Annotated in this window: 104 protein-coding genes, 9 tRNA genes and 2 pseudogenes (1 of these 115 running past the window's edge); 38 read left to right on the top strand and 77 right to left on the bottom strand. The window is 43.7% G+C overall.

Annotated features, from left to right (window positions below; all coding sequences use genetic code 11):
- Both OCU50_RS15055 and OCU50_RS15050 read right to left on the bottom strand, forming a co-directional pair.
- A protein-coding gene (locus OCU50_RS15055; RefSeq protein ID WP_060466745.1) for an HlyU family transcriptional regulator crosses the window boundary here: on the bottom strand, window positions 1-249 show its 5' portion. The gene continues 33 nt to the left of window position 1, outside the view; only the first 249 of its 282 coding nucleotides appear in the window; its start codon is at window positions 247-249; its stop codon lies off the left edge, out of view.
- Between the two features lie 40 nt (window positions 250-289).
- Entirely contained in the window at window positions 290-658 is a 369-nt protein-coding gene (locus tag OCU50_RS15050) for a late competence development ComFB family protein (protein ID WP_060466744.1), read from the bottom strand.
- A gap of 393 nt (window positions 659-1,051) precedes the next feature.
- Here OCU50_RS15050 and OCU50_RS15045 point away from each other — a divergent pair, with 393 nt between their 5' ends.
- Window positions 1,052-2,293, top strand: coding sequence for a GGDEF domain-containing protein (locus OCU50_RS15045; protein WP_060466743.1), 1,242 nt, complete (start codon window positions 1,052-1,054; stop codon window positions 2,291-2,293).
- 97 nt (window positions 2,294-2,390) lie between these two features.
- On the opposite strand, the gene OCU50_RS15040 is transcribed toward OCU50_RS15045, so the two are convergent.
- Together OCU50_RS15040 and OCU50_RS15035 are read right to left on the bottom strand one after the other, a co-directional pair.
- Window positions 2,391-3,404 carry a Solitary outer membrane autotransporter beta-barrel domain gene (locus OCU50_RS15040; RefSeq protein ID WP_060466742.1) on the bottom strand — a complete coding sequence of 338 codons (1,014 nt, stop codon included), beginning with the start codon at window positions 3,402-3,404 and terminating at the stop codon, window positions 2,391-2,393.
- Window positions 3,405-3,478: 74 nt separating this feature from the next.
- A complete protein-coding gene (locus OCU50_RS15035; protein ID WP_201023932.1) occupies window positions 3,479-4,450 on the bottom strand; it encodes a GGDEF domain-containing response regulator in 972 nt (323 codons plus the stop codon).
- Window positions 4,451-4,582: 132 nt separating this feature from the next.
- Here OCU50_RS15035 and OCU50_RS15030 point away from each other — a divergent pair, with 132 nt between their 5' ends.
- The gene (locus OCU50_RS15030) at window positions 4,583-5,020 is read left to right on the top strand and encodes a DUF3069 domain-containing protein (protein WP_060466741.1); all 438 of its coding nucleotides are present in this window, start codon (window positions 4,583-4,585) and stop codon (window positions 5,018-5,020) included.
- Between the two features lie 159 nt (window positions 5,021-5,179).
- On the opposite strand, the gene modC is transcribed toward OCU50_RS15030, so the two are convergent.
- Genes modC through OCU50_RS15010 form a run of 4 tightly spaced genes read right to left on the bottom strand, consistent with a single transcriptional unit; the run spans window position 5,180 to window position 9,262 of the window.
- Window positions 5,180-6,286: a molybdenum ABC transporter ATP-binding protein ModC gene (modC, locus tag OCU50_RS15025; RefSeq protein WP_060466740.1), complete on the bottom strand. Its 1,107-nt coding sequence runs from the start codon at window positions 6,284-6,286 to the stop codon at window positions 5,180-5,182.
- Window positions 6,283-6,981 (bottom strand): molybdate ABC transporter permease subunit, encoded by a 699-nt coding sequence (gene modB / locus OCU50_RS15020; protein ID WP_046223570.1) that lies wholly within the window; start codon window positions 6,979-6,981, stop codon window positions 6,283-6,285. The genes modC and modB overlap by 4 nt, the downstream gene beginning before the upstream one ends.
- Window positions 6,982-7,740 (bottom strand): molybdate ABC transporter substrate-binding protein, encoded by a 759-nt coding sequence (modA, locus tag OCU50_RS15015; protein WP_060466739.1) that lies wholly within the window; start codon window positions 7,738-7,740, stop codon window positions 6,982-6,984.
- A gap of 49 nt (window positions 7,741-7,789) precedes the next feature.
- Window positions 7,790-9,262: a cobyric acid synthase gene (locus tag OCU50_RS15010; protein WP_060466738.1), complete on the bottom strand. Its 1,473-nt coding sequence runs from the start codon at window positions 9,260-9,262 to the stop codon at window positions 7,790-7,792.
- A 231-nt stretch (window positions 9,263-9,493) separates the two neighbouring features.
- On the opposite strand from OCU50_RS15010, the gene OCU50_RS15005 reads away from it, so the two are divergent.
- Entirely contained in the window at window positions 9,494-9,871 is a 378-nt protein-coding gene (locus OCU50_RS15005; protein ID WP_060466737.1) for a YgiW/YdeI family stress tolerance OB fold protein, read from the top strand.
- 111 nt (window positions 9,872-9,982) lie between these two features.
- Window positions 9,983-10,507, top strand: a complete 525-nt coding sequence (locus OCU50_RS15000; RefSeq protein ID WP_060466736.1) for a hypothetical protein — start codon at window positions 9,983-9,985, stop codon at window positions 10,505-10,507.
- A 215-nt stretch (window positions 10,508-10,722) separates the two neighbouring features.
- On the opposite strand, the gene OCU50_RS14995 is transcribed toward OCU50_RS15000, so the two are convergent.
- The 4 genes from OCU50_RS14995 to OCU50_RS14980 form a co-directional block, all read right to left on the bottom strand.
- Window positions 10,723-12,330: an ABC-F family ATPase gene (locus OCU50_RS14995; protein ID WP_082710304.1), complete on the bottom strand. Its 1,608-nt coding sequence runs from the start codon at window positions 12,328-12,330 to the stop codon at window positions 10,723-10,725.
- Between the two features lie 292 nt (window positions 12,331-12,622).
- The gene (locus OCU50_RS14990; RefSeq protein ID WP_060466734.1) at window positions 12,623-13,306 is read right to left on the bottom strand and encodes a putative ATP-dependent zinc protease; all 684 of its coding nucleotides are present in this window, start codon (window positions 13,304-13,306) and stop codon (window positions 12,623-12,625) included.
- A gap of 11 nt (window positions 13,307-13,317) precedes the next feature.
- A complete protein-coding gene (locus OCU50_RS14985) occupies window positions 13,318-14,502 on the bottom strand; it encodes an amino acid aminotransferase (protein WP_060466733.1) in 1,185 nt (394 codons plus the stop codon).
- Window positions 14,503-14,727: 225 nt separating this feature from the next.
- Entirely contained in the window at window positions 14,728-15,570 is an 843-nt protein-coding gene (locus tag OCU50_RS14980) for an AraC family transcriptional regulator (RefSeq protein ID WP_060466732.1), read from the bottom strand.
- A gap of 132 nt (window positions 15,571-15,702) precedes the next feature.
- Here OCU50_RS14980 and OCU50_RS14975 point away from each other — a divergent pair, with 132 nt between their 5' ends.
- Complete coding sequence (locus OCU50_RS14975) at window positions 15,703-17,088, top strand: MATE family efflux transporter (RefSeq protein WP_060466731.1); 1,386 nt, start codon at window positions 15,703-15,705, stop codon at window positions 17,086-17,088.
- A 114-nt stretch (window positions 17,089-17,202) separates the two neighbouring features.
- Here the strand turns inward: OCU50_RS14975 and nrdG are convergent, their stop codons facing one another.
- Window positions 17,203-17,673 (bottom strand): anaerobic ribonucleoside-triphosphate reductase-activating protein, encoded by a 471-nt coding sequence (nrdG, locus tag OCU50_RS14970; protein ID WP_060466730.1) that lies wholly within the window; start codon window positions 17,671-17,673, stop codon window positions 17,203-17,205.
- Window positions 17,674-17,831: 158 nt separating this feature from the next.
- Window positions 17,832-19,952 (bottom strand): anaerobic ribonucleoside-triphosphate reductase, encoded by a 2,121-nt coding sequence (gene nrdD / locus OCU50_RS14965; RefSeq protein WP_060466729.1) that lies wholly within the window; start codon window positions 19,950-19,952, stop codon window positions 17,832-17,834.
- Window positions 19,953-20,255: 303 nt separating this feature from the next.
- Between nrdD and OCU50_RS14960 the strand changes: the two genes are divergently transcribed.
- Complete coding sequence (locus OCU50_RS14960) at window positions 20,256-21,131, top strand: endonuclease/exonuclease/phosphatase family protein (RefSeq protein WP_060466728.1); 876 nt, start codon at window positions 20,256-20,258, stop codon at window positions 21,129-21,131.
- Window positions 21,132-21,230: 99 nt separating this feature from the next.
- Here the strand turns inward: OCU50_RS14960 and OCU50_RS14955 are convergent, their stop codons facing one another.
- From OCU50_RS14955 to OCU50_RS14935, 5 genes are all read right to left on the bottom strand, one after another.
- Window positions 21,231-21,662, bottom strand: coding sequence for a YeeE/YedE family protein (locus OCU50_RS14955; protein ID WP_060466727.1), 432 nt, complete (start codon window positions 21,660-21,662; stop codon window positions 21,231-21,233).
- Window positions 21,662-22,123, bottom strand: coding sequence for a YeeE/YedE family protein (locus OCU50_RS14950; RefSeq protein ID WP_082710303.1), 462 nt, complete (start codon window positions 22,121-22,123; stop codon window positions 21,662-21,664). Before OCU50_RS14950 ends, OCU50_RS14955 begins: the two co-directional genes overlap by 1 nt.
- Window positions 22,124-22,308: 185 nt before the next feature.
- The gene (locus tag OCU50_RS14945) at window positions 22,309-23,541 is read right to left on the bottom strand and encodes a glycosyltransferase (RefSeq protein WP_060466726.1); all 1,233 of its coding nucleotides are present in this window, start codon (window positions 23,539-23,541) and stop codon (window positions 22,309-22,311) included.
- A 99-nt stretch (window positions 23,542-23,640) separates the two neighbouring features.
- Window positions 23,641-24,105: a GNAT family N-acetyltransferase gene (locus tag OCU50_RS14940; RefSeq protein ID WP_060466856.1), complete on the bottom strand. Its 465-nt coding sequence runs from the start codon at window positions 24,103-24,105 to the stop codon at window positions 23,641-23,643.
- A gap of 22 nt (window positions 24,106-24,127) precedes the next feature.
- Entirely contained in the window at window positions 24,128-25,225 is a 1,098-nt protein-coding gene (locus OCU50_RS14935) for a ketoacyl-ACP synthase III (RefSeq protein WP_060466725.1), read from the bottom strand.
- Window positions 25,226-25,347: 122 nt separating this feature from the next.
- Here OCU50_RS14935 and trxC point away from each other — a divergent pair, with 122 nt between their 5' ends.
- On the top strand, window positions 25,348-25,782 hold the full coding sequence (gene trxC, locus OCU50_RS14930) for a thioredoxin TrxC (RefSeq protein ID WP_060466724.1): 435 nt from the start codon (window positions 25,348-25,350) through the stop codon (window positions 25,780-25,782).
- A 485-nt stretch (window positions 25,783-26,267) separates the two neighbouring features.
- Window positions 26,268-27,419 (top strand): MFS transporter, encoded by a 1,152-nt coding sequence (locus OCU50_RS14925; RefSeq protein ID WP_060466723.1) that lies wholly within the window; start codon window positions 26,268-26,270, stop codon window positions 27,417-27,419.
- A 232-nt stretch (window positions 27,420-27,651) separates the two neighbouring features.
- Here OCU50_RS14925 and OCU50_RS14920 read toward each other — a convergent pair whose 3' ends face one another.
- Window positions 27,652-28,545, bottom strand: a complete 894-nt coding sequence (locus OCU50_RS14920; RefSeq protein WP_060466722.1) for a helix-turn-helix domain-containing protein — start codon at window positions 28,543-28,545, stop codon at window positions 27,652-27,654.
- 50 nt (window positions 28,546-28,595) lie between these two features.
- Here OCU50_RS14920 and OCU50_RS14915 point away from each other — a divergent pair, with 50 nt between their 5' ends.
- Window positions 28,596-29,993: an MATE family efflux transporter gene (locus OCU50_RS14915; protein ID WP_060466721.1), complete on the top strand. Its 1,398-nt coding sequence runs from the start codon at window positions 28,596-28,598 to the stop codon at window positions 29,991-29,993.
- A 105-nt stretch (window positions 29,994-30,098) separates the two neighbouring features.
- Here the strand turns inward: OCU50_RS14915 and OCU50_RS14910 are convergent, their stop codons facing one another.
- On the bottom strand, window positions 30,099-30,494 hold the full coding sequence (locus tag OCU50_RS14910) for a nitrous oxide-stimulated promoter family protein (protein WP_060466720.1): 396 nt from the start codon (window positions 30,492-30,494) through the stop codon (window positions 30,099-30,101).
- Between the two features lie 3 nt (window positions 30,495-30,497).
- The gene (locus OCU50_RS14905) at window positions 30,498-31,013 is read right to left on the bottom strand and encodes a GNAT family N-acetyltransferase (RefSeq protein ID WP_060466719.1); all 516 of its coding nucleotides are present in this window, start codon (window positions 31,011-31,013) and stop codon (window positions 30,498-30,500) included.
- A gap of 97 nt (window positions 31,014-31,110) precedes the next feature.
- Between OCU50_RS14905 and OCU50_RS14900 the strand changes: the two genes are divergently transcribed.
- Entirely contained in the window at window positions 31,111-31,335 is a 225-nt protein-coding gene (locus tag OCU50_RS14900; protein ID WP_060466718.1) for a DUF2986 domain-containing protein, read from the top strand.
- A gap of 120 nt (window positions 31,336-31,455) precedes the next feature.
- Here the strand turns inward: OCU50_RS14900 and OCU50_RS14895 are convergent, their stop codons facing one another.
- The 9 genes from OCU50_RS14895 to OCU50_RS14855 form a co-directional block, all read right to left on the bottom strand.
- A complete protein-coding gene (locus tag OCU50_RS14895) occupies window positions 31,456-32,379 on the bottom strand; it encodes an ABC transporter substrate-binding protein (RefSeq protein WP_060466717.1) in 924 nt (307 codons plus the stop codon).
- Window positions 32,380-32,381: 2 nt separating this feature from the next.
- Window positions 32,382-33,257: a metal ABC transporter permease gene (locus OCU50_RS14890; RefSeq protein ID WP_017058243.1), complete on the bottom strand. Its 876-nt coding sequence runs from the start codon at window positions 33,255-33,257 to the stop codon at window positions 32,382-32,384.
- A complete protein-coding gene (locus tag OCU50_RS14885) occupies window positions 33,257-33,991 on the bottom strand; it encodes a metal ABC transporter ATP-binding protein (RefSeq protein ID WP_046223550.1) in 735 nt (244 codons plus the stop codon). Before OCU50_RS14885 ends, OCU50_RS14890 begins: the two co-directional genes overlap by 1 nt.
- Window positions 33,991-34,926, bottom strand: coding sequence for a metal ABC transporter solute-binding protein, Zn/Mn family (locus OCU50_RS14880; protein WP_060466716.1), 936 nt, complete (start codon window positions 34,924-34,926; stop codon window positions 33,991-33,993). Before OCU50_RS14880 ends, OCU50_RS14885 begins: the two co-directional genes overlap by 1 nt.
- Window positions 34,927-34,939: 13 nt before the next feature.
- Window positions 34,940-35,521 carry a DUF6162 family protein gene (locus OCU50_RS14875; protein ID WP_060466715.1) on the bottom strand — a complete coding sequence of 194 codons (582 nt, stop codon included), beginning with the start codon at window positions 35,519-35,521 and terminating at the stop codon, window positions 34,940-34,942.
- Window positions 35,518-35,853 carry a hypothetical protein gene (locus tag OCU50_RS14870; protein WP_017058239.1) on the bottom strand — a complete coding sequence of 112 codons (336 nt, stop codon included), beginning with the start codon at window positions 35,851-35,853 and terminating at the stop codon, window positions 35,518-35,520. The genes OCU50_RS14875 and OCU50_RS14870 overlap by 4 nt, the downstream gene beginning before the upstream one ends.
- Window positions 35,854-35,969: 116 nt before the next feature.
- On the bottom strand, window positions 35,970-36,806 hold the full coding sequence (locus OCU50_RS14865; protein ID WP_060466714.1) for a DUF4198 domain-containing protein: 837 nt from the start codon (window positions 36,804-36,806) through the stop codon (window positions 35,970-35,972).
- 83 nt (window positions 36,807-36,889) lie between these two features.
- A complete protein-coding gene (locus OCU50_RS14860; protein WP_060466713.1) occupies window positions 36,890-37,408 on the bottom strand; it encodes a DUF2271 domain-containing protein in 519 nt (172 codons plus the stop codon).
- Window positions 37,409-37,478: 70 nt separating this feature from the next.
- On the bottom strand, window positions 37,479-38,108 hold the full coding sequence (locus OCU50_RS14855; RefSeq protein WP_060466712.1) for a PepSY-associated TM helix domain-containing protein: 630 nt from the start codon (window positions 38,106-38,108) through the stop codon (window positions 37,479-37,481).
- Window positions 38,109-38,528: 420 nt separating this feature from the next.
- On the opposite strand from OCU50_RS14855, the gene OCU50_RS14850 reads away from it, so the two are divergent.
- Window positions 38,529-38,849: a hypothetical protein gene (locus OCU50_RS14850; RefSeq protein ID WP_060466711.1), complete on the top strand. Its 321-nt coding sequence runs from the start codon at window positions 38,529-38,531 to the stop codon at window positions 38,847-38,849.
- A gap of 126 nt (window positions 38,850-38,975) precedes the next feature.
- Here the strand turns inward: OCU50_RS14850 and OCU50_RS14845 are convergent, their stop codons facing one another.
- The 7 genes from OCU50_RS14845 to OCU50_RS14815 form a co-directional block, all read right to left on the bottom strand.
- Window positions 38,976-40,154 carry a tetratricopeptide repeat protein gene (locus OCU50_RS14845; RefSeq protein ID WP_060466710.1) on the bottom strand — a complete coding sequence of 393 codons (1,179 nt, stop codon included), beginning with the start codon at window positions 40,152-40,154 and terminating at the stop codon, window positions 38,976-38,978.
- Window positions 40,151-40,771, bottom strand: coding sequence for an energy transducer TonB (locus OCU50_RS14840; protein ID WP_060466709.1), 621 nt, complete (start codon window positions 40,769-40,771; stop codon window positions 40,151-40,153). Before OCU50_RS14840 ends, OCU50_RS14845 begins: the two co-directional genes overlap by 4 nt.
- 19 nt (window positions 40,772-40,790) lie before the next feature.
- Window positions 40,791-41,195 (bottom strand): ExbD/TolR family protein, encoded by a 405-nt coding sequence (locus tag OCU50_RS14835; protein WP_004739212.1) that lies wholly within the window; start codon window positions 41,193-41,195, stop codon window positions 40,791-40,793.
- A complete protein-coding gene (locus OCU50_RS14830; RefSeq protein WP_060466708.1) occupies window positions 41,192-41,752 on the bottom strand; it encodes a MotA/TolQ/ExbB proton channel family protein in 561 nt (186 codons plus the stop codon). Before OCU50_RS14830 ends, OCU50_RS14835 begins: the two co-directional genes overlap by 4 nt.
- Window positions 41,752-43,128 carry a MotA/TolQ/ExbB proton channel family protein gene (locus OCU50_RS14825; RefSeq protein WP_060466707.1) on the bottom strand — a complete coding sequence of 459 codons (1,377 nt, stop codon included), beginning with the start codon at window positions 43,126-43,128 and terminating at the stop codon, window positions 41,752-41,754. Before OCU50_RS14825 ends, OCU50_RS14830 begins: the two co-directional genes overlap by 1 nt.
- The gene (locus OCU50_RS14820; protein ID WP_060466706.1) at window positions 43,128-43,895 is read right to left on the bottom strand and encodes a DUF3450 domain-containing protein; all 768 of its coding nucleotides are present in this window, start codon (window positions 43,893-43,895) and stop codon (window positions 43,128-43,130) included. Before OCU50_RS14820 ends, OCU50_RS14825 begins: the two co-directional genes overlap by 1 nt.
- Before the next feature lie 177 nt (window positions 43,896-44,072).
- Entirely contained in the window at window positions 44,073-46,169 is a 2,097-nt protein-coding gene (locus tag OCU50_RS14815; protein WP_060466705.1) for a TonB-dependent siderophore receptor, read from the bottom strand.
- A gap of 558 nt (window positions 46,170-46,727) precedes the next feature.
- Here OCU50_RS14815 and OCU50_RS14810 point away from each other — a divergent pair.
- Entirely contained in the window at window positions 46,728-48,032 is a 1,305-nt protein-coding gene (locus tag OCU50_RS14810; protein ID WP_060466704.1) for a dicarboxylate/amino acid:cation symporter, read from the top strand.
- Between the two features lie 303 nt (window positions 48,033-48,335).
- Here the strand turns inward: OCU50_RS14810 and OCU50_RS14805 are convergent, their stop codons facing one another.
- The 3 genes from OCU50_RS14805 to OCU50_RS14795 form a co-directional block, all read right to left on the bottom strand.
- Window positions 48,336-49,721: a sensor histidine kinase gene (locus tag OCU50_RS14805; protein WP_060466703.1), complete on the bottom strand. Its 1,386-nt coding sequence runs from the start codon at window positions 49,719-49,721 to the stop codon at window positions 48,336-48,338.
- Window positions 49,718-50,383: a response regulator transcription factor gene (locus OCU50_RS14800; RefSeq protein ID WP_017058226.1), complete on the bottom strand. Its 666-nt coding sequence runs from the start codon at window positions 50,381-50,383 to the stop codon at window positions 49,718-49,720. The genes OCU50_RS14805 and OCU50_RS14800 overlap by 4 nt, the downstream gene beginning before the upstream one ends.
- A gap of 79 nt (window positions 50,384-50,462) precedes the next feature.
- Entirely contained in the window at window positions 50,463-50,936 is a 474-nt protein-coding gene (locus OCU50_RS14795; protein WP_046223538.1) for a LabA-like NYN domain-containing protein, read from the bottom strand.
- 248 nt (window positions 50,937-51,184) lie between these two features.
- Here OCU50_RS14795 and OCU50_RS14790 point away from each other — a divergent pair.
- Window positions 51,185-51,727 (top strand): annotated as a pseudogene (locus OCU50_RS14790) (DUF4174 domain-containing protein).
- A gap of 50 nt (window positions 51,728-51,777) precedes the next feature.
- On the opposite strand, the gene cobA reads toward OCU50_RS14790, so the two are convergent.
- From cobA to OCU50_RS14760, 6 genes are all read right to left on the bottom strand, one after another.
- Window positions 51,778-52,554, bottom strand: coding sequence for a uroporphyrinogen-III C-methyltransferase (gene cobA / locus OCU50_RS14785; RefSeq protein WP_060466702.1), 777 nt, complete (start codon window positions 52,552-52,554; stop codon window positions 51,778-51,780).
- Between the two features lie 295 nt (window positions 52,555-52,849).
- Complete coding sequence (locus OCU50_RS14780) at window positions 52,850-53,665, bottom strand: formate/nitrite transporter family protein (RefSeq protein ID WP_060466701.1); 816 nt, start codon at window positions 53,663-53,665, stop codon at window positions 52,850-52,852.
- A 128-nt stretch (window positions 53,666-53,793) separates the two neighbouring features.
- Window positions 53,794-54,117: a nitrite reductase small subunit NirD gene (gene nirD / locus OCU50_RS14775; protein WP_060466700.1), complete on the bottom strand. Its 324-nt coding sequence runs from the start codon at window positions 54,115-54,117 to the stop codon at window positions 53,794-53,796.
- 14 nt (window positions 54,118-54,131) lie between these two features.
- Window positions 54,132-56,705 (bottom strand): nitrite reductase large subunit NirB, encoded by a 2,574-nt coding sequence (gene nirB / locus OCU50_RS14770; protein WP_060466699.1) that lies wholly within the window; start codon window positions 56,703-56,705, stop codon window positions 54,132-54,134.
- A 456-nt stretch (window positions 56,706-57,161) separates the two neighbouring features.
- Window positions 57,162-57,235: transfer RNA gene (locus OCU50_RS14765), tRNA-Cys, on the bottom strand.
- 65 nt (window positions 57,236-57,300) lie between these two features.
- A tRNA-Leu gene (locus OCU50_RS14760) sits at window positions 57,301-57,387 on the bottom strand.
- Window positions 57,388-57,960: 573 nt separating this feature from the next.
- Between OCU50_RS14760 and OCU50_RS14755 the strand changes: the two genes are divergently transcribed.
- The 4 genes from OCU50_RS14755 to OCU50_RS14740 all read left to right on the top strand — a co-directional run bounded on the left by OCU50_RS14755 (window position 57,961) and on the right by OCU50_RS14740 (window position 62,246).
- Window positions 57,961-59,592 (top strand): methyl-accepting chemotaxis protein, encoded by a 1,632-nt coding sequence (locus tag OCU50_RS14755; protein ID WP_060466698.1) that lies wholly within the window; start codon window positions 57,961-57,963, stop codon window positions 59,590-59,592.
- A gap of 144 nt (window positions 59,593-59,736) precedes the next feature.
- A complete protein-coding gene (gene alr / locus OCU50_RS14750) occupies window positions 59,737-60,966 on the top strand; it encodes an alanine racemase (protein WP_060466697.1) in 1,230 nt (409 codons plus the stop codon).
- 243 nt (window positions 60,967-61,209) lie between these two features.
- A complete protein-coding gene (locus OCU50_RS14745; RefSeq protein ID WP_060466696.1) occupies window positions 61,210-61,941 on the top strand; it encodes an AzlC family ABC transporter permease in 732 nt (243 codons plus the stop codon).
- Window positions 61,938-62,246 carry an AzlD family protein gene (locus OCU50_RS14740; RefSeq protein WP_017058216.1) on the top strand — a complete coding sequence of 103 codons (309 nt, stop codon included), beginning with the start codon at window positions 61,938-61,940 and terminating at the stop codon, window positions 62,244-62,246. The genes OCU50_RS14745 and OCU50_RS14740 overlap by 4 nt, the downstream gene beginning before the upstream one ends.
- Before the next feature lie 244 nt (window positions 62,247-62,490).
- Here OCU50_RS14740 and OCU50_RS14735 read toward each other — a convergent pair.
- The 3 genes from OCU50_RS14735 to OCU50_RS14725 form a co-directional block, all read right to left on the bottom strand.
- A tRNA-Gly gene (locus OCU50_RS14735) sits at window positions 62,491-62,566 on the bottom strand.
- A gap of 51 nt (window positions 62,567-62,617) precedes the next feature.
- Window positions 62,618-62,691 (bottom strand) — tRNA-Cys (locus tag OCU50_RS14730).
- 84 nt (window positions 62,692-62,775) lie between these two features.
- Window positions 62,776-62,862 (bottom strand) — tRNA-Leu (locus OCU50_RS14725).
- A 348-nt stretch (window positions 62,863-63,210) separates the two neighbouring features.
- On the opposite strand from OCU50_RS14725, the gene OCU50_RS14720 reads away from it, so the two are divergent.
- On the top strand, window positions 63,211-63,999 hold the full coding sequence (locus tag OCU50_RS14720; RefSeq protein WP_060466695.1) for a lipase family protein: 789 nt from the start codon (window positions 63,211-63,213) through the stop codon (window positions 63,997-63,999).
- 95 nt (window positions 64,000-64,094) lie between these two features.
- Here the strand turns inward: OCU50_RS14720 and OCU50_RS14715 are convergent, their stop codons facing one another.
- The 7 genes from OCU50_RS14715 to OCU50_RS14685 all read right to left on the bottom strand — a co-directional run bounded on the left by OCU50_RS14715 (window position 64,095) and on the right by OCU50_RS14685 (window position 70,110).
- Window positions 64,095-65,984: a methyl-accepting chemotaxis protein gene (locus OCU50_RS14715; protein ID WP_438947074.1), complete on the bottom strand. Its 1,890-nt coding sequence runs from the start codon at window positions 65,982-65,984 to the stop codon at window positions 64,095-64,097.
- Between the two features lie 303 nt (window positions 65,985-66,287).
- Window positions 66,288-66,361: transfer RNA gene (locus tag OCU50_RS14710), tRNA-Cys, on the bottom strand.
- A gap of 64 nt (window positions 66,362-66,425) precedes the next feature.
- A tRNA-Leu gene (locus OCU50_RS14705) sits at window positions 66,426-66,512 on the bottom strand.
- A gap of 80 nt (window positions 66,513-66,592) precedes the next feature.
- A tRNA-Gly gene (locus OCU50_RS14700) sits at window positions 66,593-66,668 on the bottom strand.
- Between the two features lie 57 nt (window positions 66,669-66,725).
- Window positions 66,726-66,799: transfer RNA gene (locus OCU50_RS14695), tRNA-Cys, on the bottom strand.
- Window positions 66,800-66,996: 197 nt separating this feature from the next.
- The gene (gene viaA / locus OCU50_RS14690; protein WP_060469653.1) at window positions 66,997-68,442 is read right to left on the bottom strand and encodes an ATPase RavA stimulator ViaA; all 1,446 of its coding nucleotides are present in this window, start codon (window positions 68,440-68,442) and stop codon (window positions 66,997-66,999) included.
- A gap of 12 nt (window positions 68,443-68,454) precedes the next feature.
- Complete coding sequence (locus OCU50_RS14685; RefSeq protein ID WP_060469652.1) at window positions 68,455-70,110, bottom strand: ATPase RavA domain-containing protein; 1,656 nt, start codon at window positions 70,108-70,110, stop codon at window positions 68,455-68,457.
- 287 nt (window positions 70,111-70,397) lie between these two features.
- Between OCU50_RS14685 and OCU50_RS14680 the strand changes: the two genes are divergently transcribed.
- Together OCU50_RS14680 and ltaE are read left to right on the top strand one after the other, a co-directional pair.
- Window positions 70,398-70,913 (top strand): NUDIX hydrolase, encoded by a 516-nt coding sequence (locus OCU50_RS14680; RefSeq protein WP_060469651.1) that lies wholly within the window; start codon window positions 70,398-70,400, stop codon window positions 70,911-70,913.
- 39 nt (window positions 70,914-70,952) lie between these two features.
- On the top strand, window positions 70,953-71,957 hold the full coding sequence (ltaE, locus tag OCU50_RS14675; RefSeq protein WP_060469650.1) for a low-specificity L-threonine aldolase: 1,005 nt from the start codon (window positions 70,953-70,955) through the stop codon (window positions 71,955-71,957).
- Window positions 71,958-72,201: 244 nt separating this feature from the next.
- On the opposite strand, the gene OCU50_RS14670 is transcribed toward ltaE, so the two are convergent.
- The 5 genes from OCU50_RS14670 to OCU50_RS14645 all read right to left on the bottom strand — a co-directional run bounded on the left by OCU50_RS14670 (window position 72,202) and on the right by OCU50_RS14645 (window position 78,078).
- Window positions 72,202-72,552: an ethanolamine utilization protein EutQ gene (locus OCU50_RS14670; RefSeq protein WP_060469649.1), complete on the bottom strand. Its 351-nt coding sequence runs from the start codon at window positions 72,550-72,552 to the stop codon at window positions 72,202-72,204.
- Window positions 72,549-73,865 carry an NAD(P)/FAD-dependent oxidoreductase gene (locus tag OCU50_RS14665; protein WP_060469648.1) on the bottom strand — a complete coding sequence of 439 codons (1,317 nt, stop codon included), beginning with the start codon at window positions 73,863-73,865 and terminating at the stop codon, window positions 72,549-72,551. Before OCU50_RS14665 ends, OCU50_RS14670 begins: the two co-directional genes overlap by 4 nt.
- 12 nt (window positions 73,866-73,877) lie before the next feature.
- Entirely contained in the window at window positions 73,878-75,311 is a 1,434-nt protein-coding gene (locus tag OCU50_RS14660; RefSeq protein WP_060469647.1) for an FAD-dependent oxidoreductase, read from the bottom strand.
- A gap of 141 nt (window positions 75,312-75,452) precedes the next feature.
- Window positions 75,453-76,889, bottom strand: coding sequence for an aldehyde dehydrogenase family protein (locus OCU50_RS14650; protein WP_060469646.1), 1,437 nt, complete (start codon window positions 76,887-76,889; stop codon window positions 75,453-75,455).
- A gap of 1 nt (window position 76,890) precedes the next feature.
- Entirely contained in the window at window positions 76,891-78,078 is a 1,188-nt protein-coding gene (locus OCU50_RS14645; RefSeq protein ID WP_060469645.1) for an aromatic ring-hydroxylating oxygenase subunit alpha, read from the bottom strand.
- 319 nt (window positions 78,079-78,397) lie between these two features.
- Here OCU50_RS14645 and OCU50_RS14640 point away from each other — a divergent pair, with 319 nt between their 5' ends.
- Window positions 78,398-80,128: a BCCT family transporter gene (locus OCU50_RS14640; RefSeq protein WP_060469644.1), complete on the top strand. Its 1,731-nt coding sequence runs from the start codon at window positions 78,398-78,400 to the stop codon at window positions 80,126-80,128.
- A gap of 91 nt (window positions 80,129-80,219) precedes the next feature.
- Here the strand turns inward: OCU50_RS14640 and OCU50_RS14635 are convergent, their stop codons facing one another.
- The gene (locus OCU50_RS14635) at window positions 80,220-81,146 is read right to left on the bottom strand and encodes a LysR substrate-binding domain-containing protein (protein WP_060469643.1); all 927 of its coding nucleotides are present in this window, start codon (window positions 81,144-81,146) and stop codon (window positions 80,220-80,222) included.
- A gap of 469 nt (window positions 81,147-81,615) precedes the next feature.
- Here OCU50_RS14635 and ylqF point away from each other — a divergent pair, with 469 nt between their 5' ends.
- Window positions 81,616-82,560, top strand: a complete 945-nt coding sequence (gene ylqF / locus OCU50_RS14630; RefSeq protein ID WP_060469642.1) for a ribosome biogenesis GTPase YlqF — start codon at window positions 81,616-81,618, stop codon at window positions 82,558-82,560.
- A gap of 229 nt (window positions 82,561-82,789) precedes the next feature.
- Here the strand turns inward: ylqF and OCU50_RS14625 are convergent, their stop codons facing one another.
- Window positions 82,790-83,335: a GNAT family N-acetyltransferase gene (locus tag OCU50_RS14625; protein ID WP_060469641.1), complete on the bottom strand. Its 546-nt coding sequence runs from the start codon at window positions 83,333-83,335 to the stop codon at window positions 82,790-82,792.
- A 166-nt stretch (window positions 83,336-83,501) separates the two neighbouring features.
- Between OCU50_RS14625 and OCU50_RS14620 the strand changes: the two genes are divergently transcribed.
- From OCU50_RS14620 to dcuC, 3 genes are all read left to right on the top strand, one after another.
- On the top strand, window positions 83,502-84,644 hold the full coding sequence (locus OCU50_RS14620; protein WP_060469640.1) for an acyl-CoA desaturase: 1,143 nt from the start codon (window positions 83,502-83,504) through the stop codon (window positions 84,642-84,644).
- A 479-nt stretch (window positions 84,645-85,123) separates the two neighbouring features.
- Window positions 85,124-86,188, top strand: coding sequence for a GGDEF domain-containing protein (locus OCU50_RS14615; protein ID WP_060469639.1), 1,065 nt, complete (start codon window positions 85,124-85,126; stop codon window positions 86,186-86,188).
- Window positions 86,189-86,496: 308 nt separating this feature from the next.
- On the top strand, window positions 86,497-87,864 hold the full coding sequence (gene dcuC / locus OCU50_RS14610) for an anaerobic C4-dicarboxylate transporter DcuC (protein WP_017058198.1): 1,368 nt from the start codon (window positions 86,497-86,499) through the stop codon (window positions 87,862-87,864).
- A 222-nt stretch (window positions 87,865-88,086) separates the two neighbouring features.
- Here the strand turns inward: dcuC and OCU50_RS14605 are convergent, their stop codons facing one another.
- Window positions 88,087-88,719 (bottom strand): response regulator, encoded by a 633-nt coding sequence (locus OCU50_RS14605; protein WP_046223521.1) that lies wholly within the window; start codon window positions 88,717-88,719, stop codon window positions 88,087-88,089.
- Window positions 88,706-90,437, bottom strand: a pseudogene (gene narQ, locus OCU50_RS14600) (nitrate/nitrite two-component system sensor histidine kinase NarQ). The gene OCU50_RS14605 and the pseudogene narQ overlap by 14 nt, the downstream one beginning before the upstream one ends.
- A 253-nt stretch (window positions 90,438-90,690) precedes the next feature.
- Between narQ and napF the strand changes: the two are divergent.
- The 6 genes from napF to OCU50_RS14570 all read left to right on the top strand — a co-directional run bounded on the left by napF (window position 90,691) and on the right by OCU50_RS14570 (window position 95,331).
- Entirely contained in the window at window positions 90,691-91,170 is a 480-nt protein-coding gene (gene napF, locus OCU50_RS14595) for a ferredoxin-type protein NapF (protein ID WP_060469638.1), read from the top strand.
- Window positions 91,171-91,192: 22 nt separating this feature from the next.
- Window positions 91,193-91,498, top strand: a complete 306-nt coding sequence (locus OCU50_RS14590; RefSeq protein WP_017058194.1) for a chaperone NapD — start codon at window positions 91,193-91,195, stop codon at window positions 91,496-91,498.
- Window positions 91,495-93,984: a periplasmic nitrate reductase subunit alpha gene (napA, locus tag OCU50_RS14585; protein ID WP_060469637.1), complete on the top strand. Its 2,490-nt coding sequence runs from the start codon at window positions 91,495-91,497 to the stop codon at window positions 93,982-93,984. Before OCU50_RS14590 ends, napA begins: the two co-directional genes overlap by 4 nt.
- A 125-nt stretch (window positions 93,985-94,109) precedes the next feature.
- Window positions 94,110-94,571 (top strand): nitrate reductase cytochrome c-type subunit, encoded by a 462-nt coding sequence (locus OCU50_RS14580; RefSeq protein ID WP_017062614.1) that lies wholly within the window; start codon window positions 94,110-94,112, stop codon window positions 94,569-94,571.
- A gap of 29 nt (window positions 94,572-94,600) precedes the next feature.
- Window positions 94,601-95,182: a NapC/NirT family cytochrome c gene (locus OCU50_RS14575; protein WP_009845456.1), complete on the top strand. Its 582-nt coding sequence runs from the start codon at window positions 94,601-94,603 to the stop codon at window positions 95,180-95,182.
- 11 nt (window positions 95,183-95,193) lie between these two features.
- On the top strand, window positions 95,194-95,331 hold the full coding sequence (locus tag OCU50_RS14570) for a TIGR02808 family protein (RefSeq protein WP_010430103.1): 138 nt from the start codon (window positions 95,194-95,196) through the stop codon (window positions 95,329-95,331).
- 128 nt (window positions 95,332-95,459) lie between these two features.
- Here OCU50_RS14570 and phaC read toward each other — a convergent pair whose 3' ends face one another.
- The 5 genes from phaC to OCU50_RS14545 all read right to left on the bottom strand — a co-directional run bounded on the left by phaC (window position 95,460) and on the right by OCU50_RS14545 (window position 100,940).
- Window positions 95,460-97,271, bottom strand: a complete 1,812-nt coding sequence (gene phaC / locus OCU50_RS14565) for a class I poly(R)-hydroxyalkanoic acid synthase (RefSeq protein WP_060469636.1) — start codon at window positions 97,269-97,271, stop codon at window positions 95,460-95,462.
- 75 nt (window positions 97,272-97,346) lie between these two features.
- Window positions 97,347-97,694 (bottom strand): phasin family protein, encoded by a 348-nt coding sequence (locus OCU50_RS14560; protein WP_060469635.1) that lies wholly within the window; start codon window positions 97,692-97,694, stop codon window positions 97,347-97,349.
- Between the two features lie 121 nt (window positions 97,695-97,815).
- Window positions 97,816-99,027 (bottom strand): acetyl-CoA C-acetyltransferase, encoded by a 1,212-nt coding sequence (locus OCU50_RS14555; RefSeq protein WP_060469634.1) that lies wholly within the window; start codon window positions 99,025-99,027, stop codon window positions 97,816-97,818.
- Between the two features lie 26 nt (window positions 99,028-99,053).
- Window positions 99,054-99,794 carry an SDR family oxidoreductase gene (locus tag OCU50_RS14550; RefSeq protein WP_060469633.1) on the bottom strand — a complete coding sequence of 247 codons (741 nt, stop codon included), beginning with the start codon at window positions 99,792-99,794 and terminating at the stop codon, window positions 99,054-99,056.
- Between the two features lie 465 nt (window positions 99,795-100,259).
- Entirely contained in the window at window positions 100,260-100,940 is a 681-nt protein-coding gene (locus tag OCU50_RS14545) for a hypothetical protein (protein ID WP_060469632.1), read from the bottom strand.
- Window positions 100,941-101,036: 96 nt separating this feature from the next.
- Between OCU50_RS14545 and OCU50_RS14540 the strand changes: the two genes are divergently transcribed.
- Window positions 101,037-101,612 carry a hypothetical protein gene (locus tag OCU50_RS14540; protein ID WP_060469631.1) on the top strand — a complete coding sequence of 192 codons (576 nt, stop codon included), beginning with the start codon at window positions 101,037-101,039 and terminating at the stop codon, window positions 101,610-101,612.
- Window positions 101,613-101,849: 237 nt separating this feature from the next.
- Window positions 101,850-102,092, top strand: a complete 243-nt coding sequence (locus OCU50_RS14535) for a hypothetical protein (protein WP_017058186.1) — start codon at window positions 101,850-101,852, stop codon at window positions 102,090-102,092.
- A gap of 164 nt (window positions 102,093-102,256) precedes the next feature.
- Here the strand turns inward: OCU50_RS14535 and OCU50_RS14530 are convergent, their stop codons facing one another.
- A complete protein-coding gene (locus OCU50_RS14530; RefSeq protein ID WP_017058185.1) occupies window positions 102,257-102,715 on the bottom strand; it encodes an Lrp/AsnC family transcriptional regulator in 459 nt (152 codons plus the stop codon).
- Between the two features lie 149 nt (window positions 102,716-102,864).
- Here OCU50_RS14530 and OCU50_RS14525 point away from each other — a divergent pair, with 149 nt between their 5' ends.
- Together OCU50_RS14525 and OCU50_RS14520 are read left to right on the top strand one after the other, a co-directional pair.
- Window positions 102,865-103,794, top strand: a complete 930-nt coding sequence (locus tag OCU50_RS14525) for a DMT family transporter (RefSeq protein WP_060469630.1) — start codon at window positions 102,865-102,867, stop codon at window positions 103,792-103,794.
- Window positions 103,795-103,936: 142 nt separating this feature from the next.
- Entirely contained in the window at window positions 103,937-104,401 is a 465-nt protein-coding gene (locus OCU50_RS14520) for a hypothetical protein (RefSeq protein WP_060469629.1), read from the top strand.
- Window positions 104,402-104,572: 171 nt separating this feature from the next.
- On the opposite strand, the gene OCU50_RS14515 is transcribed toward OCU50_RS14520, so the two are convergent.
- Window positions 104,573-104,914: a YggL 50S ribosome-binding family protein gene (locus tag OCU50_RS14515; protein WP_008219317.1), complete on the bottom strand. Its 342-nt coding sequence runs from the start codon at window positions 104,912-104,914 to the stop codon at window positions 104,573-104,575.
- Between the two features lie 251 nt (window positions 104,915-105,165).
- Here OCU50_RS14515 and OCU50_RS14510 point away from each other — a divergent pair, with 251 nt between their 5' ends.
- Window positions 105,166-107,202 (top strand): PhoX family protein, encoded by a 2,037-nt coding sequence (locus tag OCU50_RS14510; RefSeq protein ID WP_060469628.1) that lies wholly within the window; start codon window positions 105,166-105,168, stop codon window positions 107,200-107,202.
- Window positions 107,203-107,403: 201 nt separating this feature from the next.
- Here OCU50_RS14510 and OCU50_RS14505 read toward each other — a convergent pair whose 3' ends face one another.
- The 3 genes from OCU50_RS14505 to OCU50_RS14495 all read right to left on the bottom strand — a co-directional run bounded on the left by OCU50_RS14505 (window position 107,404) and on the right by OCU50_RS14495 (window position 110,640).
- Window positions 107,404-108,024 (bottom strand): LysE family translocator, encoded by a 621-nt coding sequence (locus OCU50_RS14505; protein WP_017058180.1) that lies wholly within the window; start codon window positions 108,022-108,024, stop codon window positions 107,404-107,406.
- Between the two features lie 164 nt (window positions 108,025-108,188).
- Window positions 108,189-109,475 carry a DEAD/DEAH box helicase gene (locus OCU50_RS14500; protein ID WP_060469627.1) on the bottom strand — a complete coding sequence of 429 codons (1,287 nt, stop codon included), beginning with the start codon at window positions 109,473-109,475 and terminating at the stop codon, window positions 108,189-108,191.
- A 181-nt stretch (window positions 109,476-109,656) separates the two neighbouring features.
- Window positions 109,657-110,640 (bottom strand): CobW family GTP-binding protein, encoded by a 984-nt coding sequence (locus OCU50_RS14495; RefSeq protein WP_060469626.1) that lies wholly within the window; start codon window positions 110,638-110,640, stop codon window positions 109,657-109,659.
- Between the two features lie 725 nt (window positions 110,641-111,365).
- On the opposite strand from OCU50_RS14495, the gene clcA reads away from it, so the two are divergent.
- Both clcA and OCU50_RS14485 read left to right on the top strand, forming a co-directional pair.
- Window positions 111,366-112,778, top strand: coding sequence for a H(+)/Cl(-) exchange transporter ClcA (gene clcA, locus OCU50_RS14490; protein ID WP_060469625.1), 1,413 nt, complete (start codon window positions 111,366-111,368; stop codon window positions 112,776-112,778).
- A 209-nt stretch (window positions 112,779-112,987) separates the two neighbouring features.
- Entirely contained in the window at window positions 112,988-113,968 is a 981-nt protein-coding gene (locus tag OCU50_RS14485) for a TDT family transporter (RefSeq protein ID WP_201023960.1), read from the top strand.
- A gap of 135 nt (window positions 113,969-114,103) precedes the next feature.
- Here the strand turns inward: OCU50_RS14485 and hmpA are convergent, their stop codons facing one another.
- Window positions 114,104-115,300 carry an NO-inducible flavohemoprotein gene (gene hmpA, locus OCU50_RS14480; RefSeq protein WP_060469624.1) on the bottom strand — a complete coding sequence of 399 codons (1,197 nt, stop codon included), beginning with the start codon at window positions 115,298-115,300 and terminating at the stop codon, window positions 114,104-114,106.
- Window positions 115,301-115,343 lie beyond the last annotated feature (43 nt).

Raw genomic sequence — 115,343 nt, 5'->3', positions numbered from 1 at the left:
GAACATCTGTGATTTCTTGAGCATTAATTCGTTGGCGTCTTGTTTGTTTGAAACAACGTCAGAGCGAATAAACCGATGAGTTTTAATTTCACCTTCGATCTCTTTCTCGATTCGCCCAGCAACACGGTATTGACCAGATTCAGCAATGGCATCTTGATAGATATTGAAACCCTTATATTCGACTGGCTCAATCTCTACTTTTTGTTCGGTTTTTTCTTTGCCACTAAATAATCTAGAGAAGAAACCCATGTATTTTTACTCCTTAAATGACCGCACTCACACTAAACTATCATGACTGTTTACGATTCAACAATGGCTTTTCATACCATTGCAACTCTACGTCATCATCAAAGTTATGTTGGCTAAATATAACGGGCACATTGTCGTTACGCTCACGTCTTCTATCGTCAATAACCATACTTTCTGCATTTTTTACCGCGACCTCACTGTTTCGTTTATAGAGCACTAATTTATCTTCTGGCAGTGCTGAAAGAAAATCGATATCGAAGCGAATGTAGATCGGCTTAAGTTGCCCTAAAGCCAGACACGCAAGATCGGCCAACTGTTCGTTAGTATAGCTAGACACATATTCCTCGGTAGACAAAACGTGCCCCACCAAAGTTTCCATATAGTTATGTACATCAACACTAATTTGCATACTACACCTCCATTTGTAGCGGTTGTTTATGACCTAGTTTCAAATAGTGAACAACCTAATCGCAAAACTTACTTTAACTCTGTTATAGAGCTTGCTCGAATTTGATTACAGTCTATGTTTCTGTCAGTTATCGGAGCTAATATGACAATTAAGGCAAAAGCACCTGAATTTTGTTAAGTACTTATAACGACTAATTAATTTATCATATATACTGTTTAGTTCGTTCTATGGTTAATAGCAACTCAAATACATATAAAATGGTGGCGCCATTAGCGCCCTATGGCAATATTTTGCTTTAATTTAGGCAAAAAGCTTGGCAATCGCTTGTTTAACCGTATCCTACGTATAACATTAAATTATAAGATCATCATTATAGTTAGGCTCACCACATAAATGACATCTTCTTTCGTAACGTCGAGCATGTTTCGATTTTGCTTCCCCTTACTTCTCTTAGCAATATTACTTGCAGGTATGAACAACGTCATTCTCGTGACGGATTCAAACATAGGGTTTGCTAGCAACCTCCCATATATTTTACTGAGCGTTGCGGTCATGCTGTGCCACACATTTAAGCAAGGTCGAATGGCCATGGTTTCTGTAACCATGCTTGTCGCTTATTTAATCATCCAAGTTCGCTTGCAATCGCCACTCAATACCGGAACCACTTTGTTAGAGCTATCTCTGCTGGCCGCTCTACTGCCTGTGACTTGCTTACTCGTTTATGCCTTCCCCGATAATGGCGTTAACTCAAAATCCATGCTGTTATATGCCTTGGTACTCGTGTTGTTTATGGTGTGGACACAATTGATTGTTTCTCACTTCCATGCCGGAGGTTTTGAATCATGGAGCGAAGGCATTTTGTTTGTCGTAAGGGATTTTTCCAAACTGCCTTTAGTTTTGGTGCTATATAGCCTTTGTCTACTCGGCCTGACATCTATTTTGGTTCTGGTATACAACCGAGCGATTGATGTTGTGGTCTACAGTGCAATTTTGCTCGCGTCATGTACCTTTATCTTTTTTGACGTTCAATACATCTCAAGCACTATGTTTTCACTATCGGGTACCTTGATCATTATCTATGTGATGTCAGCAAGCCACGATATGGCCTTTAATGACCAACTGACTAACATTCCTGGTCGACACGCCTTAGAAGTGGATATGAAGCACTTAGGGCGTAAGTACTCGATGGCGATGGTGGATATCGATCACTTCAAGAAATTTAATGATACCTACGGGCATGATATTGGCGACGATGTGCTGAAACTAGTGGCTCGTGTATTGAAAGAAACAACCGGAGGTGCGAAAGCTTATCGCTATGGTGGTGAAGAGTTCACGATCATTTTTAAAGGCAAGTACACCGAACAAGTGAAAGAGCACCTTCAAGCTCTAATTTCTGAGGTCCAGAATTACGACATCACTATTCGTAACGCTCACGAGCGCCCTGATGACCATGAAGTTGGTATGAAAAAGCGTGGCAAGAATAGTAAACCTGCAGATGTTGTGAATGTAACGGTAAGTATTGGGTTGGCTGATAGTACGACCACAAGACAGCCCGAAGAAGTTTTGAAGCTTGCGGATAATGCACTGTACAAAGCTAAAGAAACTGGCCGAAACAAACTGTGTGTTAAAAGCTAATTCTGGGAGGCAAGTAAGCGCATCTACAGTTAGCTAGAGCCTTCAGCAATAAACATCAATAAATTGAGAGCCGAACAGGAGAAGATAAGTTTGGAGACTAATCTTGATTGAAGAAGATAATCAAGCTCCCTCCTTTCAAGCTGCTTCCGTAATTGATCGTAAAGCCAATTCCTACATTATCGACCCATTCATTAAATAAGTTGGGGTTAAGCAGCCAGCCCACACTGCCTTCGTAATACGACGTCGTTCCCATAGGAGCAACAGTATCACCTCCAATATCAATTCTCCTGATACTGGAGTACATAGATGTAATGTTTTTATCCCAACGAACTAGGTCGTAAAAGATCTTCGCTTCATTGGCTATATACCAACCTTCTGGGTGGCCAATATTACCGTTATTTGCTTCGCCCCAACCGACACCATTAAAGTAACGCCAACTGGTGCTGAGTTTGTATTTTCCCCAATCGTTCTTGTCTTCAAAGATCAACTTGATTTTAGGCTCAATGATATAGGCCCAAGCATCAGTATTGAGATAAGTCCCGTCAAGTTGGCCAGCAAGCGGCTTAAGCAGATTAGCACGATAATCGAAGTCGTTACGATAGTAAGAAACATGATTACCAATCCCTGAATGGAAACTCCAATAATCATTTAATTGAGAAACGTTAGCGAACTCAACATACCCCGATACTATGGTCTCTTTTTGAAAATCAGTTACTGTCGTTGACTCATATCGAACGTCTCTCTCAACACGCAATGCAGACAAACTAAGAGTCACCTCTTGATGGTTATCTTCAATGTAAGCTGGTAATTCAAATGTGTATGGTAGGCTGAGGGACGTAATACTTTTTCGGCGACTTACGGAATCATTCGAACCAATAGCATCATTGTCTAAACTAAATACTTTATTTGGATCAAAGCTATTGATACCAAAAGTGAAAACATCGGTATCGTTAAGCAGTACACTCGTCGCAAAGCTCTGCTCGATATCTTTACGAAAAAGGTCAGATAACGACGTGGCAGCATTAACAACGGTAGGAACAACAAAACAAAGTACAGGTACGACCGGTGTCCAACATCTATTAATCATAGAAAATGACTTTGAGTGTGGCATTTTTATCCCTTAAATCCCTTTCTAGCTTCAACACTAGTAGAAGTGTCATTTCAAATATCTAACGAGCAGGTAAACTAAACTGCAAGATCCAAAATGTTTCGTTGTATGTAGGTATTTCTACCACTTTGTTTGGCTTGATAAAGCACTTGATCAACTTTTTCGTAAACAAAGTCAATAGATTCATCACCACAGGGAATAAATGACAGCACCCCTTGTGACACTGTAACTCTATCGGAAACGGTTGAGTAATTGTGTGTATAGTTCATTTCATGAAGTGCTTCTTCTACCCGATCCGCATGTAATTTAGCTGCTTTGATATCCGTATCACTCAAAATCAACACAAACTCTTCACCGCCATAACGACCTACAAATTCTCCAGCTCGAACAAAGAGGCGCTTTAATGTACTAGCAAGTTCTTGCAAACATTTATCTCCTTGAATATGGCCGTAATTGTCGTTATAAGACTTAAAGAAATCTACATCTAGGAGTATCACGGTCATGGGCATATTACGTCTTCCGTGCCACGCAATGCTCTCTTCAAGCTTAGTATCCATATATCGACGGTTGTACAATTTGGTTAAACCGTCTTCGTTGGCTTGCTGTTGAAGAAGGATGTTCAGTTCTTCTAGTTTGGCTGTGCTCTGCTTTAACTCACGCCTCATGTGCGCAATACGCTGCATCGCTATCAACTTAGAATTCAAAACAACTTTGTTCACTGGCTTGATCAGATAATCATCGCCACCAGCATCAATCGCTTTTGCAATCATTTCAGGCTCTTCGTGACCACTCAAAAAGATGATGGGAACCCACTCGGGGAATTGATGACGCACCTCGTTTGCAACCTCAAAACCGTCCATATCAGGCATAGTGATATCAAGCAACACGAGTTCAGGATCAAAATTAGAGTAAATATTTAGGGCTTCCTTACCACTTCCAACAGCTTCAACAATATGGCCCAGTTGCTTGAGTCGAATAGCAAGCTGCATTCTGTCTAGTTGAACGTCATCAACCAGTAATATGCGCATCGAAGCTCCCTTTTCTATCATCACATCACCTTTATATTGTGCTGAATATTCAAAGTAGCTCAATTTTGGGCTTAAATCATGCACTAATCTCTATATTATATTGACTTTTTTACAGATCTTTTTAGCATTGTTTTCTTTTTAAAGAGAAATATTATGTCAGACGCTAAAAGCAACGAACAACCAGAAATCGATTTAACCACTATCTCACCAGAGCTTCGTCAAGTTATCGAATTTGATGAAGTGCCAAAAGAGATGCACTTCATGGTTACTTCTATTCACGAAGTGTCTGAAGAAGCGGTACGTGAAGCTTGGGATAGCCTTCCAGCGAGCGCACAAGATGTTTTAGACAACTTTGAGCAGTTTCACGCTCTAATTTCTGTAAGCCAAGCGTTCGCTGGCGTCAACGTGATGGAAGAGTTCCCGACTCTTAAACTTCCAGAAGACATGACTGACGAAGAAAAAGAAGAGTACCGTGCTCAACTGCTAGACCAAGTCCTACACAACTGTGTAAAAGACATGGTTAAGCAAATCAAGAAAGCTCGTCGTGATGCTATCTTGAAGCGTGATTTTAAAGAAGTTTTTACTAAGTAAATCGCTAACAGTACTATTTATGATTAAGCCGCTTACTGCTTAAAAGGAGCGGCTTTTTTTGTGCCCGCGACTTTTTCTTGTCGTTGTTACGACATAACAACCTGTGCTTAACTGACGCCTCTAAAGTCTAATTCACGATCTAAACTTTCAATTGACGATTTAGTGTGTAACAGCAATATCTCTCTGCGTGACACTAACACCCTTGATCTGAGCATAAACACGCTGGCCAATTTCTAGATTGAGTTCATCTAAAGCCCATAACGTGATTGTTGCCCAAAGGTAACACCCTAACTCTAACTCCAACTTAACCCCTACACTCTGCCTATTATTGCCCTGTTGCTGCGTCTCTACGCTTTTAATGGTTACAGGGAGAATATTACGTATCGAAGTACCTTTCGGCTTATGTAGTGCGATAGAAACATCATTTGCTCTAACTTGTAATCTTACCGCCGCACCAATCTCACTCGACACCTTCTGAACCCATAACGACGTCGATTTACCAAGCGTCAGACGAGACAAAGTATAATCGTTATTGTGTTCCGTTAATGTTGCTTCAAATAGCGAACTTTGCTCTGAGAAAGATTGCCAAGGTTGCATGGCTCTAGATGCCCATACTTCTTCGGTTACGCCCGATGAAATGACTTTACCTTGATCGATAATCACTAAGTAGTTCGCCAAGCGTAATATTTCATTAAGACTGTGTGTGACATAGATAACTGGGATTTGAACGGTTTCGGATAAATTCTCCAAAAACGGCATCACTTCACGCTTACGAGGCAAGTCGAGAGAGGCTAAAGGCTCATCCATCAACAAAATGCTCGGCTTAGACAACAAAGCACGGCCAATCGCCACACGTTGCTTCTCACCACCAGACAACCGTGCCGGATAGCGATCAAGCAATGAGCCCAAAGACAACAGTGAAACGATTTGCTCAAAATGCGTTTTATCAACGCCCTTCATTCCGTATTTGAGGTTCGCTGACACCTTTAGATGTGGAAACAATCTCGACTCTTGGAAAACATAACCGACGTTGCGTTTGTGTGTCGGCAAGTTAATGCCCTTGTCACTATCAAATAAGGTGGTTCCCGATACGCTGATCAAGCCCTTATCTGGCTGTTTAAGACCACTAATTGCATTAATTAACGAGGTTTTACCCGCACCTGAACGGCCAAAAATCGCAGTGATACCGTGGCTAGGTAACATTAAGTCGATATCAAAAAAAGTTTCACCAAGCTGTTGTTGGTATTGGAGTATTAAGGCACTCATGCATTACCTCCTAATCGTTGTGCAGACTTTTTATTTAGCCACTCAGATAGCATCAATGAACCAAGCGCTATCACGATAGAAATGGCACATAAACGTGCGGCTTCCATCTCCGCACCAGGCGTTTCGATAAAGGTGTACATAGCCAAAGGAATAGTTTGGGTTTCACCGGGAATATTTGAAACGAAACTAATCGTCGCGCCAAACTCACCAAGGCTTCTCGCAAAAGAGAGCATGGTACCGGTAATAATCCCAGGAAGCATCAGAGGTAATGTGATTGTGAAAAACACACGAATCGGCGACGCGCCCAATGTGGCAGCCGCTTCTTCAAGTTTACTATCGACCGTCTCTAGGCTGAGTCGGATAGAGCGAACCATTAATGGCAACGCGACAACAACGCACGCCAATGCCGCCCCCTTCCAGCTAAAGCTGAATACAATACCAAACACTTCATTGAGCCATGAGCCAATAATGCCTTGCCTGCCCATCATCACCAACAATAGATAGCCGATGACCACAGGAGGTAACACTAAAGGCAGATGCACAAAGCTCTCGACAATGCTTTTACCAAAAAATTGTTTCTTAGCAAGCAGCCACGCTAAACCAATGCCGATAGGAATCAGCCATAAGATGGCAAAACCAGCAACTTTCAAGCTCAGCATTAAGGCTTGGTATTCGTATTCTGATAAATACATCATTTAACGCACTTCAAACCCAAAACTGTTCAAGGTGTCTTTCGCTTTTTCGCTCTTTAAGAAAGTATAGAACTGTTCTGCGACGACTTTATCGCTCAACTTCGCTACAGGGTAACGTATTGGGGTATGCAAATCTGCAGGGAACGTCTCGACTAAACTCACTTCTTTAGAAAGTAGAGCATCAGTTTTATAGACAATTCCAAGTTTAGCTTCATTACGTTCTACCAAAGCCAATGCCATACGCACATTGTTACTTGGTGCTAACCGCTCGCTCACGTCATCCCACACACCCAAAGCTTCTAATGCTTCCTTCGCATAGATACCAGCAGGAACCGACATCGTATTTCCAACTGCAAGTCTTTCATTAGTCAGCAATTTAGTCCATTGGTCACCCTGTGAGATATCCAACGATACCGGTATACCTTTCGGTGAAATCAGCACAAGTTCGTTCTCACACAGGTTAGTGACATTGTCACTAGATACGTATTTTCGGTCAACTAAATACGTCATCCATTTTTCATTTGCCGAGATAAAAATGTCTGCAGACGCCCCTCTTTCAATCTGACGTACCAATGAAGAAGTACTAGCGTACACAGGAATAACATCGACAGAATGGTCTTTCTCAAACTCATCAACCAATAGGTTAACCGCGTTTGTCATAGACGATGCAGCATAAACTCTTAGCTTTTCGGCCGCTAAAAGATGAGTCGAACTCAACGAAGTCGTTAACGCTAAGGTGATGAGGGTAGCTAGCTTTTTCATTATTCTCACTTATCTATTATTTGTTTTAGTTATTAACCGATATTCCCATTCAAACCCGAGCTTTAGACTCAGGCCAAAGCAATTCAAGATTTAAGTGCTCTTCGATGGCGTCGGCGATTCGATTAATACCCAACTCTTTAAGCTGTTCGTGGTCAATCGCTGTTACATCATTGGCTCCTGCCCATTCGCAGATAAGCGATAACGCATCACTGTTATCGAATATGCCGTGCAGATAAGTACCAAATATCGAGTTGTCTTGATTTATAGCACCATCAAGGCTGCCTGATTCTAACCGAACCGGTAATACGGTTTCTTTGACATCAGTGCTACCTACGTGAATTTCGTAACCTTTTACTTGTGCTGATTTTTCATCCAGCGTCATAGTACCGATCACGTTAGTTAAGGTTTTCTGCTGCGTTAAGGTAGTGTCCGTATCAAGGTAACCTAGCCCTTCACTGCTACCTGGCTCGCCCTCAACTCCATCAGGGTCGTGGATAATGTTTCCTAGCATCTGGTAACCGCCACAAATACCCATAACCTTGCCACCTAAACGGAGGTGGCGTTGAATATCTCTATCCCACCCCTGCTCTTTTAGGTAGCCCAAATCTGCTCTGACTGACTTTGTACCCGGTAAGATAATCAAATCCGCGTTGTTCAGACGTTCGCCTTTGCCTACGTAACGTAAATCAATCGACGGGTTAAGTCGCAGCGCGTCAAAGTCTGTATGGTTACTTATTCGAGTTAGTACAGGCACCACGACCTTGAGCTTAGCTTCTCCATCAGACTCTTGAGCGGAGGTAATGGCATCTTCTGCTTCAAGGTTAAAACCATGCAAGTACGGCAATACACCAATCACAGGCTTGCCAGTTTTCTCTTCTAACCAATCTAGGCCAGATTGCAGCAGCGCAATGTCGCCTCTAAAACGGTTAATCACGAAACCTTTCACTCGTGCCTGCTCAGATTCAGATAATAGAGCCAATGTGCCGTAAAGGTGAGCGAAAACACCGCCACGGTCGATATCCGCTACGATAATGACTGGGATATCTGCTTTCTCAGCAAATCCCATGTTGGCGATATCATTTTCACGCAAATTGATTTCAGCTGGGCTACCTGCACCTTCGATCATGACACTTTCATATTCTGCAGAAAGTCGGTCGAATGAATCGATAACCGTATTCATCGCGACCTTCTTATAATCGTGATAACCGGTCGCTTCCATATTGCTTAACGCACGGCCTTGCAAAATCACTTGTGCTCCTGTGTCTGAGTTCGGTTTCAGCAATACAGGATTCATGTGAACAGACGCTTCAATATTACAAGCTTGCGCCTGAACTGCTTGCGCGCGACCAATTTCGCCACCGTCTTTTGTCACGGCACTGTTTAACGCCATGTTTTGTGGCTTAAAAGGGGCCACTTTAATGCCTTTCCTAGCCAATACACGGCATAAACCTGCCACCAAAACACTTTTCCCAGCATCTGACGTTGTCCCTTGAACCATAAGGGCGCTTAATGGTGATCGCATTTGTACTTAAATCCTTAATTTCTTGCCGTTTGGCAATATTTATCTGCCCCTATATTAGCGTCATTGTCGAGTTGATGCCCAGTAAAATGAATGGAAAATGAATACCTTACTCACTCTGGATTCAACCTTAATGTTGTTTACTAGCATTATCGAAGCTAAACGTCTCTTCCCAAGAAATTGTCTTAGCTAAAGAAGACGTTTCAACTCAAAAACAATACTAAGGAATTCATCATGAAAAAAACTGTACTCGCAATTGTATCAATCATCACCTTAGCCCCTGCCTTCGCAATGGCTGGTGACCACAGTAATAATAAACACAAAGGCCCTATTGCTTACACAGGAGCAATCGAAACCGTTTCTGTTGCTACACTGCTTGCAGACACAAGCATGTTCACAGAGCGGGACGCGATCGTAGACGGCAGGATTGTTCGTCAGATAAAAAATGACACGTTTATCTTCTCTGACGGACAGAGTGAAATTCAAATAGAGCTGGATGACGATATCCGTCTATCACAACCTCTAGCTGCTGATACCAAAGTACGTATCTTTGGTGAGTACGAAGGTGGCAAAACACCAGAGATCGAAGTTGATCATATTCAAGTTTTGTAAGCTTCAAGACTCAACTATTTAGCTTTAAATTACGCGCTTCAATAAATTGGCCTGCATGTTGCAGGCTTTTTTGTATATACTGCCGAAAAATACAATTTATATGGAGTCACCATGCTAGGTCGCACAAACAAGACTGTCCTTCTGGGGTTAGCTGCACTGTGTTCATTCTCTGCGTCTGCAAACAACTTTAACTACAACACATTCGAGCTGCGCATGGGTACCAGCCCGAGTACTTTCGGTGGTGAAGTCACAACAATGTTTACTCAGAACTCACACATCATTGCACGTATCGATTCTGAATTTGAGAGCGATTGGGATGCCGCTGTAGGTATGGGGTTTAACGGTCCGATTAATCAATTTGCTGATGTGACAGGCCAAATGCTGTTGCACAACATTGAACGTAATGACAACAATGACATTAAAACTGAAATAAACATCGGTATAAAAGCATGGTTAATGGCAAGTGTTGAGGTTAACGCACGTCTTGGCCAATTGATCGACAACGACGATACGCGTTCAATTGTAGGGGTTGGTGCTCGCTTTCACTCGACAGATCAACTTTCTGTTGGTCTTGATATGCGAAACAACGGCACTTACGGTCACCAAATTCTAATGTCAGCTCGATTCGGTTTCTAAGCTATATTTCGTATCTAGGTTTTATGAATAAGCTAGGTTTCGTCACTAAGTAATACCAATCACAGTAAGTAAGTGATCAGTTATTTACTACGATTGGTATAATAAGTAGCTGGACGAATTAAATACAAAAAGCCCCGAACAAATTAATGTTCGGGGCTTTTTTTGTTAGTTTCGCTAGCTTTTAGTCATTAAAAACCCTAAGCCAGCAACTTACTCTATAAATTAACCATCAACATCTTTTTTTGATGATCTAGGTACTCTTCATAAGTGCCTTGGAAACTGACCAATTGTTGGTCTTTCACGTCGATAATGTGTGTCGCCAGCGACGAAACAAACTCACGGTCATGGCTTACGAAGATAAGCGTGCCAGTGTAAACCTTCAACGCGTCGTTCAGGGCTTGGATTGCTTCCATGTCCATGTGGTTGGTTGGTTCATCCATTACAAGCACGTTGATGTCTTGCATCATTAGCTTGCCGAATAGCAGACGGTTCTTCTCACCACCAGAACAGTTACGAGCTTTCTTATTTGCATCGTCAGCCGTAAACAACAGACGACCAAGAATGCCACGTACCATTAGGTCATCGTGCTTCACTGTACGCCATTGTGAGATCCAATCGAAGATGCTCAGATCGTTATCAAAATCCTTAGTGCTGTCTTGTGGGCAGTAACCTACAGAAGCATTTTCAGACCATTTAACGATACCTTCGTTCTGCTCTAGCTCTTGAACTAGACAACGTAGCAGCGTGGTTTTACCCACACCGTTCTCACCGATAACCGCAAGGCGCGTACCCGCTTCAAGCAGTAAATTACCACCAGCAAACAGTGTTTCACCATCGAAGCCGTGACCAAGTTCTTGAAGTTCAAGCGCTTGACGGTGTAGTTTCTTACCTTCACCGAAATCAATTGATGGGCTCATACGGCTCGATGATTTCACTTCATCAAGCGTGATTTTGTCCATTTTCTTAGCGCGTGAACTTGCTTGCTTCGCTTTCGATGCGTTAGCACCAAAACGGTTTACGAAATCTTGCAGTTCGCTGATTTCAGCTGCTTTCTTAGCATTGCTTGCTAGAAGTTGTTCGCGAATCAAGCCAGATGCTTCCAGGAAGTACTCGTAGTTACCTGGGTAAATACGCAGTTCACCGTAATCGATGTCCGCCATGTGCGTACACACAGAGTTCAGGAAGTGTCTATCGTGCGAGATGATGATCATTGTACATTTACGCTGGTTTAGCTCTTCAGCAAGCCAGTTGATCGTGTGAATGTCCAAGTTGTTGGTTGGTTCATCAAGAAGTAGGATATCTGGATTTGCAAATAGCGCTTGTGCCAATAGCACACGCAGTTTCCAACCAGGAGCAACTTGCTGCATCAGGCCGAAGTGGAACTCTTCCTCGATACCCGCTTGAATCAAGATGTCACCCGCGCGGCTTTCTGCTGTATAGCCATCCATTTCTGCGAATTCGCTTTCAAGCTCAGCGACTTTCATACCATCGTCTTCACTCATTTCAGGTAAAGAGTATATACGGTCACGTTCTTGTTTTACTTCCCACAGCTTTCTGTCGCCCATGATTACAACGTCGATAACGCTGTATTGTTCGAATGCGAACTGATCTTGGCTTAACACACCCAGTTTTTCTCCTGGAGTGATAGAAACGTTGCCCGAACTTGGCGTTAGTGCGCCACTTAGGATTTTCATGAACGTTGATTTGCCGCAGCCATTAGCGCCGATCAAACCATAGCGGTTGCCGTTACCAAATTTAGCAGAGATGTTTTCAAACAGCGGCTCTGCGCCAAATTGCATTGTGATGTTCGCGGTAGATATCAAAGAACTAATTCCTAAGCGTGTACTGACACATAATTATTAAGCAGAAAGACGTGCCTATATAAGAAGTACGAAAGTATGGGTTAAACATAAAACGAAGCGCGGATTATATAGAGATCAGGATCACATTGTCGAGGTTAAACGGTGAAAGGATGGCGAACAGTGCAAAATTAAATACAATTCCTCTGTTATTAGGCCATAAATAGAAAAAATCCCCATTAATTTCATTAACAGGGATTCGATTAATCAAAAACAACAGAAGCGTCCTATTGAGGACGAACTCATGCTCTTAATTCTATTTAGTTATTTTCTTCTGGACGTATTTTTGGCTTACATCGACAACCGCAATATCTCTAAAGAAGCTTCTACCCAACAGAAGTGGGAAAGAAAGATGCGTTCGATCTGCTAGCGTAAATTCCGTTTTATCTTTTAGATCACCAATTTGAATCGCGGCAACGACAACAGCGCGTCGTTGTGTACCCTCAGCGCTTGACTGCTTGATCTTAACCCAACGCTCTACAGGTAAGCTGATTTCTTCAGTTGTGATGTTGTCATGTTCAATTTTGAACTTAACCCAGTCTTTGCCGTCACGTTCAAAATCGACAATATCAACCGCACTGATTGATGATGTTGTGGCACCTGTATCGACACGTGCTTTAAACGCTTCTTTTAAACCAGGAACAAACACCCACTCTTCTGCACCAAGAATCAGTTTGCCATCGTTCGTTTTTCTAACCTTTTCTACCGGCTTTTCAACAGGCACAGGTTTTACCTCAGCTTCAGTTGGTTTTACTTCTTCAGGCTTCTCTGTAGGCTCTGTGACTTTTTCGCCTTCTGCTGCGTCAGCTTCTGAAGAATCATCCACAATAGGTTGTTCGACTTGAGGCTTTTGCTCTGGCTCGACAGGTACTTGAGTTGTCGAGCAAGCAAAAAGACCGCCACTTAACATTAGGACTATAATCGCTTTCCAATTATACATTCAGTCACCTTCTATTTTGATACGTTGGCTATCGCTTTTGCTACGTAAGGAATATGCGATTCAGAAAGACCTGCAATATTGATGCGTCCATCACCAACACCATAGATGCCATACTCTTCACGTAACTGATTCATTTGAGTTTCTTTAAAGCCTAGTACAGTAAACATACCTTTATGGCTTTCAATGAAATCAAATTGTGACGTGTTATAAGTATTTCGCAATTCATCACATAAACTTTGGCGCAAATTTAACAAACGCTGCTGCATTTCACTCAACTCTTGCTTCCAAACCTTCGTTAGCTCTTGATTCTGAAGAATTGTTTTCACTAGAGCCGCACCGTGATCGGGTGGCATAGTGTAAGTTGAGCGAGCCAGCGTAAGAAGCTTACCTCTTGCGTTGCCAACGTGTTCGTTGTTCTTACCGATAACGATCGCCGCACCCGTTCTTTCACGGTATAAACCGAAGTTTTTCGAGCAAGATGTTGTGATCAGCATTTCTTCAACGTTGTTAGCCATGTGTTGAAGACCTTTCGCATCTTCTTCTAAGCCGTCTCCAAAGCCTTGGTAGGCAATGTCAACGAACGGTAAGAAGCCATTCTTTTGCGATAACTTAGTGATTTCTTGCCATGCTTCAAAGTTGATATCAGCCCCCGTTGGGTTATGACAACAACCGTGCAGTAATACCACGTCTGATGGACCTGCTTTTGCAAGGTCTTCCAACATTTTTGCAGTGTCTACTTGCTTCGTTTCAGGACTGAAGTAATTGTAGTAGCGAACTTTTAAGCCTGCCGCTTCCATCACCGGTTTGTGGTTAACGTAGCTTGGGTTTGAAATCCAAACTGTGGTGTCTGGTTGAGAAACTTTCATTAAGTCGCCCAACATACGAAGTGCACCACTTGCACCCGGTGTTTGAATCGCTGCTACGCGATCCATTGCAGAAGTCCCTTTAAGCAGCAGATCAACCATGCTCTGGTTAAACTCTTCACAGCCTGCTAGGCCAACGTAAGCTTTGGTTTTCTGAGTCTCAACAACGATATCTTGAGCCTTAGACACGGCTTTCATGATCGGAGTTTCGCCTTGGTCGTTTTTGTAAACGCCAATGCCTAAATCGACTTTATCAGTACGAGTATCGCCGCGGTAAGCAACAGAAAGAGATAGAATTGGATCTAAAGTTGGTTTTGGTAGATGTGAAAACATGAAAGTCACAACCCTTTGAAATTCAAGTAATGGATTTCACGTTAACATTTTCGTACTAAAATCAGAAACATTTTTTAATAGAAGCGCTTAGTTACCATAAGTAATCAGAGATTGGTCGTTTCAAACGGATAAATAGTGCAAATTTCAATCACCTAATGACCCATTGCACAATTCAAAGCGCTTTATTTCTATGTATCGACACGTCTTATGTTGCCATATGCCCTATTAAGATTGAGCACTCTGTTTGAATTGCCTTGGTGTCATTCCTGACCATGCCTTAAACCGAGTGCTAAAGTTAGCGGCATTTGGGTACCCTACTATCTCGCCAATGTGTTGAATCGACCAATCACTCGACCTGAGCAGTCTTGCAGCGTATTCCATCCTCATACGCATAATATGAGTCATCGGGCTATGAGAGTAATAACGTTGGCACAAGCGGTGGAAGTGCGGCTCTGAACACGGAAATAGGTTGGCTAGCTCATGCACATTCCACTCTTTATGAAGCTGCTTTTGGACGCTGTCGAACACTCGTCTCAAGCGAATCAAATTTCGAGACTGTTGCTGCGGGACTGGCGCATTAATCATGAATTCTATTTGGGCTACGCTGTGAATGGCAATCGCTCCACCGAGATCAATGGGCAAGGCAATACTTCTCAACAAGGTATGAATGCAAGACGAAACAACTTCTGCGGCTGGAGAGAGCGTATAACTCACCTCGTCACTGACGACATTCTCCCATTGCTTATCAGGCGAGAGAAAGATCCACGCTATCTGCCATGTTTCTTCTTCAATACCAAAACCGTTCTCAACGCCTACGGGCACAGTAATGCACGACCCCGGCTCTAGAATGTATCGACATCCTTCGCTTTCGAGCCACCCTTTGCCTCTCACGGTGTACAGCAGCATATGTTTTTGTTGGTTCTTTCGATAAACAGAAAAGAAATCACGGCACGATGCTGTCCCACATTGAACAATACCGAGCTCTTCGAATGCCAATACATGGCTTTGATCGACAAACTCTTGATGGGTCTTTTCAGAGATCTCGTACCGTTCTTGTTTCTCGCTCATACCGTCGCTAGCTCGTTCATGTTGCCGAAGCACCAAAGTGGATAGTTTGGCAAACGTTTGTGATGAACCTGAACAATACAGCTAAAACAAATGCCGATAAACTTCTCGCATATTCACTAGAGGGGAAATGCGATGCTCTCGACATATCGTCATTTAGACAAAGAATTTTGGCAAAAGCTATTACACATCGGTTTACCTGTCTCACTGCAAACCATGTTGTTTTCATTGCTCGGCGTGGTCGATATTTTCATGGTCAATGAGCTTGGTGATGCGGCAACCGCAGCAGTTGGCGTTGGCAACCGTATCTTCTTCTTTAACTTAATCATGGTTTCCGGAATCAGCGGTGCCGTCAGTGTGCTAGCTTCGCAATATTTTGGAGCGGGCGATTTCAATGGCATTCGACGTGTCCTGTCGCAATCTTGGGCTCTGTCTATCTTTGCCATCATCCCTTTTGTTTTGATTTACACATTGGTTCCTGAATCAGTCGTGTCTGTGGTGGCCTCAGACCCTGATTACGTCCGCTTGGCAACGGATTACCTATGGATAACAGGAGCCAGCCTTATTGGTACCGTGATCGTCGTACCGCTAGAAAGCGCATTGCGATCGGTCGGTGAAGCCAAATTGCCAACCAAGATCAGTATCTGGGCGATCATCGTTAATGCGATTCTCAATGCCCTGCTGATCTTTGGACTGTTCGGTTTCCCAGAACTCGGCGTGGTTGGCGCGGCGATTGGCACCACGGTATCTCGATTCTTTCAGACGATTGCATTGCTTGTTATGGCGAGAAAACATTACGCGCATCTATTCCCTACAATTGAGAGTTGGCGTGACGCAATCTTACCTAAGAACAGAAAGAAGTACTTTAAGATTGCTATTCCTATGTTAGTTCACGATACGGCATGGGCTGGTGGAATACTGATTTACAACGTCATTGTAGGGCAGATTGGGGTTGGTGAACTGGCAATCATTTCACTGTTGTCGCCAGTGGAAAGTATCTTAATTTCAGCCTTCTTAGGCTTTGCCGTTGCCGCCTCGATCATTCTAGGTAACGAGATCGGCGCGAAGAATTATCAACGTGTTGAAAACACCGCTTGGGGCTATGTACTTGTGAGTTGTGCGCTTGCGACGTTATTGGCGTTGCTGTGTTTTATCGCCAAGCCAGCCATTATTCAATTAATCGATTTAACGCACCTGCAACTCAAAGATACTGCCGTCAACGTCGCCTTGGTGATGGCGGCTGGGATGATATTGAGGGTATTCAACATGGTTGGGATTGGAGGTGTTTTAAAAAGTGGTGGTGACATCAACTACAGCATCTTCATCGACATATTCGGCCAATGGGCAATTGGTATTCCCCTCGCCTATTTCACCGCTTTAGTGCTGGGATGGTCTTTAGAGTGGGTGTTGATGATTGTGTTACTGGAGGAGTTAGCGAAGATAGCTTTAACTAGCCAGCGGATTCACTCTAAGAAATGGATCAACAACTTAATAGAAGAGCCAGATCAGGTCGCTGCTTGAATGGCAGTTTGAGCGAATAAACGGCAAGAACTCACACCCAAGGGCCGATTGGTTGCATTGCGCTAACCATGACGCCCTTTTTCGTTTTACGAGTGTGCTAAGTCACGACAACTATTATATGTCAGTGAATCGATGGATGATTTGGTTTGAACTACCACGCCAATCTAGCATTGGATCCGCTTTATCTTGCTCAAAACGACCATCAATCAAAGTATCAACGTATTCCAATACTTGCTTCTGCTTTTCATCCAATTCGTCGAGCTCGTAACCCGTCCACATCCAGATATCTTTGCCTTCACATTCAGCTTTCACACGCTGAACAAGTTTAAGTACTTCAGACACATTCGCAGGATGGAGCGGATCACCACCAGAAAGCGATAAACCACGACGTTTAATTCGCGGATCATTGAGATCAGCAATGATGTGGTCTTGTAGTTCTTGAGTGAACAAATGCCCAGAATCCAACCTTTGCGTCGACTGGTTATAACACCCGCGACACTTGTGTACACAACCCGACACAAACAAGGTGCAACGTGTTCCTGGGCCATTTACAACGTCGATTGGGTGGTATTGATGATAATTCATAAGGCAGTATTGAAAACTCGTGATGACTTAATGGTTAACTTAAAAAGTAGCGAGAAGTGCAACAAATGAATTGGTATCGACATAACGCCGATACCAATCTTATGTCTTGAAGCGTAGCTCTGTTAAGCAAGCTAGCTAGCTAATGATCATAGAGCTTACTAAAGATGCTTAACGCGACGTTTAACTTCTTCTTGCTTACCGAAGTTAAATGGTCGTGCATCTGGGCTACCAAGGTAACCACAAACACGGCGTGTTACCGATACTTTCGTTGAGTCATGGTTGCCACACTTAGGACACGTAAAGCCCTTACTTGTACAATCGAACTCGCCGTTGTAACCACACTCGTAGCACTCATCAATCGGTGTATTCGTACCGTAGTATGGTACGCGTGTGTAGCTGTAGTCCCATACGTTTTCTAGTGCTTCGATGTTCTTCTGCATGTTAGGGAACTCACCGTAACAGATGAAACCGCCACTAGAGATTTCAGGGTAAGGCATCTCGAAATCGATCTTGTCGTATGGGTTCACTTTCTTCTGCACATCTAAGTGGAAGCTGTTGGTGTAGTAACCACGGTCTGTTACACCATCAATTACACCAAACTCTTTGGTATCGATGCTGCAGAAACGGCTACATAGGTTTTCACTTGGTGTGCCGTATAGGCTGAACGCGTAACCTGTCTCTTTAGTCCAAGATTCCACTTCACGTTTCATGTACTCCACCAGCTCAAGCGCTTTAGCACGCATTTGGCCGTCGTCGTACAAGTGAACGTCTGTGCCGTAAAGTGCCGTCATCGCTTCATGGATACCAATGTAACCAAGAGAAACAGACGCACGGCCGTTCTTGAAGATATCAGCGATAGAGTCGTCTGCTTTCAAACGAACGCCACATGCACCTTCCATATATAGGATCGGAGCAACACGTGCTTTCACATTTTCTAAACGAGAGATGCGAGTTTCTAGAGCACGACGAGCCAGTTTCAGTTTTTCATCAAGCAGTTCGTAGAACTTAGTCATATCTTGCTTTGCGTTAATCGCGATACGTGGCAAGTTCAGGCTAACTACACCTAAGTTGTTACGGCCTTCATGAATCAGCTCACCGTTTTCTTCATATGTGTTCAAGAAGCTACGGCAACCCATCGGCGTTTTGAATGACCCTGTCACTTCTACTACTTTGTCGTAGTTAAGAATGTCTGGATACATACGCTTAGACGCACATTCCAGAGCTAATTGTTTAATATCGTAATTTGGATCTTGCTTCTGGTGGTTCAAACCATCTTTGATTGCAAACACCAGTTTAGGGAACACGGCTGTTTTTCGGTTCTTACCCAAACCTACGATGCGGTTTTTCAAGATAGATTGCTGAATCAGTTTTGAACCCCAGCTTTCGCCTAGCCCAAAGCCAAACGTCACAAACGGGGTTTGCCCGTTAGCGGTGTGCAGTGTGTTTACTTCGTATTCCAAAGATTGGAACGCGTCGTAACACTCTTTTTCAGTACGAGAGATAGCAAAAGCTTCTGGGCTATGAATGTCCCACTCTTTCGCTAGTGATAAATGCTTCTCGTAGCTCGCCATTACGTAAGGTTCTAGAACCTCATCGATACGGTTAATCGTAGTGCCGCCGTAGATGTGGCTCGCCACTTGCGCGATGATCTGCGCTGTAACCGCTGTCGCCGTAGAAATCGACTTAGGTGTGTCGATTTCTGCGTTACCCATCTTGAAGCCATGCGTTAACATGCCTTTCAGGTCGATAAGCATACAGTTAAACATTGGGAAGAACGGAGCGTAGTCTAGGTCGTGGTAGTGAATATCACCACACTCGTGAGCTTGTACGATGTCACGCGGCAAAATATGGGTTTTCGCATAGTGTTTAGCCACGATACCCGCCAGCAGGTCACGCTGAGTTGGGATAACTTTGCCATCTTTATTGGCATTCTCATTGATCAGAACAACATTGCTTTCTTCGATCAAACCTTCGATTTCACGCGTTAAAGCGCTTTGCTTTTCACGTGCGATGTCGCGGTCATGCCGATATTCAATGTAAGCACGAGCCAGAGACTTATAAGGTCCCTGCATTAGCTCGTTCTCGACCATGGTTTGAATTTCAGAGATATGAACTTCATCGTAGTCTTCGAGCTTCAACTCAACTGCTAATGCCACATTCAGTGCATAAATAGCAATTTCCTTATCGGACTTGTCTGATGCTGCTTCCACTGCAGCTTGGATGCGATCTCTACTGAATGGAGCTCTTGAGCCATCACGCTTGATTACGATTGATTTCACCACTTCTCCTTACTCTTGAGGTATTCACAGACTTATCCACAAACACACTATATAGAGCGATTTGTCGTTTAACTAACACTAGATATTGTGGCGTATTTAACGAGAACCACCAACTTTGAGTATTGATTTGGATCAATAAAAAGAGAACGCTGACTAAGATCAATTCAATATTATTACGCAAGTTCTCAAGTCGAAAAGAAACAATGTAACAATAAAAAAACTGCTAAAAAGAGTTGAATTTTTGGTAAGTGTTGTAGGATAAAGGCTCATCTATATTGGCTGACAAAATTAGGGATATTTGGCATGAAACGACTTCAAAACTGGATAATGTTAGGTTGCTTACTCAGTAACCACGCGTTTGCTGAACCTTTTACCATCACCAGTTGGAATATCGAATGGTTATCAACCAACGGGGCTGTGAATAAGTTTTCTGACCAACGTGATCAAGCCGATTTCGATAAACTCGAACAGTACTTCCAGTCTTTAAATGCCGATGTGGTTGCTTTCCAAGAAGTCGATAACGTAAATGCCATTCAGCGCGTGGCTGGCAATCAATATAAGATCTTAATGTCCGACCGAGCATTACCAGAAAATAGTAACCATCAGTTCAAAGAAGTGAATCAATACACTGGCTTTGCGGTTCGTAAAGGAATCACACTGACCGACTACGCCGACTTTCCTCTGGAGTCGAGTGCTAACAGCAAGCTCAGGTTTGCCAGTTATGTGGTCGTTGAAACAGACTCAAAACCAATTCACATGTTGTCTGTGCATTTGAAGGCAGGCTGCAGCGGAGCGTATAAGTCTAACCGCGATTGTTCACGCCTAAAAGACCAAGCTCAGCGACTGAATGAGTGGATACAACAGAGAGAACGTAAAGGTGAAGCGTACGCGATTCTGGGCGACTTTAACCATAACCTCTCCTATTCAAGAGATTGGATGTGGAAGGATTTAACTGAAAGTACCGATGCTCGTTTGGCGACAAGAAAGACCCGTGCAGATTGTAAGGTTCGCTCAAACCGTAATAACCATCGCACGCATCAGTTCCGTTCTGTGATTGACCATATTGTGGTGAGCGATTCATTAAGTGCCTCACCAGCGAAGCAAAAGGTATTTGAAACGCAAGATGTACTGGATTACAAACTCAGCGACCACTGCCCAGTATCAACGACCATCAAATAGTAGATATAGATGTAAAAAGGCTGACGGGCTTTCTTATTAAAGCGAGTCAGCCTCTCAAATGCTCATATCAATCCTATTCGATCAGCGATAAATTTAGCACTAGCAAGTTTTATCCGTTCGACCTGCCAACCACATTCCCACCAGCATGCTTATCATAAACACCCACACTGTTGGGTTACCGCCACTGAGACTCGTCACCGCAGGCCCTGGACAAAAGCCTGCAAGCCCCCAACCTAGTCCAAACGCTGTTGAACCTAAAATCAACTTTCTGTCGATTAATGGATTGTTGCGGCTATCTAACGGTTCACCATTAATCGCTTTAGCACGCTTTTTAATGACCAAATGATAAAACGGTGCAAAGACCAATAGCGCGCCACCCATGACGAATGCCAAACTAATGTCCCAGTTACCTGTAATGTCTAAGAAACCGAGTACCTTCTCAGGATCAACCATGCCTGAGATGATCATTCCCGAGCCAAACAAGATTCCAGCAAGTAAGCCAACAAAGATAGTAAATGAAGAATTTTTCATTATGCCCCCAACCCCATCAGGTTCTTGATAAGCACGGTGACTATTGCTACACCCATGAATACACACGTTGCGATAATTGAACGTTTAGACAAACGTGCCATTCCGACAATGCCATGCCCGCTGGTACACCCATTCGCCGTTTTAGTGCCAAAGCCAACTAACAGACCAGCAATAACGACCACCAAGAGGTTCATCTCTTCCAGTTGAGGGAGTTGGTAACCGGTAGGAATTAGCAACCAACCGCTTACGACCATTCCAACAACAAACGCGATACGCCAACGCTTTTCAGTGTTTTCTGTATCCGCGTCTTCACTCTCTTTTTTACTGGGGCCAACTGGCAACAGTCGGCTAACAATCCCACTAATGCCAGCAACTCGACCAATGCCCAACATTAAAACAATGGCCGACACACCTAACAGCATGCCACCGAAAAACGCATCCAAAGGAATTAAACTAAGCACAGACCTCTCCTATTCACAAACATCATAAACTCATAACAACCTATAAATTAGAGTTTACTAATAAACATAAATTAGTCAATGCTAATGTAAAGGCGCTATATTTCGGTTTGTAAAAAGCTTGCCGCATAAAAAAGCCCTTAGACGTTAACCTAAGGGCTTAAGATTTATTCTGTCTTTGTTAACAGTTATTTGATCTTGTTCTTCTCAGCAATCCACTGCGACATGTACTTAGTACTTGCCATGCTGTGGTGCTTGAGCATCGAGCCAAAGAAGTTATCCAGTCGATGAGAATCAAGTTCAGACTCTAACGCAGTTAATCGCTCAATCAATGTGTCGCCCAGTTGATTCTGTTCATAGTACGCTTCAAGAATTGAGTGACACTGGCTTTGAGCCTTAAGCCACTTCTCTTCATCTTTATAGAGAGCGACAGCTTGTTGAACAAACTCATCGATATCATCAGCAACCGCGCCCGGCCATTGCAATTCGCCTTGCGGTAGCATGCCTTCACTGCCGATCTCGCTTGTCACGTTTGGAGTTTGCAGCTTCATTGCATCAAGCAACTTACCTTTAATGCCAGCACCAAAACGTAATGGCGCAACACAAACACGCGCCTGTTCCATCACTTCTTGAGCGTCTTTCGCCCAACCTTTGATATGGAAACCGGTTTTAGGGTTATGCAAAGCCGTTGCTTTCGGCGGCGGGTAAGATCCGTAAATATGAAGCTCAGATTCAGGCAACTGCTTACGAATCTTTGGCCAAATCTTCTGTAATTGAAGTACAGCATCCCAGTTCGGTGCATGTCTAAAGTTACCTATCGTCATGAAATGCTTACGTTCTTCAAAGCTTTTTGTACTTTCAGGCAGCGTAGTGAGGTCAACCATGAACGGCAGATGATGTAATAGCTTTGGATCGATATTAAACTCAGATTGCAGCAATTCCATCTCGTAGCTTGAGATGATCAACGAAAGATCACAGCGCAGAATCGCGGCAATTTCACGTTTCGCCAAATCACTGTACAGGTGCTCTTTGGTCAGTTCTGTCTCTTTCTTAACGGCTTCATGTCGGGCATTACGTAAGAACTGTAAATCTTCAGTATCCAACAGCTTAAACGCGTTCGGACATACCTTCTCAACGCGCCAACCGAACTGCTCTTCCATCATAAAACGGTCAAACATCACGATATCTGGCTGCAGCTCTTCGATGTATTGGTCAAAGCTATCGCAATTTAACTGAATAGATTGGCTTGTGATTCCCTCTTCAGAGAGATCAATCATGTGCTCGGTTTCTTGAGCTGGCGTTGCAAATTCAACGGACCAGCCTTGCCTCTTAAACAGGCGTAAAAGTGACATCATATGGCTGCCAGCCGCCGATGAATTCGGTTCTGGCCAAACGTAGCCAATTGCTAAAACTTTCTTCAAAACACTTCCTAAGAAATAACAAAAGGGACTGTAGAAGTCCCTAATTAAACGTAAATCGATTTATACCGCTGATTATAATGAGTTCTAAGAACTCAGCGATCAGATTCGCTCACCTACATTGCGAGCTATCATAAGCACTTCATCCGCAGAGTACAGGTTTGAAATCGTGGTTTCGACTTCTGCACCTAACGTCGATTGATAAAGCTTTTGTGCAAAGTTGTCTGCTCTGGTGGTCACTAATACATGTTTTAGTGTCGAGCCTTGCTCTGCTAGTTTCTGCTTCACTTGCGGCAAGGAGTCTAGAATCAGCTTTTTACCCAACCCTTGCCCCTGCGCGCTCGGTAACACGGCAAGTTGCTCTAGCTCCAAAACAGCTTCAGGTCTAAACCCACTCTTCTGAACCCAAATAATGTAGCCGACAATCTCGCCTTCGTTCTCGGCAACGAAGTTAAGAAAGCGTGGCGCAGCATTTAAGTTACATTGTAACCAACCTTTCGAGCTTTGCTGTCGAACAAAAGTAGCTTGGTGAACTAAAGCCGCCCCATCGAGGTCGGCTTCTGTCATTAAACGAACTTGCACCATGCGGCTACTCGTTCTCAGAATTAGGACGCGTTTTACAGTGTAAAATGGCTCTTTCTAAAAGCTCTAAAGCCGACTTATCCGCTTCTGGCAGCTTAGCGTCCGATTGGCCTAACGGTTCAACACGGCTACCCCATTTAATATGACCAGCCCCCCAAGTTAAACCGGCACCAAATGCCGCAACAAGAATGTTGTCGTTAGGTTTAACAAAGCCTTGCTCTAACGATTCACACAATGCAATTGGCACAGTCGCAGCCGACGTGTTGCCGTAGTTTTGAATGTTCACAAACGCTTTTTCGCGATCGATACCCGCCATATCACACAGAGTTTGAATGATTCGGATGTTAGCCTGGTGTGGAATCACAACATCGATGTTATCTGTTGAGATGCCAGTACGGCTCAATACGGTGTGCGCTGCAGCACCCATGCCTTTCACCGCACGTTTGAAGATCTCTTTGCCTACGAAATCAAAGTCCCAGTAACCGTTGTCAGCCGCGAAGCGATCCATAGAAGTACCGAACTTTGGTACTGCTAGAATATCGCGGCCTTCGGCGTCACAACCGATCTGAGCTTCTTGTAGGCCAACTTGCTCTTCAGTGCGAGATAGAACCACAGCGCCAGCGCCGTCACCGAAAAGAACCGCAGTATCACGCTTGGTCCAGTCGATGAAGAATGACAAGCGCTCTGCACCCACAACGATTGCATTGCGGTAATTGCCCGCTTGAATCAGTCGAGTTGCCGTTTCAACGCCGTAGATGAAGCCAGTACACGCTGCGTTAAGGTCGAAAGCCGCTGCACTCTTAATACCTAAGTTCTGTTGAACCTTAGACGCCGTATTTGGGATAAGAGAATCTGGACTGCACGTTGCAATGATCACAATATCGATATCTTCAGCTGTCAGGCCAGCACATGCCATTGCATGCTTGGCTGCAACGGTCGCTAGCTCAGAGGTATTTACATGACTGATACGACGGTTTTCGATACCAGTTCGAGTACGAATCCACTCGTCAGACGTATCAATAAAAGTGCTTAAATCATCATTGGACAACACAGCTGGTGGCAGACACTTTCCCCAACCTGTAATCTCAGCGTAAAATTTTGTCATCATTTACCTATTTATTGTTTGTTTTTATTTAAGTATCGTATCCTAGTTTTAAACAGTATAAGCGCTCCGTACGCAATTCGTAAATCGAGTTAGCCACAGAGTTACAATAAAAAGAGAAAGTTATGTCTACATTCAACACACGTTGCCCTTCTTGCGGTGGCGTAAACCGAGTTCCTTCAGAACGAATTTCAGAAAGCCCAACTTGTGGTAAATGCAAAACAGCACTGCTAGACGGTGCGCCTATCGAAGGCACTTCACTTAATTTCCAATCTATCTTGAACAGTTCACAGCCTGTAGTTGTCGATTTCTGGGCGACATGGTGTAACCCATGTGTGGGTTTTGCGCCAGTGTTCAGCGACGTTGCAAAAGAACGTTCTGGAGATGTTCGATTCGTTAAGATTGATACTGAAGCTCAGCAACAGCTTGCCGCAATGTATCAAATCAGAAGTATTCCGACGGTAATGGTCTTTAAAGACGGTAAACGTGTCGATACGATCAACGGTGCATTACCAAAAGGTCAATTTGATCAATGGCTTAATCAAGCTCTCACTAAGTAAGTTTACTCCGATTCTTTCAGTAATCAGCAAACAAAATAGGTTAAGGAGCCTTAATGGATAATACTCCTTAACCTATTGTAAATCTGACTGTTTTCTCTAACCTGTTCTTCTAACAATCAAACCGTAAAGCTAGGGTCTTCCGACAGCCGCGACCAGTTCCACATCGAGGTGGCACATCAACACTTCTTCGACTTCTCACGGATACACGCGTGTCTATATACGGTTCATTGAATTTGTTTTGTAACTAAGTTCAAGTCAACGGTCTCTTCTCTTCCAAATTAAAAGCCAATGAGAAAATAATTAACGGCTTTTCTAACCTTATAAATTGATACCAGATCATAAAATATCTTCATTGTATTTTGGTGTATATACGATAGATCTCTTTTATCTTAACGACCATTTTTATTCGTTTTACCCAATTCACTTTCTACTACATAGTCGCGGGAAATTCTTAATTTCTTTCACTTTAGATAGAGGCTCCTGCATTGGAAAACGTTCAACCACCAACTCGCATCACCGTTCCGGTTATTGCGCTGTCTTTTTACGCGATCGCTTCAGGTTACTTAATGAGCTCACTACCATTAATGCTTTCTGAGTATGGCTTAGACAGTAGTTTATCGAGTTGGCTGGCGAGTGCATTCTATGCGGGTCTACTGGCTGGTACGTTATTGATTGAACGTGCAATTGCTCGTGTTGGTCACAAAGACGCATTTGTGATGGCACTGAGCATTTTCATCGCTACAATCATTGTGTTACCAATGCTTCCACACCAGGCAGTATGGTTACTTGCTCGCTTTGTCGCAGGTGTATCTGTGGCAGGCATTTTCGTGATCGTTGAATCTTGGTTAATGAGCGGTGAAGAGTCACAACGAGCAAAACGCTTAGCTATCTATATGTGTTCACTCTATGGTGGCTCTGCTATTGGTCAGCTTGGCATTGGTTACCTAGGTATTACAGGCGGTGTCCCTTTCATCGCAATTTTCACCCTGTTGTTTGGGGCAATCATTGTATTAATATACGGACAAGCGACACCACCACCGATCCACGATGCGCAGTCTTTGTCTTTTAAGCAAGTCAGCAAGTTGAGCCACAGCGCTCTAATTGGTTGTATGGTATCGGGCCTAACGCTAGGCGCGATTTATGGCTTGATGCCTGTTGAGCTAGCTCAGCGCAACATTTCTCAATCTGACATTGGAGGCTTAATGGCTTTGGTTATTATGGGGGGTATGGCTGTTCAGCCTATGGTGACTTGGTTATCACGTTATGTAGGTCAAGTTCTGTTGATGGCTTTGTTCAGCTTACTCGGTGTCGCGAGCATTGCTGCATTGACTATGAATCACGAGCTTCAAATGTTAGGCATGAGCTTGTTTGTGTTGGGGATGGCGACATTTGCCCTTTACCCTATAGCAATTAACTTAGGTTGCCGTAACTTAGACCCAAGCTATCTGGTTTCAGTGACTCAAATCATGCTGCTTTGTTACAGCATCGGTTCGGTTGCAGGCCCACTAGTGGCAGACAGCTTCATGAATTCACAAGCAGGTCTATTTACTTACCTATTTGCGTCTCTGCTTGCGACAACTATTTACATGCTTATGGCGAGCCTCAAACGCTCTCCTCTTCAAATCGCAGGCGAGTAATTAAATCGCGTCTGTATAATTGAATTATAATCAAACAAGTCGCTGCATTGTGACAATTGATGATGTTTGGGGGCTCTTCATTCAGACTATTTAGTCTCAAGGAGAAGCCCCCTTTTCAATTTTAGGAAATCAACCTCGATAAGAAAGCCCACAAATACATAAAATTCGACGCCAAAATTGAAAAACATCAACATCACAACCTTCCTAACCCTTTAAACAAAAGAGCAGTCGCTTAACTTGTGACTCGGTGACTCTTTCGGTATTGACTTGGTGACAGCCCAAAATGCTTTTTGAAACGATGTGAGAAATTATAAGGATCTTTGTAGCCTAATCGATTGGCAATCATCGACACCGACCAATCTTGATGTTTCAACAAACTGGTCGCTTTGTCCATTCTAAGCTGGATCAACTTGCTACGAGGGGAAACGTTAAACAGCAATTTAGTCACTCGGTTTAGCTGTTCTTCACTAATAAACACCCGCTCCGCCATACCTGCCACTGTCCACGTTAAATGCAGACTACTTTCGATTTCGTTGTATAACGCTTGAACACGTGCCGTGGTGTTGGTCGATTTAGGCTCAAACCCCGTTAGGGTTCGAATGATCTCGCTCATGAGGAGTTTTCTATAACTTGCCCGGCCACCAATTTCAAAGTGAATCAAGTTCATCAGCGACCAAACCTGTTCGCACTCTCCGAAAGGCACAATACTCTGACCCAAGCCCGCAATATGTTGCCATTGCAATGTATCGGGCGTCAGCATCCACGCCATTTTCCAATAATTGTATTGAGGATCAAGCTCGAAGCGAAATGACGTTCCCGCAGGCAGAACCACAAGCGTGTATGGCGTGATGGCTTGTACCGAGGTTGAAGTGGTGAGGATTCCTCCTCCTTCTTGAGTAAAAATCAACGTATGAACATTCACAGATTCACGCTCAACCCAATACGCGTCATACAGCTTCGCCATGCCACCCATATAAACACCGCAGCTTTTCATCTCTGGGATATCTTCAACGGTCAAAAAACGTTCTTTGCAACGCTCTGCGAGAAAAACTTCATCTTGCCACGTTGTTTTAGGTTTCATAACATCAATGACGGATTCGCACAGGTTTTGTTGTTTTTTAAACATGTTGTTACTTCACTCAAGTCACTATAGTTCTGCCATAAATCGGAGAGCTTATGACAACTAACATCAACCCTAACCCATCTATGAATAACAAGCCAGAGAGCATCTTGCCTCGTATCGTGAAACTTGGTTTGCCCGTTGCTTTGCAAAGTGCACTGGTGGCTATTCTTGCCCTTGCTGACGTCTTAATGGTCAGTGATTTTGGTATGGAAGCAGCCGCCGCTGTGGGAATTGCATCAAAATGGCACTTCGTTGCGATTATGATTATGGCAGGGTTGGCCTCAGCAAACGGCACATTAGTCGCTCAATACTGGGGAAAGAATGACCGTAAAAGTGCGCGCACCGTGTCATCCATTGCAATGGTGTTTGGCTTAAAAGTTCTGCTGCCTGTCACTGCAATCATCACTCTTGGTTCCCAGTTTTTAATGATGTTGCAAACCAGCGATCAAACCGTCATTGAGCTTGGTGCTACTTATCTTTGGTACGGCTTCCCTGTTTTGCTGCTTACTCACATTGTGGTCGTGGTAGAAGCGAGCATGCGCTCATCAGGTGACACCGTCACCCCACTATTGCTTGGTGCGGTGACGATTGCCCTCAACATTGCGCTTAACTTCGTACTCATCAAAGGGGCCTTTGGTATTCCAGCGATGGGAGTTGCGGGTGCGGCACTAGCAACCACCCTAGCGCGCTTGATTCAAGTGGGCCTGATGTATGGCTACATGCGTATGCGCAACCATTGGTTATTAACCACGCCTAGCTCACCACATCGTCCATCACTTGGGTTGTCTTATCGTCGTATTGCCCTGCCGCTAACGATGAATGCGGTATTGTGGGCAATGGGGACGATGGCGTATCAAATGATCTTTGGTCATATGGGCACAACAGAACTGGCAGTCTTCTCAATGCTGGCGCCTTTTGAGTCGCTATGTTACTCGATTTTCTTTGGTATTTCGGTGGCATGTTCAGTGCTACTTGGTCACTCACTGGGTCGTGATGAATTTGATGAGGCAATGAGCATGGGGCTGACATTTATTAAGGCCGTGGTTGGGTTTGGCGCAGTTGTCGGCCTTATTCTCTTCCTAGGAAAAGAACACGTATTGAATTGGCTGAACTTAACGGACGAGAAACTATACCCACTCGCTTCGCCAGCGATGATGATCATGTGCTTTGCGGTAGTGATCCGTATGTTAAATATGGTGATCATCAACGGCATTATTCGTGCTGGTGGAGACAATGCATTTTGTCTGCGTATGGATTTCATTGCGATGTGGATGGTTGGTATTCCAGTGTGTGTTTACGGCGCGTTTGTCGCGGGATGGGATTTCAAATACATCTATGGTCTGATGCTCGTGGAAGAATTAGTGAAGCTCACTATCTGTTCACACCGTTACCTGAGTCGACGCTGGATCAACAACCTGACAGTGACCTACGAAGAACCACAAGCGGCGTAATCTCTTACGTTCAAGATTCTAGGTTTAGGCACCGACTATAAACACAAAAAGGTCTGATTTCTCAGACCTTTTTCATTTTTGGTACAACCGTTTTTAGATCGCAATTTACTTCTTGTTCATTCTAATATGGCGATTAGACACCTTTGGCAGTGGCTTCTCTGGCACCTTCCGTTTCTCATGAATCAGATGTCGAATCGCTAAAATAGGATGCTTAAGTAGCATTCTTGGCCCAGCATAGCGCATCACTAAACGCATTTGCTCTTTCGGATCCGGTTTATAGCAATGAATCGGACACTTGTTACAGGTCGGCTTTGCTTCGCCATAAGGACATCGATCGAGCCGTGTTTCGGCGTAACGTAACAATTGCTCACACTCTTCACATAACGCATTATTCTGGCGAACTTCATCGTGGTGATCTTTGCAGTAGATGTGCACCATCGCAATAACAGTTTTGTACTCCGTTGCGAGCTCGCCTTGTAGAATATTGTTGTGTTGGAACATGTTTTAATTACCTAATGAGAAACCGTACAGGTTGAGATTAACGCTTTCGCTTATCACATCTTCAACTCGCTCGAACACAAAGCCTAACTTAGTCAGTAGTGCGATGCTTCGAATATTATCAGAGGTAGTGATGGCAACTAAATGATCGATATCAGCATTCTGCTTAGCTTGTTCAATTATCGCCTCCGCTGCTTCTTGGGCAAAGCCTTGACCATAAAACTCAGGGACGAGACCATAACCAATATCATGCGACTCTAAGGTATCCCTTTTGATTAATCCGCAGATACCAATTGGCGTTGAAGAATCCTTGATTTCAACCATCAACAAACAGACGCCTCTCTCTTCATGCATCTTAAGAATGTTGTTTTCGATGTACTCCACAGCCTTTTCAGTATCGCTGATTTCCTTATCACCAATGTAACGCAGGAAATCTTCTGAGCTGTATAATCGTTGAATAAACGCCGCATCTTGATAGGTAATCATTCTTAATCGTAAACGTTCGGTCTCGACTGCCTGCATAGTGATATTTTCCTTGCTGAGTACCATGTAAATATTGAGTTCTAGAACTAAAATGATTATCCTCCACCGCCTAAACTAAATACAAGGCTATGCAGCAATGAACCGTAAGAAAAAAATTAATCAAATTCTAAAAAAGAAGCAGAAACAGGCGAATTCAAAACTGCATGGTAGCAACAAACCTCGCTACATTTCTAAAGCTGACCGCGCAAAAATGGAAGCGGAAGAACAAGAGAAAGCCGCTCAAGAACAAGTTGAGGGGGCAGTCGAAGCAACTGTTGAAGCTGAAGAAGCCGGTATCGAAACTGAAGAGAAAAAGCTGTAGAGTAAATTGTAAACTCGCAGTTCTCTTGTCTAACACTCTGAACGGAGCCAATGGACAAGTACAAAAAAGCAGCCTTTATTTGGGCTGCTTTTTTGATCCTACCGCTTTTAATTTCACTGATTAACTTTTGAAAGGCTGTACTTCCCAACGGGCAAATGGCGCTTTTGCGTTAATCCCTGCTCTTCCCCAACGGTCTACCGAGTCAACAACAAGAATTCGCTCATTAGGCACCAGTGACTTAATCAAAGTCGTAGGCTTTTTCGCGGTGACTAACCAAAGCGCATCGTCTTCAGAAAACATCTCTTTAAGCTTGGCTTTGTCTTGCTCAGTCCACTCAAGCTCAGCTTTGAACATGCGCTCTTCAACAAACAGTTGGCTGCCAGACGCAAAATCTTCCAAGCTTTCTGAAAGCAACAACACTGAATCTACGTCGTTATCCAATAACACCGCTTGTTGCTTGTTAATCAGTTCACGAACATCAAGCATCACGCGTTGTAGGTTGCTATCAATCGTCTCAGATTGTGCTGGCCACAATAACTTAAAGTCGTCAGCTACAATTGCCGCCATACGCGTTAAGTTAGTTGGGTTTAACCACGCGTATTTAGACACATCACCATTCGACAATGTAATCGCTGCAACACCTTGTGCTCGCGGTGTAATCGCTTGAGCCGCATCCACCTCAACCAAACGGATGTTACCTTGTCTTGCGTATACAAAGGTAGGATCAGCTTGCCAGATGGATGACAACGTTAACGCAACGGTCGCCTTTTCACCTGATTTAAGTACTTTGCTTACGCCCTTGGTACCAAACCAATTCGGCAGACGATCAATACCGTAGCGTTTTGGTGGTAGGTACTCGGTCGTAATGTCAGTGCCTTTGGTTAGCTCTGTTGCTAACGCGTAGGTCACGGGCGCACTGGTGAGGATATCCTCTGCATTTACGTTGAAAGACACGATTGGGGTACCTAACAATATGCTGCTGACTGCACTCACTTGAGCCGTTGCTTTTAGTGAACTTGAAATACGATTCATTAAAGAAGTCATGATTATGCCTTTCTTACAATTCGGTATAGCGTTGCCGCTAGGAAAAATGTTGCGGAAACGATGATGATTGACGCGCCGGATGGCACTGGCAGTTTTAGCTCCATAGGCAATACTGTTCCGACCAAACATGCGATAGTTGCCAACAACGCAGACAGTAAAACAAAGCTGCCCATGCGTTTGGTTAGCAGTCGAGCCGTAGCACCTGGGATCAGTAATAACGCGCCAACCAGAACCGCACCCACTATCTTCACGGCTGCAATCGTCACTAAGGTGATCATCATGACAAACAAGTAATCATAGAAACTGGTGTTGTAACCACGTACCTTGGCTATATCAGGGCTGATACAAGTCAGTAAAATACGGTTGAACGTTGGTATCAAGAGCAAAATGATGAGTGCGCAACTGCCTGCGAGAATCATCAAGTCTTGGTCCGTTACGGTAAGAATTGAACCAAACAGTACGTTCTCAAGCATGTGAATATTGATCTTACGTGCCACATACATCAGCAATGCCGCACCAACCGCTAACGCTAGTGCAAGGAAAACACCGACTAAGGTATCGTATGGAACGTTGGTCCTATTTCTTACAAAATGAAGAAGCAGAGCGAAGATCATACAGAAGCTAAACAAACCAATGATTGGGTTTTCTGGTGGCTCGCCAAGCAAAACACCAATAGCGATACCGGTTAACGCTGCGTGACCGACGGCTTCAGAGAAGAAGGCCAGACGCTTCGCGATCACCAAAGTACCAAGGCCACCTAGTAACGGGCCAAGTAATAACGCGGCAACCAGTGCATTCACCATGAACGCATACATGAAGCTGTCTGATAACCAACCCGCTTCAACACCAGTTACGGCAAGTTGTCGTAACCAATCCATTACGCCACCTCCTTCGAGTTAACGATGGCTGTACCACTGCTGTAATGCTGGAATAAGCTTTCAATTTTGCTTTGATGCAATACTTGTTCGTGTGGACCGCTATCAACCAAGAATCGATTAATAACATGTACGTTCGCTTCAAGGCGACGCACTGCGGTGACATCGTGGTGAACCGCAAGAATCGTGCGGCCTTCATCAACGCATTCACGAATGAGAGATTCAAGATAACGAACGCCCTGCTCGTCCATACCAGTAGTCGGTTCGTCCAACACCAGTAAGCTTGGGTTATCCAATAAGGCTTGTGCAAACAACACACGTTGTTGTTCACCGCCCGATAACTGCCCCATACGACGGTCACTACGAGTCGCCATACCCACACGGTCTAGCTGCGCTAATGCAAGATCCAATTGCTTGGATTTTCGACGCCAAAACAGTGGGATTCGAGTTTGATTGAGTAACACAAAATCCATGACCGTCAGAGGTAAGCTCGATTCGAAGGTCGCCTTTTGAGGAACATAACCAATACTTGGCTTTTCTGGCCAATGAATATTGATTTGTCCAGAGAAAGGCGTAAGACCAAGAACAGAACGCAGCAAAGAGGTTTTGCCACCGCCGTTTGGCCCCATGATCACGTGACACTGACCCGCTTTAAGTTCGAGCGAGATATCATCAAGAATCACATTGTTGTCGTATTGTAGACCGAGTTGATTAATTGAAATCGATGGACCCAGCATTATGCGTTCCCGCTTTTATCTTGGTTCGCTGCCGCAAATTTCATGGCTTCGATTAACGTTTCTAGGTTCTTCTTCATCTCAACTTCGACTTTATCGTCTTCATATTCGCCGTGCGTCATGTGAGAGAAACGGTAAAGCTGAACGCCAGTTTCCGCTTCAATGGTGTCAACAAAACGGTTTGGCATGTTGAGCTCGTAGAACAGAACATCAATGCCCGATGCGCGGATCTTTTCGATCGTTTCTTGTAGCTGGCTCGCACTTGGTTCAACACCGTGTGCAGGTTCTATCACTGCCGCCACATCAACACCAAATTCTTGAAGAATGTAGCCATAAGCATTGTGCGTAGTCGCTACTTTCATACCTGATGTATCTAACTCACCTAATGACAACATCGCATCACGCTTCATAAAGCGAAATTGCTTGGCGTACTTACGTGCGTTCTTGCGATAAAACGTAGCGTTGTCTGGGTCGAGTTTAGAGACTTCACTGGCGATGGTGTAAACCTTTTGGATCGTTGTCGAAAGCCCAACAAAGGTATGCGGGTTAACGGCACCTTGACCAACGGACTGGCCAAGAGCAGGAAGCAAAGGCACTTCCTTGTTTGCCTCAATCACGACTAAATCATCACGTTGCGCGGCTGAAATCACTTTAAGCGCAAAGTCGTCATGACCAATACCGTTTACTACGATTGCATCCATCTGGCTCAATCGCTTTAAATCATTGGGTTGTGGTAAATAATTGTGTGGGTTGAAACCTGCGTCAACCAAAGGAAGAATGTTCACTTTGTCACCCACCACCGCTTTTACATAGCTGTAGTAAGGTTGGAGGGTTATGCCAATCGTTAGCTTATCGCTATCGATCTTGTATTCTTTTGCCAATGCATTGGGTGTCATTAACACCGCCAATAACGACATGAACAGAGTCATAATTCGCATAGTAAATCTCTTATTATTTGTGAGCATCGCTTTCATGATGCTGTTCAATTTCTGATTCGTTCACGACCATTTTCCAACCCGTAGAGTCAAGCGTGTGTTGGTCAAAAGTAGCTGGCTGTTTCGCTACACCACCCAAGAAGATCCAGATCTCAGGAGAAACGCTGTTCGCATTTAAAATAAAGGAATCCGCAGAACCATGATCGGTTGGCGTAGCTTGTTCACTTGGACTAGAAAAGTAATAACCACGCTCGTCCAGTACCCAAGCATGAGAACCTTTGCGCTTCCAACTCTGATCTTCTACAAACGGGGCAACCCATTCATCTTTAAGTGATGCAACACTCGGCCATTCACCGCCTGAGTCCATACGTAGGTCACGGATTTCTTCATGAGCTAAACGCAGCTCTGACAACATTGCCAAATTTTCTTGCTCAACATCGGTCACCAAAATTTGATGATCAAGTACCGCTTTCACGTGAGATTCTGCTTGATGAAATGGGATAGCGACCGTGGAAAAGCTCAAGATGAACACAATGATCAGCCCTACCCACTTACCCTCTCTGCCACCCGTGTCAGCACGTACACCTTGAATCATCATTTTTCGCTGATCTCGACAACGTCTACTTCAACAGGAAACTCATGGCCTGAATCGAATACAAGGTAGAACTCAGTGTCAGGATTTGGGAATTCAACAATAGAACGCTTATCTGTCATCTCTTTGGCAATCAAATTGTCTTCGTAATCGTACATCTCAACCGCGTAATCAATCGCTTTGCTGCCATCCGAATAACCCGCTTCACAGGCAACAGTTTTGCCTTCAAACCAGCAGCTCATCAGTGGAAAGTGTGCTTGCGCAGGTAATGCAGCGGAACCAAGTCCCAGAGCCAAGCATGGAGTGATGAGCGATTTTAGTTTTGTTTTTATTGTCATGGTTCGTACCTTAGCCACGGTGCAAGTTCTCAGTAGTAAACTGAGCGATAAAGGGCTCAAATGAGCCCTTAAGTTTTTTGGTTCTTAATCATGGGGTCTAAACCCGATATCACAGGTTATTGAAGCAGAGCTTCAAACGTTAGGTGAACATTCGCACTTGCTTTGTCAGCCAGTGGGTTGTTAATCAACTCACCTTTATAGTTCGCTTTCATTACGTAACGACCCGCTACGTCTGGAGTAAACGTGATTTCACCGTTCTCATCGCTCACGACATCAATCTGCTCTTGGTGGTTGCGATAAAGCGTACCTTCACGAGTAATCTCTGCTTTCACGTCTTTCTGGATTTCACCGTTGTAGAAGAACTGGAATGTTACTGGTTCGCCTTCAACGATGTCTGAAGGGTGAGTCACTGGCTTCATTTCAAGAAGCTTACCTTCAATTTTGAATACTGAGTCTGATGGCTTACCTACCGTGATGTAGCTTTCTGCGCGAGTGAAACCGACTTGAGTTACAACGTCACGTGATTTTTCAGGCAGAACAGAATCACGCTCTGCTTTGTTTGCTTTAATCCATTTCACCGTGTCACGGCGACCGGCCTTGTATTGCGTGTAGTAAGACGGCTGGTTGTTGATCGCTACTTTATGTGTGCCTTCTTCTTCAAAATAGAAGTCGAAGATTGAACGACGCTTGCCGCGAATCACAAAGTTAGGACGCTCGCTGCGGCCATCAGGCATGATGACATGAGCATTTTCGCTACCAGCAGGCTTATCAAAAACAAACGTACCGTGAGATGCAGTAACATCAAATGTTAACCAGTCACCACCTTCTTTAGACACAGTAAAGTGAGACGGCAGGATCCAACGCGGGTGCGCTTGTGCTGTTGTCGTTACCACTAGGCCGAATGCCATCACACCCGCTAGTGCAAGTGCTTTGATTTTTGTCTGTTTCATCATGTTCAATTCCATTATTTATAATTTTTAGCCGTGTCGCTTAACCTAAGCCTGCGAGGGATGCTGTTTATTCTGTTCACGCTTTTTTATTTAGCGATATAGTTAAGAGTGATTTTCCCCGTCTCTTCCGTTGCCTTTAATTCATAAGACGCGTTTGTATCAATAAGTGATACTTTTTGACGAAGATAGTTACGACCACCATGTTCGCGAACGACTTCGATATGAACCGTGTACTCGCCTTGCTCTAGGATTTCACCGCTGTCACTCTTACCATCCCAAACAAATCGATAGTTCCCAGCAGGACGTGTAGCTGATGTCACAGCATCAACCAATTCACGATCGTAGCGTCCAACCTTTCGCCACCAGCTACGCAAATCTTTAAGCCATTCGTCTTTACCGACCCAAAGTTCAATCGTTTTCACTGACTTTCGTTCACTGTTTTCAATCCAGACCGCAACGTATGGACGGGCATACATTGAAGTATCAATCTTCGGTAGCTCGAAGTTCACATCCAGTTTTGCCGTGTCAGGAATTGCTTTTGCCATACCTAGGCTTGGCAAAAGAGACAAAGCAAGAAGTATCTTGCTCCAGTTCATTTTTTTCATGTTTAACAACCTTTTAAATCCGTTTAACCTTTTATTCATTACTCAATCCGATTCATTAATCGAATAAGCGTTAAGGCACGGCGACAAAATAGATAACAAGTGAGATTGCAGACCCAAACACTGTCCATTTTATAGAGGTATTCAGTGTTTTTTTCTTAGGTAACAGTAAACACACGCCAGTAAGTACAAAGAAGATCATCAGTAGTGCTGTGATATCGATAAACCATTTCCAAACTTCACCACTATTACGCCCTTTATGTAGATCATTCAAAAGCGCGATAACGCCGTAATTGGTGGTTTCGACTTCGACCATTTCAGACGTCACGTCGACAAATACAGAAGCGTTGTAACCTGGCCCTTTAAAGTCCATGGACACTTCCCCGATCAGCAACTCACCGTCTTCAATCTCCGCGTAGATGTCTAAGCCGGAAGGAACACCAGACAGATTGGCTTCTTCAAACAGAAACATCTCGAAAGCAGGCTCATCAGCTTTTAATCGACCGTTTTGGATCGTGAACAAACTCGTAGGAAGCGTTAACGTAGAGCGCTGGATATTGGGATGACTTAATTCAAATAACTCAGGTCGATTGAGGGTTATACCTGTTACTGAGAAGAAAAGAACAACGAACAGAAGCGCCATTGAAATATAAACATGAAGTCGACGAGCCCATGATTGAACTGCCCTACTTTTTAGCGACATACGAACCAATACCTATAATTTTTATGGCGTCAATTTAGTTGATAATAATTCGTATTGGCATTCAATTTACATTGTTTACGTTTGCCGAGCGATGTAAGGAGATTTACATAACATTACATCGGAAGTCATCGAGCTGTATGCATATTCTTGCTAGCTTGTACTAGAGGTAATTGATAACTTGTATTGGAGGTGACTGATAACAGCGTCAAACCTCAAAAAACCTTAGCCTCAACATGCTCGATTGTGGTGGGTTTAAAATAAGCGCTGTGGCGTTAAGGAACGAAAGTTAGGACTATTTGATCGTTGGAACATTTTGACGATCAAGAACAAACGATGGACTCATCGGTTGATATGGTTTGCTAAAAAATAGAACCCATAACCGATTTAGAGATAGCTAATTAAGCTAAAAGGGATTTTGAAATGCGTATTATTGTTTTGGCTTTTGCTACGCTAGCAACTGCGTGTACTGGCCAAATAACCAACACGGAAGAGCGCATCCAAGAATATATCGGTTCAGACATAACTGATGTACAAGAACAGTATCTAACTGAACGCTCACGCCCTATCAGTTTTTGGGCATCTCGAAACTATGCTTGGATTGAGACGAAGAAGCCATTAGATAATGGTTATACTTTATATATATTTAAGAATCCTTATCGAGATTGTACCATTAACTGGATAGCTGGCACCGGAGGCGTGATTCAAAGCGCAACGTCTAGTGGCACGATGTGCAGCCCTTAAGCAATTTATCCAAACAGTAAAACGGAATGAACTTTAGCCGCCAGAATTAAAAAGGGTGTCATTTGAACCATCAGATGACACCCTTTTGCTTATTTGTTTTTATCTTCCTTTTTTCACTATCAGCAGTTAGACATTTCCGTTATCGCTGACTGTTCTAAGCTGAGTCAGATATTTAATCCAACCTTTTGCTTCAGACGAGGGATCGATGTTGTTCGCACGCTTCGCTTGAGCAAGAGCGTTATCTAGGTTCTTTAGCTTATACCATGATCGTACTTTAGCTAAAGCAACGTCGGCCTGTTTGTTTTTGTCTTTCACTTTGTCGAGAACAACCAGCGCTCGATCATAGTAACCTTGCTGAACCAACAGCTGAGCGACATTCCAATGATATTGGATGTCTTTTTTAGCCGCTAGCGTCCACACTTCAATGGCACTGTCCCACTCTTTAGCTAACTGCCAGTAGGTTGCTTGCTCAGCCAGAAGCTGAACATCACTGTTCGCATCATCTAACTTAGCGATCTCTTGAGCAGCACGCTCTGGAATGCCGCGTTTCGCGTAAAGCTGTGCTAACAAGCGGCGATCTGAGTTTTTCAGCTCAACGCCTTGTAAATCAGCCAGTGCTAGTGTGTTCAATGCATCACGGTTACGTTCTAGTCTTAACTGAATACCCACAAGTTGACGCCACCAGTTATCTTTCTCTGGTTGGAGTTCAATAAGGCTTTCCAGTGTAGGAATAGACTGCTTCCACTGCTTTAACTGGAGCTGTGCGCCGAGTTTTAGCGATAGAGATGATAACTCTGGTTTCGAATTAAACTTGTCGTGGTTACCGATGGCAACTAGGACTTTCGACCAGTTTTCAATTTGGTATTCCGATTGTGCAATTCGCATCCAAAGCGTGTCTTTCTTTTCCGTTTCTGGGGCCGTTTTTACTAGCTGGTAGTAGTGCGGAAGCGCTTTTTTGAACTGCTGATCATTTAACAACAAATCAGCAAGCATGCGCTTCGTTACCCAAGCTTGTTCATCCACCAGTAAATTACTGTCGACCGCATAAGTAAGCTGTTTAATTGCCGCATCCGTTTTACCCTCTTGCCAATAAAACACACCCAACATTCGAGCAACGTACGCCTTATCGTAGCCTTTAGAAAGCTCCAAGCCTGCAAGTACGTCAATCGCTTGTTTAACCTGTTCATCTTGAGCCAGCTTATGCGCCTTTTGAACACGAATTGCAGTATATTGGGTTAGGTCTTTTGCTTGTGTTGTAAGGGGCATTAACAACAAGCCCACTAATATCCATATCTGTTTCATCATTTTGCCAACTTAAACTCTAGTTTCACGGTTTGACCAACCTGAGCTATCGCTTTTCCATCGACGACTTTCGGTTGATATTTCCATTTTTTAAGTGCTCTCATCGCTTCACGTTCAAACATACGACGTGGGTTTGCATCAGTGACTTCAATGTCAACTGGGCGTCCCGTTTCATCGATAGTAAAAGACATAATCACATGACCTTCAGCACCGCGCTTAAGCGCTTTTGCTGGGTAACGAGGCTCTACTCGATACAGAGGCATTGCCTGTTGGTTTGACCCAAAATCAGAAAATGTCGGTGCGTTAATCGCTAGACCATCAATGGATGTATTCAAATCCAGTGAAGGCAAAGAAGACATCGAATTCAGAGGCGTAACTTCAGCTTGTGACTGAGACGTTTGCGCTTCCGGTGGCGGTTCAGGCATTTCAGGTTTTTCAGGAACTGCGCGCTGTCTTCTTTGAACTTCTTGTTCTTGTTCCACCATCACCATGTTGAAACTTAACGTTTCGCTGTTATCTGATGAACGTTGATGGCCATTATCAACCATCCAAGCCATGAAAGAAAACAGAGCTAAGCCCAATGCTCCCGCTAACGGTAGAGCAAGAAATAGGCGAATCATTTATAAAGATCCTCCAAGATCATCGCTTATCAGCAGCAAGCGCTATGTTTTTCACGCCTGCACCTTTAGCGGCATCCATTACTTTAACAACCGTACCGTTGTATGCGTGTTCATCCGCTTGAATCACTAAAGATGCATCAGGTTGTTCTAGCAACAAGTGTTCTAGTGTTGCTTGAACACGTTCTACATCCACAACACGTTTATCAATGAAGATATCGTTAGCCGATGTGATAGCAACGAAGATACCGGCATCTTTTTGGCTAACCACGTTAGAAGCTTGCGGACGATTGACTTCAACTCCGGATTCACGCACGAATGAACTGGTCACAATAAAGAAAATGAGCATGATAAATACAATATCAAGCATCGAAGTTAGGTCTATTTGAGCCTCTTCGTTTTTAGAATGACGTCGACCGAGTCTCATCGTTGACTCCTTAAAGATTTTTCTAATTTTAATTCCAAGCGGCTACACACTTTTGCTAAGCGAGCATGAACAAACATCCCCGCTAATGCCGCGACCATACCTGCCATGGTCGGCAGTGTCGCCAACGAGATACCTGAAGCCATTAATTTAGGGTCGCTGCTGCCTTGAGTCGCCATGACATCAAAAACAGAGATCATACCGGTTACGGTACCTAGCAGACCCAACATCGGACAAATAGCGACTAACAGTTTAATAAAGTTCAAATTTTGATGTAGCAAGATACTTGCCTGCCCCAACCAGCCTTCACGAATGGCTTTAGCATGCCAAGAAGAGTGCTCTTCTCTTTCACGCCACTTCTCAACCCACACTTTACGTTGCTTTGGAAAGTAGAACGCAAGATAAAGCACGCGTTCTACCACAAGCACCCAATAAACAAGGACAACAGCCGCTAGCCACCACAGAACGAAACCGCCCTGCTCCATAAAGCTTGATAAAGACAGCAGCCAGTCACTCGTTAACCAACTCGCTGGTAATAGAGAACCCGACAAAATATCCATTACGCAGCAGTCCCAACTGATGAAACAACAGCGTTTGATTCAATCGTCTTTTCTGCTTGCTCAGCCACAAGGCCAATACCTTGTTTCTCAAGAATATTGCGAATATTTTCTGCCTGAGTGCTAAGAATGTTGTGTGCAAGAAGAAGTGGCATGGCTGCAACAAGGCCAAGTACAGTGGTCACTAGAGCCATAGAAATACCACCCGCCATCACTTTAGGGTCGCCATTACCAAACTGGGTGATCACTTGGAATGTCTCGATCATGCCGGTAACCGTACCAAGTAGGCCAAGCATAGGGGCAAGAGCAGCAAGCAGTTTCAGCATTGATAAACCTTTCTCTAAATGAGTTTGCTCATCAACCACCGCTTCTAGCAGTCTTAGCTCAAGGGCTTCAACCGTTTGGTTTTGCTCTTTGTCATAAACGGCAAGGATACGGCCAAGTGGGTTGTCACCCGCTTGCTCTGAATTTTTCAATTGAGAACGAATTTTTTGACGAGCAATCATCAAAGAAACACCACGAACCAGCGCGATAATCAAACCAATTGCAAGTAAACCAAGAATCACTTTACCGACTACGCCACCAGCTTGAAGGCGATCGGCTAGGCTTGGTGATAACGCCAACTGCTCCAACATAAAACCGCGAGAAGGATCGACAACCACGTTAGACACTTCACCATTCGCTAACGAAGAAAGTGACGCCAAAGTCGGGCCATTCGATGGTTGTTTTAGATACGCAATCGCATCCTCACGTTGGGTGTTCCAGCTCACGTAGCCTTGCTCTGTAACTAGCCCAATTGAACCTAGTCGGTAAGCATCAACGGTTTGTGTGTTTCCTTCACCATTGATGAACGCAATTTGAGATTTGCTAAGCTCTGAGCTCGCTTGAATCTGCTCATTCATGCTCGCCCAAAGACCCGATAGTTGTGGCATTGATGGCAGTGATTTAGCGTCAATGATCTGATTGACAGTCTCTGTATGTGCGCCACGATCCACGCTATTGATCGTGGAATTTAATTCGGCACCTAACTCTTTTGCATTTTGACGAACAACACCAAACAACTCGCCTAAACTGCCCGTTTCTAAACGAAGCTTCTCTTCTAAACGTGCAAGTTTGTTTTCGTTTTCACTGAAGGTTCTGGTCAACGCATCTGTAGCGGCTTGGATTGAAGCTCGCTTCGTTGCCAGTTGTGCTTTGATCGCTTTCAGCTCTTGCTCTGTTCTTTTGAATTCAGATTCACGAACAACGTTGTGGGAAGCTTGAGCACGACTCTCTGATTTAGCTTTATTAACGAGTTGAGCCGTCGTATCTGATGCAGAAAAAGCAGAAAATGAAAGTGATGTAATACAAAGTAATACTGCTAATGGCTGTAAGTTCATTACTTAACCTCCGCAACAGTTAAAGAAACAGGTAAAGTAATTAAGCTTGGTGCCGCTTGCTGGCTAGCAACATCATAAGCTTTATCTAGCTCAGGTTTCATTGATGAATCAAGCTCTTGCCATTGATCTTTTACTTGATCCCAAGACCAATACTGACTGCCATTTAAGTTACGAGCCACTAGCGAAATTCGTCCCAGATACAAAACATCGGCCTCAATTGTTTTCTCGTTAGTTAATGCTACTCGGCCTTGATAAACACCCAACTTAATGCCGTAGTCCATCTCGATTTGATACGCTTCTAAAATACGGCGATATTTCTCTGCATCACTGACATCAGCACGAGTCATCATTGCTTGTAGCTTTTCAACTCTTTCTAGACGTTGCTCTTTCTTGATTGGCACATCTTGCTCTACTAACTGTTGAAGGCCATCAATCATTTGATACATCAAAGGTACAACACCCTGGCGTGTATATTTGATTTCGTCGATCTGCCCTTTAATACTTTGGGCTTCGTTGTTTTGGCTCTCAACCAATGCGGCAAGATGATCGTGATAGACTTCGAGATTTTTCACTTCTTCTTGCAGACGCTCAATCTCAGCTTGAAGCATCAAAGTGGCTTGTGAGCTTTTATCAATAACTTTCTGGCTCGATGCCGACGCGTTATTGGTCTTGTTTTGAATAGATTGAGCTTGATCCAAGCTGTTTGCCATAGAAGGCACAGCAACCAAACTAATGGTAAGTGCTAGGCTAATTTTTAAAAGATTCATAATTGTAGTCATTTACTATAGAAGAAGGTCAAATGAGTTTTATTGATAAGCAGTCTCATTATCATTAAAAGTCACTCACATTACTAGGTATATTTTATGAAGTAGCAAAATAACAAAAGGGGAAAGCCTAAACTTCCCCCTAAATATTTATACTACCAATGACACCCTACCAACAAATTAGTATTTTATCTGTAGTGTAGCCATGTAGTTACGGCCTTCGCCGATTACTACGTCTTCTGCAAATTGATGGCTTGACGAAGTAGAACCACCACCTGCTAGGTATTCTTTATCAAATACGTTTTCAACCGTTAGACGAGCAACAAAATCTAAAGAATCATCGTATTTCATCGTATATGCAGCTCCCATATCGACACGAGCATAGCCATCTTTCTTAAATGTGTTCGCACTATCACCGTAGCGTGAACCTTCGTAGATAAGGCCTAAATTCACATCAACTTCGTTGGTTGCGGCATAAGTAGACCAAACACTTGCTGCAAACTCAGGTACATCTGCAGGGCGATTACCTCCATATGTTTCATGGTTAGCAATTTCAGCGTCTAAGTACATTGCAGAACCAGACATTGAGAATCTTTCCGAAATGAAACCTTGCGCACCTAACTCAGCGCCACGGTGAACTTGCTCACCACCTTGTGTCTTAGTCCAATCACCAGACGCAGTATCTTCTACGTCCATTGAGATGTTTTCTTGAGTTATGTCAAAGACTGCACCCGATACAAATAGGCGCTCGTCCATCAACTCCCACTTAGTACCTACTTCGTACGATACACCAGTTGCGGCATCAAGAAGTTGGCCATCATTGGTGTACGTGCGTCTGCCACTAGAAACAACACCTTGAGGTTCGAAGCTTTCAGAGTAAGAAGCGTAAATGCTACCGTTTGAAGCTGGATGGTAAATCACGCCTAGTTTAGGTGCTACGTTCTCTTCTGCCACACCAGAACTGACTTTACGGTCGAAACGAGCGCCCGCAAGAACTTGCCATTCATCGTTAATAGTAACCAAATCTTGGATATAGAAGCCCCAAGTATCGTAAGTACTCATCTTGCCTAACGATGTTGGACCCACTGACGGAGCTGGTACTGTTGCATCTGGTGCATATTCGCCACTATTGAAACGGTCCATACCGCGATAGTAGCTGTAGCCCAACCAGTTAGCACCGAATAATAGTTTGTGCTCTGTGTCCGCGAGCTCAGCAGTTGTTGTAAGATCGACATAAGCCGTTCTGAAACGCCATTTGTCATGACGGTAGTTACCGCCTTGAGTCACGGTACCCGTACCATCAGGGTTCATATTTTTAAAGCTTGGGTAGCTTTCCATATCAATACGTTCGAAATCTTGGTAGTTAAAACCTGTTTTTACTGACCATGTATCCGTTAGGTTAGCGGCAATATCAAAACCAACGTTCTCAACATCGTTTTCAATCTGTGACCACTGCGCATCCCAAATGTGCTTGTCGCTACCAACTCGATTACCATCTAGGGTGTACAAAGAGCCCGAATCGACACTGCCATCGTCGTTAGTTTTGTCGTAATGAACAGAAACTGTTACGTCTTTAGTTACATCGTAATCAACAACTACCCCACCAACAAAACGTTCTGTTTGTGGTTCAGAGCCGTCACCATACGTTCTCCAAGAGTTGTAACTTTCTTTAGATAAGATTGCACGACCACGTAGAGTTTCAGCCTCGTTCAACGCACCGCTTACATCGACCGTTGTGCGAGAATGATCATTAGAACCAATATCTTGACTAACACTCACTTGCGTATCGTAAGTTGGCTTTTTGCTGACCATATTGATCAGACCACCTGGCGCAGAAATACCATAAAGAAGACCTGAAGGGCCTTTCAATACTTCAACACGCTCTAGCAATTCGATAGGTTGGCGGTAGTGAGACCAGTGTTGTTGGCCATTCTTAAGGAAGCCTGAAGAGCTCCCTACAGAGAAGCCACGTAGAGAAAAACGCTCACGGTTACGGCTTGTACCACCCGCACTTACACTCGCATCATTCTTCAGAACGTCACCAAGCGTTGTTGCACGCTGTTCATCGATGATTTGCTCATCGATTACTGAAACTTGTCCCGGAGTCTCTAACTGAGTTGCTTCCATGCGCATTGCAGTGGTGTTCGTATCGGCCTTGTAGCCATAATCACGACCTTCTACGACCATATGCTCGTCTGTTTGTGCTGTTTCTGCCAATACTGCTGGCGAAGCCAATACCGCGCCGATCACTAAAGCCAATGGGCTCTTTGAAAACATGTCCTTTACTCCGCTTTATTCTTTTTGTCCGAGCACTTTTTTATTTATTCGCTGTGCTCACTAGGCCGTTACCGGCACCACTGAATTATTTCTGGAGTGAATATAAGTGATAATCATTACTATTTGCATTAAATTTACATTCTTTGCATTTGTAAGGTTTTGTAATGGAACGGAGGGATATTGATTACTTGCATATTAACAAAGTTCATTTGATACAACAGGTTATATGCCCACCGTTAGAAGATAGGTTTATGGGTAGAAACTATCGCTATCCGCATTATGAATAACGTCGATTTAACGAACATTATTTCATCAATAATCCGGTTGTCTTATTTATTACCTTTCAAGCTCCCTAATTTGTGTATAAAACTCTCGATAAATGTAATTAAACAGTGAATAACTTTGATTTAATTTGTTTAATTTATAGATTTATCAGTGATTTTGATCACATCTAGAATCCCAAGGCGATTTTTTGTTTTTCGATTTCTTTCACAGGCTGATAATCTCCTGCTCACTTTGAAGAGGTGTCAAAGTTATCAATAATAAGGAGTGTTCTAAATGAATACCAAGAAACCTATGTCTCTGACTGGACGAGTTATTCTCGGTATGGTCGCAGGTATATTGACGGGATTTGCCATTCAATCCCTTTTTGCAGAAAGTGGATTTGTCAACAATTACATCGTTAACGGACTCTTTGAAGTTGGCGGACAGATATTCGTCGCCAGTTTAAAAATGCTTGTTGTGCCGCTAGTCTTCGTTTCACTAGTGTGCGGTACGAGCTCTCTTAAAGATTTATCAACTCTTGGCCGTATGGGTGGCAAAACACTTGCACTTTATATCGGTACAACAGCCGTTGCTATTACCCTTGCACTCACTATCGGTAACCTGTTCCAACCTGGAGCTGGTGCGGATCTTACTGCAGCAAGTTCTTTCAAATCAACGGATGCCCCTTCTTTGGGCCAAGTGATTATCGACATGTTCCCTACCAACCCTATCCAAGCAATGGCTGAAGGGAAAACGTTGCAAGTTATCGTATTTGCTGTGTTGTTTGGTATTGCTATCAGTGCGGCGGGTAAACCTGGTGAACGTATTGCTGCGGTTTTTTCTGACTTGAACGAAGTTATCATGAAGCTTGTCGCACTACTAATGAACCTAGCGCCTTACGGTGTTTTCTTCTTAATGGCGAAACTGTTCTCTAGCCTTGGCTTAAGCGCAATTTGGAACCTAGCGGAATACTTCTTAGTTCTGGCTGGTACCCTACTGTTGCACGGTTTGGTTACCTATAGTGCAATGCTTAAAGGATTCACAGGTTTAAGCCCAATCACCTTCTTACGTAAGATGGAAGATGCGATCATGTTTGCGTTTTCAACGGCCTCTTCGAACGCAACGATTCCAGTTACAATGGAAACAGCGAAGAACCGCATGGGCGTAGATAATAAAGTTGCTTCGTTCACAGTACCACTAGGTGCGACTGTAAACATGGACGGTACAGCTATCATGCAGGGTGTGGCTACTGCATTTATCGCGCAAGCATACAACATTGACTTGACGATGGGTGACTACCTAATGGTTATCCTAACGGCGACATTAGCGTCTGTTGGTACAGCGGGTGTTCCTGGTGTTGGTCTTGTTATGCTGGCGATGGTATTGAACCAAGTAGGCCTACCACTGGAAGGTATCGCGCTTATCATGGGTGTTGACCGTCTTCTTGACATGATTCGCACCGCAGTAAACATCACTGGAGATAGTGCCGTAACTATCATTGTGGCTAAGTCTGAAGGTTCTTTTGACGAAGCTCGCTTCAATGACCCTACTGCTGGTGAGAAAGAAGAAGAAGTTAAGCTAACACGTCAACAGGCATAATCTAGCTTCTCTGTCGCTCTTACCTTCAAGCTAAAGCGTAATACCAATCGTAGTAAACAACTGGTCACCCTAGCTTGTTAAAAACCTCGATAACTTCGTTAGAATTTTTGATTGTAGAATAACTACTTATCGAAACTTCTTATCGAGAAGAGCAGCCTTGTTCTCAAGCTTTTTTCCTACGCTATATTTGATCACTTACTTACTGTGATTGGTATAATTAATGGCTATGCTTAGCTGATAATGAAAAGCGTATAAACTAAAACGCCACTGCAGATGCAGTGGCGTTTTGATTAAGTGGTAGATTCAATTAATAGCGGGAAACATCAGATTTACTCGAAGTCCCCCACTTTCTCGATTCTCAGCAGTAACACAGCCATTCATCACACCCACCGCTTCCTTAACAATCGCAAGCCCTAAGCCATAACCACCAGACTGTTTATCTCGGGCTGATTCAATACGTGTAAACGGGTCGAAGATACCTGAAATCTGGTTATCAGGAATGCCATCACCGTCATCTTCTACAGATATGACACTGTAACGTCTGTCTGCTAACAGTTCATATGTAGTAACGACAATATGAGCATTCTCTCCAGCGTATTTAATCGCGTTACCAACCAAGTTACCAACGACTCGAAGAAGAAGTCTCTCGTCAACATTAACCATTGATGTCGGCGTTTCTAAATCGCCGACTAAGGTTTGATTCGGCTTTAGGTCGCTTTGCATTTGCGCGATAAGCATCGAACAGTAATGCTCAAGATGCATCAAGCTTAACTTAGGGTCATAACGAGACGTTTCTAAACGGCTAAATTCAAGGATTTCTCCCACTAGCTTGTTCATCTCTTCCGTTTCACTTTCGAGTCGATCAAGCAAACCGACGCTCTTGTCGTCAACCTTGCTTCGCAATAAATGTAATGCGAGATTTTGCCTTGCCAATGGCGTTCTAAGTTCATGTGACACATCACGGATCAAACGACGCTGCTTTTCAGCCAATGACTTTATCTCGAACGTCATATGATCAAAATCATGGGCTAATTCGTTAAATTCACGTGTGGTTGAATCGAGCTCAGACACAACACTCACCGAAAAGTCCCCTTGCGCTAACCTTCGACTGGCTTCCCTTAGGCGATCGAGAGGTTGCTGCAGACTCTTCGCCATAATAATCGAGAACAGTGTCAACACGATCAGAGCAATCAAAGCTTTAATTAGATAAGAATAAGGTGCAAAAGATTTGGCGGGGTGGAACTGGTGCGGCAATTGGATAACCAAGGTATTTCCGTTATTAAGCGGTAGACCAAATATAGGCTTGCTCACACGGTCACTCAGTTGGTGATCCAAAGTTCGTAGATATTGAAGCTTGAATTCAAAGTGCGGATGCATGTGTCGGTGCGTAATCGGTTGGTTATCTTTATCAATCACAAACAAGTAATACTCTTGAGCGTTCCCCCAATCGGCTAACTCATCCATGTCACCTTCTTCAATCAACACATTGGCTTGATAGGCGAGGTCAAGCATTTCAGCTTTAACGGATTCAGGGACTTTCAAAAGCGCTTTCATCAGCGCTCTTTCAGCCACACCTTGAAGGATGAGTATACTGACCAGAATGACTGTCAAGTAACTGAATAGTTGGAACGTTAAGCCATCCTTACGCTTAGCTATATAGTCTGGGCAGCGCAGTAACTTAGCGCTCATGCTCCAACTGACTCTAGATAACTGTATCCTTTACCACGCACCGTTTTAATATGTTGTTTTGATAAGCCAGCCTGAACCAATTTCCGTCGTATATTACTGATATGCATATCTAAGTTACGATCGAACGGACACAACTCCTTCTTGAGCACATGGATTTGTAAATCTGATTTTGATACGACGATCCCATCGTGTTTAATGAGGTAGTCAAGTAGGTCTTTTTCTGTGCCGGTTAATGGCAAACGAGAGAACTGTTCGCACAAACCACGATCGGACGAAGCCAAAGACTGCCTCTGACGTTCAAACCCAACTCGGCGCAAGATCACCTTAATACGGGTTAAGAGTTCAGGAACATTGAAAGGTTTAGCTATGTACTGGTCGGCACCCGCTTGATAGCCATCGAGCATAGATGCGTCATCATTAAGCGCAGTTAACATAAGAATGGGAGTAGCAAAACGCTGACAAATGCGTCTTGCCACTTGAATACCGCTTAGGTTTGGAAGCATTACATCGAGTAAAACCAAATCGACAGGATGCGATTGAATAAACTCAAGCGCGGACTCTCCGCAATGAACAGTATCAACGTGATACCCCTCATTTTCTAACACTTCACCCAATAGCTCACACAACTGAATATCATCATCAACAACTAAAACGCGCGACATCACTCAAACCAATAAATAATAATAGTTTGCATTCTAATAATCGTTATTATTGATTTCAATTATAAATGTGAGATTTACTCTATAATAAAAAATCTTTTTCAATCGGAACAAATTTTGAGGCAGAGTCGATAAGGTTTTGCGCGGTTAGCCCAGGAACTCCATATACTTCAACCGGTTTGCCAAAACGTTCTTTGATTCGCTCTACAAGGATTTCGAAATCACCGTCGCCAGAGACCAAAACAATCGTATCAACCGTTTCTGCAAGCTCTATAGCATCTAACGCAATACCCACATCCCAATCTCCTTTTGCACTGCCATCTCGGCGCTGAATAAATGGTTTTAGCTTCACATTAAAACCAACACCACGGAGGATATGGTGAAATTGACGCTGTTTAGGATCTTGGCTAGAGATTGCGTAAGCATTCGCTGTAACAACGTTACGCCCTTCCGTGGCAACATACCAAAACTGGTTATAGTCGAAGTTAGAACGATATTTGTCGCGAGTGGTGTAGTAAACGTTTTGAACGTCGACCAGAATTGCTATGTTTTCCATAAATTCATACCTTTAGATTTTCCGTATACCCTATTCTATTCAATGAGGAAATGCGAGTCGCTTTATTTAAAAAAAAATGAACCCTTTAGCTAGCGTCAACGTAAATCTAAGCATCTTCAACGTAAACCTAACTATGCTTAATGTAGGTCGATTTGTTCCCCAGTTACCCGAAATTATTCTTCGCATAACTGCATTCACGTGACAATCAAATCGTACTCAGGCTCAGTGTTATTAAAGGGAGGTTGGCCATGCTACACCGACAAACACATAAACCGTGTGTAAGCCTCAACACAGCCAGATCGGCACAAACAAGCAATAACTCAAACGTTTGCTCTGATTTACTTAAGTTTCTCACCATCAGCATGATACTGATAATGAGCTTAACCATCAGCTCAGCACTCGCCTATCCAGCGAGTTCTCACACCAATTCATTACCACACCGCAGTGTGATTTATTTCGCACCAAAAGAAGATTCAGTGGTTAAAGAGTTTCTCAATGAAGTGTTGATCAACAACTGACAATTGGACGAACGAGATGTCGTCATCATGGTAATAGCAGAGAGCGGTTACACTGTTCCTACTTGGCTAGAAGAAGAGTTTAACTTAGATGCCGTAACCCGTATTTATGAGATACCTAAAGGTTCACACACCGCTGTGTTGATTGGTAAAGACGGTAAAGAGAAATACAGATGGAGTGGTAAAACAGATTGGCAGAAAATCACCAATATCATTGACGAAATGCCAATGCGCCAACGAGAAATGCAGCGACAAAGTAGTCGCTGCAGTATTTGATTCTTGATTTATTCACTGGCTGATTGTTTATCGGCTTTGAGGTTACGTCGTTAAACTTGCTTATTAAACCAAGCTAATTTTTCATGAAGTTGAGCCACGCTGCCGACAACAATCAACGCAGGACTTTTTGCAACGCCAGCAAGGTTCGCTAAATCACTCAATCCACCACGGAATACTTTTTGTTCTTGGCGCGTACCGTTCTCAATAATGGCAACAGGCATGTCTGCTCGCATACCGTTATCCAATAAGTTTTTCTGAATGTTCGGGCTCTCTTTCAGACCCATGTAAAACACGATCGTGTGATTGTGCTGAGCAAGCGAGCGCCAATCAATATCTTCACCATCTTTCTTTAGATGTCCAGTAATGAATTGGACGCTTTGTGCGTGATCTCGATGTGTTAGTGGAATGCCCGCGTAAGCCGTCGCGCCTGCTGCGGCAGTGATTCCGGGTACCACTTCAAACCTGACGCCATGCTCCGCTAGGGTTTCACACTCTTCACCTCCACGACCAAAGATAAACGAGTCACCACCTTTCAGGCGAACCACATGCTTATTTTCTTGCGCTTTAGTCACCAATAATTGGTTGATTTGATCTTGTGGAACACAGTGGTGGTCGAGCTTTTTTCCCACATACAGCATTTCTGCATCGGAGTTGGCCATTGCCAAAATATCTTTAGATACCAAGCGGTCATAAACGACCACGTCAGCCTGTTGAATAACACGTGCCGCTTTTAGGGTAAGTAAGTCTGGGTCACCAGGGCCAGCCCCTACTAATGAAACCAATCCTTTGGTTACTTCTTTAACATTCGATGACGATACTTCTGACATGCTGTGCTCCGAAGGTTTGCTTGTTTTTTCTCAAGCTTCAATCTATGTGGTAAGTCACTGTATTTGTGATGACTTATCCAAATCCTTAACCCTTAGACTATCAGGTGTTGAGTTAAATATTCTGTCTAAATACTAACGAAGATAGAAGTAATTATAACAAAACAATCTATTGCAGGTATTTTGCTCAATAACAATCAACACATTAATGGTGCTTAGGCGTTCGAACAAAAAAGCCCCAAACAATTTGTTGGGGCTTTCAATCCTCAGACTAAATTACGTTTCACCGTATTCAGATTTACTTAGCACCTAGAGAAGGAGCCGTTTTAGCGTGAGTTAGGTATAGAGGAACACACGTTAACAGTAGGCCACCAACGATGTTACCAACAATGGTAGGGATAAGGTTGAAGTTCAACCATGTCGCGATACCAAAGTCAGCGCCTAGAATCATACCCAATGGGAATAGGAACATATTGACTACTGTATGCTCGAATACTAGCGCGAAGAAGATGAAGATAGGAAACCACATCATTGCTACACGGCCAGACACTGTACGTGCTGTCATGTTACCAATCACACCTAGACATACCATGAGGTTACAGAAGATACCGCGTACGAAACACGTGATCCACCCGTCCATACCCATGTTTTCAAAACCTAAGCTACGAGCTGTTGAAACCGCAATAAATTTTTGGGCGACTGCATTTGGATCTAAAGAGAAGTTACCTGTCAATGAGATAGCAATCAGTACGGCAACGATGAGAGAGCCGATAAGGTTACCAAGGCCAACAATACCCCAACAACGTAAAACACGCCCCCAAGTCACGCCTGGGCGGTTATCAAACTTAGCTAAAGGGGCAAGGCCAAATACGCCAGTTACTAGGTCGTAACCCATCACACTTAGAATCACAAAACCCACTGGGAACACAAGTGCGCCAACAATGCCGATGCCTGTTTGTACAATAGTCGTGATTGCCACAACGACAGCAAGCGAAAGAATGATACCAGCCATAGTGCTTCGAATCAGAAGATCACGAGTACTTGTTTTCGTTTTTGCTTCACCCACATCGATCATCGTTTGAACGAATTCAGCGGGTTTAAAATCAGTAGACATAAGGTTGTCCTTAAAAAGTTAAAATTGGATAAGAAAAGGCTCTAGTTGCCGAGTTAAGGCAATATCGAGAACTAGAACCCTTGAACTATCAAATCTTGCTCACTAACTATGTATAAGATTCCAATTAACTACGCAGAGATTTCTACAGTGCCTTTAGTAACACGAGCTTTGTACGCTTTTACGTTGAAGTTTTCGTCTTCCATGCACGTACCTGTTGCTAGGTTAAAGCGTTGCTTCTTAAGCGGACTTGCCACCCAAAGCTCTTCTTTGTGTTCAACAATCAAACCACGTGATAACACATTTGATTGGAAGAAAGGGTCTGTGTTGCTAATCGCGAATACTTCATCAGCCTTAGTTGGGCGGAAGACAGCCACTTGCTCACCACCAACCAACGCACAAACACCTGTACCTGGGGTAATGTCTTCGATCTTACAAACTTTGGTAAATGTCATGATGTCTTCTCCCGTTACACCGTTTCTACGTGAATGATGTCGCCTTGATGCCTTGAAGTAATGGCTTCAGAATATTTCTCAGTGAATGTCGCTGGACGGTGTTGTTCACGGCCATCATCAACAAACACAACGTTTGCATCACGTTCGTCAGCATTGATGAAGTGTGCAAAGCGTTTAAGTTGAGCTTCATCGTTGAGTGTATCTGTCCACTCACAAGCAAAGTTATCAACCAAGCCTGCAATGTCAGTTTCAAGCTGGTCATTGATGCCAAGCTTGTTGTCTACAATCACTTCACGTAGGTAATCAACACCACCTTCTAGGTTGTCCATCCATACCGATGTACGTTGTAGTGGCGCAGCCGTGCGGATGTAAAACATCATGAAACGGTCGATGTACTTGATCAGCGTTTCTTGGTCTAGGTCACTTGCCAGTAAGTCTGCGTGACGAGGCTTCATACCACCGTTGCCACACACGTACATGTTCCAACCAGCATCAGTCGCGATAATACCTAAGTCTTTACCTTGAGCTTCTGCACATTCACGAGTACAGCCAGACACACCAAACTTCATCTTATGAGGAGTACGGATGCCTTTGTAACGGTTCTCGATCATCACGCCTAGGCCAACTGAATCTTGAACGCCGTAACGACACCAAGTAGAACCAACACATGTCTTCGCCATACGAAGTGCTTTTGCGTAAGCTTGACCCGTTTCGTAACCTGCAGCGATTAACTTCTTCCAGATTGCTGGTAAGTCATCTTTCTGAGCACCGAATAGACCGATACGCTGTGCACCCGTGATCTTGGTGTACAGATTGTATTCAGCCGCCACATCAGCAAGAACGCTTAACGCTTGAGGCGTTACTTCACCACCCGCCATACGAGGGATAACAGAATAAGTACCGTCTTTTTGCATGTTACCTAGGAAGTTATCGTTGGTATCGTGCAGCTTCACTAGTTCAGGCTTAAGGATGTGTTCACCCCAGCAAGAAGCAAGGATAGAACCCGCTAGAGGCTTACATACTTCACAGCCGTAGCCTTTACCATACTTCTCAAGTAGCTCGTCGAATGTTTTGATTTCTTCAATACGAATCAGGTGGAAAAGCTCTTGGCGAGAGTAAGCAAAGTGCTCACACACGTCGTTCTTCACTTCTACACCAGCTTTAGCAAGTTCAGCGTTTAGTACTGAAGTCACCAGTGGTATACAACCACCACAGCCCGTACCCGCACCCGTTACTGCTTTGATATCACCGATGGTGTGATGACCTTCAGCAACCGCTTGAGCGATCTTGCCTTTAGTCACATCGAAACAAGAACAGATAACTGCAGATTCAGGAAGCGAGTCCGCGCCAAGTGTTGGCTTTTCAGCGCCAGCGTGAGCAGGAAGAATCAATACATCAGGGTGTTCTGGTAGGTCGATTTCGTTCAGCATAAGCTGTAAAAGATCGCCGTAGTCAGACGTATCACCAACCATTACCGCACCAAGCAGTTTCTTGTTGTCTTCAGAAACAATTAGGCGTTTGTAAACTTCTGATTCTTCGTTTTGGTAAACGTAGCTCTTACAACCAGGAGTACGGCCATTTGCGTCACCGATAGAACCCACTTTCACGCCAAGAAGCTTCAGCTTCGCAGACATGTCAGCACCTTCAAATGTGCTTTCATTGCCAACAACGTGGTCAACAGCAACTGTCGCCATTTTGTAACCAGGAGCAACAAGGCCGTAGAACGTTTGGTTCCAAGACGCACACTCACCGATAGCGTAGATGTCTTTATCAGTCGTTTGACAGTGATCGTTAATCTCGATACCGCCACGAGGCGCGATACCCAAACCCATTTGACGAGCAAGTTTGTCTTGTGGGCGGATACCAGCAGAGAATACGATGAAATCAGTTTCTAGCTCGGTACCGTCTGCAAAACGCATCACGTTACGAGCTTCAGTGCCTTCAGGAGCAATCTCAAGCGTGTTTTTGCTTGTATGTACGTTTACGCCCATACGTTCGATTTTTTGACGAAGTTGGTTGCCACCTGCTTGGTCAAGCTGCTCAGCCATTAGCTTAGGAGCAAACTCAACAACGTGTGTTGTCACGCCAAGCGCTTTTAGTGCACCTGCCGCTTCAAGGCCAAGTAGGCCACCACCAACAACAACACCCGACTTAGAGTTCTTAGCCGTTGCTTCGATCGCTTTCAGGTCTTCAATAGTGCGGTACACGAAACAGTCTTTGCCTTCGTTGCCTTTAATTGGCGGTACGAACGGGAAAGAACCGGTAGCAAGGATGAGTTTGTCGTATTGGATTTCACGACCAGTGCTTGAGTAAACGGTTTTCTTTTCACGGTTAACGTTGATAGCACGTTCGCCGATCAGCATGGTGATGCCGTGTTTCTCGTAAAAGCCTTCTTTAACTAGAGAAAGTTCGTCCGCAGTGTGGTGTGAAAAATAAGAAGAAAGGTGCACACGATCATAGGCTACACGAGGCTCTTCACAGAACACCGTGATGTCCATGTAAGCCACATCTGTCTTCTCGACTAAATCTTCGATATAGCGATGACCAACCATCCCATTACCGATTACGACTAGCTTCATCTTGCTCATAAGAATTCCTGAAGGTTATATATTTCTCAACTGAGCGAATAATGAATTATGAAAGAAAATGAAAATATGATGTAAATCAATTACGAAATAGAACTACCCAAAAGGGGTAGAACAAAAGAGGTAGAAGTCGCTGTCCTTTCATTATTCATAACGAATAACCATAGATATGACAAGGTTTAAGGGCGGTTTATCGTCACTTTGATGTACGACAGAGTGCGTTGTAATATTTCATAATAGACTAGTAACAACAAAAATAAATAACAATCATTTTCATTTATAACGATAAGATATGTAATAACGGATGAAAGCGTTACAGAATCATGAGTAACTATATATAAATGTGAAGAACTTATCGACTTAGGCAAACAAGCGTAGAACGATGATAGAAAACGAAAATATATCAAATTGCAGATAGCAAAAAGGCCAGCATTTTAGCTGACCTTTCAGTTTGAATAATGGAGGCGCCTCCCGGAGTCGAACCGAGGTCCACGGATTTGCAATCCGCTGCATAGCCACTCTGCCAAGGCGCCTTCAAGCCGTGTTTTAAGAGAACGACTCTGTAGATTCCTACCCAACAAGGTAACAATCAAATAGATGGTGCCCCGGGCCGGACTTGAACCGGCACAACGCGAACGTCGAGGGATTTTAAATCCCTTGTGTCTACCAATTCCACCACCAGGGCACGCAATTCTTTATTGCGATAATCGGCACCATAGTCTAAACAGACTTACATCCAATTTTCGTAAGATTACTTTCTCTAGGGCCATTGCCTGAGAACGAGATGCACTTTAACTGATTAAAGTAATGAGTCAATAATAAATTTATTTATTTTATTCAACCGGTTATAAAACAATCTAACCAACGATCTTTCAATCTCACATAGAACAAGAATAACGCAAGAAGCATCAATACGTATATGGCTCACAAACGTTGTTCGTAAAGCAACTAGTTAGCATTGATTTTCAAAAAAAACATTAACTGTCTTAACTCCCCCCTTAATAATTAAGGCCCTTAGCCTGACACTCATTCTTACCAAACATTAGAACTCACTACTGATAAATCCATAACTAGTATAATCAGACTCTTACAAAATCATTGACATTTTTTATTTTCATTTGAAGCTCAATTCATTATCGAAAATATCAGTAATAAATGGTACGTTACATCCGTTGCAGTAATTTAATGGACAAATATCACATATAGGGAAGTGGTTTACTTTGGCGACACAACATAAGACCAACAAGGTATATCACCAATGTCTATCAAGAACCTTTCTATAGCGAAAAAGATATCGCTATCATTTTTACTTATTGCCATTGTCAACATTGCGTTTGGCGTATTTTTATCTACAGAGCTCAAAAGTATTAAAACTGAACTATTAAATTATACTGATGATACTCTGCCTGCAATGGAAAGAGTAGACGCTATTCGAGATCACATGTCTCTCTGGCGCCGTACTCAATTTGCGACTTATACCTATGAAGATGCTGACAAAATCAGAAATAAAATCGCCAGTAACATTCGCGAACGCGAGAAAATCAGTCAAGACCTACACGCTTACGGTGAGACAATTTGGCCAGGTGAAGAGCAACAAACTTACCAGCGTCTTATGCGTCAGTGGAAACAGTATTTGGTCACTATGGACAAGTACAACGAAGCGATGATAGCCAACGACAAAAGCAAGGCCCAACCAATCTTGGCCAATTCATTATCTTCGTTTAAAGCGGTTGACTCTGAGCTAGGCGAACTGATTCGACTGCTTAAAAATGCCATGGATAGCAATAAAACTCGTATCCTTTCTTCAGTAAACGGATTAAGCAATTCATCGATCGCGAGCAATATCATTATTCTATTGATTATGGTTGGCATGACGTATGCGCTAACACTGTTGATTTGCGGCCCACTCAAACTTGTTGTTGAGCAAGCAAACGCGATCGCAACCGGTGACTTATCAAGCGATATTGACCGTAAAGCGATAGGCAATGATGAACTTGGTGAGCTAGCTGATGCGACCACGAAGATGCAAGACGATTTACGCCAAGTAATCGACAACGTTATTTCAGCTGTGACTCAGTTAAGTAGCGCAGTAGAAGAGATGAACCAAATCTCTGATATTTCGGCATCAGGGATGAAAGACCAACAGATGCAAATCACGCACGTTGCAACTGCAATGACAGAAATGAAAGCAGCGGTAGCCGACGTAGCACGTAACACTGAAGATTCAGCGAACCATGCTAACGAAGCGAACCGTCGCACACAGCACGGCGTTCGTGAAACTCAAAGCATGGTTGACTCGATTCAAGAAGTTTCAAACGTTATTGGTGCCGCTGGGGATACTGTAGCGGAACTAGAACAGCAATCGAACAAAATTAACGTTATCGTAGATGTTATTCGCGACATTGCCGATCAAACTAACCTACTTGCGCTTAACGCTGCAATTGAGGCTGCACGCGCTGGTGAATCTGGTCGTGGCTTTGCGGTGGTTGCAGACGAGGTTCGAACACTTGCTGGTCGTACACAAGATTCAACCAGTGAAATCACTGCGATCATTGAACAGCTCCAATCGCTTGCGAAAGACGCAAAATCTGCCACAGAACTTTCTAGAAGCAGCATTTCAGAATGTGCAGATCAAGGAGTTCAATCGAAACAACTGATGAGCGACATTGAGCACTCTATTTCTGACATCTCAGACATGGGTAGCCAAATCGCGACCGCTTGTAACCAACAGGACTCAGTTGCAGAAGAGCTTAACCGAAGCATTGAAAATATACATTTGGCCTCTCAAGAAGTATCACAAGGTTCAGATCAAACCGCTCAAGCTTGCCGCGAGCTAAGCCAGCTGTCTATTTCTCTTAAAGATGTGATGGGTCGCTTCAAACTAAGTTAATCCGACTCTAGGTTAATCTAGCACTAGGTTAAATCACCGCTCCTCAAAAAACGCTCCAAATAACCACTTGGAGCGTTTTACTTCGTCAGGTATTCTCCCAAAAGAATCAATAACATAACCAATAAAAATGCGTACGGAGACTTTATGCACTTAAATAAAACCTTACTAGCACTTACCATCGCCGCGGCAACTTTTGCGCCAGCGATGCAAGCAACAGCAGCCCCTCTTCAGATCACCAATGCCGCAGTAAAAGCAGAGCAAGTTCAAGGTGCTAACGCTTGGTTAGAAGTAAACTTGAGTCAGTTCCAAGAAAATATTGAACAGTTTAAATCACACATGGATGGCAAAACAAAAATATGCGCAGTGATGAAAGCCGACGCCTACGGCAATGGCATCGCCGGTCTCATGCCGACCATCATAGAACAGAACATCCCATGTGTTGCGATCGCAAGTAATGCAGAAGCGAAAACCGTTCGTGATAGTGGCTTTAAAGGTCAACTTATGCGTGTACGCTCTGCTGACATTGGTGAAATTGAAGCGGCAATCGACCTCAATGTCGAAGAGCTTATTGGCAGTACTGAGCAAGCGAAAGCATTGTCTAAGTTAGCAGAAAAAACCGATAAAGAAGTTAAGATTCACCTTGCTCTAAACGACGGCGGTATGGGGCGAAATGGCGTGGATATGACAACCGAAGAAGGTCAACAAGAAGCGCTAGAGATCGCTCAACAAAATGGCATTAACATTGTCGGTATTATGACTCACTTCCCAAACTACAATGCGGACGATGTTCGTCAAAAGTTAGCTTCATTTAAAAACAGCTCAGCATGGCTTATTAAAGAAGCGGATCTAAAGCGTGAAGACATTTTATTGCACGTTGCAAACTCTTATACCGCGCTTAATGTTCCAGAAGCACAACTTGATATGGTTCGTCCAGGTGGCGTTTTATATGGTGATTTACCAACCAACCCAGAATACCCCTCAATCGTGTCTTTCAAAACACGCATCGCATCACTTCACCATCTACCAAAGAATAGTACTGTCGGCTACGACAGCAGTTACAAGACAAGTAAAGAGAGCTTAATGGCGAATATTCCTGTTGGCTACTCTGACGGTTACCCGAGAAAAATGGGCAATACAGCAGAAGTACTCATCAATGGCCAACGCGCTAAGGTTACGGGTGTGGCTTCAATGAACACTACCATGGTTGATGTCTCCGATATCAAAGATGTCGCTCCGGGCTCCGAAGTTGTGCTATTCGGTTCTCAGCAAGGCAAGACCATTACCGCTGCGGAAATTGAAAATAACTCACAAGTGATCTTCCCTGAGCTATACACTATTTGGGGCACTGCAAACCCTCGTGTATATGTAAAGTAAACTAATTCGATCTTCCTAACAGAATTATAAAGCGAGCCTCGTGCTCGCTTTCTTATTTAATGGTTTTCCCATGTTATTGATTAAATTAGGCTTTCAAAATTCTATCTTCGCTAACGCTTATGTGTTTTTATCTGCGACATAACGTTTGAAAGCCTATCCAATTGATGTTAAACATGCAGTTTACAAAATAACAACAAGATCCTTCCATGGCTCTGCCCTTTTGCCTGCTGGCTAGGAACCTCTATGACAGAAAATACTCAACACCTTCAACGCTCCTCAACTGAATTACACGAATTTACACGAATCGACGTCTGGAACGGCTTCACCCAACTTTTGCCTCTCTCTATGTTTGTGATCGTTTTTGGCCTCGCATTCGGTGTTGCAGCGGCACAAACAGGGCTGGATGAGTTTCCAACTCTGTTAATGAGCACTCTCGTTTTTGCAGGTGCTTCACAGTTTGCTACGTTGGATATGTGGGGAGCAGAAGTGCCCCTTATTCCAGTTCTTATTACCGTATTTGCGATCAATGCTCGCCACCTTTTGATGGGGGCCACGCTATATCCTTGGTTACGTCAACTCCCACCGGCAAAACGATATGGTGTGATGTTAGTAGCTTCGGACGCAAACTGGGCAATGGCACTCAATGCATTTGGGAGGAAAGAGCCGGGATTTGGCTTGCTCGTTGGTGGTGGTTTAGCACTTTGGTCATTTTGGATTATTGGCACTTGGGTTGGAATTTACTTTGGTAGCGCAATCCAAGATCCTGTGAGTCTTGGGCTCGATATGGTTATGGGCTGTTTTTTACTTTCCATGGTGGTAGTCGGGCCTAAAAGCTTAAGAATTTTTGCTATTTGGACGACTGCAGCAGCGTCTTCAATGCTGGCGTATTGGTATTTACCAGAAAATAGCCATGTTGTAGTTGGTGCTATCTCTGGCGGAGTCTTGGGTGCTTGTTGGAAGGAGAAAAAAGCATGAATATCGAGACGAGCGTAGGTGGAACACTACTAATAATCATCGCAATGGCATTAGTCACGCTTATCACCCGCTGGGGTGGTGTGTATGTCATGTCGTTTGTTCCAATTAGCGAACGTATTCAACGTTTCATCAGTGCGATGTCAGGTTCTGTATTAGTTGCCCTTCTAGCACCTCTTGCAGTAGAAGGTGACAACGGCGCTAGAGCGGCACTCTTTTCGACAGCTGTCGTCATGTTCATCGTCAAAAAGCCTCTACCAGCAATCGCAGCAGGCATCATTGCCGCGGCGGCAATGCGATCTTTTTAGCTGTTGTCACTACTACGGAACTCCCTCAAATAACGAAGCCACAGCTAAGCCTTGGTAACATCTTTCGATACTATCAAGGCTTACCCAATACCTAAAACACCTGAAAGTGACTGATATAAATCAAGTGATAAATCATTGAAGAGAGATAAATTTATTAATCTTCAGATACAAAAAAACCAGCTTTCGCTGGTTTTAGTTAATGCTTTTAGCATCAAGATATCGTAATTACCATATCTGAATAGTTTGGAGCGATACATCGGGTTCGAACCGATGACCTCAACCTTGGCAAGGTTGCGCTCTACCAACTGAGCTAGTATCGCAATTTTATTCTTCGTACTTACCTCTTCTTGTAAACAAAGAGTAAGAGAGAATGGAGGCGCCTCCCGGAGTCGAACCGAGGTCCACGGATTTGCAATCCGCTGCATAGCCACTCTGCCAAGGCGCCTTTATCAACATAACAATATATTGAAGTGTTTAAAGAGAACAACTCTTCGTTCATCACTCTACTCAAAAGTAGAAGCTAGATAGATGGTGCCCCGGGCCGGACTTGAACCGGCACAGCGCGAACGCCGAGGGATTTTAAATCCCTTGTGTCTACCAATTCCACCACCAGGGCAACGCAATCTTGCGATGCCGATTACTGAAAAGTAAAACACCATCTCTCTGCGACCTAAGCCGTGAGAACGAGATGTACTTTAACGGATGAAAAAAATTCGTCAACAATAAGTTTTATCTTTTAATTCAAATGATTAATTATCACTCTCCAAAGAATAAATTTGATTCGGATTGTACGGTTTTTATACGCCATTCTCTGATTTAACAGTGTAATTGACTAACCATGATTAGCTTTAGCGACTGCGGCCTATTTCGGCTTTTCTGTCATGAATCAAACAAATGGTGTTTTCATGTGCTTTTCACATTCAACAACTAGAGTTTTAAGTAACTCTTATTAAGAAGTAAAAATGTGAAACCATTAAAACGATACCAATATGAGCGCTACGCCGTTCTCTGTAACCTCGCCTACCCCCGGGTTTTCAAGCAAACTCGTTATGGTTTCGACCCTAATGGACAACGCATCATAAAGAACCAGTTTGGCAAAACCATGATTCGCGTGTTGTGGAGCAGCGACAAAGATGAAGTGGTTGTGGTTATCAAAGGATCGCACAGCATCTCAGATTGGTTACTGACTTTTGCTCTATGGACAAGAAGTTGCAAAAGAATTGGGCTCAATTATCGTGTTCATGCAGGTTTCTATCATCTAATGTTTCAAGAAAGCCAACCAAACAGGAATGAAGATAAGCTCGGCTTGACGGTAATCGAACGATTGGAAACGACGCTCATCCCTCTTTTAGAACAAGGCAAAAGAATCTCCATTACGGGTCACTCTTCCGGTGGTGCGATTGGTTGCGTGTTTGCCGACTACTTTGACCAGAAATACCCAGGTTGCATCAAACGAATCGTGACCTTTGGACAACCTGCGATTGGTGACTGGAGTTTTCGAAAGCACTATCGTTTGCGTAAGAAAACCTACCGCATCTGTTGTGACATCGACATCGTGACCTTCATGCCGCCCGTACCTTTACTGTATTGGCATGTAGGAAAGGTACTTTGGCTCTACAACGGCAGAATCTATGAGAATACGCCAACCTTCATTCGTCTTGGACGATCTATTTTTAGCTGGTTGATACGACCTTTCTCTTATCACTTGATGAGCAAATATATCCGCAATAAGGATTTCTTTGACCAACACTGAGCATCTCTTAAATCGAATAAAGAAAGAGCACAGACTTATTACAGCCTGTGCTCTTTTTAGTATCGAACTTATGTTGATGCTTATTTATCTATCTATTAAAGCTTAAATCGTGACAACTCTTGCTTCAAATCGCTGGCTAAGTGGCTAAGCTGATCCGCTTGTGAAACAGCATCAGTTGCGTCCAACGCCATAACATCACTCACTTCACGCACAGACTCAGTATTGGTATTAATTTCCGCGGTAACCAGTGATTGCTCTTCAGCAGCAGAAGCGATCTGAGTCGCCATGTCGCTGATCATCTGAATCGCTTCACGGATTTGAGCCAAGCTCTCTCCTGCCATATCTACATCGTGCACGCTTGTCTTCGCCATATCATGACTTTGTGTCATCACTTTCACCGCACCATTGGTCGCTTGCTGCAAACGCTTGATCTTGTCTTCGATCTCTTCTGTTGAAGCATGAGTGCGTTGAGAAAGCACTCGAACCTCATCCGCAACCACAGCAAAACCACGACCTTGTTCGCCAGCTCTAGCGGCTTCAATCGCTGCATTGAGCGCTAGTAAATTCGTTTGCTCAGCGATTTCACGTATTGTCGCCAAAATAGACGCAATTTGCTGACCGTGTTCTTCCAACTCACTAATGATAGATACAGCACTGGTTAGCTCGGTTGCAAGCTCGTTGATAGAAGATTGACTCTTGGCCATTTGTTGGAAGCCTTGCTCGCTCAATTCAACAGAATGAGTCGCACTTTTGGCTGTGTTATCAGCGTTAGCAGCAATTTCAGAGGTCGCCGTCGCCATCTCAGTCACTGCGGTTGCCACCATGGTGATTTCGTCTTGCTGCCTGCTTACGCTATCACTACGCTTCAATGCGCTGCTATTGGCGTGCTCTGCACCATTGTTCATGGCAGTTGAAACTCGGGTGACGTTTGTCATCATTCCATGAAGTCGGTCTACGAACACATTAAACTTATCGGCGAGTTGCCCTACTTCGTCTTTGCTCGATACTTGAAGGCGCTTCGTTAAATCACCTTCGCCTTCAGCAATATCCGCCAAAGCTTCACTTACTCGCCCTAACTCCACCAGCTGTCGAGCAACAAACCAAGACGTTGCTACCGCCATCACGATCAATACAATCAAGCCTGTTGTAACTTGGCTCACTAACATATCGAACAGTGGTTGCTCCAATACATCTTTATCCATTTCAATAACAAGCAACCAGTCGGTGCCATTGATTGGTTCCGCCATGATCACGCGTTCGTTACCATCAACTTGAGTAAAGATCGTCGTTAGACTCTGCGCAGCGTTGTTTAAACCAGAAACACTGAGTTCAGGTGCGATCTCATTAACTTGTTTAAGAATGAACTCTTTGTTTTGGTGCGCAACGACCGTACCTTCTTTATCAATGAGAATCGCACGTCCATTTCCTGGAACCTGAATCGCCAATACGTCTTTAATCAGCTTATCCAACGCAAGGTTTGAAGCGGCAACACCAATAATAGAGCCGTTTTCAGTGACAGGGTCAGTAAGTGTTACCACTAACGCTTGCATTGTGACGCTAACATACGGCTTTGTTGTTACGGCTTTATTCTGAGCCAAAGTCTCTTTATACCAACCTCGGACTCTTGGGTCATAGCCCGCTTTATTAAGCGAAGGATCATGACGAAACATCTCCCCCTCTTTATTACCGTAATAACTCAATCCAAAGCCACCAGATACAAGGGTTTGACGCAAATGAGGGACAATATCTAATGATGGATTAAGTTGCACTTGCTGTTTTAAGCCATGCACGGCTTGTTTCTTATCATGGAACCAATCACTGATCCCTTTCGCGTGTGCTTGCAATGTATTGCGGCTCTCGCTTTCTATCGCTTGCCAGGTGTTGTTTTGAAAGGTTTTATAACCCATAAAAAGAAGAATGGCAGATGTCACTGCAATCGCCAAAACGACAGAGAAAACCATTTTCCTCTTTAGACTAAATTGCATATTAAGAACCTCTTATAGAGCAATTAAAGAAATATAGAGAAGAACACTATCACTCATACGCATGTTTTAATCAGGGGTATCCCATAAAAAAATGAAACAAATTGAGCATTATGTTTAATTGTGACTTCGATTTATTTACCGGTTTATCAACGACAGATGAATTGTAGATTTAATCGAAGATAACTCAGGGTAGAAGGTGTGACGTGATGCAAAGCAAATTGTTTAAGAAAAAATCGTGACTCAAAGACGGGGGAAGCCAGAAACGAAAAAAACCAGCCACAAGGACTGGTTTCTTCTAAATGATGGAGGCGCCTCCCGGAGTCGAACCGAGGTCCACGGATTTGCAATCCGCTGCATAGCCACTCTGCCAAGGCGCCTTCAATAGTGTTTTAAGAGAACAACTCTTTTGAATACTACCTAAAGAGGTAACAATCAAATAGATGGTGCCCCGGGCCGGACTTGAACCGGCACAACGCGAACGTCGAGGGATTTTAAATCCCTTGTGTCTACCAATTCCACCACCAGGGCACGCAATTCTTTATTGCGATGCCGATTACTGAAAAGTAAAACACCATCTTAATGTCAAAATGAATCGACATTACAAAATTTGGAGCGATACATCGGGTTCGAACCGATGACCTCAACCTTGGCAAGGTTGCGCTCTACCAACTGAGCTAGTATCGCAATGTCATTCTTCTTGCTTATCCCCTCTTGTAAACAACAAGAATAAGTAGGAGAGAATGGAGGCGCCTCCCGGAATCGAACCGAGGTCCACGGATTTGCAATCCGCTGCATAGCCACTCTGCCAAGGCGCCTTTAATTCAACGCTTTAAGGGCTTAGATTAGCCACACCGCTGCGTTCGGGTGCTTACTTTACGGATTGAAGGGCGATAGTCAAACAAAAAAGTGAATTTAAACTTCGCTTGCTGACATTTAAATCAAATTGCTGCATGTTCGATCTCTTTAGTCAAAAAACACACAGCAAAATGGGCCAAATTAAAGTGGTTTTGCACTACCACTTCTTCATAAAACGACCAACCAAGCTCGGGTGATACGCCCAACAATGATCAAACATCGTCATAAGTTGAGGGTTGCCGTATTTAGAAAGACTCACCGCATGGAAACGGTTTTTGTGCGCTTTGAGTTTCTCGACTTGAGCAATCATTTCATCAGACTGCTTAGGCGCGATAAAGTCAGAAAGTACAATCAAATCAGCATTCTTATATTTATCGCCCATCATCAAATCAATCGACTTCATCAGAACAGGCTCTAGATCCGTACCGCCGTGGAATGAGTAACTTAAAAAGTCACTCGCTTCGCGCAAGCCATCTTGTCGAGTCAATTCATAAGTAATGTGTTCTGAAGAGAACAAAATCACGTAACAGTCTCTCTCTTCCGCGAGCGCGATTTGCATCAAGGCATACGCCATTGCTTTGGCTGATTGCTCTGGGAAGCCACTCATTGAGCCAGACGCGTCCACACAAACGATGAATGGACCTTTTTCAATATCGACGTTCTTGCTATCTGGCTTTTGCGCCTTCACTTTGCGTAACGTACGAGACTTCCCTTGCGAACGGTAGCTCAATAAACGCTTGTCAGCCAAGTGCTTATAGAAGATAACTTCAAGCTCAGGGTAAGCTAAAAACATGGTTTCGTTTGGCAGCATTTTATTGAGGTCATCGCTCTCGTGAATCCCTACAATGTCATCAACCGCTTCATCGCTTTTCTCTTCCACCATTTGCAGTTCTTCTACAGGGGCTTTGTGCAACGAAGGATCATCTTCCTCACCAGCCATACGGCCAAGCTTTTCGGCGATCTCTTGAAGACCTTTATGCTTATTTAAAAACTCGGCATGGCGCTTCATTACGGTTAAGTCAGTTTTACTCAACTTAGCCGATGCCATATCCCACAAGCGCCCCACACTGCCTTCATCACCAGACTCCGTCACTTTATCCATGTTTTTCATGGTTTCCATGCGCTGGTATAGATCGGCTAAGACTTTCTCTTTGCTGGTTTCAAGTTCGGTAACTTGCGCTTGCTTGATCGCGTCGGACAGTGATTGATACCACTGGTCGCAGAAATAGTGCGGGAACATCGCATTGTAAACGCCCTTATTGTGTTCCATTAGGCGTCTAGCTTGAAGATAAAACGCTGAGTGCCACTCCAATTTTTTGATGACACTGTCAATTTCATCAAAAAACTGGGACTCATCCCAGTGGATCACTTCTTGGTAAAGTGCGATTTCTTCTTGGAATCGGTCTGTTTCACACACCTTGGTGACGCGTTTTTTCACTTTGCCGCGCCATTTAACCAAGTGGTTTTTTACCGACGTTTTCACGCCTTTGTTCTCAGCAGCCATCATGACCTGAGAACGAGCGATGAGATCATTCATCGCGGTATCTATGATGCCTGAGTCAGCAACCATTAAAGCAAGGTTTAAGCCGTCTGCTCCTAACATACTTGTCTCCCCTTACTCGAAGTACTGGCTCATGAACTTGATGCGTTGAGCGATCTTGCTGCTTTTCACCTTAGTGGTTTCCAAATCTTGTGTAACCGCTTGTAAGCTTGATTCCATCGCTTTAGGGAGCTCCGGGTCAATGTAGTTATGAGGCAGTGCATCATGGAATTCAGTGCGGACTCTTTTCAACTTAAACTCAGCTTCGGTTAACTGCTCTAACGCTCTCTCTGCGCCAGTCAGCCACTTGTTGTAAAGCTCTTGGTTTAAACCATCAGAGGTAACCACACTCACCAATACTGAACGATTCGCGATATCTTTGATGACCAATTGGTTCGATGCATCAAGATCCAGCTTCAAGCGACACAGATTCTTGTTTTCGTTTACGTAACCGTAAATATCCCCATGGCCTTCTTTTAGCACACGGTCAAAATCGTCTTTGGCTACGTATACCCAGCGGCTATCGCCTTTCTCAGATTCAGAAACTGACATGTTGCTTTGCAGCAGAACCAGTTTCACTAAGTTGTACGCGTTACCAACACTGTACATCTTCGCGTTCTTGATATCGTTTTGGTAAACGCCTTTACGCAGCAAGCCACTGGTAGACTCCATTGACAGCGACACTGACAATGTCGATTCAACGTCATCTTGAATCTCTTCTAGCTCTTCACGGGACATTTCGATTTGTGCTTTTGACTCTTGCTGATCGAACGCACGGTTCAATGCAAAGTCCTTTACCACGCTACGAACCACATCACGTGATTCGGGGCTGTGCCATAAACAATCTTGCAGAAGCATAATATCCAGAGGGTTTACGCTGTCTCGACCACTAAAGAAGGCGCTCGCTTTCAATAGTTTAACGGCTTTCTTCCAACGCCTATCTGATACATACAAATCAGATTCTGATGCTGAACCTTGCTTCTTAACTGTTTCCTCAAGCATGGTTTTCAGTTCATACAGCTTGTTAAACGAGTTATCGGTCAGCTCTAGCTTGTCGAGCTCTTTCTGCCACTGGTGGTATTCAATATCAGTAATCGCCAAACCTTTTGGAATCACAGCCTCTTGAGATGTGCCAGTCGTCAGCATCGATTTGAAGTTTTGTTTGTTTTGAATACGGTTTACAAACACGCGAACCAACATACGGTCATAAAGCGCTTCTAAGCCGCTGTCTTCGTCTGGAAGTTCATTCGATGCAGATACCAACAAGCGCATCGGTACACGCTCAATGTCACTGCCGTTCTTAAATGTTTTTTCGTTAACCACAGTTAGAAGTGTGTTCAGGATTGCAGGACCGGCTTTCCAGATCTCATCAAGGAACACAACTTGTGCGGTTGGTAGGTAGCCTTCAGTCAGTCGTACATAGCGACCGTTGTCTTTTAATTCTTGGATACTTAACGGGCCGAACACTTCCTCTGGCGTAGAGAAACGTGTCATCAAGTATTCGAAATAGCTGCTGTTATCAAAAGCCTGGATGAGACGTTTAGCGATAAGGCTTTTTGCGATGCCCGGAGGGCCTAATAGGAATACACTTTCGCCGGCGAGAGCCGCCAGTAAACAGAGCTTAATCGTGTCTTCTCTTTCATAGACACCATCTGAGAGAGCATGCGCTAATTTATTGATTCTTTCAGAGAGTAGCGCCTTGTCAGCATGTGAGGAAATAGAAGGGTTCATGCGTTACTCCGAAAATCTTTGAACTGTTGAGAGTGTAGATACGTTTTTATACATTTGTTAGCACTTTGTTACAAGTGCATTTTATTATTGAGTTGCATTTATATCAGATGGTTAGGGGCGTAATTTTGATGTAATCATAGATTCCAAATATGAGAGTAACATCACGAACGGCGTGAAACGAAACCTATTACTAAGCTCAATTTTTCTTTTATTTTCGACACCATAGACGTTATGGTAGTGCACGTCTTCAGTTATCGAAAAATTGGCAAGGAATGTGGCCAGACTGCATGAGTAAAGTTATCCATCAATGGAAAAGTATTTCTCTTATTGAAGAGAACGTGACGCTCCCTACGAACGTCGTGGTAAAACATACCACAATCAACCACCCTGGCGCGGCCGTTATTCTTCCTATCACTTCGTCTGGAAAGATTATCCTCATTAATCAGTTTCGTCCTTCTCTTAAAAAATGGCTTCTAGAGTTACCTGCGGGCACCATGGAAAATGATGAGACACCTCTTCAATGCGCTCAACGCGAACTGGAAGAAGAAACCGGTTACAGTGCAACTTCCTTTCAAAGCTTGGGGCAAGTTACGCCTTTGGCTGGCTTCTGTGATGAGATACAACATCTATTCGTCGCGAAAGACCTTAGCCTCACTACCCGCTTTGAATGTGACGAAGATGAAGTCATAGAAGTAATCGAGCTAAGCTTAGAAGAACTGCACGACAAAATACGACACGACCAAATCACTGATGCCAAAACTATCGCTTGTTTAAGTAAAGCCCAACTATGTGGTTATCTATAGCCAATTATATAACTACCTAAAGTACTCAAGGAGAGAAACATGGACTTTCGTTCTGATACCGTAACTAAACCTTCACAAGCTATGCGTGATGCAATGGCAAACGCAGAAGTGGGTGATGATGTTTATGGCGACGACCCAACCGTAAACGAATTAGAACTGTGGGCAGCCAACGAAACGGGCTTTGAAGCCGCTATGTTCACCTCTTCAGGTACGCAAGCCAACCTACTCGGGTTAATGGCGCACTGTGAACGTGGTGACGAATACCTTTGTGGCCAACAAGCGCACAACTACAAGTACGAAGCTGGCGGCGCTGCGGTACTAGGTTCGATTCAACCTCAACCAATCGATAACAACCCTGACGGTACATTAGATTTCAAAAAGCTCGCTGCTGCGATTAAACCAAACGACAGCCACTTCGCCCGCACTAAGCTTTTAAGCCTAGAAAACACGATTAATGGCAAAGTACTGCCGATGTCTTACTTAGCCGAAGCTCGTGAGTTCGTAAACCAACACGGCCTACAAATGCACCTAGATGGCGCGCGCGTATACAACGCAGCAGTGGCGCTGGATGTTCACATCAAGGAAATCGCACAACACTTCGATTCGATGACTATCTGTTTATCGAAAGGTTTGGGCGCTCCGATTGGTTCCCTCCTACTTGGTAGCAAAGAGTACATCGCTAAAGCACGTCGACTACGTAAAATGGTCGGTGGCGGTATGCGTCAAGCCGGCATCCTTGCTGCAGCAGGTAAAATGGCACTGACCGAGAACGTTGCTCAACTTAAAGCTGACCACGACAATGCAAAAAATCTAGCGATTGGTTTAAACGAGCTAGAAGGCTTCTCGGTTAACCCTGATTTCATCCAAACTAACATTGTGTTTGCTAAATTAGATGAGTCTGTTGATATCAACCGCATCGCACGAGAGTTAGGTGAAAAAGGCATTACGATGTCACCAGGGAACCCTATTCGTTTTGTTACCCACCGAGACATTAGCGCAGAAGACATTGCTACTTTCCTAACAACATTAGAAAGCGCGCTTTAGCTTTAACTCTCAACGAGCTTACCGTCTATTCCAATTACTATTTGAGCTTCCCCTAAAGGGAAGCTTTATTGTTATGTTTTTCTGGCGTAATACATAACTTTCCAATTTTTCGCTCTAACATTACTCACTCTTTCCGCTTGCCTCTGATTCCGGCGATCCTACGTTGGCTAAATCGGAACCTCCTAACCGCGTTTTCTGCCATAGCACTGCGGACCCTTTGAAAATTAAAGAGAACGATAGATAGTTACTCGATACCATGAATTTCTTTCCAGTTACCAGGGTGAACCACGTAACCAAATAACGCATGGCCACCATAAACCAGCTCGGTTCCTTCTGGAATCCAGAGCATTTGTCCTGGGTGAACAAAATGTGTTTCGCCATTTGCAGTGAGCTCAAAACAGCCTTCAATCACAAAAATCACTTCATCGTACAATACGGTCCACGCGACTTTCGCGCCTTCCCACTTAGCAAAGCCCACCCCGATATTTGGCGAAATTTCGGAGCTAAGTGCACGTGCAACGTAGGCCATTCCTGGCGTGTCACCACGTACATTGAAATCTAACGCTTTACTGTCTACTCGTTTTACTTGCTTCATAGTTCACTCCGGCTCTGCCATTTTGCCAATTGAATGCGGCTTTTCACGCCCATACCTAAGAAAGGCTCTGGTGGGTTCATGCTCGGCATGCCAGTTACACTTTGAATATCGCCTAACGAGTTGGAGGTCGCGCCCATCACGTAGTCAGCCAACAGTGTGCCCGAAATCGTTCCCCAAGCGGCTCCAACACCGTTATCACACGCACTGGCGTACACACCTTGATCTAATTGTCCGAAGAAGTTAGTAAAGTTGCGTGAGATGGCATATACCCCACCCCATGTGTGGGTGAATGGTACGTCGGCCAGCTCGGGGTAACGAGCCAGAAAGACTTGACGATGATCGTCGCGAATTTGCTCTCTGACTTTATCGCTCATGCTTGAGCCGTACTTCGGCACATGTTTGTAAGTATTGCGGATCAAAATTCGGCGATCGGCTGTCATACGTAATGTGGTTCCCGCGTGGTCTGCTGGGGTTAGCCCCCAGTTCAATTGGCCGCCATAACGCTGCATTTCAGCATCAGTTAGTGGACGAGTCCAACTCGCAAATGTCATCACAGGTAACAATCTGTTTTTCAGGTAACCAAACTCGCGGGTAAAAATACTGGTGCCGAGTAACAATTCGGTGGTCTCAACTAAGCCATCGTCACCATGCAGAACCCAATGCCCGTTCTCTTTGCTCAGTTTGCGGATTGGTGAGTTTTCTAACACTTCTACGTTATTAGGCAAGCTTTCCCCCAAACCTCGCACCAGCGCAGCAGGCTGCATTAAATAGCCGCCTGGCGTATAGATAGCGCGGCTGTAGTAGTTCGTCCCCAGCACTTTTGCTAACTCACTACCATCAACGTGAGAGTATGGTTCGCCAAGGTCTTGCATCAGATGTTCAAAGTGATCGAGGTACGCTTCACCACGCTCACCTACCGCACCTTGATATTTTCCTTTCGCTGACCACTGGCAATCAATGCTGTATTGGCTGATCAAACAATCTAATTGAGCAATCGCCGATCGGTTTAACGCTAAGAGTTTTTGTTTATGCGCAGGATCCGGATGCTCTAATGAAAACTTATGCGGCAGGTCGATCACAAAGCCTGAGTTTCTCCCCGATGCGCCTTGACCGATTTTCTGTGCATCAATCAGTATAATACGGGCATTCGGCGCGTGTTCCGCTAGGCGTCTTGCCATCGCTAGGCCAGCAAACCCTGCACCAAGCACAACGTAATCCGCCGTTTGTTTGCCTTTTAATGTCGGTTTTTCTGGGATACTGGATAGCGCGTGGTACCAACCACATGTCGCATCATCGTTGGGTAAATGAATCATCTTCTTTCTCCGTTACGCTGCAGTTTGCTTAAATGACAATTGCTCTAACCAAGGCGCGCGCAATGACTGTACTTGTCGCCCAAGCAATGCAAATCCCAGCATCACTCCTTCTGGCGAATAAAATCCCGCCGTGAGATCATCGCCTTGGTGTTCGATGTACCACTGCCCTTGTGCATTGGGCGCAACAGGGAAAATCGTCAAAGGAAGGAGCGGCGTTTTCACAATCACTGGTGTTGGCGTCAAAGAGATAGGCGTAATATCACCTAGCAAGCTTTTCGTCACGGAAGGAATCATTTGATTAATTGGCGCAATATACGGTTGCCAACCTTGATCTGTTTCAACACAATCACCGAGTGAGTAAATGTTCTCATCACTCGTCTGACCGAATTGATTCACTTTAATACCTCGGCCTACTTCGAGTCCCGCTAGCTCAGCCAGAGAAACATTTGGCTTAAGACCAACCGCACTTAGCACTAAGTCAGCTTCAATCTGTTTTCCACTATTAAGATGTAAAACCGCGCTTGATTCGGACATAGCATCGACTCTGGCAATGCTGTCTTGCAATGCCCACTCCACGCCGCGATCTGTGAGCGCGCTTTGCAGTGACTCACCGAGTTGGTGTGGAATCAAACGCTCCATTGGCCATTTCCCCAAACCAATCACCGTGACTTCATAGCCGCTTTCGATCAGGTCATTCGCAAATTCGCAACCAATTAAGCCATCGCCAAGAATCGCGATACGCTTTTTATCTTGTAGCTGAGTTCTGAAACGGCGGTAGTCAACCAAATCGTTTACGCTCATAACATAAGAGCGATCACCTTCAATTGGGATTTCAATCGGTGACGCACCTGTTGCCAACACCAAGCTGCTGTATGCGTATTTGCCGATGGAGGTGAGCAACGTTAAGTTCGCACGATCGATTTGTTCTACACGGGTATTCGGGTAAACACGGATGTTCAAGCGGCTTTCCCATTCCAATGCGCTTTCACTTTGTAATGCATCGCCGCCTTTATTCATGGCCAATGCATTAGACAACGCAGGTTTGCTGTACAGTGCGCCATCATCAGAGGTAAAGACAGTGATCGGAACTGTCGCAGATTGCGATCTAAGTGCGACCGCTAACTGATAACCACTGTGACCGCTGCCGATAATAACGATAGGATCATTTGAGAATGCTGGCTGAGTAACTTCAGATGGCAATGGCTGAGCCGTATTTGGCTGAACAGCCGAGCCTACTGATACCGAAGACACCGCAGTAACCTCTTCGATCGGCGCATCATCGGTGATGTCGATCATTTCAAAATCGGCCTTACCCACTAAACAATCTGGGCATAACCAATCGTCTGGTACGTCTTCCCATGCTGTTCCCGGTGCAATACCATCGGATGGCCAACCTTGTGCTTCATCATAGATTAAGCCGCAAATAATACAGAGCCACTTTTTCATCAACTTTACTCCAACTACCTTGTTCTAAATTCCCGTGTCTACAAACCTCTGTCAGATTTATATCGATTTCATCAACCTCGTCCGATCTTGTGGTCTGAAATCCAAGCCGGTACGAGGTAATGAAATCAAATGACACAGTAGTTATACGTCGCCGTCTTGCTGTAAACGAATGGCAATATTGCGCGTCTGGACATAGCTATAAATCGCTTCTTGTCCTTTTTCTCGTCCAAAGCCGGACAAACCCACGCCACCAAATGGTGTTTCAATACCACCAGCAAACCATTCATTGATGAACACTTGCCCACCACGAAGTTGCTGCGCCACACGTACTGTTTGGTTTAGCTTTTCACCAAATACACCAGCCACTAGACCAAAATCAGTGCCATTCGCGATCTCGATGGCTTCTTGCTCGGTTTCAAACGATGTAACCACCAACACAGGGCCAAACACTTCTTCTTGCGCTATACGCATATCCGGCGAGGCTTCAATCACCGTCGGAGCGATAAAGTAGCCCGATAGATCCGGTACGTAGCCACCAGTAAGAATCTTCGCGCCGTCAGCTTTCGCTTGCGCTATCATTTCAAGCACACGCGCTTGTTGATCAGCAGAGACAAGCGGTGTGAGATCTGGCTGGCTTTCACCTTGACCAATGGTCAGGCCTTGGGCCATTTCGACTACAGCCGCTTTCACTTCTTCATAACGTTCTTTTTGGATCAATAAACGAGACATCGCTGAACACACTTGGCCCGCATTGAAGAAAATACCGACCTGAACGCTTTTCAGTAGTGTTTCAAGGTTTACATCCTTCAGTGCGATAGCGGCAGATTTACCACCTAACTCCATCACTGATGGTGTGGCGCGTTGCGCTGAATCTTTCAAGATGCGTTGGCCGGTCGGTACCGAGCCTGTGAATACGATTTGATCGACCTCTTGGTGCTGCACTAAATGACTACCAACTACAGAGCCTTTACCACACAGCAGGTTAATCGTGCCTTTCGGGAAGCCCGCTTTTTCAATCGCTTTAATCAGTAACGTCATGGCCAGTGGTGAGATCTCAGGCGACTTAATAACCACAGCATTACCCGCAGCTAATGCTGGTGCTAAGGAACGAGCACAAATCGATACCGGAAAATTCCACGGTACGATCTGCACAGAAACGCCAAACGGAACGTACTGAGTGAAATCGACATAGTCTTTACCCAGTGGTATCGACGTTCCTTCCAGCTTGTCTGCCATACCCGCGTAGTATTCGAAGTAGCGTGCCGATTCTAAAAACTCATCTTTAGCATCTTGCAAAGATTTACCATTTTCACGACAGGCAACGAGCCCACCTTCATCAACCATTTCACGAATCGCCACGGCCGCTTTTAGCATCCATTCTGTTCTTACTGCAGGACGAATGTCCGACAGAATACCTTGATTAACCACTCGGCGAGCAGCTGCCATTGCTCGATCTGCATCGGCAATAGTCGCTTCTGCAATTGTCGCGTAAGCTTCTGCGGTGCCTGGGTTCATGACCATAAGTGAATGCTCGGAATTGCACCATTCACCGTCAATATAATTGAGGTAATGCATCATATTACTGCTCCATTGCCGTTTTGACTTGTTTCGCTAACCATGTTTGGAAGAAGTGAGTTGGGACATCCATTTCAGGTGAGAACACGCCACCACCGAAGCCTGGTGAATAGCGACCTTGCTGCATGCCCTCTACCGCACCGATATCTTCACCAAATACCACACGCCAAGATTCAACGGTGGCAGTGCGACAAGCGGCAAATTCATCTTTGGTTGCTTCGTCGCCGACATAAAGGACGCGAAGGTGCTCAATGCTCTTGTCGGCATTAATTGGTTCGATCATCATCGCAAAGGCGTGGTCGGCCTGAATGCCAAGTAACACATTCGGGAATAACGCTACGTATTCTGCATGGCGTAGTTTGTCTTCTGGCCAACTAGGAAATTTTGGAAGATGCGTACCCGCCGTGTCAGACAGGTTGTATGCAAGGCTGCCCTGGCCTGCAAAACGTTCGTCAAACATGATGTTATAGTGATCTTCCAAACGCGAGTAGCTATTCAAACTTGGGTGTACCCAAGGCAGGTGGTACGCTTCACAGTAATTTTCCACTGTTAGCTTCCAGTTGCTGTTCACTTCGATTTCTAAGTTACCACCCATGTTGACACGACGCAGAAGGCCCAAACCGTCTTTACCCAAGAATGTCTGCCAACGTTGTTCTAACGGTGCAATATGTTCTTCAAAGCTTGCTGCATCACCCGACAGGTTGACAAAAACCATGTCCATCCATACCGCTGAACGCAATGGTTTCAGACCGTGCTTTTCACATTTAAAGCGGTCATCTTTATGCTTCGCTATACCGCCGATATGTGGCGTGCCTTTTAGGTTGCCGTCAAGATCATAAGTCCATGAATGGTAAGGACAGCGAATCATGCCTTGCACCTCACCCGCTTCATGAACCAGCTTCATACCACGGTGACTACACACGTTGTGGAATACTTGAACTTCACCTTGACGGTTTCTCATCATTAATAGTGGTAGGTTCATGAAGTCTATTGGCATCACGTAGCCATCTTTAAGAAGGTCCGAGGCAAAACCAATACATACCCATGTGTTACCAAACACCTGATCACGCTCAAACGTAAAGTACTCAGCATTTGTGTAGGCTTCGTTTGGCATCCCTGTCGCTTCGCTGATTGGGTTTAGTACTTTATCAACAAGTTCAACAGGAATAATGGTTTGGTTGACATTGCTCATATTCTTATCTCCGAAAGTCGAGTTGCATCCAGTGCGTACAACATCGTGTTGTGTTAGTGATGCCAATATTGATTAACAAAACCGCAACAAACAAACGACTTTTTCGGAGGGCTTGGATGAGTTTTTGTCATCCATGTATTATTCCTGGGCAACAAAAACTACATAATTAAACAAGGTTATTGTTTGCATGATTAATACTCATCAACCGATGAGTATTAATCAGTTGAAACGGCGCTAAGCACTCTCTACTCTCTTTCAAAATTTAACAATAAAGCAACAACCAATAACACAACTAACAAAAGTAATGTGAGGGACGCCTATGAGAGCAACATCAGGGATATTGAAAGGACTCAACCCAACTGTGACGATCGCATCTAAGATCGTTGTCATCGGTTTTGTACTTTTCTGTGCCATTCTCGCCAACCAAGCGGGTCAGTACTTTGAAACTATTTCCGGTATTCTTTTGCAGAATATGAAGTGGTTTTATATCGGACTCGTCTCTTTAGTTGTCGGGTTTCTTATCTACCTAATGGTCAGCCGTTACGGTCATATTCGTTTGAGTAAAGACGATGAAAAGCCAGAGTTTAGCTACTTATCTTGGATTTCCATGTTGTTTTCTGGCGGTATGGGGATAGGCCTGATTTTCTGGTCTGTCGCTGAACCGATGTGGCATTACGCCGATAACCCATTTTCACAAGGGTTAACGAATGAAGCTGCCACAACATCAATGAAACTGACTTTTTTCCACTGGGGCCTGCACCCGTGGTCGGTCTTTATAATTGTTGCGCTCGCGTTGTCTTACTTTTCTTACCGTAAAGATTTGCCGTTTACACTCCGCTCTATTCTGCACCCTTTGATCGGTGACCGAATTTACGGCCCAATCGGTCATACCGTAGATATCCTGACGGTTGCGGTGACCGCATTCGGTATTTCACAAACCTTAGGGATGGGGGTTATTCAAATTAACTCTGGCCTGAATCAAGCCTTCGGCTTAGGTATCAGTTTAGGTACACAACTATTCATTATTGTGGCTTTATGTACTTGTGCGGTAGCGTCCGTTTTGTCTGGCGTGGGTAAAGGAATTCGCCGTCTATCAGAATGGAATATGCTGCTCTCACTTATGCTAGTTCTGGTTGTGCTTTACATCGGACCAACGCGCTACATTCTCAATACTCTACTAGAAAGTACCGGCTTATATGCGCAGAATATTGTCGGTATGAGCCTATGGAGCGACACACAGAATGACTCAGGGTGGCAAAACTGGTGGACGGCATACTACTGGCCGTGGTGGATGACTTGGGCACCGTTCGTGGGTATGTTTATCGCGCGGATTTCGAAAGGACGTACTATTCGTGAACTTATTGGCGGTGCTTTAATTGTTCCAACGCTAATCACTTTCTTATGGATTTCTGTCTTTGGCGGCGCAGCATTGAAAGTGGAGCAAGATGCACGTGTGGCGCACGAAGCACAAGTGGTTGCCGCACAAGAAGCCGGTCAAGCCGCACCTGCACCATTCACTGGAGGTCCGATTCTAGAGGCAACCAAAGCCGATACAACGCGAGCACTGTTTACCATGTTCGATAATCTAGACACAGGTATGTTCGGTAAACTGCTAAGTGTGCTGGCTTGTATGCTTCTTGGGACCTATTTCATTACCTCTGCAGACTCTGGAACATTGGTCCTGTGTACTTTAGACGCCGCGGGGGACAGCGAGCCACCCAAATCCATTCGTGTACTATGGGGCGTTATGATTGCGGCAATTTCTGGCGTACTGCTGTATGCGGGAGGCTTAAAAGCAATGCAGACTGCCTCTATTATTGCGGGCTTCCCTATCGCGATCTTCATCTCGGTAATGAGCTTAACGCTGTTCCATAGCATTCGACGCGAGCCTAAGCCTTGGGCGATGCTTCCTGAGCACGTTCACCCAGAGGAAGATAAGCTGGATGGCCCTGTAGAACCAATGGTTGAAACGAAGGTTGGCGCGATGCCACAACCTAAGGTTAAATCAGAACAAGACAGTGACTTAGAACAAAAACCGGCTCTGACTTAGAGCAACGCCGACTGAAACCACATCATTCAACAACAAAGCGGGAAGAGCTCTTCCCGCTTTTCATTTTTTTGCTTCTCATTAAACACATTAACTACACTAACCCCTTATCACCCACTTCGTCCGGCAATTGGTGAAGCAACCATTCACGAAAACGTTTAACACTGGCGGGCACTAACCCTCTTCCTTTGGGCTCTAGCATAGAAAATTTTGAAGGCGTTGAAAGTACGTGTTCGACCGGTCTCACTAACGCGCCGCTTTGCAGATAGTCGTCTACCAACGATCCCCAAGCCAAAGCAATACCTTGGCCGTTGATCGCTGCTTGTAACAACATCGGGTAATTATTGATATTCATACGATTTCTTGGCGTCATGTTAGGTAAATCAACGCCGCTGAACCACTGCTCCCAATTCACCCAATCTCGCTGGGACTCTTCCAAATAGAGTAAGGTTTTACTGAAGATCTCTTCGGCTTCGCTCGGGTTACCGATCTTTTCCATATAAAGAGGACTACACACAGGAAAAACTTCTTCAGAAAAGAGCGTAGTAACTTCCATCTCGGCCGGAGGCGTACGACAATAAAACAGTGCGATATCGCAATCTAAGCGTCGTAAATCGAGAATATTGTCTGAGGCCAATATACGGATATCGATATCATCATGCTCATTTTGAAATTCTGCCACTTTCGGTAGCAGCCATAAGGCGGCCATCGCATTAGTCGTCGCGACCGTTATTTTTTGCTCTCCTTGCCATTTTTTAACTTCTCCGGTGACCTGCGCAATATCAAGTAAAGAGTGACTGATCGATTGGTAATATTGCAGACCAGTTGGCGTTAAATTGATACTGCGGTTTGCCCGCGTGAACATGGCTTTGCCAAGGTACTCTTCCAGTTGACGAATTTGGCGGCTTATTGCGCCCTGTGTCACGTTGAGCTCTTCTGCCGCAAGGGTAAAGCTTAAGTGCCGAGCAGATGCTTCAAATGCCACCAAGCTATTTAAAGGCGGGAGTGGTTTGATTTTCATGTTTCTTCCAGTAAGGCAATTTTTGTAATTATTTTGGTTCCCGGCAATCTAGCGTTGCGCGTGGAATTGCGTCATTCTGAGTTAATTGTAAAAAACAACAATTAATAATGTTAAGAAAAGAGAGATTAGTCATAACAAAACCAGATCACTTTTGCTCTGAATTTGTTCACTTCACTATTCAATATCGCGTGTTATCGCTCTTTACATCGACCAACTCTCATTATTGGGTGAGTATTCCAAAATATGACTTGGCTGACAGTTTAGACGCTTACCAATGGCAATCCCTATACGTACAACTACCACCAAAATGTGAATACAACTAAATTTTTACGACGACAACGCATTTATGGTGGTAAAATCTCACTATAAACGCTGGAAAAGTCAGACATGGATAGATTCTTATATCATCCTCGCTTAGTTTTTACTATTTCCCCAGCAAAGATACTCAATAAAAAGGCAATATTTTCAAATGGTTAACAACACAATTCAATGGTTTCCGGGTCACATGCATAAAGCCCGTAAAGAAATCGAAGAAGTTATCCCACAGGTTGATGTGATTATCGAAGTACTGGACGCTCGTATTCCGTTCAGTAGTGAAAACCCAATGATCTCTTCACTGCGCGGCGATAAGCCTTGTGTAAAAGTGTTGAACAAACGTGACCTTGCGGATCCTGAGCTGACTCAGCGTTGGATTGAGCACTTCGAGAAAGAGCAAGGTGTTAAAGCGATTGCAATTACCACCAGCGTTAAAGAAGAAGTTAACCATGTTATGGAGCTAGTCCGTAAGCTAGCACCGCACCGTGAACAGATGGGTAAAAACATTCGCACGATGATCATGGGTATCCCTAACGTAGGTAAATCAACCATCATCAACTGCTTAGCTGGACGTACAATCGCGGTAACGGGTAACCAACCGGCAGTGACTCGTCGCCAACAACGCATTAACCTGCAAAACGGCGTGATCCTTTCAGATACTCCTGGGATCCTTTGGCCTAAAGTAGAAAATCCACACAGTGGCTTTCGCCTAGCAGCAACGGGCGCTGTTAAAGATACAGCAATGGAATACGATGAAGTTGCTTTTTATACGGTTGAATACTTAGCGAAACAGTACCCGAACCTACTTAAAGAACGCTACCAAATCGAAGAATTGCCAGAGTCTGACATCGAGTTGATGGAAGCGATTGGTCGTAAGCGTGGTGCACTTCGTGCAGGTGGTCATATCGACCTTCACAAATGTTCTGAAATTCTACTTCACGAACTGCGTAACGGTACTTTAGGTAAAGTCACTCTAGAGTTACCGGAGATGATCACCAAAGAGCTGGTCGAAGTTGAAGAAGCTGCTGCTCTAAAAGCCGAACAACAAATTAAGAAGAAAGAAGAACGTCGTAAGCGCTACTTGAAGAACAAACGTTAGTCAACCTGCCTCTAACGTATTCACGCTCTATATTCGATAGAGCGTGAATGTCGTCTCTCAGGTCATCAATCTCAATTAGATACTGAAAAGTCTATAAAACCTGCCGTTTTCAATCACAAAAACGCAAGATAATCACTAAACGAGAAAGCCCCAAACCTAGCAGGTTTGGGGCTTTATCTAATCCAGTCACGCTTCATTTTAAGATAAGAGTTGCCTACGCAAAAGTCGCTTAAGAATAAACGACACTAGCAGTTTTCTGTTCAAGATCTTGTGGCGACTCCCAAGAAATAATTTTTTCATTCACTTGGCTACCACAGGGTGCATTCCAAACTTGTTCCAGCTCTTCTTTACCACCAATCGCTTCATAGAATGCAATGGCTTGGTGGTTTTCAGACATCACTTCTAGGTAAAGTCCTGAATCCGAGTAATATTGCTTCAACCACTTAGATAGTTCAGACAGTAAACGCTTACCTATGCCCCGGCCACGATAATTATTGTCTACATGTAATGCATCAATGAACGTGCCACGTTCAAAGTTATGATTACCAAACGCGCAGACAAAACCAACCAGTAAACCGCCCTCTTCAAGCAATAAAACATGTTGGTTAAAAGGAGGGTTGATCAAACGAGTCTGCCAAATAACAGATCTGTCCTCTAAAACGTCACTTTCTAAGTAATCGTCAGCGAGAATGCCACGGTAATATAGCTTCCAGCTATCCGCATGTAATTGGGCGATTCGTTCATAATCTTTATATTCAGCTACCTTAATTTCCATTTATTAGCCCTTAGTACTTCCATTTATGACTTGCTACTACATTTCACACTACCTTTATACAATATTTAAGCAAAACATACTAATACACGTTTACACTTTCAATCTTGACTTACACGTGTGCGCTGATATTCTAGCGCACAGATGTAAGCCCAATGGACATTTACTAATGAATAGTGCCGACACACCATCAACAAAAAAGCCACCATTAATCTGGCTTAATATTTTTGTATTCTCTTTTAGTATGCTGCTTGCTATTGTCGCGGCTCCCGTTTATGGCTACTTTTTTGGCTATGGTATGGAGCACTGGATATGGCTGGCGATCTGTTTTACGTTCTGTAATCTTTCAATTACGACGGGTTACCACCGCTTATGGTCACATAAAGCCTTTGAAGCACATTCAAGCCTAAGATTTCTGTTTGCTTTGGGTGGTGCATTTGCATTACAGAACAGCGCTCTACACTGGTCTTCAGACCACCGTGTTCACCACAAGCATGTTGACAACAACGACAAAGACCCATATTCAGCAAAACGTGGCTTTTGGTATTCACACATCGGCTGGATGATTCGTAACTACAACACATCAATGTATGAAGATTACGAAAACTGTCGTGACTTGAAGAAAGACAAGATCGTAATGTGGCAACACAAAAATTATATTTTGCTGGCACTATTAATGAACTTCGGCGTACCTATCGCTCTTGGCGTTGTTTACGGTGATGTAATTGGCATGTTATTGATTGTGGGTGCGGTTCGTTTGGTACTAAACCACCACACCACATTTTTTATTAACTCTCTCGCTCACATTTGGGGTAGCCAACCCTTTACTGATAAAAATACAGCACGTGACAACGGTGTACTTGCTGTCCTTACTTTTGGCGAGGGCTATCATAACTTCCATCACATCTTTGAGAATGACTATCGTAATGGTATTTATTGGTGGCAATACGATCCAACAAAGTGGTTGATTAAGAGTGCTTCATTGATGGGCTTAGCAAGCAAGCTTAAGAAAACGCCTCAAGCCCGCATTGAGAAAGCTGAAGCGTCAATGTTACTGAAGCGGACGCAACAGAAAATCATGCACCGCGCTGACAAACAGCAAATTGCAGACAAGCTTCAAAAAGAGTTCGACGCACTGGTATCAAACATGAACGAATACTACGCAGTCAAAAAGCAGTTACTTGAAAGCAAACGCGAAGACGTGGTGAAAAAATACGAACACTCTGTACTTAAAGTTCGTTATCAGCAAATTAAAATGAACTTCGAACAGCAGAAGAAAAATTGGGCGATGACGGTTGAGCAATACGCTTAAGCTAAAACAATGCGCTTAACATACCAATAACAGAGCTGTTTGCTTATTATTCGAAAGCCCTCATATTGCTATGAGGGCTTTTTTATGAGCATTACCGAATGCTATCAGCCTTAAGCCCGTCAATGACGATTCTATAAATGCTAGTACCTGTAGAATCGTACTCTACATGAATACAGATATCTCAATGTTCTGCTGAATCTGTATTCATCTTCGCCTCACCATCTTTATATCTAGGCTTTAAGACGCCAAGAATGGCCTTAAGTCATCTATTAATGATCCCTGTTATTTCTCAACTTCAGAGTATAGACAACATAATGATTGTGATATGACTCGTAATACGCTTAACTAAAAGTAGATGCTGACACGATATTCATCTGGGTTCGAGCGGAGCTTCAAGAGCGATTGTTTTGTCCATGTGCACGTTTGCATTAATACATACTATTGCTTTACCAACGAATAATATAACAAGGTATTTTGGTATGAATAGACGTAAGTTCATGTTTGACAGCAACACCGATGCTCTATTCGATTTGCATAATAAAAGAAGAGTATTGAAGTTTATTGTGTTAGTTGCAATGCTCACTTTCTTACCATTGATCATCAAGAATTTTGTTATTGGTGAAGCTTTTCTCGCTTTAATTTTACTCTCTTTTTTAGCTACCTTGTTGATTGAAGTTTATGTCGCCTTATACCTCCATAAAAAAATAATTGGTCATTTGATCCCACTAACTCTTATTACATTTTCGATTATTTTAAGTGTGGATATATTTGGAACTCTTGCAACGTACTGGGTATTTCCAATCATCACAGCCATTGTATTTGTTATCCCTCAACGTTTAGCTATTGCCACCAATGGTATTATTATCCTAGGGACAAGCATGGTGGCTTTACAGCATCAACCTCTCTCGATTACCCTTCGCTTTTTTTTAGCGCTGCTTTGTTGCTCTTTCATCTCTCACTTTGCCATTGAGGCTATTCGTAAGTTGCAACATGAACTTCGTAACCTGTCTACCAAAGACTCTTTAACTGGCGCATTTAACCGCTATCAACTGGAGACATTTTTACAAAACGCAGCCGATAAGAAGATGCCAAATCAACAGTCGCCAAGTCAATCTTCTATAGCAATAATTGACATTGATTATTTTAAGCAAGTCAATGATTTGTACGGTCATGATGTAGGGGATCAAATTATTAAAGAAGTGGTGGATACAATTAAGGCCAACACACGAAAAAGTGATACTTTATTTAGGCTTGGTGGGGATGAATTTCTACTCTTGCTGATTGATACTTCAAAAAAAGAGGCAAATGATATCGTGAAGCATTTCTCTAACCTGGTTTCGGCAGGGCGAAATTCAGCACCTTGTCAAATTAACTTGAGTATTGGTATTGCTGAGCTTATTTCTAATGAAGAAATTGATACTTGGATGAAGCGGGCTGACGAGGCTCTGTATGCTGCAAAACATAATGGTCGTAACCAAGTACACATAGACGACACGGCTTGTTCATCAACACAGGCTAACTCACTAGGGACTAAAATTAATTAAATGTATTTATCGCAATGTTTTATGCTTTTGCCTCAAAGCTTCTCAAATTCTATAGACTTCGTTTATCACACCTACAAAATGCTTTAAAGTGATCCGTTCTATATTCTTTAAACTAAAGAGAAACACCAATTAACATCTAAACAACACTAGTCATTCATGATTTATAACCAGAATTAACATCGAAAAAAATGTTTGTTTTAGATCATACCAACCTCAACTATACCTCGTGCCACAGCGCAGTTTTCTGTACATTCACAGTCATATTCTGAAACACTTTCTTATATTTTTTAAACTTTGCGGAGATTTCTATGTTAGAGCTCTTGATCGGATTCGTGATTACCATCGCTGTTGGTTACTTTATCGTCAAAGGCTATAAAGCAGCGGGTGTATTACTGACTGCTGGCCTTGCCCTACTTCTTATTACTGGCCTTATTGGCCATACTGTTTTACCAGCTAAAGTCGCTTCAACAGGTAATGTGGTTACCGACTCACTAGAATTCGTTAAGTACATGCTCCAATATCGAGGTGGCGGCCTAGGCATGCAGATCATGCTTTTGTGTGGTTTTGCTTCCTACATGACACACATCGGCGCCAACAACGTGGTAGTGAAACAGTTCTCTAAACCGCTTGCTGTGATCAAATCTCCTTATGTACTGCTAGTAGCGGCTTACATTGTAGCTTGTTTGATGTCACTTGCTGTCAGTTCGGCAACAGGTCTGGGGGTATTGTTGATGGCGACCTTATTTCCAATGATGACAGCAATGGGTATCTCTCGCCCAGCAGCTGTCGCGGTTTGTGCATCACCTGCGGCAATCATACTTTCACCAACATCTGGTGATGTTGTTATTGCCGCTGAAAAATCCGGAATGTCTTTAGATGTGTTTGCCGTTCAAACGGTACTACCAGTGTCTATCTGTGCAATCATCGTGATGGCTGCTGCAGCTTTCTTCTGGAACAAGTACCTAGATAAGAAAGAAAATACACCCATGGAAAAAGTAGACGTTTCTGAAATCGAAACAACAGCACCCGCTTTCTACGCTGCATTACCATTTCTACCTATCATCGGTGTCTTCCTATTCAACGGCCGCACTATTCCGGGGCTTTCACTTGATATCTACACCATCGTAGTTGGCTCTATCTTCGTAGGTGCGCTCATCGATTACGTTGTTAAGAAATTCGACGGAGAAAAAACACTGGAAGACCTAGACTCTTGCTATCAAGGTATGGCAGAAGCATTTAAAGGCGTGGTAATGCTTTTGGTTGCGGCAGGTGTGTTCGCTCAAGGCTTAATGTCTATAGGTGCGATTGATAACCTAATCGGCCTTGCTGAATCGGCAGGTGCTGGCGGTATTGCCTTAATGCTTATCCTAACGGGCCTAACGGTTGCTGCGGCTATCGCGACCGGCTCTGGTAACGCACCTTTCTATGCTTTCGTAGAACTGGCTCCATCACTGGCAGCTAAGATGGGCTTGAACCCAGCATTCCTCATTATCCCAATGCTCCAAGCGTCTAACTTAGGCCGTACCATATCTCCAGTATCTGGTGTGGTTGTTGCTACATCTGGTATGGGTAAAATTAGTCCATTCGAAGTCGTTAAACGTACTTCTGTACCCGTAATTTGTGGTCTTATTACGGTTATCTTCGGTACGCTGGTATTGGTTCCAATGACGGCGTAAACCCAACTTTCGTAAGAGCAACAGCTTAGTGATTCGAACCACAGTACCGATATAAAATGCTTAAATAAAAAGGCACTGAGCTTAATAAGGTCAGTGCTTTTTTGTGTCTCTTTTTATCTATTTAGCTTCGCGTTCTGATTTCAACAAAAGCGATCACATGTAAATTAGGCATCGAAACTAAGCAGTACGGCTTAAAATAGTTTAATTTCAAAGGAATAAGCCCTACTTCATTTCTCCGTAACGTTCTAGGTAAAGAACGGTTGCGGCGGTACGTGAAGGCACCTGTAGCTTTTTCAGTAGGCTCTTCATATGTACCTTAACCGTCGATTCAGAAATGAACAAATGATCAGCGATCTGCTTATTACGATAACCTTTTGCGACTTCTTGAAGGATCTGCATTTCACGTTCAGTCAGCTGATCGAAGATATCTTTACGACTGACGGTATCACTCAAATAGCGAGCAACAACATCGCTGTAGGCCTTGTCGCCACTATGCGCTTGCTTAAGTAACTCAATCAATTCATCAGGTTCAGTGTCTTTCAACAAGTAACCGTCAGCACCTGCTTTTACTATAGCTTCAATATCTGCAGGACTATCCGAGACAGTTAAAATAACAATGTTAGCGCTCGACCCATCAGTACGAAGCGCTTTTAAAGTATCGAGCCCTGACATCCCCTTCATATTGAGATCCAACAGGATCAAATCAGGTTCTTCTTCATGAGCAAGAGCGATCGCTTCAGTGCCATTGCTTGCTTCCGCAATCACTTCGAATTCATCTTCAAAGCTCAGTAATTGGCTTATACCTCTGCGCATCAATGGATGATCATCAACCAGTATTACTTTACAAATCGTCAACTTGAACTTCCTTCAAAATTTTATATTTTAATATGACTGTACAGCCTTCACCCTTTGCTGCTTCAACCGTTAAGTCGCCATTCAGTCTTGCCGCTCGCTCCTGCATGATGCTCATTCCATAGTGGTTCATTTTAGAACTACTGGGATCAAAGCCATCTCCATTATCCTTAATCACAACTAATACTTCACCATTTTCATTTATGCAGCATACATCTATTAAGCCTGCATTGGCGTGTTTTATGGCGTTTATTGTTGCCTCACGAATCAATTGAAGCAGGTGAACTTGACTATGAGCATCAAGTTCAATAGATGAAAGATTATTGGTTAAATTAATCTTCGCATCGGTACGCTCATTGAGTTGTTCGAGCATCGTACCCAAAGCATCTCCAAAGCTACCTTCTTTGATAGATAACCTAAATGTAGTGAGCAGCTCCCGAAGTTGAGTATAGGCATTAGCTAAACCAACCCCTATCTCAGAGGCTATCTGTTCTGACTGCTCTCTGTGTTTATGTTCAGGTAATTTGCTAACAACACGCTTTAACAAAGTGACTTGAATCTTCAAATATGAAAGAGATTGGGCCAATGAATCGTGTAGTTCACGCGCTATCGTTGCACGCTCTTCCATAATGATAAGCTGCTCAGCTTTCTTTTGAGCACGATTATAATAGATCGCTCGCGATAGCAATTGAATAAAGCTTTCAATCAAAGTTTTTGTTGAGTGCCCATGATGATATGCACAATATAAATAACCCAAAATCAGTTCGTTATCATCCAACTTCATCTCAAATTTTTCATAGTTACAATTTGAGTCGTAACCTTCATCCAGAATCAGTGACCGGCCTGAATTATCAACAATTTCTAACCTTAATGATTCGATTCCTTCAAGGCTAGCTAAGTGTTGTAAGATCGCTCTAAAGTTTTCTGGGGCAATACGCGTCACTGTGAGTTCTTGTGAGGAATAATAGAGCGCCTGCAATGATTGATTGGCATTTTGCAGTTCAACTGTTTTGGCATCAACGACATCTTCAAGATTTCGATAAAGCACCCCCCAAATCTTTGGCCATTGAGTTGAACGTTTTGGTCAAAATACCGAGTTCATTGCTGTTCGTCACTTCCAACTGAACCTCAAAGTCACTGTTCTTTATTCGCTGACTTGCTCCAACTAACGCATGGAGAGGTTTAACAACTTGTTTACGTACGAAGTGAACAACAAAAAGAGATATGACGAGAATACCACCTAGCCCTACGCCACCAGCCCACGCTAATTTTATCAGCTTATTCTCTGAGAACTGTTGAAGCTTGAAAACAAAATGGTCTATCTCGTTCACGAAGTTTTCGACTAACACTAAATAGTGCTTACGATCTTCGCTATTCAAAACACGCTTCAATTCATGCCAACGCCCAATGATCAAGTAATAATCTTCTGTGATGTCCGTAGGAACATTCCAACTGACCAACTTGGTCATAGATGGAGAGTAAAGCGATCGCTCAAACTCGTGAATATGAGAATCATAATCAACTGATTCTATTTGAATATCATGGGCTAAGCGGTAGCTCTGCATACGCATTGAACCAGCGACGTTAACCGCCTCCGCATCATTCAAACTTGAAGCCAAAGTAAAGATGGCAAAGCCAGTAGTCGCAACCGACAACAGCAGTATAAATAGCAATGATTTCGCTATTGTACTAGTGACAGATGAAACCGGTTTTATAAGCAAAAGAGTCTTCCTATTTATAAATAACTAGCTAGCGAAATGATATTGTCACACATCAAATATCATAGCTCCATTCAATATGTGATCACTCGCTTCGTAATTTATTGATCTAAGACAATATATCCCCCCAATTAGCCCTTAGGGGGTATTTATACAATTGTTTCTAAAACTACACTACTTGTGAGGATTAATGACAAGATATTAATGAAACAATGACCTACAGTTACAACATATTAGCAACATCTATAGGTATTTAGTGGTAGATCTATCAAAACGACGTCTATTCTCTAGACGAAAGGTTGACTCAAGTCAGATTCGTTTGCCTTGGATTAATAACCTAGAAAGCTTTGCAGATGACTGCACTCGCTGTGGTAAATGTATCGAGAGCTGTGAAACTAAGATAATCATTGTGGGCGATGGTGGATTCCCTACTGTCGACTTTTCTATCGATGAATGCACCTTCTGTTATCAGTGTGCAGACATTTGTCCTGAACCCATTTTTAAGCCAAAGCATGAAAAGCCTTGGCAAGCAAAAGCACAGATCTCCGATCAGTGTTTAGCGCAACAAAATGTTGAATGTCGAAGCTGTGGTGACATGTGTGAACCCATGGCTATTCAATTTCAACTTAGAGCCGGCAGTGTTGCTCTACCAAAGATCAAGTTAAATGAGTGTAGCGGTTGTGGGGCCTGCGTAGCAGTTTGCCCAACCTCAGCTATTCTTGTGAGTAATGCATAAATAAAAATAACGAGAGCAATTTATGGCACTAAATGAAGTGCATATATCAAGTTTAGTCGTGCATGTGAGCCCTGAGCATCTAAATGAGATCAAAGCAGAGATCGAGCAATTCGATAACGCTGAAATCTACGGAGATAGCCCTGAAGGCAAAATCATCGTGGTCCTAGAAACCGAAAACCAAGGTTTTGTAACGGACACCATCGAAGCAATAAACAACATTAAGAACGTTTTAGGGACAGCTTTGGTTTATCACCAAATCGAAACTGGACTAGAAGAAACGGATTTAGAAACTGGAAGCAACAATTCTCAACTTGAGGGTGAAGTATGAAAATGACAAGACGTGCGTTTGTGAAAGCAAACGCAGCTGCATCAGCGGCAGCCGTTGCAGGTGTAACACTACCAGCAACCGCAACCAACCTGATTGCTAGCTCTGATCAAACAAAAATCACGTGGGATAAAGCGCCTTGTCGTTTTTGTGGTACGGGCTGTTCAGTACTAGTGGGTACTCAAAACGGCAAAGTGGTCGCGACTCAAGGCGACCCAGAAGCACCAGTAAACAAAGGCCTTAACTGTATCAAAGGCTACTTCCTTTCAAAAATCATGTACGGCAAAGACCGTCTAGAACAACCTCTTCTTCGTATGAAAGATGGTGAATTCCATAAAGATGGTGACTTCGCCCCCGTATCTTGGGATAAAGCGTTCGACGTAATGGCTGAGAAATGGAAAGCTTCTCTTAAGAAGAACGGTCCAACAGGTGTTGGTATGTTCGGTTCAGGCCAATGGACCGTGATGGAAGGCTACGCAGCCGTTAAGATGATGAAAGCGGGTTTCCGTTCAAACAACATCGATCCAAACGCTCGTCACTGTATGGCTTCAGCGGTAGGCGCATTCATGCGTACTTTCGGTATCGATGAGCCAATGGGTTGTTACGATGACTTTGAACACGCAGACGCATTCGTACTGTGGGGTTCAAACATGGCAGAAATGCACCCTGTACTATGGACTCGCATTACCGACCGTCGTCTAAGCCACCCACACGTTAAAGTAAACGTACTGTCTACTTACTACCACCGTTCTTTCGAGCTTGCAGACACGGGTTACATCTTCGAACCTCAATCAGATCTAGCAATTGCTAACTTCATTGCTAACTACATCATTCAAAACGATGCGGTGAATTGGGACTTCGTGAACAAGCACACGAACTTCAAGCAAGCAACGACAGACATCGGTTATGGCCTTCGTGACGACGACCCACTACAGCAAGCCGCTGCGAACCCTAACTCGGGAAAAATGACGGCAATTACGTTCGAAGAGTACAAAGCTTCTGTTGCTGAATACACCGTTGAGAAAGCCTCTGAAATGTCAGGTGTCTCTCAAGATGACCTTATCAAGCTGGCTAAGCAATACGCAGATCCAAACATCAAAGTGATGTCTCTATGGACAATGGGCATGAACCAACATACTCGTGGTGTGTGGATGAACAGCCTTGTGTACAACATCCACCTTCTAACGGGTAAGATTTCTACTCCAGGTAACAGTCCGTTCTCACTAACAGGCCAACCATCTGCGTGTGGTACTGCTCGTGAAGTTGGTACATTCTCTCACCGTCTACCAGCAGATATGGTGGTTGCGAACCCTAAACACCGTAAGATCGCAGAAGACATCTGGAAACTTCCAGAAGGGACTATTCCACCTAAACCAGGTGCTCACGCTGTTGTTCAAGACCGTATGCTTAAAGATGGCAAGATCAATGCTTACTGGGTAATGTGTAACAACAACATGCAAGCGGGTCCAAACATCAACACTGAACGTCTGCCAGGTTACCGCAACCCAGACAACTTCATTGTATGTTCAGACCCGTACCCAACAGCAACGGCTCAAGCGGCTGACCTTATCCTTCCTACCGCAATGTGGATTGAGAAAGAAGGTGCTTACGGTAACGCAGAACGTCGTACACAAGCGTGGTACCAACAAGTGAAAACCGTAGGTGAAGCTAAGTCTGACCTATGGCAAATCATGGAATTCTCTAAACGCTTCACTGTTGAAGAAGTTTGGGGCGAAGAACTTCTTGCTAAAGCACCGGAGCATCGTGGTAAAACGATGTACGACGTGCTTTACAAAAACGGCAACGTTGATGCATTCCCACTGTCTGAAGCTCAAGAGCTTAACGACGATGCACAAGCTCAAGGTTTCTACGTTCAAAAAGGTCTATTCGAAGAATACGCAGCCTTTGGTCGCGGCCACGGTCACGATTTAGCACCATACGATCGCTACCATCAAGTTCGTGGCCTACGCTGGCCTGTTGTTGACGGTAAAGAAACACTATGGCGCTTTAAAGAAGGTTCAGATCCATACGCGAAGAAAGGTTCTGATTGGGACTTCTACGGTAAGCCAGATGGTAAAGCACTGATCATCAACGCACCATACGAAGCACCACCTGAAGTACCAAACGATGAATACGACATGTGGCTATGTACTGGTCGTGTTCTTGAACATTGGCATACAGGTACTATGACTCGTCGTGTACCAGAACTTTACAAAGCAGTACCGGATGCACTTTGTTACATCCACCCTGCTGACGCTAAAGCTCGTGGCCTTCGTCGTGGTGATGAAGTTCTTATCGAAAATAAACGTGGTGAAGTACGCGTTCGTGTTGAAACTCGCGGCCGTAACCGTCCACCACAAGGCTTGGTATTCGTACCATTCTTTGATGCAAGAATTCTGATCAATAAGTTGATCTTGGATGCAACGGATCCTCTGTCTAAACAGACGGATTACAAGAAGTGTCCAGTTAAGATCACTAAGGTCGCTTAAGGACAATATGTTCTTACCACTTAGCTCGTAGATCTGACGTATTTAATATTGCGACTGCTTTTTTCGTTACTTTTTGAAAGAAGTAGTCCACTCAAAGAATTAGCCTTTAGGCGGAGAAATTAACCATGAAAAAACTGATTACTGCCCTACTATCAGCTGGTCTTTTGCTAGCTGGTGCAGTTCAAGCTGAAGCTGAGCTGGATAACCCAGGCGGCATTGGTGGCGTAGAATCTCTACGTGGTGCAAGTGAACTTGAAGCAACTCGCGCAGCAGATGACTTCAAAAAGTTCCCTCGTGACCAAGTACTTGAGAGTGACTACGTATACCAACCACCTCTAGTGCCTCATACTATTCGTAGCTATGAAGTTTCTCTTAACGCTAACAAGTGTCTTTCTTGCCACAGCTGGAAAAACGCAAAAGAAATGGGTGCGACTAAAGTGAGTGTAACTCACTACATGAACCGTGAAGATGCGGTACTTGCAGACGTATCACCTCGTCGTTACTTCTGTCTACAGTGCCACGTACCTCAAGCTAATGCTAAGCCACTAGTTGAGAACGAGTTCAAACCTGTAGATTCACTGCGTTAATCGTAGCCGGACTGTAAGAGAGGCTATATATGATAAAATTACTTAAAGCGTTTTGGAAAAGACTCGCGACACCAAGTAAAGCAGCCGTAGGCGTTGTTTTGTTCTTGGGTTTCTCGGGTGGTCTTTTGTTCTGGGGTGCATTCAACACGGGTATGGAGGCAACCAACACGGAAGAGTTCTGTTCTGGCTGTCACGCACCTATCGTTGCTGAAATCCAAGAGACCATTCACTACTCTAACCGTTCTGGTGTTCGTGCAATCTGTTCAGACTGTCACGTGCCTCATGAGTGGACAGATAAGATTGTTCGTAAGGTTCAAGCATCTAAAGAGCTATACGCACACTTTATTGCAAAAACCATCAACACCGAAGAAAAGTTCAAAGCACGTCGTGCTCACCTAGCGGAACGCGAATGGGCTCGATTGAAAAAGAACGATTCACTTGAGTGTCGTAACTGTCACCAGTTCGATTACATGGACTTCTCAGAGCAGAGCCCTCGTAGTGCGAAACAACACTCGACTGCGCTAGCTTCTGGTGAAAAAACATGTGTAGACTGTCACAAAGGTATTGCACATAAACTACCAGACATGCATGGCGTTGAAGGCTGGCAATAAGGAGCGATTGAATGAGTACTTTAGAGAGCGTAATTTGGCATATCCTGGGTTACAGTGCGATGCCAGTGATCATTCTTGGTGGTTTCGCAGGTGTAGCAGCCGTATCTCTTTGGATTTTATCTATGGGTAAAGATAAAGAAATCGATTAAGAATCGAGATTGCGTCAACTTATGTCAATTATGTTTTGAGATAAGTTGACACTAAAAAGCCACTGAAATCAGTGGCTTTTTTATTATCTGACGTTGTATATCTCTATTATTGAAAGTGATTTAACACCCTAAGCTTCTTTCTCTGCGGTCTCTGTATCAACCTGCTCTTTATCGACAATCGGCAGCACTTGTTTTACATAGTTGCCTGGCGCTTTGCCAATCACAGGGTTAAGCTCAGATCCTTGATTAAAAGGTTCAATTTTCTCGTCAGCCTCAAAGCCTTGTAACCACTGATCCCAATGTGACCACCATGAGCCTTCACTATAGCTTGCATTCGCTAGCCACTCGTCAGCAGAGTCGTCTAGGCTGTCATTCACCCAATAGCCATATTTCTTCTTGTCTGGATGGTTAACAATACCAGCAATATGCCCAGACTCACCCAACACAAAGGTTTTGTTGCCACCCGTATTCAATGCGCCGCGATAAGTCCCCTGCCACAAAGCAATATGGTCTTCTTTGGCTGAAATAAAGTAGCTTGGTATTTTGATCTTATTCAAATCAATCCAAACACCGCCCACTTTCACACCTTTGTCTTGAATCAGTTTGTTTTCAAGGTAGAGCTCACGCAGCAAGAAGTTATGACATTTAGCGGCTACGTTAGTGCTATCACTGTTCCAATACAATAGATCAAACTCCATCGGGCTGCTGCCTTTGAGATAGTTATCAATGTAGTAGTTCCAGTACAGACTGTTTTCACGAAGCAAACTAAACGTCACGCTCAGTGAACGACCATCCATATAGCCTTTCGCGTCGTTCTGTTTCTCGATCGCGTTAATGATCGTTTCGTTGATGTACGCGCCAACCTCACCCGGCTGAGAGAAATCCAACAAAGTAGTAAAAAAAGTGGCGGTTTTAATGCGCTTTTTCATGCGCTTCGCAGCGTAGTAAGCCACCGTAGAGGCCAGCACCGTGCCACCAATACAGTAACCTACGGCATTGATTTGCTCTTTACCGGTAATGTCTTCAATCGCGGTAACCGCTTTAACAACGCCCTCCGTGACATAGTCACCGAATTCGAGGTCTTTTTGCGCTTCACCCGGGTTACGCCAAGACATCATGAACACACTGTGCCCTTGTTCAAGCAACCAGCGCACCATCGAGTTCTTCTCACGAAGGTCAAGAATGTAGTACTTATTGATGAACGGTGGAACGATCAACAAAGGCGTCGCGTTCACCTGAGGTGTTTTGGGATAGTACTGAATCAGTTCAAACAGCTCGTTTTGAAAGACAACATCACCTTCGGTATTCGCAACATCCACACCCAATCGGAAGGCGTTGTTGTTGGTCATGCGGATCTTGAGTATATCGGCGCTTGCTTCAACGTCTGCTTGTAACTGCTCTAACCCATCGAGAAGGTTTTCACCATTTCGCTCAAGCGTCAGTTTCATCAACTCTGGGTTAGTCGCAATAAAGTTGCTTGGAGAAAGTGCATTGATTGCCTGACGAGAAAAGAACGCCACTCGCTCTTTGGTTTTTTCGTCAATACCTTCGATCGAGTTGATGGTGTCGATATAGCTTTTACTGAATAACAAATAGGATTGTTTGATAAAGCTGTAGAACGGGTCGTTTTTCCACGCTTCATCAATAAAGCGCTTGTCGCTACGATCTTCGGCTATCACACTCTCGGTGTTGCCCATCAGCGCGGCATTCTGCCAGATCTTAAGTTGCTGTTCCCACCATTGAGATTGTAACTGAAGTAGAACGGCGGGTTGGTTGGCGGCTTGCTCGAAGATTTTTGATGCATCATCAAAGTTCAATTCTTGCATCGCTTGATTGAGGGGAGATTGCGCGGCTTCCTTGTTTTGTTCAAAGCTTTCCCACCATTGCTGGTTCGTTTGTTGAAGTTTAACAAGGTAGTCCGAAAAGAAGTGTTGAAACATAACATGACTCCAATAATCGGAAAATCGCCACCGAGCCTCACAGTAAATACTGCGCTAACTCGATGGCGATTAAATTTATGCAGGTGTAACTGTTTTCAAGTTTTCAGTTGTTAGTGTTTCAACATCTTCTTTGAATTCTTTAGCCACTGTTTGAAGCTTAGTGCTATCACTCATCATCTGCTGAGACAGTTGAGTTAGCGCTGCTAGTTGCTGGCTATTGAAAGCCGTTAAGCTATTTACATCTTTGATTTCGCTTACGGCTTTCATTTGTGCAAGACCCATGTCCGTGTATGTCTGCATCGCATTCATTTGCAATTCCGTCATTGTTTGAACGTTCTTGGCAACCAACTTGTTGAACTTGAAATACGGTTCAAATTGCTTTTCAGTTTGGTCAGTCATTGTTTTGAAAATATCCGTGTACATAAGTAACTCCTGATGAATACATAATTTAGTAATACAAGTTTAGGTAATGTCTTTCTACGAAGGCTCACCATTGGGATAAGCGACTTCGATAAATTGTTAAGCTGCTACAGGCAAGTCAGGCTTAGCCTTCAATACCTTTAAGCAAAACAGCGGTGCCCATTCCTCCACCCACACAGAGTGAAGCAACACCATAAGTTGTCTTTTGTTCGAGCATCTCATGGATAAGTGAAACAATAATTCGATTGCCTGAAGCTCCTAGAGGATGGCCTAGCGCGATCGCTCCACCATTCACATTCACCTTTGGTTTGAAGGTTTCTAAAGGCAGATCGTGCTGCTCAGAAAGCTGATACATCACACCAAGCGCTTGTGCTGCAAAGGCTTCATTCAGTTCAAACAAATCGATCTCTTCAAGCGTTAGTTCAGCTTTGTCGAGCGCTTTTGATACGGCTTCTACTGGGCCTAACCCCATGATCTTCGGGTCCAAACCAGATTGTGCGTAGCTGCTTAGTTCAACCAGTGGTGTTAATCCGTATTTCACGACGGCACTCTCTGATGCCAAGATAATTGCACTCGCACCGTCATTGATACCTGAAGCGTTGCCCGCCGTTACGGTTCCTTCACGGTCGAATGCCGGACGAAGCTTTTGTAGGCCTTCGAATGTTGCGTCAGATTTCGGATACTCATCAGTATCAAAAGTGACTGTCTGTCTGCGCTGCTTAACTTCAACAGGCACGATTTGCTGAGTAAACTTGCCTGCTTCGATTGCCGCCACCGCTTTCTGCTGGCTTTCTAACGCATAGTTATCTTGAGCAAGGCGTGAAATGTTCAATGCATTCGCAATGTTTTCAGCCGTCATGCCCATATGGTAATGATTAAACGCATCCGTTAAACCATCGCCCACCAACAAGTCTTTCATCGATATATCACCCATCTTGTGTCCGTTACGAATACTTGGCGGAACCACAAAAGGGATTTGAGACATCACTTCAACACCAGCCGCAACCACCACTTCAGCGTCTTGCGCCTTAATGTGTGCAGCAGCGTCCATTACTGACTTCATGCCACTGCCACAAATCATGTTGACGCCATACGCGGGTATTTCCTCTGCAAGCCCTGCGTAGATTGCAGCTTGGCGCGCTACGCCCATGCCTTGCCCTGCTGAAATCACGTTGCCGACTATCACTTCGTCAATCGCATCTAACGGTAGGTCTACTTCGTCCAACGCACCTTTAATCGCCACACCAGCTAGTTCACCTGCTGATACGTTGTTTAAAGACCCGGTAAATGCACCAATTGGGGTACGTTTTGCCGCAACAATAAATACTTTTTCCATCATTCCATTCCCTTGAATTTCGCCAATTAGTGCATATACAAGCCGCCATTCACAGACAATGTCTCGCCTGTAATGTACGCGCCAGATTCACTCGCTAAAAAGCCCACTGCGTCCGCAATTTCAACAGGTGTAGCCAAACGTTTCATTGGGATTTGGTTCTTTATTGAATCAAGAACTTCAGGCTTCATTTGCTCAACCATTGGTGTCGCCGTGTAACCAGGAGCAACTACATTCACTGTGACGCCACTGCGAGCGCCTTCGGCTGCCAGTGCTTTGGAGAAGCCAATCATCCCGGCTTTAGCAGCCGAGTAGTTGGTTTGTCCAAACTGACCTTTAAGACCATTGACTGAAGAAATGTTGATGACTCGGCAGTTACCCTTTTCGCACATCGGTGCAAACAAAGGCTGTGTCACATTAAAAAGACTGTTGAGATTGGTCTCTATCACCTCTCTCCATGCTTCCGCATCCATCTTTTTAAAGACACTGTCACGCGTAATACCGGCATTGTTAACCAACACATCAACAGTGCCTTCTTCTTCCAATAACTTGCTTAAGCTCAATGCACATTCAGCAGTGTTAGTAACATCTAATTCAAACAGTCTGACTTGCTCTTCAGTAAATTGTTTTTCCTTAAACCAATCTAGTGCACATTGATAATTCCCAGTAAAATAGGTTGCGATCACACGATATCCATCTGCGACTAGTTTCGAAGATATTGCCGACCCGATACCGCCTTTTGACCCTGTAATTAAAGCAAGCTTTTTCATTAATGGTTCCATCCCTTACAAGAAATTAAATAACAATGATGTTAATAAAATAATGTCTTAGTTAATAATTAAACTTTACGTTTTTCTTTAATTAAACCCTACATCTCAAAATCAAAAAGTATTATTACAAATACAAAATAATTTCATATTATAGCTAAAAACCTGACTTGCCTCTCAAAAAATATGAAATGTTACGCATATGTAAATGTACATAACCCTATGATTTTAAAGTTATTTAATTAATTTTAAATATATCATCAAGATAGTAAACCTTTGTTAATCCAAGATAAACTGACAGATCAAGGCTTGTTTCAACCAGAATGCAATATAGAAAGTAAAAATAATCCATAACGAATATAAAATAAAAAGCCCACTCAATTAATGAGTGGGCTTTAATAGCTTTAAACTTCTAAATAGAAAGGTTAATTTCTATTAATACATCCGACATTAATAGTGGCGTGGATCCTACTTAGTAAATATTTCATTTGTATTTACATCTAAATAAATTTTATTTTCAAGAGATAGTCCGCCGCAATAGATAAAATAGACATCTCGACCACTGTACTTCACCGATTTCACCCAGCCGCCTAATTCTTCGAAATCACTTGGGGCACATTCACCTTCAGAGATCAGCTTAGCAATCGTGTTACGAAACTTCTCTTGGTGAATCTTAAGATCGTCGGATTTAACCAAGTAAGAGTCCAATATCTCTTTATTTTCTTTTTCTGAGATAATCACTTCGTCATTCGATAAACCAGACATTGCGACCCATTCTGCCGTCTGCGGGCCACCTTCTTTTAGGACGATGTAATCTGAGATACGAGCCCATTTACCCTGCTTCTCTAATACTTCGACTTTTTCGCTCTTATAGAGGTAATCCGTTATCAAACCATCAACTTCCGGCTGTTCCACCACTTCAAGCTTTCTGTCCAAAACATAGAACTCTGTCTGTTCTGGCTCAGGTTTAAGCTCCATGATCGGTTCTAAGTCAGATTCAGATTGCTGAGCAACTTCTTCAACTGGTTCTTCGTCTTTCTCTGTTGGTGTTGAGTCTTTTTTCATAACAAAGAAGTAGTACGCCGCTCCTCCTCCGCCCAATATTAACAATACAAGTAAAGCGATCAGCGCTTTTTTCATCAAATCCACCAACTCTTCCGTTTTAGGTATGCTTTAAGTGTACATCAACTCATGTTGTCACTCATCTATACTCTCTAAAGAGAGTACGGTAAGTAGAGGAAAGTCATGCGTTTTTGGGTGAAGGTTATAATTACGAGTGTAGCTTGGAGTGCGAATGTCTCGTTCGCAAACCATTGTAATCGTGAAAACTGGCAAACACTGTTGGATCGCCAGCTCGCATTCGAAGGTCGCTATAACCAATACACCAAAGAATTCAACCGAGTTCTCTCAACTTATCAATCCCAAACTCTTCTCTCTAAACATTTCACTGAAACACAGATCATTGAACTTTGGCTAAAGTACGAACCAAGATTTAATGTACAGCTCAAGAATCATATGAATACCGCTTATGATATCTCTGAGGTTTTGTTAAAGCAGGCATACATGGTATCTACAGAACTCGAAGGGGCTCAGTTTCTCAGCGATTCATGGCAAGCTGTCGCTAAACACTGTGCAACGGCAAAGCGACCAAGCCAATCAGAAAGCGCGCAGGTGCACGTGGCAAGTTCGCAATCGCTTTCCCAAGATCTCCATACACTCAGCGAAAAATTTCGTCAGCTGTCATCAAAGTATCGTCAAGAAGCCGCCATAATAGATAAAGCACGCCGTACTAAAACTCCTGTAAACGACGTCCAAAACTGAAATCCGCACTCGGCTTTCTCTGCTCTTTGACGGAATTAATTTGAATAGTTCGCTAATCAAAGCTTTATCAATAACTTGTAAAGTTAATGTGTCAAACATCAACAATAGAGTTTAATTTCCAACCAACCCAGGCAACTATATGAGATGTTCATCACAAAATAGATTTACAAATACCAGAAAATTGTTATCATGAATATTCATATAACTTAATAACAAGACACATTTTGGCTAGGTAATATGCAAAAGACTATGGCTTTCAACTGCTTGAGTAACACGGAATGGACTGCAGAGGTAAGAGGTAAACTTTTATCTGTAGCTAAACACATGGAAGAGTTCGGTTCAGTAAGTGAGCTAGAGCTATGTAAGATATTTGGAGAAACAATTTGGAATGATGGTGTGGATTATCATTCACATGCTTTTTCATTCAGAATTAATGCACAAACTGGAGATTGTTCAATCTCTCACTTTAAATATCACTAAGTTTTGCACCTATCATGTACGGAGTACCTTTCACGAGTTGCTCCGTTTTTATTGTTGCGTATCTGCAATTTAGTAGACAATCATTAATTGCTCCCGCGATTCCTATCAGGAATCATTACTTTTTCTGCTCATTTCATCACATAACGTATCCCTTTACCTACAGCTTAGTCGGTATAAACCGGTAGCGGCGCGTTACCTTTCACTTGTCTTATCGCAAGGTGAGTGTGGATGTCTTTGACGTTAGAGAGCCTTTGGAGCTTTCTTGTAAATGCCTCGTAGGCCATCAAGTTTGGGTTAACCACTTCTAACAGATAATCATAAGCCCCAGATACAACGTGGCAGCTGATGACCTCTTCCATCTCGACAATTGCACTTTCAAACTTATCAATAGACACTTCTTGGTGGTTGTTTAAGCTCACTTCAACAAACACACTCATTGCTATACCAACTTGCTCTCGAGACAAACTCACACGATAACCGTCAATAATCCCTTTTTCTTCGAGCCTTTTGATACGCCTTGCACACGGTGAAGGTGATAAACCCACTTCATCAGCGAGCTCCGCCGTGGTTAACCTGCCATCTATTTGTAACAACTCAAGAAGATGTCTATCAATTCTATCCATAGCGAATACCGCCCATTAGTTAAATTCATTAATAATTTAAAGAATATTAGCAGAAACAATTAATGATAAGTAAAATTAGAACTAAATTTGCCAACTTATGGCACGTACTCTCCCCCATAATTAGTCATCATTCAATTTCCTTATTTATTATGACGCTTGGCTATCTATCTATTACTGTTACTTTGCTCATCTGGGCGAGCTTTTTTCTTTCTCTTAAAGGCGGCGCGAATTCAAATTTAACGCCTGCAGACATCGCACTCACACGCTTCCTTATTCCCGCCTTGGTACTCTTACCCTTGGTGTGGAAAGCTCGTAATGCCATAACAACAGTGCCTAATCGTTACTTGGTTGGTATGTTTGTCGGCAGTGGCCTGCCTTATCTGCTCGTCGCAGGTACAGCAATGCAGTTTGTTCCTGTTTCACACGGCAGTGCTTTGATACCCGGAACACTGCCTCTGTTTGTTACCGGGATTGCAATACTCTTTTTCAAACAGCCACTTAGCCGCCACCGCAGTGCAGGTTTAGCCTTGGTGTTACTCGGTATTATATTGTTCTTAGGCAGTAGTTTAAGCAGCTTCAACTTTGAATATACAAAAGGCCACTTGTTACTTCTCTGCGGAAGCTTAATGTGGGCGACCTTTACCATCTCAGCGCGTGTCGCCAATCTTAATGCGTTAGTGAGCGCGGGGTTAATCGCTATCAGTTCAACTTTGCTATTGTTGTTTTTGATCCTGACAGGAACGCTCCCTAGCTATTTAGTAGATGCACCCATCACTCAATGGCCTTTCTCAGAGCTTGCCGTACATTCCGCAGTACAAGGGGTTGGAGCAGGCCTAATTGCCGCATTCACTTACCTTTATGCGGTTAACACTCTCGGGGCAGAGCGTTCTGCGGCGTTCGGGAGCGCGACACCAGCCGTTGCAACGTTATTAGCTATCCCTCTATTTAACGAAACCCCTGATCTTATGACTTGGTTCGCTCTAGGTTCGATTTGTATCGGCAGCTTAGTGGCAAGCAACATTTTCATGAGAAGCGACCAATCGATGCAATACCAACCGCCAAGCCATAGCAAAACTTGATTCGTTTAATTATCTATATAGATTAATTTGAAGTATTGATACCCGTATAAGCCTACCAACGTAGGCTTATCTAAAATCTGCTTTTTCTGAACTCGCTTCTCCATTAAACTGTCAGGCCTTTTTGCCCATCCAAGAGAACACCATGCAACGCGACTACACCTTAAATTGCTTAATCACCATGCCTCGCCATGAACTAGAAGAATTTAGTTTAAGAATGATTCATCGCCTGGTTCCTGAAGATGCAATGACGGAATTGTTCACTTTTGAGCAAGAAGAAGTGGCCAGTGAAGAACGTATGCAATCAGCGAAGTTTGACGCAATGCTACGAATGACCGCGATTGCCCTTGGTGAAGTGAACCTAGCATTCTCTGAATCTAACAACTCGCAACAAAACATTGAGCGTATGACTCGTCTGCTGCTTTGGCATTTCTATTCGATTTCGTTCAATCTTGAAGAAGCAATTTCGATTGAAGTGCACTGTGAGAAAGTCGAGAAGATCTTAGTTAATGCTCCGAAGGATGCATTTGGTTGGGTTAAAGAATTGACTGAACTACTTCACTTCTACGCGAAAGTGAATGAAGGTAACGAAGAGAACAAAGACGCGTAACCTCGCTTAATCTTTAGCTGGTTGCAATTCAAAAACAGCTCAGCGAATACCAAAGGAAGAAAACGCAAAAAGGCCGAATCAATTTACCGATTCGGCCTCTGTTTTTGTGTATTGTTGCTTGTTCTAAAAGCCGTGTAGACCTCCAAGCAAAGCTAACAGTACAACATCAATTTAGAACGCGTAGTTTGCGTCAATAAGCTCGCTAACTTCAACTTTCGTTACTTCAGCACGCGCTTCAAGCCATTGTGCAACTTGCAGCTGCTCTGCTTCAGTTACTGAGCGGTAACGCTCGATAGAACATAAGAAACCTTCAAACAGCTCTAGGCCACCGCCACCAAAGCATAAGCCGATGCTGTCGATGAAATCGATGAATTCGTCAATGAACACATCGTATTGGTCAAAATCAGCAATCGATGTCTTGCAGCTTACTTCAAAACCCAGAATCGCGAATTCACCTAGGTATAGCTTTTTGCGTAGGCGGCGATTTTTGTTTTCGATTTTATCTAATTTCATAACTGTCTCTCTTTTCGTTTGATAAAGCATTTATACACAGTTCTCCCCTAATCCCCAAGAGTTTTGTATTGCACGAGAGTGTTAATGGCAAAATTCGTGCTACAGAAACAAAATCTTAATCAAATCTATAAAAATCTGTCACTTAACTGCTTCACGATTAGTCACACCTTGATCAAAGCGATTTACTCGTTAGTAAGTGGCTAGATCATTCATGGACAACTAATAAATACAATCAATAGGAATCAGTACAGATGAGCAAGGAAACATTTGATAGCACTCGTTTCAACAAGAGCACAAATAAACCTTTCGAAGAAGTTTTAGACGCCAATCTATCGAGAAGGAACGTATTGAAAGGCGGCTTAGGTATCAGTGCAATGACCGCATTTGGTGCGTTTGGACTTTCCGGGTGCAACTCTTCTAGCTCAAGCATTCCAGCAGGTAATGGTTCAGGTGTATCAAGTGCAATGCTGAACTTTGATTCAATTCCAGGATCACTAACCGATGCAGTCTCGGTTCCACAAGGTTACATAGCACAAGTATTAGTACCATGGGGGACACCTCTAAATGCACAAGGTAGTGCATGGAAAGATGACGGCAGCAACACAAGTGACGAACAGTTAAATGCGCTAGGTATGCACCACGATGGGATGCATTTCTTTCCTTTAAATGACAGAACTACAGACGGCTTATTGTGTATCAACCATGAATACATAGACTCGATGGCTCTGCACCCAAGTGGCCCAACCGTAGAAAGTGGTGTACGTACTGTTGTAGATGAAGTACGTAAAGAAATTAATGCCCATGGCGTATCAGTTGTTCGAATTCAACTCGAAGACAACATGTGGAAACTGGTTGATACCGATCCACTCAACCGTCGCTACACAGGTGCGACGACTATGGACTTGTCTGGCCCTGTCGCACATACCGCTCACACTGTGACTCGCTTCTCTCCTGATGGCAGCCAAGCACGCGGTACATTGAACAACTGTGGTAATGGTTTCACACCATGGGGCACTTACTTAACGTGTGAAGAAAACTGGCCAGGTTACTTCGTTAATGCAGGTGTTCGTACTGAAGAGCAAGATCGTATTGGCGTCGATGACAAAAGTACACGTTACTTGTGGGACACACTTGCTGGCAACACAGAAGAACGTTTGGATGAATTTACCCGCTTTAATGTAGAACCGACGGGCGCAAGCTCAATGGACGATTACCGTAACGAAGCGAACGGCCACGGTTACATTGTTGAAATCGATCCATATACACAGAACTCTCGTGCGAAGAAACGCACTGCACTAGGTCGTTTCCGTCACGAAGGTTGTACTTTTGGTAAACTAGAAAAAGGTCAACCCGTTGTCTTTTACTCGGGACACGATTCTCGTTTTGAGTACCTATACAAATTTGAATCGGCAGCAAGCTGGGATCCAGCAGATGCGAATCCATCAAACCGTTTAGCAACCGGTGATAAATACATGGATGAAGGCACGCTTTATGTGGCACGTTTCAATGAAGACAGCTCAGGTACTTGGTTACCGTTGGATCTAAATAGCATTACGTTAGCTGGGGGGACTTTGGCAGACCATTTCAACTCTTTGGCTGAGATCATCATAAACACAGCGGGCGCTGCGGACCTCGTAGGTGCAACACCAATGGATCGCCCAGAGTGGTGTACCGTCGATCCATACACAGGCTCTGTATATCTAACACTAACCAACAACACCAAGCGCACCAGTGAAACGAATGCAGCAAACCCACGTTTAAACAACAAATTTGGTCATGTGATTCGTTGGGATGAAGGTGAAGCAGCAACGGACTTCACTTGGGATATTTTCTTATTTGGTTCACCAGCCAATGGCGATACAGACATTAACCGTTCTGGATTAACCGACCTGAACCAATTTGCTAGCCCAGACGGCCTAGCGTTTGACGCTCGTGGTATTTTGTGGATTCAAACCGATAATGGTGCTGACGAAGTGACAGGCTACACCAATGATCAAATGCTGGCAGTCGTACCCTCTAAATTGACGGATGAAGATGGAAATCAAGCAGTAATTACAAAGGACAACCAAGCAGAGTTAAAACGCTTTTTTGTTGGTCCAAACGGTTGTGAAGTAACAGGTTTTACCATCAGCCCAGACTATAAGTCATTGTTTGTAAATATACAGCATCCGGGAAACTGGCCATACAGCGATAATGCAGCAGAGGAGACTCCGTCAGGTATGTCGGTGCGTCCTCGTGCAGCAACGGTTGTGATTCGTCGTGAAGATGGCGGTGAAATAGCGGTTTAAGATCAGTTAAAAACTCTTGTATAACAATATAAGCTAAAGAGTTAAATTATAGGCAAGTAATAACAAAAAGAGCGATAAGGCCAAAGCCCTATCGCTCTTTTTACATTCTATTGATTAGCTTGCTCTGTTAACTCACAAGCTATCCGCTATCGTCATAAGGAAGAATGGCGAATGGCCTTTGCACGTTATCGCTAACTAAAGCTAACTAACGAACAACCACACACCAACGCCCATCATCAGCGTGCCAGCAATGCGGTTCATCAACTTTACGTTGTCAGCCTTGCCTAGCATATGCTTAAGGCTCTTCCCGCCTGTCGCGTACAAGGTCATGCAAACGAATTCAGACACCAGAATAATAGAAACTAGAATGAACAACTGCGGCGCTAAATCGATTTTGCTGTTAATGAAAGGAGGCAATAACGAAATCATAAACGCCCAACCTTTCGGGTTAGCAATCGCAGTAACAAAACCTTGAACTACCAAGTCCCAATCATTGTTTACTTGAGTCTCTAGATTATCAGTACTGATCGCCAACTTACCTCTTGAGCGCCACATTTGTACACCCAAGTAGAACAAGTAACCTGCGCCGATAAATTTAAACCCAGTAAACAGCCACGGGTAATTGAGCATGATTGACGCAATGCCCAATACAGCGGCAACTGACACAACAGCTACACCGGCCAGTTCGCCGATCATCATCCATAATGTGCGCTTGTATCCAACACTCATTCCTAGTGTCAACGCCAGAGTCATACACATACCGGGCGTGATTGACACAAAGAAAAACGTGGGAATAAAAGCCCAAAGTAGTGCGCTATCCATATTATTACCTTATCGACTTATTTTTATTGTATGGCTGTAGTTTCTTAAGCGGGCTTAAAGCGAAGCGATGTTGAAACGAAGCAGTAATGACAATAAACAATATTGCGAACAATACAAACAAAAAGAGCCACATAACAGTGACTCTTTTCATTCACCGACCGTAATTACTTACGACGATTTTTAATTCGCTTCATCATAGTCAAACGACGTTCAGCGCTTGCTTGATCTTGCTGGTCTTCGTTCGCGTTGTTCTTACGACCTTGGCGGTTTTTGTAAGCCGACTTAGTGTTCAGCTTTTCAATGTAAGCATCACGCTTCTTCGGTTCGTAACCCGGTTGCTCAACACGGCGAATACGCTGTTGAATCAGTGTCTCAACTTGAACAACCGTCAGCTCTTCTTCGCGGTTAACGAAAGACACAGCGTGACCTTGCTTACCAGCACGACCTGTACGGCCAATACGGTGAACGTAATCTTCCGCTAGAAAAGGCATGTCGTAGTTAATCACGTGTGGTAAGTCTTCAATATCCAAACCACGAGCCGCAACGTCGGTTGCCACCATCACACGTGCTCTGCCTTCTTTAAAGTCATCCAATGCGCGACGACGAGCGCTTTGCGCTTTATCACCGTGACACAGTACCGCTTTAATACCGTCAAGCTTAAGCTCTTTAACGACATCGTTCGCGGTTTCTTTGTAGTTCACGAACACAAGCACTTGGCGCCAGTTTTTACGACCAATCAGTTCAGAAAGCAGTTCTGTTTTACGTTCTTGATCAACTGGGTAAACCACGTGGCCGACAGTAGCAGCCGTTGAGTTTTCGCGTTCAACACTGATACGTTTTGGTTTACGTAGAATATCTACTGACAGTTGGTTCAACTGAGTCGATGTTGTCGCCGAGAACATCATGATCTGTGGCGATGTTTCTACATCCAGCATGATCTTACGAACAGCATTGATGAAGCCCATATCAAGGATACGATCAGCTTCATCAAATACTAGGAATTCTAGGTTAGCAATAGACACGTTACCCGCTTCTAAGTGCTCTTCTAAACGGCCCGGAGTCGCAACCAAAATATCCACACCCAGTTCTAACTGGCGAACCTGTGAAGACATCTTGTTACCACCGTAAACCGCTGAAACGCTTAGTTCCGTGTATTTAACGTAGTCTTTGATGTTTTGAGCGATCTGCGCAGCAAGCTCACGAGTTGGAGCAAGAATAAGGCCGCGAGCCGTTCCTCGAGATGCTTTTTTACCGCTGTTCAGTAGGTGCTGAATAACAGGCAATGCGAATGCCGCTGTTTTACCCGTACCAGTTTGAGCAGTGGCAAAAATATCATGGCCTTTACGAGCCATTGGAATTGCTTTTTGTTGAATTGGAGTGAGTTTTTCATAACCACACTCAGTCAACGCTTTGACTAATTCAGGAGCAAAACCTTGAGAAGAAAATGACATTGTTACGGGTTCCTTAAGCAGACAGCCTACATTCTTATTTCAGCCGAGCACTATAAAGTAATTAGAGTGATTTATCTCACATTTATCGTGACATAACGCAAACTTTCTCATTTAATCCGGTGTTTACCTCACCATCCGCGAAGCAAACACCAGAATCATCGTTTCAAACAGAATAATTGTTCTATTTGATGCCACACAGCTTGAGTAAAATCTGTTCCAGATCGCCCCAAGGCATAAGCTGCGAGTCGATCACTTCCAATCGAGATTCAAACCCATCGAGCGTGATTTCATTGACTGACACAACTTGATTCGCCACATTGAATGCGTAGCAACCTTGGTCAGTATTCACCACGGCTTTTACACGCTCAGCCGTTAGGTCTGACAACATTGAGAAGAGCGCATCGAAATCAAACTTATACTCGGCACCAAACAGCCAACCGCAACTAAAGTAGCCTTGACCTTTATTCTCTTTACGGATGAACGCTTCACCGGGAGGAAGTTGGAATTGAGGCTCTTGTTCAGCGTGATCGTGATGATGCGCTTCAATATGGGATGAAGCACTGCCATATACTCTTTCAATGTCCAACACTTCCAATGGCACTTCACCATCGTGAATCAGCTTATGAAATACTTTGGCTGGCGTTTGATCCGTCACCCAATCATTAAACACAACGATGTCTTCAGAATGAACAAGATCGACCTTAGTTCCGAGAATCACATCTGCACTGTCTAGTTGATCATTGAAATTCTGATTCGAAGTGTACTTTTCATTAGATAGATTGCGTGGGTCAACCAAACCTAACGTGGCTTTAAGATCAACGTACGGCGTGTACTGCTCTGAAGTCAGCGTCGCTATCACTTGCTTTGGATGACCAAGCCCAGTTGGTTCAATCAGCAAACGGTCTGGTTTTTGACGTAACAATGCATTAATGCCAACCGACATAGGTACGCCCGCGGTACAGCACATACAACCACCGGGGACTTCTTTGATAAGCGCTCCCTGATCCGTCATTAGCGCCCCATCAATACCAACTTCACCGAACTCATTAACCAGAACAGCCCAGTTTTCATTTTCAGGTTTATTTTTTAGCAGGTTCAAGATGGCTGTCGTTTTACCAACACCCAAGAAACCCGTAATGATGTTTGTAGGCACTTTTTTTGTCATATCAGTTCTCCTTTTTAAGGGAGTATATACTCAATCACTAAAAAGTTGACCCCAATCGATTGTTTATACCAATCACAGTAAGTAAGTGATCAGAAATAGCGCAGGAAAAAGGCTTGAGAACAAGGCTGCTCTTTTCGACAAGAAGTTTTGATAAGTAGTTATTCTACAATAAAAAATTATAACGCAGTTATCGAGCGTTTTAACCAGCTAGGATGACCAATTATTTACTACGATTGGTATTACACTGAGAATAGTTAATGGAGAGGTGTCTTTAATATAATCAAAAAGATAATTTGTAGGGATATAAAGCGGGAAAGTTGAGGCATAAAACGAACTAAAGGCGTACTTTATCAGTACGCCTCACCCTCGTTACTCAATCGTGAGTTCGCGAATCAGGAAGTCTTAAATATCGACCTGAACATTTAACGAGGAACTAAACGTTGTCTTTGAGTCCGTCCAAATTGTGTGTAAAACCTCATTTCTCCTTGCGGTTCGTTATGTTGCTTTACGATTTAACTATGGTTCATTTTTGAGGAGATTCAAGCTACCACCTGATAATTGCTCAAAATTGTGACGGTGATTCCACTATTGCTCATATGTTTCATTTATGAAACGAACTCATACCATAAATGAAATTCAACTTTTCATCTTTGTTGCTATAGGATATTTAGAGGAAGCGTATAATTTGTGCATACTCACCTTATCAACTCAGGAACCTTACCTCTATGACCAGAAGAGAGAAAATAAAGCAGTCCTTATTAGCTAAAATGCCAAGGGATGCTATTAGCCAATTTCTCTCTAGGGATAAGACACCCGCTTCGGTTCTCTTTCTTTCTTGTATCGTTGGTGTGCTTGCCGGCGTTGTTGGTACTTATTTCGAAGTTGCCGTTCATTTCATATCAGAGACTCGAACTGATTGGCTGAAAGATGAAATTGTTCACCACTTACCACTTTGGCTTGCAGCATTCCTTATCAGTGCTGCATTTGCCTTTATCGGTTATTTCCTCGTGCACCGCTTTGCTCCCGAGGCTGCAGGTTCAGGTATCCCTGAGATCGAAGGCGCAATGGATGGCATGCGGCCTGTTCGCTGGTGGCGAGTACTGCCAGTAAAGTTCTTTGGTGGTATGGGCGCATTAGGCTCGGGCATGGTGTTAGGTCGTGAAGGACCTACCGTTCAAATGGGCGGTAGCATCGGTCGAATGATCACAGACATTTTTCGAGTCAAAGATGACGATACTCGACACTCATTGCTCGCTTCAGGTGCCGCAGGCGGTTTAGCCGCCGCATTCAATGCACCATTGGCCGGAATTATGTTTGTCGTCGAAGAAATGAGACCACAATTTCGCTATTCACTCATTTCAATCAAAGCGGTCATTATCTCTGCAATCTCTGCCAATATTGTTTTTCGTTCAATCAATGGTCAGTCCGCTGTTATCACAATGCCTCAGTATCAACCGCCAGAATTAGATGCGCTTTGGTTATTCCTGTTATTAGGGGTACTGTTCGGTTTGTTTGGTGTCACTTTCAATAAACTGATTACGCTTTCCCAAGACCTGTTTGTAAAGGTTCATAAGAACGACCGTAAACGCTACCTAATCACCGGGACTCTGCTTGGTGGTTGCTTTGGTTTATTACTGCTGTATATACCTGAATTAACTGGCGGTGGTATTGGCATCATCCCGAACATTACTAATGGTAATTATAGTACCAACGTACTACTACTCATTTTCTTAGGGCGTGTTCTCACCACACTACTTTGTTTCGGATCTGGTGCGCCAGGGGGTATTTTTGCACCTATGCTAGCGCTAGGGACTCTCTTTGGTTACGCATTTGGACTTATCGCTTTGGCATTCTTTCCTGAGTTGAATATTGAACCAGGTATGTTTGCGATTGCCGGCATGGGCGCATTATTCGCGGCAACCGTGCGTGCGCCAATTACAGGTATATTATTGGTGATCGAAATGACCAATAACTACTACCTCATTCTCCCTCTGATCATCACCTGTTTAGGGGCGGTTATCATTGCTCAGATGCTAGGTGGCCAGCCAATTTATACTCAGTTATTGAATCGCACGTTGAAAAACGAAAAGCTACGACAACAAGACCTTCCTCCACAAGAAGAAACTCTATCGCGATAAGAACGACAAATCGAATGAGATGACCAACCCTAAAGCACATATTAGTCGTGCTTAATGTCCCGATTTCGCATCAAAGTAAAAAAAGCAAACGTTATACTTGCTATTATCCTCTCAAACTTCTCTGAGTGCCCAATGACATCCTGTGACGGCACAATTGAACGTTGTCGTTAGATTATACGTTCTAAAATCAATTGAGCTGGAGCAAATCGTTGAACTGGAAAAGGTTAACCCAAGTAAAAAATGTGCCGCCATCTCAGGCGTCTTTAGCACTTGGAATAATTGGACTAGGACAAGCTTGGGCTTTATATGTTCCAGGTATTGGTGAAATCATTCGCCCCTACCTTGCTTCATTTGGCGGTTTGTTGCTACTTCCCGTTCTACTCCGTTATCTAACAAGTTTTAATACCTTTTTAAATGATATCCGCCACCCGTTAAGTGGAAGCTTAATGGCACCGATGAGCATGGCGCTTCTAATTCTGTGTGACTATTTAGCTGAAATATCGCCAGTTATTGCCTATCCAATTTGGTTCTGTGCATTATTACTGCATTTTACCATGATGGTGTTGTTCTTTAGCTTTCAGATCATCAATTTCAAAATGGCGAATATTGTCCCGAGTTGGTTTCTTTATCCTGTAGGTTTAATCAGCAGTTCACTAGCGGGGACACAATTTGGCCATACGGTGTTTTCTGAAACACTCGCAACGACATGTATTACTATCTATTTCTTCATGCTACCCGTAGTACTGTATCGCTTGGTTTTCGAAGGAAACCTTCCCCGCAGAGCAAGGCCAACACTCGCCATTATGGCAGCACCTGTGAACTTATCTTTAGCCGCTTATTTAGTCAATTTCGACAGTCCAGACCCGATACTAACAGGCGCTTTGGCTGGTATCGCCATCACCATGACGCTGCTGATTTACTTGTGCTACATTCGCTTAATGCGCTTGAAATTCCAGCCTTCAATTGCTGCGGTGACCTTTCCATCGGTGATAAGTGCCATTGCTATGCATCGCTTAACCACCTTTTTCGGCACTGAATATCCACAATGGTATTGGCTACACAAGTTTGGTTTCTTCGAACTTACCATAGCTACGATATTGGTTATTTGGGTGGCTGGCGGTTACATAAAAATGTATTGGCCAGAGTGTTTTGATTCTGATTATACGTCTCAAAAGATCAAACGTTCTTAAATCGTTCGCCAGAAGCGCCTATTTGATAAAACGTCCCCCCATTTCCGGTTCAAGGCAGAATGAGCCAAACGAAAAAAGCCTCACACTGTGAGGCTTTTGAATGGGCAAAGTTTTTTAATAGAACAGGCCTTACGATTAGAAGTTAGCGTGAGGGCCAAATACTTCGTAGTGTACGCGCGAACGGTCAACGTTAAGTGCGTCTAGTTGTTCCACAATGTTCTTCATGAAACCAACCGGACCACAGATGTAAAAATCACTCTCTTCAAAACCTTTAGTATCCGAGATAGACGCTAGATCCATTTGACCGTGATATATGTTTTCACATGCAGACTCATCTTTATTCATGTACCACGTTTTCGCTTCCCAACCTTTGTCGGCAACAATGTCTTTAACGCGAGTCGTGAATGAGTGTTGACCTGAGTTTTCACACGCGTGAAGGTAAACTACTGGCTCGTTTTTCTCGTTAGTGTTTAAGAACTCAAGCATTGACTGCATTGGCGTAACACCTACGCCTGCAGAGATAAGTGTTACCGGCTTACTGCGCTCTTGATACATGAAGTCACCCGCTGGCGCATATAGGCTAACTTCATCACCGACAGCAACCTTGTCGTGTAGGTGGTTAGATACCACGCCTTGTGTCTCTTGCCCTTGTCCTTCACGTTTAACAGAGATGCGGTATTGTTTACCGTTCGGCTTGTCTGATAGCGAGTATTGACGAATCTCGCTGTATTGAGAGCCTTCCGGTTTCACTTCGATACCGATGTATTGACCTGGAGTGTAATCCAAAACTTTACCGCCATCTTTTGGCTGAAGAATAAAGCTCGTTACTAGAGCTGATTCTTCAATTTTGTCTGCAATTACGAATGTACGTGCTGCTTCCCAGCCACCTACTGCTTGCTTACGCTGTAGGTAAAGTTCGGCTTCACGATCGATAAAAACTTGCGCTAAAAATAGGTAAGCGGCTGTCCATGCTTCTTCCAATTCTGGCGTAAACGCGTCAGCAGCTAATTCACGTAGTGTTTCAATCAGGTGTAAACCAACAATTTGGTAGTGCTCTGGTTGAATGTTAAAACTGGTATGCTTTTGTGCGATACGCTCAACCGCTGTGGTTAACGCTGCAAGGTTTTCAATATTTTTTGCATAAGCCGCGATAGCTTCAAACAGTGCCACACCTTGGCGACCTGTTCTTTGGTGAGTCATATTGAAGATATCTTTCAATTCCGGGTTATGCGTGAACATACGTTGATAGAAGTGTTGAGTTAAAGCAGGGCCTGCGCTTTCTAAAAGAGGAATGGTCGATTTGATGATGTTGATATGTAGATTGTTTAGCATTGATTTACTCCGAACACTTAGTTTTTTGACCGTCATGTCAAAT

The organism is Vibrio toranzoniae (assembly GCF_024347655.1).
Lineage (GTDB): Bacteria > Pseudomonadota > Gammaproteobacteria > Enterobacterales > Vibrionaceae > Vibrio > Vibrio toranzoniae.
The sequence above is the reverse complement of the archived record's forward strand: the minus strand, read 5'-3'. Positions and strand labels throughout refer to the sequence as shown.

Coding starts and splice junctions, on each gene's coding strand:
- OCU50_RS15050 (WP_060466744.1), bottom strand. CDS start 658: ATGCAAATTAGTGTTGATGTACATAACTATATGGAAACTTTGGTGGGG.
- OCU50_RS15045 (WP_060466743.1), top strand. CDS start 1,052: ATGACATCTTCTTTCGTAACGTCGAGCATGTTTCGATTTTGCTTCCCC.
- OCU50_RS15040 (WP_060466742.1), bottom strand. CDS start 3,404: ATGCCACACTCAAAGTCATTTTCTATGATTAATAGATGTTGGACACCG.
- OCU50_RS15035 (WP_201023932.1), bottom strand. CDS start 4,450: ATGATAGAAAAGGGAGCTTCGATGCGCATATTACTGGTTGATGACGTT.
- OCU50_RS15030 (WP_060466741.1), top strand. CDS start 4,583: ATGTCAGACGCTAAAAGCAACGAACAACCAGAAATCGATTTAACCACT.
- modC (WP_060466740.1), bottom strand. CDS start 6,286: ATGAGTGCCTTAATACTCCAATACCAACAACAGCTTGGTGAAACTTTT.
- modB (WP_046223570.1), bottom strand. CDS start 6,981: ATGATGTATTTATCAGAATACGAATACCAAGCCTTAATGCTGAGCTTG.
- modA (WP_060466739.1), bottom strand. CDS start 7,740: ATGAAAAAGCTAGCTACCCTCATCACCTTAGCGTTAACGACTTCGTTG.
- OCU50_RS15010 (WP_060466738.1), bottom strand. CDS start 9,262: ATGCGATCACCATTAAGCGCCCTTATGGTTCAAGGGACAACGTCAGAT.
- OCU50_RS15005 (WP_060466737.1), top strand. CDS start 9,494: ATGAAAAAAACTGTACTCGCAATTGTATCAATCATCACCTTAGCCCCT.
- OCU50_RS15000 (WP_060466736.1), top strand. CDS start 9,983: ATGCTAGGTCGCACAAACAAGACTGTCCTTCTGGGGTTAGCTGCACTG.
- OCU50_RS14990 (WP_060466734.1), bottom strand. CDS start 13,306: ATGTATAATTGGAAAGCGATTATAGTCCTAATGTTAAGTGGCGGTCTT.
- OCU50_RS14985 (WP_060466733.1), bottom strand. CDS start 14,502: ATGTTTTCACATCTACCAAAACCAACTTTAGATCCAATTCTATCTCTT.
- OCU50_RS14980 (WP_060466732.1), bottom strand. CDS start 15,570: ATGAGCGAGAAACAAGAACGGTACGAGATCTCTGAAAAGACCCATCAA.
- OCU50_RS14975 (WP_060466731.1), top strand. CDS start 15,703: ATGCTCTCGACATATCGTCATTTAGACAAAGAATTTTGGCAAAAGCTA.
- nrdG (WP_060466730.1), bottom strand. CDS start 17,673: ATGAATTATCATCAATACCACCCAATCGACGTTGTAAATGGCCCAGGA.
- OCU50_RS14960 (WP_060466728.1), top strand. CDS start 20,256: ATGAAACGACTTCAAAACTGGATAATGTTAGGTTGCTTACTCAGTAAC.
- OCU50_RS14955 (WP_060466727.1), bottom strand. CDS start 21,662: ATGAAAAATTCTTCATTTACTATCTTTGTTGGCTTACTTGCTGGAATC.
- OCU50_RS14940 (WP_060466856.1), bottom strand. CDS start 24,105: ATGACAGAAGCCGACCTCGATGGGGCGGCTTTAGTTCACCAAGCTACT.
- OCU50_RS14935 (WP_060466725.1), bottom strand. CDS start 25,225: ATGACAAAATTTTACGCTGAGATTACAGGTTGGGGAAAGTGTCTGCCA.
- trxC (WP_060466724.1), top strand. CDS start 25,348: ATGTCTACATTCAACACACGTTGCCCTTCTTGCGGTGGCGTAAACCGA.
- OCU50_RS14920 (WP_060466722.1), bottom strand. CDS start 28,545: ATGTTTAAAAAACAACAAAACCTGTGCGAATCCGTCATTGATGTTATG.
- OCU50_RS14915 (WP_060466721.1), top strand. CDS start 28,596: ATGACAACTAACATCAACCCTAACCCATCTATGAATAACAAGCCAGAG.
- OCU50_RS14910 (WP_060466720.1), bottom strand. CDS start 30,494: ATGTTCCAACACAACAATATTCTACAAGGCGAGCTCGCAACGGAGTAC.
- OCU50_RS14905 (WP_060466719.1), bottom strand. CDS start 31,013: ATGCAGGCAGTCGAGACCGAACGTTTACGATTAAGAATGATTACCTAT.
- OCU50_RS14900 (WP_060466718.1), top strand. CDS start 31,111: ATGAACCGTAAGAAAAAAATTAATCAAATTCTAAAAAAGAAGCAGAAA.
- OCU50_RS14895 (WP_060466717.1), bottom strand. CDS start 32,379: ATGACTTCTTTAATGAATCGTATTTCAAGTTCACTAAAAGCAACGGCT.
- OCU50_RS14890 (WP_017058243.1), bottom strand. CDS start 33,257: ATGGATTGGTTACGACAACTTGCCGTAACTGGTGTTGAAGCGGGTTGG.
- OCU50_RS14885 (WP_046223550.1), bottom strand. CDS start 33,991: ATGCTGGGTCCATCGATTTCAATTAATCAACTCGGTCTACAATACGAC.
- OCU50_RS14880 (WP_060466716.1), bottom strand. CDS start 34,926: ATGCGAATTATGACTCTGTTCATGTCGTTATTGGCGGTGTTAATGACA.
- OCU50_RS14875 (WP_060466715.1), bottom strand. CDS start 35,521: ATGATGATTCAAGGTGTACGTGCTGACACGGGTGGCAGAGAGGGTAAG.
- OCU50_RS14870 (WP_017058239.1), bottom strand. CDS start 35,853: ATGACAATAAAAACAAAACTAAAATCGCTCATCACTCCATGCTTGGCT.
- OCU50_RS14865 (WP_060466714.1), bottom strand. CDS start 36,806: ATGATGAAACAGACAAAAATCAAAGCACTTGCACTAGCGGGTGTGATG.
- OCU50_RS14860 (WP_060466713.1), bottom strand. CDS start 37,408: ATGAAAAAAATGAACTGGAGCAAGATACTTCTTGCTTTGTCTCTTTTG.
- OCU50_RS14855 (WP_060466712.1), bottom strand. CDS start 38,108: ATGTCGCTAAAAAGTAGGGCAGTTCAATCATGGGCTCGTCGACTTCAT.
- OCU50_RS14850 (WP_060466711.1), top strand. CDS start 38,529: ATGCGTATTATTGTTTTGGCTTTTGCTACGCTAGCAACTGCGTGTACT.
- OCU50_RS14845 (WP_060466710.1), bottom strand. CDS start 40,154: ATGATGAAACAGATATGGATATTAGTGGGCTTGTTGTTAATGCCCCTT.
- OCU50_RS14840 (WP_060466709.1), bottom strand. CDS start 40,771: ATGATTCGCCTATTTCTTGCTCTACCGTTAGCGGGAGCATTGGGCTTA.
- OCU50_RS14835 (WP_004739212.1), bottom strand. CDS start 41,195: ATGAGACTCGGTCGACGTCATTCTAAAAACGAAGAGGCTCAAATAGAC.
- OCU50_RS14830 (WP_060466708.1), bottom strand. CDS start 41,752: ATGGATATTTTGTCGGGTTCTCTATTACCAGCGAGTTGGTTAACGAGT.
- OCU50_RS14825 (WP_060466707.1), bottom strand. CDS start 43,128: ATGAACTTACAGCCATTAGCAGTATTACTTTGTATTACATCACTTTCA.
- OCU50_RS14820 (WP_060466706.1), bottom strand. CDS start 43,895: ATGAATCTTTTAAAAATTAGCCTAGCACTTACCATTAGTTTGGTTGCT.
- OCU50_RS14815 (WP_060466705.1), bottom strand. CDS start 46,169: ATGTTTTCAAAGAGCCCATTGGCTTTAGTGATCGGCGCGGTATTGGCT.
- OCU50_RS14810 (WP_060466704.1), top strand. CDS start 46,728: ATGAATACCAAGAAACCTATGTCTCTGACTGGACGAGTTATTCTCGGT.
- OCU50_RS14805 (WP_060466703.1), bottom strand. CDS start 49,721: ATGAGCGCTAAGTTACTGCGCTGCCCAGACTATATAGCTAAGCGTAAG.
- OCU50_RS14800 (WP_017058226.1), bottom strand. CDS start 50,383: ATGTCGCGCGTTTTAGTTGTTGATGATGATATTCAGTTGTGTGAGCTA.
- OCU50_RS14795 (WP_046223538.1), bottom strand. CDS start 50,936: ATGGAAAACATAGCAATTCTGGTCGACGTTCAAAACGTTTACTACACC.
- cobA (WP_060466702.1), bottom strand. CDS start 52,554: ATGTCAGAAGTATCGTCATCGAATGTTAAAGAAGTAACCAAAGGATTG.
- OCU50_RS14780 (WP_060466701.1), bottom strand. CDS start 53,665: ATGTCTACTGATTTTAAACCCGCTGAATTCGTTCAAACGATGATCGAT.
- nirD (WP_060466700.1), bottom strand. CDS start 54,117: ATGACATTTACCAAAGTTTGTAAGATCGAAGACATTACCCCAGGTACA.
- nirB (WP_060466699.1), bottom strand. CDS start 56,705: ATGAGCAAGATGAAGCTAGTCGTAATCGGTAATGGGATGGTTGGTCAT.
- OCU50_RS14755 (WP_060466698.1), top strand. CDS start 57,961: ATGTCTATCAAGAACCTTTCTATAGCGAAAAAGATATCGCTATCATTT.
- alr (WP_060466697.1), top strand. CDS start 59,737: ATGCACTTAAATAAAACCTTACTAGCACTTACCATCGCCGCGGCAACT.
- OCU50_RS14745 (WP_060466696.1), top strand. CDS start 61,210: ATGACAGAAAATACTCAACACCTTCAACGCTCCTCAACTGAATTACAC.
- OCU50_RS14740 (WP_017058216.1), top strand. CDS start 61,938: ATGAATATCGAGACGAGCGTAGGTGGAACACTACTAATAATCATCGCA.
- OCU50_RS14715 (WP_438947074.1), bottom strand. CDS start 65,984: ATGCAATTTAGTCTAAAGAGGAAAATGGTTTTCTCTGTCGTTTTGGCG.
- viaA (WP_060469653.1), bottom strand. CDS start 68,442: ATGTTAGGAGCAGACGGCTTAAACCTTGCTTTAATGGTTGCTGACTCA.
- OCU50_RS14685 (WP_060469652.1), bottom strand. CDS start 70,110: ATGAACCCTTCTATTTCCTCACATGCTGACAAGGCGCTACTCTCTGAA.
- OCU50_RS14680 (WP_060469651.1), top strand. CDS start 70,398: ATGAGTAAAGTTATCCATCAATGGAAAAGTATTTCTCTTATTGAAGAG.
- ltaE (WP_060469650.1), top strand. CDS start 70,953: ATGGACTTTCGTTCTGATACCGTAACTAAACCTTCACAAGCTATGCGT.
- OCU50_RS14670 (WP_060469649.1), bottom strand. CDS start 72,552: ATGAAGCAAGTAAAACGAGTAGACAGTAAAGCGTTAGATTTCAATGTA.
- OCU50_RS14665 (WP_060469648.1), bottom strand. CDS start 73,865: ATGATTCATTTACCCAACGATGATGCGACATGTGGTTGGTACCACGCG.
- OCU50_RS14660 (WP_060469647.1), bottom strand. CDS start 75,311: ATGAAAAAGTGGCTCTGTATTATTTGCGGCTTAATCTATGATGAAGCA.
- OCU50_RS14650 (WP_060469646.1), bottom strand. CDS start 76,889: ATGATGCATTACCTCAATTATATTGACGGTGAATGGTGCAATTCCGAG.
- OCU50_RS14645 (WP_060469645.1), bottom strand. CDS start 78,078: ATGAGCAATGTCAACCAAACCATTATTCCTGTTGAACTTGTTGATAAA.
- OCU50_RS14640 (WP_060469644.1), top strand. CDS start 78,398: ATGAGAGCAACATCAGGGATATTGAAAGGACTCAACCCAACTGTGACG.
- OCU50_RS14635 (WP_060469643.1), bottom strand. CDS start 81,146: ATGAAAATCAAACCACTCCCGCCTTTAAATAGCTTGGTGGCATTTGAA.
- ylqF (WP_060469642.1), top strand. CDS start 81,616: ATGGTTAACAACACAATTCAATGGTTTCCGGGTCACATGCATAAAGCC.
- OCU50_RS14625 (WP_060469641.1), bottom strand. CDS start 83,335: ATGGAAATTAAGGTAGCTGAATATAAAGATTATGAACGAATCGCCCAA.
- OCU50_RS14620 (WP_060469640.1), top strand. CDS start 83,502: ATGAATAGTGCCGACACACCATCAACAAAAAAGCCACCATTAATCTGG.
- OCU50_RS14615 (WP_060469639.1), top strand. CDS start 85,124: ATGAATAGACGTAAGTTCATGTTTGACAGCAACACCGATGCTCTATTC.
- dcuC (WP_017058198.1), top strand. CDS start 86,497: ATGTTAGAGCTCTTGATCGGATTCGTGATTACCATCGCTGTTGGTTAC.
- OCU50_RS14590 (WP_017058194.1), top strand. CDS start 91,193: ATGGCACTAAATGAAGTGCATATATCAAGTTTAGTCGTGCATGTGAGC.
- napA (WP_060469637.1), top strand. CDS start 91,495: ATGAAAATGACAAGACGTGCGTTTGTGAAAGCAAACGCAGCTGCATCA.
- OCU50_RS14580 (WP_017062614.1), top strand. CDS start 94,110: ATGAAAAAACTGATTACTGCCCTACTATCAGCTGGTCTTTTGCTAGCT.
- OCU50_RS14575 (WP_009845456.1), top strand. CDS start 94,601: ATGATAAAATTACTTAAAGCGTTTTGGAAAAGACTCGCGACACCAAGT.
- OCU50_RS14570 (WP_010430103.1), top strand. CDS start 95,194: ATGAGTACTTTAGAGAGCGTAATTTGGCATATCCTGGGTTACAGTGCG.
- phaC (WP_060469636.1), bottom strand. CDS start 97,271: ATGTTTCAACACTTCTTTTCGGACTACCTTGTTAAACTTCAACAAACG.
- OCU50_RS14560 (WP_060469635.1), bottom strand. CDS start 97,694: ATGTACACGGATATTTTCAAAACAATGACTGACCAAACTGAAAAGCAA.
- OCU50_RS14555 (WP_060469634.1), bottom strand. CDS start 99,027: ATGGAAAAAGTATTTATTGTTGCGGCAAAACGTACCCCAATTGGTGCA.
- OCU50_RS14550 (WP_060469633.1), bottom strand. CDS start 99,794: ATGAAAAAGCTTGCTTTAATTACAGGGTCAAAAGGCGGTATCGGGTCG.
- OCU50_RS14540 (WP_060469631.1), top strand. CDS start 101,037: ATGCGTTTTTGGGTGAAGGTTATAATTACGAGTGTAGCTTGGAGTGCG.
- OCU50_RS14535 (WP_017058186.1), top strand. CDS start 101,850: ATGCAAAAGACTATGGCTTTCAACTGCTTGAGTAACACGGAATGGACT.
- OCU50_RS14530 (WP_017058185.1), bottom strand. CDS start 102,715: ATGGATAGAATTGATAGACATCTTCTTGAGTTGTTACAAATAGATGGC.
- OCU50_RS14525 (WP_060469630.1), top strand. CDS start 102,865: ATGACGCTTGGCTATCTATCTATTACTGTTACTTTGCTCATCTGGGCG.
- OCU50_RS14520 (WP_060469629.1), top strand. CDS start 103,937: ATGCAACGCGACTACACCTTAAATTGCTTAATCACCATGCCTCGCCAT.
- OCU50_RS14515 (WP_008219317.1), bottom strand. CDS start 104,914: ATGAAATTAGATAAAATCGAAAACAAAAATCGCCGCCTACGCAAAAAG.
- OCU50_RS14510 (WP_060469628.1), top strand. CDS start 105,166: ATGAGCAAGGAAACATTTGATAGCACTCGTTTCAACAAGAGCACAAAT.
- OCU50_RS14505 (WP_017058180.1), bottom strand. CDS start 108,024: ATGGATAGCGCACTACTTTGGGCTTTTATTCCCACGTTTTTCTTTGTG.
- OCU50_RS14500 (WP_060469627.1), bottom strand. CDS start 109,475: ATGTCATTTTCTTCTCAAGGTTTTGCTCCTGAATTAGTCAAAGCGTTG.
- OCU50_RS14495 (WP_060469626.1), bottom strand. CDS start 110,640: ATGACAAAAAAAGTGCCTACAAACATCATTACGGGTTTCTTGGGTGTT.
- clcA (WP_060469625.1), top strand. CDS start 111,366: ATGACCAGAAGAGAGAAAATAAAGCAGTCCTTATTAGCTAAAATGCCA.
- hmpA (WP_060469624.1), bottom strand. CDS start 115,300: ATGCTAAACAATCTACATATCAACATCATCAAATCGACCATTCCTCTT.